105 protein-coding genes (2 of these 105 cut by a window edge) are annotated in these 115,343 nt (G+C 68.8%); 26 read left to right on the forward strand and 79 right to left on the reverse strand.

What is annotated here, in order from left to right; translation table 11 throughout:
- The 6 genes from ATL42_RS06500 to ATL42_RS06525 form a co-directional block, all read right to left on the reverse strand.
- A protein-coding gene (locus ATL42_RS06500; protein ID WP_425443189.1) for an SseB family protein crosses the window boundary here: on the reverse strand, positions 1-431 show its 5' portion. 331 nt of this gene lie to the left of the window's left edge; 431 of the gene's 762 nt are visible here — the first part of the coding sequence; the start codon lies at positions 429-431; the stop codon falls past the left edge of the window.
- Positions 428-1,159, reverse strand: coding sequence for a bifunctional 1-(5-phosphoribosyl)-5-((5-phosphoribosylamino)methylideneamino)imidazole-4-carboxamide isomerase/phosphoribosylanthranilate isomerase PriA (priA, locus tag ATL42_RS06505; RefSeq protein WP_098454648.1), 732 nt, complete (start codon positions 1,157-1,159; stop codon positions 428-430). The genes ATL42_RS06500 and priA overlap by 4 nt, the downstream gene beginning before the upstream one ends.
- An 82-nt stretch (positions 1,160-1,241) precedes the next feature.
- The gene (hisH, locus tag ATL42_RS06510) at positions 1,242-1,889 is read right to left on the reverse strand and encodes an imidazole glycerol phosphate synthase subunit HisH (RefSeq protein WP_098454649.1); all 648 of its coding nucleotides are present in this window, start codon (positions 1,887-1,889) and stop codon (positions 1,242-1,244) included.
- Positions 1,886-2,341: a hypothetical protein gene (locus tag ATL42_RS06515; RefSeq protein ID WP_098454650.1), complete on the reverse strand. Its 456-nt coding sequence runs from the start codon at positions 2,339-2,341 to the stop codon at positions 1,886-1,888. Before ATL42_RS06515 ends, hisH begins: the two co-directional genes overlap by 4 nt.
- Positions 2,338-2,943 (reverse strand): imidazoleglycerol-phosphate dehydratase HisB, encoded by a 606-nt coding sequence (hisB, locus tag ATL42_RS06520; protein WP_098454651.1) that lies wholly within the window; start codon positions 2,941-2,943, stop codon positions 2,338-2,340. Before hisB ends, ATL42_RS06515 begins: the two co-directional genes overlap by 4 nt.
- Positions 2,940-4,106: a histidinol-phosphate transaminase gene (locus tag ATL42_RS06525; protein ID WP_098454652.1), complete on the reverse strand. Its 1,167-nt coding sequence runs from the start codon at positions 4,104-4,106 to the stop codon at positions 2,940-2,942. The genes hisB and ATL42_RS06525 overlap by 4 nt, the downstream gene beginning before the upstream one ends.
- A gap of 176 nt (positions 4,107-4,282) precedes the next feature.
- On the opposite strand from ATL42_RS06525, the gene ATL42_RS06530 reads away from it, so the two are divergent.
- A complete protein-coding gene (locus ATL42_RS06530) occupies positions 4,283-6,991 on the forward strand; it encodes a RecQ family ATP-dependent DNA helicase (RefSeq protein WP_245862214.1) in 2,709 nt (902 codons plus the stop codon).
- 12 nt (positions 6,992-7,003) lie between these two features.
- Here the strand turns inward: ATL42_RS06530 and ATL42_RS06535 are convergent, their stop codons facing one another.
- Positions 7,004-8,365 (reverse strand): MFS transporter, encoded by a 1,362-nt coding sequence (locus tag ATL42_RS06535; RefSeq protein WP_169925354.1) that lies wholly within the window; start codon positions 8,363-8,365, stop codon positions 7,004-7,006.
- Positions 8,366-8,420: 55 nt separating this feature from the next.
- Here ATL42_RS06535 and ATL42_RS06540 point away from each other — a divergent pair, with 55 nt between their 5' ends.
- Positions 8,421-9,383: an ArsR/SmtB family transcription factor gene (locus ATL42_RS06540; RefSeq protein ID WP_098454654.1), complete on the forward strand. Its 963-nt coding sequence runs from the start codon at positions 8,421-8,423 to the stop codon at positions 9,381-9,383.
- Positions 9,384-9,411: 28 nt separating this feature from the next.
- On the opposite strand, the gene hisD is transcribed toward ATL42_RS06540, so the two are convergent.
- Positions 9,412-10,737, reverse strand: a complete 1,326-nt coding sequence (gene hisD, locus ATL42_RS06545) for a histidinol dehydrogenase (protein WP_098454655.1) — start codon at positions 10,735-10,737, stop codon at positions 9,412-9,414.
- A gap of 150 nt (positions 10,738-10,887) precedes the next feature.
- On the opposite strand from hisD, the gene ATL42_RS06550 reads away from it, so the two are divergent.
- Complete coding sequence (locus ATL42_RS06550) at positions 10,888-11,106, forward strand: RNA-binding S4 domain-containing protein (RefSeq protein WP_098454656.1); 219 nt, start codon at positions 10,888-10,890, stop codon at positions 11,104-11,106.
- Between the two features lie 53 nt (positions 11,107-11,159).
- Here ATL42_RS06550 and ATL42_RS06555 read toward each other — a convergent pair whose 3' ends face one another.
- The 13 genes from ATL42_RS06555 to ATL42_RS06615 form a co-directional block, all read right to left on the reverse strand.
- A complete protein-coding gene (locus ATL42_RS06555; RefSeq protein ID WP_098454657.1) occupies positions 11,160-11,567 on the reverse strand; it encodes a pyridoxamine 5'-phosphate oxidase family protein in 408 nt (135 codons plus the stop codon).
- Positions 11,568-11,578: 11 nt separating this feature from the next.
- Positions 11,579-12,061 (reverse strand): NUDIX hydrolase, encoded by a 483-nt coding sequence (locus ATL42_RS06560; RefSeq protein ID WP_211281786.1) that lies wholly within the window; start codon positions 12,059-12,061, stop codon positions 11,579-11,581.
- The gene (dnaE, locus tag ATL42_RS06565; protein ID WP_098454658.1) at positions 12,058-15,621 is read right to left on the reverse strand and encodes a DNA polymerase III subunit alpha; all 3,564 of its coding nucleotides are present in this window, start codon (positions 15,619-15,621) and stop codon (positions 12,058-12,060) included. The genes ATL42_RS06560 and dnaE overlap by 4 nt, the downstream gene beginning before the upstream one ends.
- Positions 15,622-15,679: 58 nt before the next feature.
- Positions 15,680-16,264 carry a GNAT family N-acetyltransferase gene (locus tag ATL42_RS06570; protein ID WP_245862217.1) on the reverse strand — a complete coding sequence of 195 codons (585 nt, stop codon included), beginning with the start codon at positions 16,262-16,264 and terminating at the stop codon, positions 15,680-15,682.
- Positions 16,261-17,199, reverse strand: coding sequence for an RluA family pseudouridine synthase (locus ATL42_RS06575; RefSeq protein ID WP_098454659.1), 939 nt, complete (start codon positions 17,197-17,199; stop codon positions 16,261-16,263). The genes ATL42_RS06570 and ATL42_RS06575 overlap by 4 nt, the downstream gene beginning before the upstream one ends.
- The gene (locus tag ATL42_RS06580) at positions 17,196-17,807 is read right to left on the reverse strand and encodes a signal peptidase II (RefSeq protein WP_098456394.1); all 612 of its coding nucleotides are present in this window, start codon (positions 17,805-17,807) and stop codon (positions 17,196-17,198) included. Before ATL42_RS06580 ends, ATL42_RS06575 begins: the two co-directional genes overlap by 4 nt.
- 73 nt (positions 17,808-17,880) lie before the next feature.
- Positions 17,881-18,342 carry a TraR/DksA family transcriptional regulator gene (locus ATL42_RS06585; protein WP_098454660.1) on the reverse strand — a complete coding sequence of 154 codons (462 nt, stop codon included), beginning with the start codon at positions 18,340-18,342 and terminating at the stop codon, positions 17,881-17,883.
- 139 nt (positions 18,343-18,481) lie between these two features.
- Positions 18,482-19,150 carry a DivIVA domain-containing protein gene (locus tag ATL42_RS06590; RefSeq protein WP_211281862.1) on the reverse strand — a complete coding sequence of 223 codons (669 nt, stop codon included), beginning with the start codon at positions 19,148-19,150 and terminating at the stop codon, positions 18,482-18,484.
- 153 nt (positions 19,151-19,303) lie between these two features.
- Positions 19,304-19,591, reverse strand: coding sequence for a YggT family protein (locus ATL42_RS06595; protein ID WP_098454662.1), 288 nt, complete (start codon positions 19,589-19,591; stop codon positions 19,304-19,306).
- A 3-nt stretch (positions 19,592-19,594) separates the two neighbouring features.
- Positions 19,595-20,092: a cell division protein SepF gene (locus ATL42_RS06600; RefSeq protein ID WP_098454663.1), complete on the reverse strand. Its 498-nt coding sequence runs from the start codon at positions 20,090-20,092 to the stop codon at positions 19,595-19,597.
- 186 nt (positions 20,093-20,278) lie between these two features.
- Complete coding sequence (locus tag ATL42_RS06605; protein WP_245862218.1) at positions 20,279-21,037, reverse strand: purine nucleoside phosphorylase YfiH/LACC1 family protein; 759 nt, start codon at positions 21,035-21,037, stop codon at positions 20,279-20,281.
- A 14-nt stretch (positions 21,038-21,051) separates the two neighbouring features.
- Positions 21,052-22,389, reverse strand: coding sequence for a cell division protein FtsZ (ftsZ, locus tag ATL42_RS06610; RefSeq protein ID WP_098454664.1), 1,338 nt, complete (start codon positions 22,387-22,389; stop codon positions 21,052-21,054).
- A 162-nt stretch (positions 22,390-22,551) separates the two neighbouring features.
- Positions 22,552-23,298, reverse strand: coding sequence for a cell division protein FtsQ/DivIB (locus ATL42_RS06615; protein WP_169925355.1), 747 nt, complete (start codon positions 23,296-23,298; stop codon positions 22,552-22,554).
- A gap of 34 nt (positions 23,299-23,332) precedes the next feature.
- Between ATL42_RS06615 and ATL42_RS06620 the strand changes: the two genes are divergently transcribed.
- Positions 23,333-23,716 carry a hypothetical protein gene (locus ATL42_RS06620; RefSeq protein WP_143556708.1) on the forward strand — a complete coding sequence of 128 codons (384 nt, stop codon included), beginning with the start codon at positions 23,333-23,335 and terminating at the stop codon, positions 23,714-23,716.
- Here ATL42_RS06620 and murC read toward each other — a convergent pair.
- The 8 genes from murC to ATL42_RS06660 form a co-directional block, all read right to left on the reverse strand.
- The gene (murC, locus tag ATL42_RS06625; protein ID WP_098454667.1) at positions 23,661-25,151 is read right to left on the reverse strand and encodes a UDP-N-acetylmuramate--L-alanine ligase; all 1,491 of its coding nucleotides are present in this window, start codon (positions 25,149-25,151) and stop codon (positions 23,661-23,663) included. The genes ATL42_RS06620 and murC overlap by 56 nt on opposite strands.
- Positions 25,148-26,293, reverse strand: a complete 1,146-nt coding sequence (gene murG / locus ATL42_RS06630) for an undecaprenyldiphospho-muramoylpentapeptide beta-N-acetylglucosaminyltransferase (protein ID WP_098454668.1) — start codon at positions 26,291-26,293, stop codon at positions 25,148-25,150. Before murG ends, murC begins: the two co-directional genes overlap by 4 nt.
- A complete protein-coding gene (gene ftsW / locus ATL42_RS06635) occupies positions 26,293-27,603 on the reverse strand; it encodes a putative lipid II flippase FtsW (protein WP_098454669.1) in 1,311 nt (436 codons plus the stop codon). The genes murG and ftsW overlap by 1 nt, the downstream gene beginning before the upstream one ends.
- Positions 27,604-27,612: 9 nt before the next feature.
- Positions 27,613-29,097: a UDP-N-acetylmuramoyl-L-alanine--D-glutamate ligase gene (gene murD, locus ATL42_RS06640; RefSeq protein ID WP_098454670.1), complete on the reverse strand. Its 1,485-nt coding sequence runs from the start codon at positions 29,095-29,097 to the stop codon at positions 27,613-27,615.
- Positions 29,097-30,179, reverse strand: coding sequence for a phospho-N-acetylmuramoyl-pentapeptide-transferase (mraY, locus tag ATL42_RS06645; RefSeq protein WP_098454671.1), 1,083 nt, complete (start codon positions 30,177-30,179; stop codon positions 29,097-29,099). The genes murD and mraY overlap by 1 nt, the downstream gene beginning before the upstream one ends.
- Positions 30,176-31,573, reverse strand: coding sequence for a UDP-N-acetylmuramoyl-tripeptide--D-alanyl-D-alanine ligase (locus ATL42_RS06650; RefSeq protein ID WP_098454672.1), 1,398 nt, complete (start codon positions 31,571-31,573; stop codon positions 30,176-30,178). Before ATL42_RS06650 ends, mraY begins: the two co-directional genes overlap by 4 nt.
- Positions 31,570-33,204, reverse strand: a complete 1,635-nt coding sequence (locus tag ATL42_RS06655; RefSeq protein ID WP_098454673.1) for a UDP-N-acetylmuramoyl-L-alanyl-D-glutamate--2,6-diaminopimelate ligase — start codon at positions 33,202-33,204, stop codon at positions 31,570-31,572. Before ATL42_RS06655 ends, ATL42_RS06650 begins: the two co-directional genes overlap by 4 nt.
- Positions 33,205-33,298: 94 nt before the next feature.
- The gene (locus ATL42_RS06660; RefSeq protein WP_245862222.1) at positions 33,299-35,071 is read right to left on the reverse strand and encodes a peptidoglycan D,D-transpeptidase FtsI family protein; all 1,773 of its coding nucleotides are present in this window, start codon (positions 35,069-35,071) and stop codon (positions 33,299-33,301) included.
- A gap of 25 nt (positions 35,072-35,096) precedes the next feature.
- Between ATL42_RS06660 and ATL42_RS16685 the strand changes: the two genes are divergently transcribed.
- Positions 35,097-35,552, forward strand: coding sequence for a hypothetical protein (locus tag ATL42_RS16685; protein ID WP_245862226.1), 456 nt, complete (start codon positions 35,097-35,099; stop codon positions 35,550-35,552).
- A gap of 136 nt (positions 35,553-35,688) precedes the next feature.
- On the opposite strand, the gene ftsL is transcribed toward ATL42_RS16685, so the two are convergent.
- The 6 genes from ftsL to ATL42_RS16160 all read right to left on the reverse strand — a co-directional run bounded on the left by ftsL (position 35,689) and on the right by ATL42_RS16160 (position 40,355).
- Positions 35,689-36,114: a cell division protein FtsL gene (gene ftsL / locus ATL42_RS06665; RefSeq protein ID WP_098454675.1), complete on the reverse strand. Its 426-nt coding sequence runs from the start codon at positions 36,112-36,114 to the stop codon at positions 35,689-35,691.
- 2 nt (positions 36,115-36,116) lie between these two features.
- Entirely contained in the window at positions 36,117-37,136 is a 1,020-nt protein-coding gene (rsmH, locus tag ATL42_RS06670; RefSeq protein WP_098454676.1) for a 16S rRNA (cytosine(1402)-N(4))-methyltransferase RsmH, read from the reverse strand.
- Positions 37,137-37,338: 202 nt separating this feature from the next.
- Positions 37,339-37,803 carry a division/cell wall cluster transcriptional repressor MraZ gene (gene mraZ / locus ATL42_RS06675; protein WP_425443190.1) on the reverse strand — a complete coding sequence of 155 codons (465 nt, stop codon included), beginning with the start codon at positions 37,801-37,803 and terminating at the stop codon, positions 37,339-37,341.
- 365 nt (positions 37,804-38,168) lie between these two features.
- On the reverse strand, positions 38,169-38,609 hold the full coding sequence (locus ATL42_RS06680) for a DUF3040 domain-containing protein (protein ID WP_098454678.1): 441 nt from the start codon (positions 38,607-38,609) through the stop codon (positions 38,169-38,171).
- 40 nt (positions 38,610-38,649) lie between these two features.
- On the reverse strand, positions 38,650-39,909 hold the full coding sequence (gene dinB / locus ATL42_RS06685; RefSeq protein WP_098454679.1) for a DNA polymerase IV: 1,260 nt from the start codon (positions 39,907-39,909) through the stop codon (positions 38,650-38,652).
- The gene (locus tag ATL42_RS16160; protein WP_143556709.1) at positions 39,906-40,355 is read right to left on the reverse strand and encodes an SAV_6107 family HEPN domain-containing protein; all 450 of its coding nucleotides are present in this window, start codon (positions 40,353-40,355) and stop codon (positions 39,906-39,908) included. The genes dinB and ATL42_RS16160 overlap by 4 nt, the downstream gene beginning before the upstream one ends.
- Positions 40,356-40,527: 172 nt before the next feature.
- Here ATL42_RS16160 and ATL42_RS06700 point away from each other — a divergent pair, with 172 nt between their 5' ends.
- Complete coding sequence (locus tag ATL42_RS06700) at positions 40,528-41,442, forward strand: spermidine synthase (RefSeq protein ID WP_245862229.1); 915 nt, start codon at positions 40,528-40,530, stop codon at positions 41,440-41,442.
- A 42-nt stretch (positions 41,443-41,484) separates the two neighbouring features.
- Here ATL42_RS06700 and ATL42_RS06705 read toward each other — a convergent pair whose 3' ends face one another.
- From ATL42_RS06705 to ATL42_RS06720, 4 genes are all read right to left on the reverse strand, one after another.
- Positions 41,485-42,417, reverse strand: coding sequence for a PAC2 family protein (locus tag ATL42_RS06705; RefSeq protein WP_098454683.1), 933 nt, complete (start codon positions 42,415-42,417; stop codon positions 41,485-41,487).
- 125 nt (positions 42,418-42,542) lie between these two features.
- Positions 42,543-42,983 (reverse strand): response regulator, encoded by a 441-nt coding sequence (locus ATL42_RS06710; RefSeq protein ID WP_098454684.1) that lies wholly within the window; start codon positions 42,981-42,983, stop codon positions 42,543-42,545.
- On the reverse strand, positions 42,980-44,713 hold the full coding sequence (locus tag ATL42_RS06715; RefSeq protein ID WP_245862231.1) for a sensor histidine kinase: 1,734 nt from the start codon (positions 44,711-44,713) through the stop codon (positions 42,980-42,982). The genes ATL42_RS06710 and ATL42_RS06715 overlap by 4 nt, the downstream gene beginning before the upstream one ends.
- The gene (locus ATL42_RS06720) at positions 44,710-45,975 is read right to left on the reverse strand and encodes a PP2C family protein-serine/threonine phosphatase (protein WP_098454685.1); all 1,266 of its coding nucleotides are present in this window, start codon (positions 45,973-45,975) and stop codon (positions 44,710-44,712) included. The genes ATL42_RS06715 and ATL42_RS06720 overlap by 4 nt, the downstream gene beginning before the upstream one ends.
- 199 nt (positions 45,976-46,174) lie before the next feature.
- Between ATL42_RS06720 and ATL42_RS06725 the strand changes: the two genes are divergently transcribed.
- Both ATL42_RS06725 and serA read left to right on the forward strand, forming a co-directional pair.
- The gene (locus ATL42_RS06725) at positions 46,175-48,442 is read left to right on the forward strand and encodes a HelD family protein (protein WP_098454686.1); all 2,268 of its coding nucleotides are present in this window, start codon (positions 46,175-46,177) and stop codon (positions 48,440-48,442) included.
- A gap of 45 nt (positions 48,443-48,487) precedes the next feature.
- The gene (gene serA, locus ATL42_RS06730) at positions 48,488-49,699 is read left to right on the forward strand and encodes a phosphoglycerate dehydrogenase (protein ID WP_098454687.1); all 1,212 of its coding nucleotides are present in this window, start codon (positions 48,488-48,490) and stop codon (positions 49,697-49,699) included.
- Positions 49,700-49,796: 97 nt separating this feature from the next.
- Here the strand turns inward: serA and ATL42_RS06735 are convergent, their stop codons facing one another.
- The 3 genes from ATL42_RS06735 to ATL42_RS16385 all read right to left on the reverse strand — a co-directional run bounded on the left by ATL42_RS06735 (position 49,797) and on the right by ATL42_RS16385 (position 51,121).
- A complete protein-coding gene (locus tag ATL42_RS06735; protein WP_098454688.1) occupies positions 49,797-49,985 on the reverse strand; it encodes a DUF5302 domain-containing protein in 189 nt (62 codons plus the stop codon).
- 166 nt (positions 49,986-50,151) lie between these two features.
- Entirely contained in the window at positions 50,152-50,658 is a 507-nt protein-coding gene (nrdR, locus tag ATL42_RS06740; RefSeq protein ID WP_098454689.1) for a transcriptional regulator NrdR, read from the reverse strand.
- Between the two features lie 100 nt (positions 50,659-50,758).
- Positions 50,759-51,121 carry a LysM peptidoglycan-binding domain-containing protein gene (locus ATL42_RS16385; protein ID WP_169925356.1) on the reverse strand — a complete coding sequence of 121 codons (363 nt, stop codon included), beginning with the start codon at positions 51,119-51,121 and terminating at the stop codon, positions 50,759-50,761.
- 329 nt (positions 51,122-51,450) lie between these two features.
- Between ATL42_RS16385 and lexA the strand changes: the two genes are divergently transcribed.
- The gene (gene lexA / locus ATL42_RS06750) at positions 51,451-52,158 is read left to right on the forward strand and encodes a transcriptional repressor LexA (protein WP_245862722.1); all 708 of its coding nucleotides are present in this window, start codon (positions 51,451-51,453) and stop codon (positions 52,156-52,158) included.
- 88 nt (positions 52,159-52,246) lie between these two features.
- On the opposite strand, the gene ATL42_RS06755 is transcribed toward lexA, so the two are convergent.
- Genes ATL42_RS06755 through hflX form a run of 3 tightly spaced genes read right to left on the reverse strand, consistent with a single transcriptional unit; the run spans position 52,247 to position 57,010 of the window.
- Positions 52,247-53,254 (reverse strand): L-lactate dehydrogenase, encoded by a 1,008-nt coding sequence (locus ATL42_RS06755; RefSeq protein WP_098454690.1) that lies wholly within the window; start codon positions 53,252-53,254, stop codon positions 52,247-52,249.
- 30 nt (positions 53,255-53,284) lie between these two features.
- On the reverse strand, positions 53,285-55,408 hold the full coding sequence (locus ATL42_RS06760) for an ATP-dependent DNA helicase (protein WP_169925357.1): 2,124 nt from the start codon (positions 55,406-55,408) through the stop codon (positions 53,285-53,287).
- Positions 55,409-55,459: 51 nt separating this feature from the next.
- On the reverse strand, positions 55,460-57,010 hold the full coding sequence (gene hflX / locus ATL42_RS06765; protein ID WP_098454691.1) for a GTPase HflX: 1,551 nt from the start codon (positions 57,008-57,010) through the stop codon (positions 55,460-55,462).
- A 121-nt stretch (positions 57,011-57,131) separates the two neighbouring features.
- On the opposite strand from hflX, the gene ATL42_RS06770 reads away from it, so the two are divergent.
- A complete protein-coding gene (locus tag ATL42_RS06770) occupies positions 57,132-57,743 on the forward strand; it encodes a class I SAM-dependent methyltransferase (protein ID WP_245862234.1) in 612 nt (203 codons plus the stop codon).
- Between the two features lie 43 nt (positions 57,744-57,786).
- On the opposite strand, the gene dapF is transcribed toward ATL42_RS06770, so the two are convergent.
- Both dapF and miaA read right to left on the reverse strand, forming a co-directional pair.
- On the reverse strand, positions 57,787-58,713 hold the full coding sequence (gene dapF, locus ATL42_RS06775; RefSeq protein WP_098454693.1) for a diaminopimelate epimerase: 927 nt from the start codon (positions 58,711-58,713) through the stop codon (positions 57,787-57,789).
- Positions 58,710-59,699 carry a tRNA (adenosine(37)-N6)-dimethylallyltransferase MiaA gene (gene miaA, locus ATL42_RS06780; RefSeq protein ID WP_098454694.1) on the reverse strand — a complete coding sequence of 330 codons (990 nt, stop codon included), beginning with the start codon at positions 59,697-59,699 and terminating at the stop codon, positions 58,710-58,712. Before miaA ends, dapF begins: the two co-directional genes overlap by 4 nt.
- A 146-nt stretch (positions 59,700-59,845) precedes the next feature.
- Here miaA and ATL42_RS06785 point away from each other — a divergent pair, with 146 nt between their 5' ends.
- On the forward strand, positions 59,846-60,313 hold the full coding sequence (locus tag ATL42_RS06785) for a type III secretion system chaperone family protein (protein ID WP_098454695.1): 468 nt from the start codon (positions 59,846-59,848) through the stop codon (positions 60,311-60,313).
- Positions 60,314-60,321: 8 nt separating this feature from the next.
- On the opposite strand, the gene ATL42_RS06790 is transcribed toward ATL42_RS06785, so the two are convergent.
- Positions 60,322-60,966 (reverse strand): hypothetical protein, encoded by a 645-nt coding sequence (locus ATL42_RS06790; RefSeq protein WP_098454696.1) that lies wholly within the window; start codon positions 60,964-60,966, stop codon positions 60,322-60,324.
- A gap of 97 nt (positions 60,967-61,063) precedes the next feature.
- Here ATL42_RS06790 and ATL42_RS06795 point away from each other — a divergent pair, with 97 nt between their 5' ends.
- Together ATL42_RS06795 and ATL42_RS06800 are read left to right on the forward strand one after the other, a co-directional pair.
- On the forward strand, positions 61,064-61,681 hold the full coding sequence (locus tag ATL42_RS06795; protein ID WP_098454697.1) for a type III secretion system chaperone family protein: 618 nt from the start codon (positions 61,064-61,066) through the stop codon (positions 61,679-61,681).
- A complete protein-coding gene (locus ATL42_RS06800) occupies positions 61,678-62,226 on the forward strand; it encodes a type III secretion system chaperone family protein (RefSeq protein WP_098454698.1) in 549 nt (182 codons plus the stop codon). Before ATL42_RS06795 ends, ATL42_RS06800 begins: the two co-directional genes overlap by 4 nt.
- 13 nt (positions 62,227-62,239) lie before the next feature.
- Here ATL42_RS06800 and miaB read toward each other — a convergent pair whose 3' ends face one another.
- Complete coding sequence (gene miaB, locus ATL42_RS06805; protein ID WP_098454699.1) at positions 62,240-63,886, reverse strand: tRNA (N6-isopentenyl adenosine(37)-C2)-methylthiotransferase MiaB; 1,647 nt, start codon at positions 63,884-63,886, stop codon at positions 62,240-62,242.
- 128 nt (positions 63,887-64,014) lie between these two features.
- On the opposite strand from miaB, the gene ATL42_RS06810 reads away from it, so the two are divergent.
- The 4 genes from ATL42_RS06810 (at position 64,015) to ATL42_RS06825 (ending at position 67,358) form a co-directional block, all read left to right on the forward strand.
- Positions 64,015-64,788 (forward strand): amino acid ABC transporter ATP-binding protein, encoded by a 774-nt coding sequence (locus ATL42_RS06810; RefSeq protein ID WP_098454700.1) that lies wholly within the window; start codon positions 64,015-64,017, stop codon positions 64,786-64,788.
- A 48-nt stretch (positions 64,789-64,836) separates the two neighbouring features.
- Positions 64,837-65,706, forward strand: coding sequence for a glutamate ABC transporter substrate-binding protein (locus ATL42_RS06815; protein WP_098454701.1), 870 nt, complete (start codon positions 64,837-64,839; stop codon positions 65,704-65,706).
- A gap of 147 nt (positions 65,707-65,853) precedes the next feature.
- On the forward strand, positions 65,854-66,504 hold the full coding sequence (locus tag ATL42_RS06820; RefSeq protein WP_098454702.1) for an amino acid ABC transporter permease: 651 nt from the start codon (positions 65,854-65,856) through the stop codon (positions 66,502-66,504).
- Positions 66,501-67,358, forward strand: a complete 858-nt coding sequence (locus ATL42_RS06825) for an amino acid ABC transporter permease (protein WP_098454703.1) — start codon at positions 66,501-66,503, stop codon at positions 67,356-67,358. The genes ATL42_RS06820 and ATL42_RS06825 overlap by 4 nt, the downstream gene beginning before the upstream one ends.
- A gap of 40 nt (positions 67,359-67,398) precedes the next feature.
- On the opposite strand, the gene rny is transcribed toward ATL42_RS06825, so the two are convergent.
- From rny to ATL42_RS06845, 4 genes are all read right to left on the reverse strand, one after another.
- Positions 67,399-68,865 (reverse strand): ribonuclease Y, encoded by a 1,467-nt coding sequence (gene rny, locus ATL42_RS06830; protein WP_245862237.1) that lies wholly within the window; start codon positions 68,863-68,865, stop codon positions 67,399-67,401.
- Between the two features lie 157 nt (positions 68,866-69,022).
- Positions 69,023-69,598, reverse strand: a complete 576-nt coding sequence (locus ATL42_RS06835; RefSeq protein WP_098454704.1) for a regulatory protein RecX — start codon at positions 69,596-69,598, stop codon at positions 69,023-69,025.
- A 41-nt stretch (positions 69,599-69,639) separates the two neighbouring features.
- Positions 69,640-70,776, reverse strand: coding sequence for a recombinase RecA (recA, locus tag ATL42_RS06840; protein ID WP_098454705.1), 1,137 nt, complete (start codon positions 70,774-70,776; stop codon positions 69,640-69,642).
- Between the two features lie 237 nt (positions 70,777-71,013).
- A complete protein-coding gene (locus ATL42_RS06845; protein ID WP_098456401.1) occupies positions 71,014-71,247 on the reverse strand; it encodes a DUF3046 domain-containing protein in 234 nt (77 codons plus the stop codon).
- A gap of 54 nt (positions 71,248-71,301) precedes the next feature.
- On the opposite strand from ATL42_RS06845, the gene ATL42_RS06850 reads away from it, so the two are divergent.
- Both ATL42_RS06850 and ATL42_RS06855 read left to right on the forward strand, forming a co-directional pair.
- On the forward strand, positions 71,302-76,341 hold the full coding sequence (locus ATL42_RS06850) for a DEAD/DEAH box helicase (protein WP_425443191.1): 5,040 nt from the start codon (positions 71,302-71,304) through the stop codon (positions 76,339-76,341).
- Positions 76,334-77,146 carry a DNA-formamidopyrimidine glycosylase family protein gene (locus ATL42_RS06855; RefSeq protein WP_098454706.1) on the forward strand — a complete coding sequence of 271 codons (813 nt, stop codon included), beginning with the start codon at positions 76,334-76,336 and terminating at the stop codon, positions 77,144-77,146. Before ATL42_RS06850 ends, ATL42_RS06855 begins: the two co-directional genes overlap by 8 nt.
- Before the next feature lie 36 nt (positions 77,147-77,182).
- On the opposite strand, the gene ATL42_RS06860 is transcribed toward ATL42_RS06855, so the two are convergent.
- From ATL42_RS06860 to dapA, 6 genes are all read right to left on the reverse strand, one after another.
- A complete protein-coding gene (locus tag ATL42_RS06860) occupies positions 77,183-77,524 on the reverse strand; it encodes a helix-turn-helix domain-containing protein (protein WP_098454707.1) in 342 nt (113 codons plus the stop codon).
- Between the two features lie 248 nt (positions 77,525-77,772).
- Positions 77,773-78,243 (reverse strand): CinA family protein, encoded by a 471-nt coding sequence (locus ATL42_RS06865; protein ID WP_098454708.1) that lies wholly within the window; start codon positions 78,241-78,243, stop codon positions 77,773-77,775.
- A complete protein-coding gene (gene pgsA, locus ATL42_RS06870; RefSeq protein ID WP_098454709.1) occupies positions 78,243-78,869 on the reverse strand; it encodes a CDP-diacylglycerol--glycerol-3-phosphate 3-phosphatidyltransferase in 627 nt (208 codons plus the stop codon). Before pgsA ends, ATL42_RS06865 begins: the two co-directional genes overlap by 1 nt.
- 22 nt (positions 78,870-78,891) lie before the next feature.
- Entirely contained in the window at positions 78,892-81,603 is a 2,712-nt protein-coding gene (locus tag ATL42_RS06875; RefSeq protein WP_098454710.1) for an FtsK/SpoIIIE family DNA translocase, read from the reverse strand.
- 123 nt (positions 81,604-81,726) lie between these two features.
- The gene (locus tag ATL42_RS16390; RefSeq protein WP_169925358.1) at positions 81,727-82,653 is read right to left on the reverse strand and encodes a hypothetical protein; all 927 of its coding nucleotides are present in this window, start codon (positions 82,651-82,653) and stop codon (positions 81,727-81,729) included.
- Between the two features lie 473 nt (positions 82,654-83,126).
- A complete protein-coding gene (gene dapA, locus ATL42_RS06885) occupies positions 83,127-84,050 on the reverse strand; it encodes a 4-hydroxy-tetrahydrodipicolinate synthase (RefSeq protein WP_098454712.1) in 924 nt (307 codons plus the stop codon).
- 264 nt (positions 84,051-84,314) lie between these two features.
- On the opposite strand from dapA, the gene ATL42_RS06890 reads away from it, so the two are divergent.
- The 4 genes from ATL42_RS06890 to ATL42_RS06905 all read left to right on the forward strand — a co-directional run bounded on the left by ATL42_RS06890 (position 84,315) and on the right by ATL42_RS06905 (position 88,343).
- Positions 84,315-85,031, forward strand: coding sequence for a glycerophosphodiester phosphodiesterase (locus tag ATL42_RS06890; protein ID WP_169925359.1), 717 nt, complete (start codon positions 84,315-84,317; stop codon positions 85,029-85,031).
- Complete coding sequence (locus ATL42_RS06895) at positions 85,028-86,005, forward strand: carbohydrate ABC transporter permease (RefSeq protein WP_245862239.1); 978 nt, start codon at positions 85,028-85,030, stop codon at positions 86,003-86,005. The genes ATL42_RS06890 and ATL42_RS06895 overlap by 4 nt, the downstream gene beginning before the upstream one ends.
- On the forward strand, positions 86,002-86,853 hold the full coding sequence (locus ATL42_RS06900; RefSeq protein ID WP_245862243.1) for a carbohydrate ABC transporter permease: 852 nt from the start codon (positions 86,002-86,004) through the stop codon (positions 86,851-86,853). The genes ATL42_RS06895 and ATL42_RS06900 overlap by 4 nt, the downstream gene beginning before the upstream one ends.
- Positions 86,854-86,933: 80 nt before the next feature.
- Positions 86,934-88,343 carry an ABC transporter substrate-binding protein gene (locus ATL42_RS06905; RefSeq protein ID WP_098454714.1) on the forward strand — a complete coding sequence of 470 codons (1,410 nt, stop codon included), beginning with the start codon at positions 86,934-86,936 and terminating at the stop codon, positions 88,341-88,343.
- On the opposite strand, the gene ATL42_RS06910 is transcribed toward ATL42_RS06905, so the two are convergent.
- Complete coding sequence (locus ATL42_RS06910) at positions 88,310-88,906, reverse strand: dihydrofolate reductase (protein WP_098454715.1); 597 nt, start codon at positions 88,904-88,906, stop codon at positions 88,310-88,312. The two genes, ATL42_RS06905 and ATL42_RS06910, sit on opposite strands and share 34 nt — an antisense overlap.
- The gene (locus ATL42_RS06915; RefSeq protein WP_098454716.1) at positions 88,903-89,736 is read right to left on the reverse strand and encodes a thymidylate synthase; all 834 of its coding nucleotides are present in this window, start codon (positions 89,734-89,736) and stop codon (positions 88,903-88,905) included. Before ATL42_RS06915 ends, ATL42_RS06910 begins: the two co-directional genes overlap by 4 nt.
- A gap of 46 nt (positions 89,737-89,782) precedes the next feature.
- On the opposite strand from ATL42_RS06915, the gene ATL42_RS06920 reads away from it, so the two are divergent.
- The gene (locus ATL42_RS06920; RefSeq protein ID WP_098454717.1) at positions 89,783-91,255 is read left to right on the forward strand and encodes an NAD-dependent succinate-semialdehyde dehydrogenase; all 1,473 of its coding nucleotides are present in this window, start codon (positions 89,783-89,785) and stop codon (positions 91,253-91,255) included.
- Positions 91,256-91,290: 35 nt separating this feature from the next.
- Positions 91,291-91,800: a GNAT family N-acetyltransferase gene (locus tag ATL42_RS06925; RefSeq protein WP_098454718.1), complete on the forward strand. Its 510-nt coding sequence runs from the start codon at positions 91,291-91,293 to the stop codon at positions 91,798-91,800.
- A 43-nt stretch (positions 91,801-91,843) separates the two neighbouring features.
- On the opposite strand, the gene ATL42_RS06930 is transcribed toward ATL42_RS06925, so the two are convergent.
- The 13 genes from ATL42_RS06930 to ATL42_RS06990 all read right to left on the reverse strand — a co-directional run bounded on the left by ATL42_RS06930 (position 91,844) and on the right by ATL42_RS06990 (position 107,998).
- Entirely contained in the window at positions 91,844-92,281 is a 438-nt protein-coding gene (locus tag ATL42_RS06930; protein ID WP_245862248.1) for a hypothetical protein, read from the reverse strand.
- A gap of 41 nt (positions 92,282-92,322) precedes the next feature.
- Positions 92,323-93,087 (reverse strand): 4-hydroxy-tetrahydrodipicolinate reductase, encoded by a 765-nt coding sequence (dapB, locus tag ATL42_RS06935; protein WP_098456405.1) that lies wholly within the window; start codon positions 93,085-93,087, stop codon positions 92,323-92,325.
- A gap of 177 nt (positions 93,088-93,264) precedes the next feature.
- Positions 93,265-94,590, reverse strand: coding sequence for a M16 family metallopeptidase (locus ATL42_RS06940; protein WP_098456406.1), 1,326 nt, complete (start codon positions 94,588-94,590; stop codon positions 93,265-93,267).
- Position 94,591: 1 nt separating this feature from the next.
- A complete protein-coding gene (locus ATL42_RS06945; RefSeq protein WP_098454720.1) occupies positions 94,592-96,823 on the reverse strand; it encodes a polyribonucleotide nucleotidyltransferase in 2,232 nt (743 codons plus the stop codon).
- A gap of 242 nt (positions 96,824-97,065) precedes the next feature.
- Positions 97,066-97,335: a 30S ribosomal protein S15 gene (gene rpsO / locus ATL42_RS06950; protein WP_098454721.1), complete on the reverse strand. Its 270-nt coding sequence runs from the start codon at positions 97,333-97,335 to the stop codon at positions 97,066-97,068.
- 152 nt (positions 97,336-97,487) lie between these two features.
- On the reverse strand, positions 97,488-100,322 hold the full coding sequence (locus ATL42_RS06955) for a putative bifunctional diguanylate cyclase/phosphodiesterase (RefSeq protein WP_098454722.1): 2,835 nt from the start codon (positions 100,320-100,322) through the stop codon (positions 97,488-97,490).
- 54 nt (positions 100,323-100,376) lie between these two features.
- Positions 100,377-101,366 carry a bifunctional riboflavin kinase/FAD synthetase gene (locus ATL42_RS06960; RefSeq protein WP_098454723.1) on the reverse strand — a complete coding sequence of 330 codons (990 nt, stop codon included), beginning with the start codon at positions 101,364-101,366 and terminating at the stop codon, positions 100,377-100,379.
- 81 nt (positions 101,367-101,447) lie between these two features.
- Positions 101,448-102,413 (reverse strand): tRNA pseudouridine(55) synthase TruB, encoded by a 966-nt coding sequence (gene truB / locus ATL42_RS06965; RefSeq protein WP_098454724.1) that lies wholly within the window; start codon positions 102,411-102,413, stop codon positions 101,448-101,450.
- Positions 102,410-102,862 carry a 30S ribosome-binding factor RbfA gene (gene rbfA, locus ATL42_RS06970; RefSeq protein ID WP_098454725.1) on the reverse strand — a complete coding sequence of 151 codons (453 nt, stop codon included), beginning with the start codon at positions 102,860-102,862 and terminating at the stop codon, positions 102,410-102,412. Before rbfA ends, truB begins: the two co-directional genes overlap by 4 nt.
- A gap of 123 nt (positions 102,863-102,985) precedes the next feature.
- On the reverse strand, positions 102,986-105,880 hold the full coding sequence (infB, locus tag ATL42_RS06975; protein ID WP_098454726.1) for a translation initiation factor IF-2: 2,895 nt from the start codon (positions 105,878-105,880) through the stop codon (positions 102,986-102,988).
- Positions 105,881-105,935: 55 nt separating this feature from the next.
- Positions 105,936-106,439 carry a YlxR family protein gene (locus tag ATL42_RS06980; RefSeq protein WP_342748117.1) on the reverse strand — a complete coding sequence of 168 codons (504 nt, stop codon included), beginning with the start codon at positions 106,437-106,439 and terminating at the stop codon, positions 105,936-105,938.
- Positions 106,393-107,460, reverse strand: a complete 1,068-nt coding sequence (nusA, locus tag ATL42_RS06985; RefSeq protein WP_098454728.1) for a transcription termination factor NusA — start codon at positions 107,458-107,460, stop codon at positions 106,393-106,395. Before nusA ends, ATL42_RS06980 begins: the two co-directional genes overlap by 47 nt.
- Position 107,461: 1 nt before the next feature.
- Positions 107,462-107,998 (reverse strand): ribosome maturation factor RimP, encoded by a 537-nt coding sequence (locus ATL42_RS06990; protein WP_098454729.1) that lies wholly within the window; start codon positions 107,996-107,998, stop codon positions 107,462-107,464.
- Between the two features lie 275 nt (positions 107,999-108,273).
- Here ATL42_RS06990 and ATL42_RS06995 point away from each other — a divergent pair, with 275 nt between their 5' ends.
- Positions 108,274-109,350: a DUF4439 domain-containing protein gene (locus ATL42_RS06995; protein WP_169925360.1), complete on the forward strand. Its 1,077-nt coding sequence runs from the start codon at positions 108,274-108,276 to the stop codon at positions 109,348-109,350.
- Positions 109,351-109,440: 90 nt separating this feature from the next.
- Here the strand turns inward: ATL42_RS06995 and ATL42_RS07000 are convergent, their stop codons facing one another.
- The 5 genes from ATL42_RS07000 to dxr all read right to left on the reverse strand — a co-directional run.
- Positions 109,441-111,216, reverse strand: a complete 1,776-nt coding sequence (locus ATL42_RS07000) for a proline--tRNA ligase (protein ID WP_098454731.1) — start codon at positions 111,214-111,216, stop codon at positions 109,441-109,443.
- An 88-nt stretch (positions 111,217-111,304) separates the two neighbouring features.
- Positions 111,305-112,201 carry a GNAT family N-acetyltransferase gene (locus ATL42_RS07005; protein ID WP_098454732.1) on the reverse strand — a complete coding sequence of 299 codons (897 nt, stop codon included), beginning with the start codon at positions 112,199-112,201 and terminating at the stop codon, positions 111,305-111,307.
- A 49-nt stretch (positions 112,202-112,250) separates the two neighbouring features.
- Positions 112,251-113,387, reverse strand: coding sequence for a flavodoxin-dependent (E)-4-hydroxy-3-methylbut-2-enyl-diphosphate synthase (gene ispG / locus ATL42_RS07010; RefSeq protein ID WP_245862250.1), 1,137 nt, complete (start codon positions 113,385-113,387; stop codon positions 112,251-112,253).
- Positions 113,388-113,484: 97 nt separating this feature from the next.
- On the reverse strand, positions 113,485-114,801 hold the full coding sequence (locus ATL42_RS07015; RefSeq protein ID WP_098454734.1) for a M50 family metallopeptidase: 1,317 nt from the start codon (positions 114,799-114,801) through the stop codon (positions 113,485-113,487).
- 133 nt (positions 114,802-114,934) lie between these two features.
- Positions 114,935-115,343: the final stretch of a 1-deoxy-D-xylulose-5-phosphate reductoisomerase gene (gene dxr, locus ATL42_RS07020; protein WP_245862255.1), read on the reverse strand. The gene runs 785 nt beyond the window's last position; only the last 409 of its 1,194 coding nucleotides appear in the window; its start codon lies off the right edge, out of view; it ends in the stop codon at positions 114,935-114,937.

Raw genomic sequence — 115,343 nt, forward strand, 5'->3', positions numbered from 1 at the left:
GGGTCGATGACGAGCAGAGCCCAGTCCTCGCTCACGGCAGACAGCGCCGCACGCGTCGCGTCAGCCGGCACAGGACGCGCGTCGGCACGCCACGCCGCCATGCTCGCGACGCTCGTGAACACCGGCAGAGCCCGCCGACCGTCCGGCGACTGGAGCGCGACGACCCCAGCCGATGCTTCCTTGTCGATCACGTGGCCGTGCTCGCCCTCGTCTGCCACGTCGAGCTCGGCAAGCACCGGGACGAGAACTCTGACCTGCGCGAGACGGTCGACCACCGCGGCGAGCGAGACCGAGCCGTCGTCGTGTCCCGTCAGGAGAGCGGCAAGCTGCTCGTCTGCCGAGCCGTCGTCGCCAGCGAACGGAGACGCCCCAGGGAGCGCCCGTCCGACGAGCGCGGTCTCGGGAGTCTCGTCGGGCGGCACCGACGTCACGGACGGCCAGCGACGTCGAGAGCCTGCGGCAGCGTGAACGCCCCGGCGTAGAGCGCCTTGCCGACGATGGTCCCTTCCACCCCGGCAGCGACGAGCCCGCGCAAGGCTGCCAGGTCGTCCAGGCTCGAGATCCCGCCCGACGCCACGACCGGCGCGTCCGTCCGCGCCGCGACCTCACGCAGCAGCTCGATGTTGGGTCCGCGCAGCGTGCCGTCCTTCGTCACGTCGGTCACGACATAGCGCGCGCACCCTGCCGCATCGAGCCGGGTGAGCACCTCCCAGAGGTCCCCGCCCTCCTGGGTCCAGCCACGTGCCGCGAGCGTCGTCCCGCGCACGTCGAGGCCGACCGCGATCGTGTCGCCGCGCTCGGCGATGACCTTGGCCGTCCACTCAGGGTTCTCGAGCGCAGCCGTACCGAGGTTGACGCGGGAGCACCCCGTCGCGAGCGCTCGCGCCAGCGACTCGTCGTCCCGGATGCCTCCGGAGAGCTCCACCTTGACATCGAGCCGACCGACGACGTCAGCGAGGAGCTCGGCGTTGGAGCCACGACCGAACGCGGCATCGAGGTCCACGAGGTGGATCCACTCCGCGCCGCCGGCCTGCCAGTCGAGAGCGGCCGTCAACGGGTCGCCGTACGACGTCTCCGAGCCGGCCTCCCCCTGGACGAGCCGTACTGCCTGCCCGTCCGCGACGTCGACGGCGGGCAGGAGGATGAGGCGATCAGACATGGCGGAGGGATCCTCTCGGGGAACCGTTCGGGCGGGTGCGGGATGGTTGAGCTGCGGGGGCACGACGAGCGCACCCCAGACGTCAGAGGGAACCGAGCCAGTTCCGCAGCAGGTGGGCCCCTGCGTCACCAGACTTCTCGGGGTGGAACTGCGTGGCGCTGAGCGGGCCGTTCTCGACGGCAGCGACGAACCGTCCACCGTGGTCGGACCACGTGACGGCGGGGGGCTTGAACCGCCCGTCGACCGGCTCGTCCGCGCCGAGAGTGAAGGTGCGGGCCGCGTACGAGTGGACGAAGTAGAAGCGTTCGTCCTCGACCCCGTCGAAGAGCACAGAACCGTCCGGGGCGTCGACCGTGTCCCAGCCCATGTGCGGCACCACCGGAGCCTCGAGACGGTCGACGACACCAGGCCACTGCGCCAGGCCCTCGGCGTGCGCCCCGTGCTCCTCGCCTGCGTCGAACATGATCTGCATGCCGACACAGATCCCGAGGACCGGCCGACCACCAGCGAGACGTCGCTCGATGATCTGTCCGCCGCGCACCGCGTCAAGGCCCTTCATGCACGCAGCGAAGGCACCGACACCCGGCACGACAAGGCCGTCGGCCTCGCTCGCGAGCACCGGGTCGGCGGTCAGCGTGACGTCCGCGCCCGCCCGCTCCAGCGAGCGCACGGCCGAGCGCACGTTGCCGAAACCGTAGTCGAGGACGACGACCGAGCGTGGGGCGCTCATCGACGGGCCTTGCGTGCCGAACGGCCCCCAGCGGCTGCGAGGCTCCGAGCGGCCTTCCAGCGGGAGATGCCTGAGCTCGACACGACACCGTCGAGGTCCTTGACCGACGTCACGCCGAGGAGCAGGTCCTCGAACTCGTGCGGGGCACCGTCGAGCACGAGGCCTGGTGCGAGGTCGCCCGTGCGCTCCCCCGCCTGCCACTGGCCTGCGGAGATCTGGCCGCCCTCCATCTCGACGAGGACGAGCGGCACCGTCTTGACCAAGGTGGAGACAGCCTTCGCCAGCGCCTCGGGCCCGTCACCCGAGGCATCACGGCACACGGCGTACGCACCGATGGGCGAGGTCACCGCATCGACCTGGATCTTGCTCAGAGCACAGGCCGCGGCGAGCGCCTCGGCCGTGGCGACCTGGGTGAGGATGATCGCGATCTTCGGAGTGGCCTGCGACGTCACAGCGCCCCCTTCGTCGACGGGATGCCGTGCACCCGCGCGTCAGGTTCGACTGCTGCGCGGAGCGCGCGCGCCAGCGCCTTGAACTGCGCCTCGACGATGTGGTGCGGGTCGCGGCCTGCGAGAACACGCATGTGGATGCAGATGCCGGCGTGGTGAGCGACAGACTCCAGCACGTGCCGGGTCAGCGATCCGGTGAAGTGACCACCGATGAGGTGGTACTCCTGGCCTGCAGGCTCGCCGGTGTGGACGAGGTACGGTCGGCCGGAGACATCGACCACCGCCTGGGCGAGCGCCTCGTCGAGGGGGACGAGGGCGTCGCCGAAGCGGCCGATGCCGGCCTTGTCCCCGAGCGCGATCCGCAGCGCCTCACCGAGCGCGATGGCGACGTCCTCCACCGTGTGGTGGACGTCGATGTGGGTGTCGCCCGTCGCACGGACCGTGAGGTCGATGAGCGAGTGCTTGCCCAGGGCCGTGAGCATGTGGTCGTAGAACGGCACCGAGGTCGAGATCTCCGTGCGCCCCGTCCCGTCGAGGTCGATCTCGACGAGGACGCTCGACTCGCTCGTCGTGCGTTCGATGCGTGCCGTGCGGGAACCGCTCACAGTCCTGCCACCTCCACCAGTGCGTCCTTGAACGCCACCATGTCCTGCGGGGTACCGATCGATACCCGCAGCCAGCCGTCCGGGCCCGTCTCACGGATGAGCACACCACGGTCGAGAAGACCTTGCCACACCGCATGACGGTCGTCGAACGAACCGAAGAGCACAAAGTTGGCGTCCGTGTCAGCGACCTCGAGAGGAACGCCAGCCAGCTGTCGGCTGCGGAGCCACTCGACGGTCGCGTCACGCTCGGCGCGCAGGGCGTCGACCTGCGCGAGCAAGGTCGCCGAGTGCTTGAGCGCCGCCCGTGCGACAGCCTGCGTCACGGCCGAGAGGTGGTACGGCAGACGCACGACGCGGAGCACGTCGACGAGGTCGCGCGACGCGGCAAGATAGCCCACCCGTGCGCCCGCGAGCGCGAAGGCCTTCGACATCGTCCGGCTCACTGCCAGGTTCGGGTAGGTCGACAGCAGCTCCATCGCCGACGGGACGCCGTCGCGGCGAAACTCACCGTAGGCCTCGTCGACGACGACCACCGCAGGTGCACCGTCCACGTCGACCGCGAGCGCAGCCTCGCACACAGCGCGGACGGTGCTCGACGGGAGGGTCGTGCCCGTGGGGTTGTTCGGCGACGTGAGGAGGATCACGGACGGCTGGTGCTCGAGCACCGCTGCCGTGGCGACGTCCGGATCCACGGTGAAGTCCGTCTCGCGCCGCCCGGCGATCCACTCCGTGAGGGTGTCACGGGCATATTCCGGGTACATCGAGTACGTCGGGGCGAAGGACAGCGCCGCGCGGCCAGGACCACCGAACGCTTGGAGGAGGTGGAGCATGACCTCGTTCGAGCCGTTCGCAGCCCAGACCTGCTCGGGTGCGACCCGCACCCCGGACTCCGTCGCCAGATAGTCGGCGAGGTCGCTGCGCAGGGCGAGAAACTCCCGGTTGGGGTACCTGTTGAGACCGCCGGCAGCTGCCGCGACGTCACGGGCGATCGTCTCGACGACCTCGGCGCTCGGCGGGTAGGGGTTCTCGTTGACGTTGAGCAGGTGCGGGACGTCGAGCTGGGGCGCACCGTACGGCTCCATGCCAGCGATCCCCGGGCGCGCGGGCAGGCGAGAGGAACGCTCGCGAGAAGCAGATCGTTCGGAAGAAGGGGGCGTCGACATCACCCACCTAGTCTAGAGAAGGTGTCGAGACGATTCGGTCACCGTCCGTCCTGTGGCCTCCTGCAGCCGCCTGTCGCCGCCGTGGTGCTCGGCTCGCCTGAGCAGCCGGAGCACGGTCCGTCCACAGGGTGCACCGCGCGGCGCACACCAGCCACGAGAGTCTCTAGGGTGGACGCATGACGTCTCCCGCTGATCCCGCGCTGCCCGCTTCCGACACCGACGGCGGACCGGTCAAGCCACGCGGTCCGAAGCGGTGGGGCGTCGAGCCGGACTGGTCGAAGCTGCCGACGACACGCCGCGCACCGATCGTCGACGACTCACCCGCCTGGGGGACGTCGTCGATCGATGCCCGCCAGCTCATGAACCTTCCGGTTCCCGACGAGCTCGCCGAGGCTGACGAGAGCAGTGACGACCCGGACGAGGCGGCGGTCGACGAGACTCCGGCCCCAGAGTCGGCTCCCGTCGAACCTGAGGCTGTCGAACCACGCATCGCCGACGTGCCTGTCGCTCGCCAGGCCCCCGTCGAGCAGGCACAGGACGCGCCTGCACAGGACGAGGCGGGCTACGACGACCCGTACAAGGACGTCCCCTACTTCGACGAACCGCCCGGCGACCCCGCGTGGGCGGACGAGCCGCACCCCGCAGACGGCGCACCCGCACAAAGGAGTTCCACGAGACGCCCCGCTGGACGCGCGTCGGAGCGTCCGACGGTCCGACCGGTCCCCCGCACCGCGACGTCTGTGGTCGTGGGCGACGACGAAGACCTGCGTCCCGAGGCCGAGGCCGCGCTGCGCCGTCTCGTCGGCCGTCAGGACGTGGTGCTGCGCGACGACCAGTGGACAGCGATCGACGCGCTCGTGCGCGAGCACCGCCGTGCACTCGTGGTCCAGCGCACCGGCTGGGGCAAGTCGGCCGTGTACTTCGTGTCCACCGCGCTCCTGCGCGCCCGAGGCGCGGGGCCCACGATCATCATCTCGCCGCTGCTCGCCCTCATGCGCGACCAGATCTCTGCGGCCGAGCGTGCCGGGATCCGTGCTGCCACCATCAACTCGGCCAACGTCACCGAGTGGGACCAGATCCATGCGCAGATCGAGTCCGGGCAGATCGACGTCCTGCTGTGCTCGCCCGAGCGTCTGAACAACCCCGGCTTCCGGGACGAGGTCCTGCCACGCCTAGCGGCAGACGCCGGCCTCGTCGTCATCGACGAGGCCCACTGCGTCTCCGACTGGGGGCACGACTTCCGGCCCGACTACCGCCGCATCCGCACGCTCCTCGGAGAGCTCCCGACCGGGATCCCTGTCCTCGCGACGACCGCGACGGCCAACTCGCGGGTCACGCAAGACGTGGCGGAGCAGCTCGAGGTGCCCGGCGCCGACGGAGCCCGTGCCGAGGTGCTCGTCCTGCGCGGCGGTCTGGACCGTGAGTCGCTGCACCTCAGCGTCCTGCGTCTGGGCGACCAGCCCACCCGGGTCGCCTGGTTGCTCGAGGCCCTCCGCTCGGTCCAGGGGTCCGGGATCGTCTACTGCCTCACGGTCTCCGTGGCCGAGCAGGTGGCCGCCCAGCTCAAGGCCGCCGGGATCCCCGTCGCGGCCTACACCGGTCGCACCGACCCGACCGAGCGGGAGTCGCTCGAGGCGGACCTCAAGGCCAACCGGGTCAAGGCGCTCGTCGCGACGTCCGCCCTCGGGATGGGCTTCGACAAGCCCGATCTCGGGTTCGTCGTCCACATGGGGGCTCCGAGCTCGCCGATCGCGTACTACCAGCAGGTCGGGCGTGCGGGACGCGCCGTCGACAGCGCGCTGGTCGTGCTGCTCCCCGGCGAGGAGGACCGCCGGATCTGGGAGTACTTCGGATCGTTGGCCTTCCCGCAGGAGCACCAGGTGCGGGCCACGCTCGACGCCCTGGCCCGCGGCGGCACGCAGTCAGCCCCGGCGCTGGAGACCCAGGTGGATCTCACGCGCTCCCGTCTCGAGATGATGCTCAAGGTGCTCGACGTCGACGGGGCGGTCAAGCGTGTCAAGGGCGGCTGGGAGTCCACCGGACAGGGATGGTCCTACGACGCGGACAGGTATGCGCGCGTCGAGCAGGCCCGGCTCGCCGAGCAGCGCACGATGCTCGACTACATCGCGACGGACGGCTGCCGCATGGCGTTCCTGCGTGCCACGCTCGACGACCCGGACCTGGCGCCCGGGACGCGGTGCGGACGGTGCGACAACTGCGGCGGCGCGGACGTGCCCGCTGCGCCGAGCACCGAGCACGTGTCGCAGGCCCGCCAGGCGATGGACGTCCCTGGAGTGACGATCGAGCCGCGCAAGATGTGGCCGTCGGGGATGGCATCGCTCGACGTCGACCTCAAGGGCAAGATCCCCGAGTCGCAGCAGGCCGCGCCCGGGCGCGCTGTCGCCCGGCTCGACGGCCTCGGCTGGTCCCAGCCGCTCCGCGAGCTCTTCGCACCAAGCACCCCCGACGGTGAGACCCCTGTGCACCTGCGCCGAGCCGTCGTCCAGGTGCTCGACGCGTGGCCTGCTGGGAAGGCCGTCGACGGCGTCGTGGCGATCCGGTCGACGACACGGCCCGTGCTCGTCCAGCACCTCGCACACGGGCTCGCGACCTACCTGGGAAAGCCCTTCGTCGGCACCATCGGCCCTGCACCGGCTCACGAGGAGCCTGGGCGTCACGACGTGAACTCCGCGATGCGCCTGGCGTCCGTGGAGAAGCGGCTCGTGCTCGAGCTGAGCCCTGCCGCTGCGGCCGGGCTCGAGGGCCGTGCGCTGCTGCTCGTCGACGACCTCGTCGGTTCCGGGTGGACGCAGGCTGTCGCTGCACGTCTGCTGCGTGCCGCCGGCGCACGCACGGTCCTGCCGCTGGTCCTCGCGCAGCGCTGACACGCCGGCGGGTCAGCGCGTCGACTGCTGCCAGCGGCGACCACCGAGCACGAAACCGACAGCGACGAGGAGGAAGAGCACAGCGAGCGCAGCCCACCCGGCGACGCCGTGAGCGATCGCCGTCGCGGTGACGAGGAGCGGGGCTGCCATCATCGCGATGGACTGGCCCGTCTGGCTCACGCCTTGGTAGGCACCAGCGGTCCGTTCGTCAGCCATGTCGAAAGACAAGGTCCACGACCCGGCCTCGCCCCAGAGCTCGGCTGCGGCGTGCACGATCGCGGCCACGAGGAGCAGCACGACCGCGAGGAGGGCGTTGCCGAGCGCTGCCGCGGCGTAGAGCCCGCAGGCGAGCGCGAGCACGACGCAGGCGCGGGTCATCGTCCGGGCAGCAGAGACGACCGACGTAGCCCTGCGAGAGAAGCGCACCTGGAACAGCGCCACCAGAACGGTGTTCACCAGCAGCAGGACGGAGATCATGATCGTCGGCGCCTGCGTGTGTCCGGCGATCCAGAGCGGCAGCCCCACCGTCTGCATGCCGAAGTGGATGCCGAAGACGCTCGTGAGCCCCACCATCGTGAGGTAAGCAGGATCACGGAACGGGGACCGTCCGCGGGGCTGCGCCTCGCCCGAGCCCTCCGGCGGCCCGTCCGCGAGCGCGGCGTGGTCCTCGGACCGGGCACGCCCGTCCGGTTCGACGAGCACCGGGACCACGAGCACCGGTTCGACGAGCTCCACGGCGACCGACCGTCGGGCGAGACGGACGAGCGGCACCGCACCGCTCGTGGCGAGCAGACCGACGACGAGCACGCTCGCACGGTAGGCGACGTCGGTGTCCACGAGCAGAGCGCCGGCGGCGACACACGTGCCGATCCCGATCCCGATGTTCACGACGACGTGCAGCCGCGCGCGCATCTCGATGCGGGTGGGCCCGGTGAACGAGCGGGCGACGAGGGCGGAGCGCGCCGCGCCACCGGCCTGGCGGGTCCCCGTCGCGAGGCACGCGATGAGGACGAAGGCCACGACGCCGTCAGCGACGGCGAACGACGCGAGCGCGAGCCCCTGGACGAGGACGCACACGATGAGCAGGCGGAGGGCGCCCACCCGGTCGGCGAGGAAGCCCGCGCCGAGCGAGGCGAGGACGCCGACCGCCCCGGCGACGGTCAGACCGATGCCGACAGTGATCGGGTCGATGCCCATCGACCTCGTGAACAGCAGCGCTGAGACCGCGTAGAACATGCCGTTGGCGACGGTGAGGGACATCGAGGCTGCGGTGAGTGCACGGGCGACCGCGTCGTCGGGGCGGAACGTCCGTGTCAGCTCGTCCTGGATCCGTCGGGAGCGGACGGTCGCGCGAGAAGTGGTGGAGGGGAGCACCGCACCATCACAGGGCAGATGACACGCGGATCCCAATGATGAAGGATATGACTTCATGCTTCGATACACGATCTCCGACTCCGATCTCAGCGCCGTCCGTTTCGCGCTGTCTCCGCTCAACGAGCTCGGTCTCTCGCTGCGCGCCCTGAGCTACCCCGCACGATTCCCTGCGCACCTCTCGTGGGTCCGCACGGTCGCCGAGAGCACCGCGCCGACGGATCTCGCGATCCTCCGCGCTCTCGTCGACGAACGACTGTGGGTCCCTGACTTCCTCACGCCCGTCCCGGTGAGCCCGCTGACGCGCTTCGACGACGAGATCGCTACGCTGGCCACCCTCGCGGACGACCTCGTCGAGCGTGACCTCGACGCCGTCCACACCTCGCGACCGGCACTCCTGCGGGGCCGCCCGGCGGCTGTCCGTGCCCGCATCGTCGAAGCGGTGGGTGCCTACTGGCAGACGTCGTTCCAGCCGTCGTGGTCGCGCATGCGCGGGGTCCTCGACGCCGACATCGTCTTTCGGGGTCGCGCGATCAGTCGCACCGGCCTCGCCGGCATGTTCGCAGGCCTCTCCCCCGCGGTGGCCTTCGACGGCAGGTACGTCACCCTGTGCCACCGAGACCCCCGTGTACGCATCGTCGAGACCGGCGGGGCGGGGCTCACCCTCATCCCCAGCCTCTTCACGCTACGGATGTCCTCACCGGTCCACGACAGCGCGCCACCGTCGGTCGTCTACCCGGCGCGCGGCGCAGCCACGCTCCTCGAGCCTGCTCTCCCCACCGCAGGCACCGCGCTCGTCGACCTCCTCGGCCGCACCCGCGCGACCCTTCTCGAGGCGCTCCACGAACCGACCTCCTCGACGGAGCTCGCTCGACGGCTCGGCATCACGACGAGCGCCGTCAACCAGCACCTGCGCGTCATGCACGACGCCGGGCTCCTCACCCGAGCCAGGCACGGCCGCTCCGTGCTCTACCTCACGAGCTCGGTCGGCGCTGCGCTCGCTCCGCTGTCCGCGCAGTAGGACCACGCGCGGGCCCCGCGCACCGAGGTCAGACGAAGCGAGCCTGAACAGCCTCACCGTGCGCGGGAAGGTCCTCCGCATCGGCGAAAGCGACGATCCTGGTCGCGATCTCCTCGAGGGCGTCCGCCGAGTACTCGATGACCTGCACCGCCTTGATGAAGCTGTGCACGCCGAGCCCGCTCGCGAAGTGCGCACAGCCACCCGTCGGCAAGACGTGGTTGGAACCGGCCATGTAGTCCCCGAGCGACACCGGAGAGTACGGACCGACGAAGATCGCACCCGCGTTCGTGATCCGCTCGGCGACGGCGGCCGCGTCCGCCGTCTGGATCTCGAGGTGCTCGGCGCCGTACGCGTCGACCACCTCGATGCCGTGGTCGACGCTGTCGACGAGGACGATCGCGGACTGCGGACCCGCGAGCGCCTGGAGCACCCTCTCGGAGTGACGGGTCGCGAGCGCCGCGTCGGTCAGACGCGCCTCGACGGCGCTCGCGAGCTCGACGCTCGGCGTGACGAGCACCGCAGCCGCAGCCGGGTCGTGCTCCGCCTGGCTGATGAGGTCGGCTGCGACGTGGCCCGGGTCGGCGCCTGCGTCGGCGAGGATCGCGATCTCGGTGGTGCCGGCCTCTGCGTCGATGCCCACGACCCCGCGGACGAGACGCTTCGCCGCAGCGACGTAGACGTTCCCGGGACCCGTGACGACGTTGACCGGCTCGCAGAGGATCGCGCCGTCCTGCGGCTCGCTCCCGGTCGCCCCGTAGGCGAACATCGCGATCGCCTGCGCACCGCCCACGGCATAGATCTCGTCGATCCCGAGCAGCGCGCACGCAGCGAGGATCGTCGGGTGCGGCAGACCTCCACCCGACCGCTGCGGGGGCGAGGCGACCGCGAGCGAGCGCACTCCTGCTTCTTGCGCTGCGACGACGTTCATGATGACCGAGGACGGGTAGACCGCGAGTCCCCCCGGGACGTAGAGCCCCACACGCCGCACCGGCACCCACCGCTGGCGGACCTGCGCTCCGGGAGCGAGGTCGACGGTGAAGGGCGCGGGAAGCTGGGCCGCGTGGACGGCACGGACCCGGGAGATGGACTCCTCGATGGCCGCCCGCACAGCGGGATCGAGCTCCAGGAGCGCTCGTGCGACGTCGTCGGCCGGGACGCGCAGGTGCGTCGGACGGACCCCGTCGAAGCGTTCAGCAAGGTCTCGGAGCTCCGCAGCGCCGCGCTCGCGCACAGCGGCGATGATCGGCTCGACGACCGCGGCGGCATCCTCCACCCGGACCTCGGCGCGCGGCAGCGCCTCGATGAGCTCACGAGCAGACAGGGAGCGACCTCGCAGGTCGAGTCGATTGATCACCCGCCCATCCTAGGCGGAGCGGCAGTCCCTCGCCGAGCCCTCTGGGTCGGGCAGAGAGCGACGGGCAGGCTCTCCGGAGCACGGCGTCCGTCACCGCCGCCCGCACCAGCCGTGGTCCCCGGTCGCATCTCCACGCGGGAGAATAGCCCTATGGAGCGTGTAGAGATCACCGACGACATCATCCGCCTGGGCCAGTTCCTCAAGCTGGCGGGCCTCGCCGAGTCCGGGGCACAGGCCCGCGAGCTCATCACCGACGGCGAGGTGTCCGTCAACGGCGAGGTGGACACGCGACGCGGCCGTCAGCTCCACAAGGGCGACGTGGTCACCGTCGATGCTCCCGCCGGGCAGTTCAGCGCCGAGGTCGGCTGACAGTCGTCCAGCGCACCCGGGGCGCCTAGACGAGACGCCGTCGCGCGGGCCAGTCAGCGCGCCATGTAGCTGGAGCTCATCACCTTGTCCACGACGATGACGAGCAGGACCCGCCGGGCGTTCTCCCGCGGCTCGCGGTAGCGACGTGCGTACCGCACGACCGCTTCGTCGATCTCTTCCGGCTCGCGCGAGACGCTCACGGGACCTTCGAGGGTGATCCACCGCCCGCCGTCGACCTGGCAGACAGCCGCGCGGGCCGGTCTCCCGTCGGGGCCGGTCCGGTCTGCGTTGAGCGCTTTGACGCTGTCACCGCTCGTCGTGATGCGCACGACCCCGGCGTCCGGGTCCCAGGTGAAACCGACCGGGACGACGTGCGGCGAACCGTCCGCCCGCAGGGTCGACAACGTCGCGAGATGGCGCTCGGTGACGAACACGTGCTGCTCAGGCGTCAGATGGATCACAACGCACGAGTCTATGCGGCAAACCCGAACGTCATGAGCCTCGGGGCTCCGCCTCGGCGAACCGCGTCGAAGACGGCCCGCTCGTGCGGCACCACGAGCTCAGGCAGAGCGTCCCACCCGAACCAGCGCAGGTCTGCGGCCTTCTCAGGTTCCTGCAGCGACGGGTCGCCGTCCCACCGGGTGCACCGGAAGAAGAAGTCCACGCGTTCTTCGATCGGTCCGCCGCCGGGCAGCGTGCGGTGCATGACGGTCAGCGGCTCGAGCTGGTCGGCAGCGAGGACCAGACCGAGCTCCTCGTGCGCCTCCCGCAGCGCAGCGTCGACGACCGACTCCCCCTGCTCGACGTGGCCTGCCGCAGCCGTCGCCCAGTACCCGTCCATGTACCCGGTGTCTCGACGCAGCTGAAGAAGGATCCCGGGCACCTGCCCCTCCCGGAGGAAGACGACGTACGCCGCCGGGACCACCTGGAACCGCACCGGACCGGACGCCGTCACGCTGTCGTGGTGCTCGACGCGAGACAGCTCGGACCGAGGAGCGCCTTGAGGTCCCCGTACAAGGACGGGTTGCGCTGGACCCGCAAGGCGTCGCCGACCCGCATGACCTTCGTCCGCCCCGGGCTCGTGAGGCTCAGGTGCAGCGGGGTGCTCCCCGGGTGCGTACGGAGGATCTCCCGGAGCCGTTCCACCACGTCCTGCGTGCACCTCGACTCGGCGAGCGTCACGACGACCGGGGAGTCGCCCCCTGTCGAGATGTCCGGGAGCGAGACCTCCATCGCCTGGAGCTGCATCGTCTCGTCGCGGCGACGGACCCGTCCGCGCAGCACGACGACCTGGTCTTCCGCGAGGATCGTCGAGTACGCGAGGTATGTCTCACCGAAGAACATCACCTCGACACCGCCGTCGAGGTCCTCGATCGTCACGGCTGCCCACGGGTTGCCCTGCTTGGACATCTTGCGCTGCAACGACGTGATGAGGCCGGCGATGACGACTGTCGAGCCGTCGTGGCGCGACTCGTCCGACAGGAGCGCCGCGATCGACGTCTCGGCCGCCTGCGCCAAGACGTGCTCGAGACCCGAGAGTGGATGGTCCGAGACGTAGAGCCCGAGCATGTCCCGCTCGAACGCGAGCAGCTGCTTCTTCTCCCAGTCGGGAAGGTCCGGGATGTCGACCGTGAACGACATGCCTTCGTCATCCTCGCCGCCGAACCCGGCGAAGAGGTCGAACTGGCCCTCGGCCTCTTTGCGCTTGACGCCGATGACCGAGTCGACAGCCTGCTCGTGCACCACCTGCAGCGCACGGCGCGTGTGCCCGAGCGAGTCGAAGGCGCCCGCCTTGATGAGCGACTCGATCGTCCGCTTGTTGCAGACGACCGCCGGGACCTTGTCGAGAAAATCGGTGAACGACGTGAACTCTGTCTTCTCCTCACGCGTACGCACGACGGCGTCGACCACGTTCGCGCCGACGTTGCGCACCGCCGTGAGGCCGAAGCGGATGTCCTTGTCGACAGCGGTGAAGTTGGCCGACGAGGAGTTCACGTCGGGCGGCAGGACCGTGATGTGCATCCGCCGGCACTCGTTGAGATAGAGCGCAGACTTGTCCTTGTCGTCACGCACGCTCGTGAGCAGCGCCGCCATGTACTCGGTCGGGTAGTTCGCCTTGAGATACGCCGTCCAGTAGGAGACCACACCGTATGCCGCAGAGTGCGCCTTGTTGAACGCGTAGTCCGAGAACGGCAGCAAGATGTCCCACAGCGCCTTGACGGCCGCCATCGAGAACCCACGCTCGACCATGCCGCCGGAGAATCCCTCGAACTGCTTGTCCAGCTCGGACTTCTTCTTCTTGCCCATCGCACGGCGCAGGATGTCTGCCTGACCGAGCGAGAAGCCGGCGACCTTCTGCGCGATGGCCATGACCTGCTCTTGGTAGACGATCAGGCCGTGCGTGGTCCCGAGGATCTCGAGGAGCGGCTCCTCGAGCTCAGGATGGATCGGTGTGACCTCCTGCAGGCCGTTCTTGCGCAGCGCGTAGTTCGTGTGGGAGTTCGCACCCATCGGCCCGGGCCGGTACAGCGCACCGACGGCGGAGATGTCCTCGAAGTTGTCGGGGCGCATGAGCTTGAGGAGCGTGCGCATGCCGCCGCCGTCGAGCTGGAAGACCCCTAGGGTGTCTCCGCGTCCGAGGAGCGCGTAGGTCGCGGAGTCGTCGAGTGCCAGGGTCTCGAGCACGACAGGCTCTTTGCCGTTCATGACGATGTTCTCGAGAGCATCGTCGAGGATCGTGAGGTTGCGCAGCCCCAAGAAGTCCATCTTGATGAGCCCGAGCTCTTCGCACTTCGGGTAGTCGAACTGCGTGATCACAGCCCCGTCCTGAAGACGACGCATGATCGGGATGATGTCGATGAGCGGGTCGCTCGACATGATGACGCCCGCAGCGTGGACGCCCCACTGGCGCTTCAGGCCCTCGATCCCCTTCGCGAGCTCGACGACGCGCTGAGCCTCCGGGTCGGTGGCGTGGACCTGGCGGAACTCCTCAGCCTCGTTGTACCGCTTGTCGGACGGGTCGAAGATCCCCGTGAGCGTGATGTCCTTGCCCATGATGGCGGGCGGCATCGCCTTGGTGAGCTTCTCCCCCATCGCGTACGGCATCCCGAGGAGCCGGCTCGAGTCCTTGAGCGCCTGTTTGGCCTTGATGGTGCCGTACGTGACGATCTGCGCGACGCGGTCCTCGCCATACTTCTCCGAGACGTACCGGATGACCTCACCGCGCCTGCGCTCGTCGAAGTCGACGTCGAAGTCGGGCATGGACACACGGTCCGGGTTGAGGAAGCGCTCGAACAGCAGACCGTGCTGGATCGGGTCGAGGTCGGTGATCCGCAGGGCGTACGCGACCATGGAACCGGCACCCGAGCCACGGCCGGGACCGACCCGGATCCCGTTGTCCTTCGACCAGTTGATGAAGTCCGCGACGACGAGGAAGTAGCCCTCGAAGCCCATCTGGGAGATGACGCGCGTCTCGTAGTCGGCTCGTTGGCGCACCTCGTCCGAGACCCCGCCCGGATAGCGGTACCGCAGGCCCGCCTCGACCTCTTTGACGAACCACGAGGTCTCGTCCTCGCCCTCCGGGCACGGGTAGTTCGGCATGTAGTTCGCCGAGGTGTTGAACGAGACGTCGCACTGCTCGGCGATGAGCAGCGTGTTGTCGCAGGCCTCGGGCAGCTCTCGCCACAGGTGGCGCATCTCCGACGCGGACTTGACGTAGTAGCCGTCACCGGAGAAGGAGAACCGGTCGGGGTCGGCGAGCGTCGAGCCGGAGTTGATGCACAGGAGCGCGTCGTGAGAGTGGCTGTCCTCCTGCTTGACGTAGTGGAGGTCGTTCGTCGCGACGACCGGCGCCCCGATGTCCTTCGCGATCCGCAGGAGGTCCTTGTACACGCGGGTCTCGATGTCGAGGCCGTGGTCCATGAGCTCGACGTAGTAGTTCTCGCGGCCGAAGATGTCCTGCAGCTCACCCGCTGCGCGGACCGCCTCGTCGTAGTGGCCCAGACGCAGCCGCGTCTGCACCTCCCCCGACGGGCAGCCGGTGGAGCCGATCATCCCGCTGGCATAGCGCGAGAGCAGGTCGCGGTCCATGCGCGGCCACTTGCCCATCTGGCCGTCGAGAGACGCCAGAGAGCTCATCCGGAAGAGGTTGTGGAGACCGTCGTTGTTGCGCGCCCACAACGTCATGTGCGTGTACGAGCCGCGGGCAGAGACGTCGTCGCCCGCCTGGCTCGCGTCGCCCCAGCGCACACGCGTCGAGTCGAACCGCGACGTCCCTGGAGTGACGTACGCCTCGACGCCGATGATGGGCTTCACGCCCGCGGCCGTCGCCTGCTTCCAGAAGTCGTACGCACCGAAGAGGTATCCGTGGTCCGTCGTCGCGATGGCCTTCTGACCGAGCCGGACCGTCTCGTCGAAGAGGTCACCGAGCCGAGCCGCACCGTCGAGCATCGAGTACTCGGTGTGGACATGGAGGTGGACGAAATCCTCGGAGCTCGAGGCAGGTGCAGACGGCATGCGACGAGTCTAGATCGGCTCGAGCGAGGACTCGACGAGAGTGCTCTCGTGTCCTGCGTCAGCCGTCGTGACCGGGCGCAGACAGCCCGACGACGGTCTTGTGCGCGTCCCGGTGCCAGATCCCTGCGTCGAGGTAGCGGGGTCCAGCGACGGTGTAGCCGAGCCGCTCGTAGAAGCCGATCGCCTGCTCCTGAGCGCTCAGCTCGACCCGCAGCGTCCCGTCGAGCGCATGCTCCTCGCACGCGAGCTCCTCGAGCGCGCGCATGATCAGCGCGCCGACCCCGCCTGTGCGCCACCGGCGGCGGACCGCGACCCGGCCGATGTGGACGACGCCCGGGTGCGAAGGATCGGTCAGCAACCGACCTGTCGCGACCGCCACCGGGGGAACGTCCTCGTCGTCGACCGTCCTCCCGCCGTCCCGATCCTGACCGGGCTCGACCGTCGTGACGATCACGTGGGTGGTCGTCGGCGCCGTGTCGGCAGCATCCATCTCCTCGTCCAACGGAACCTGCTGCTCTGCGACGAACACCTCGAGCCGCACGCTCCAGGCGGCATCGAGCTGTGCCTGGGTGCGGACGCGCTCGGTCCGGAGCTCCGGGCTCTCGCTCGGCACCTCGTCCGTCGCGTCGTCTCGGCCCGTCACCTGTCGGCGGACCGTACGGTCTCGAGCGCCGACGCCAGGTCCTGCGGATACTCGCTCTCGACCTCGACCCACGTGCCCGTCGACGGGTGCTCGAACCCGAGCCGCTTCGCGTGCAACCACTGCCGCGAGAGCGTGACGCGCGCGGCCAAGACCGGGTCCGCGCCGTACGTGAGGTCGCCGACGCACGGGTGACGCAGCGCCGAGAAGTGGACGCGGATCTGGTGCGTGCGCCCGGTCTCCAGGTGCACCTCGACGAGCGAGGCGGCAGAGAGCATCTCGAGCACCTCATAGTGCGTGACAGACGGCTTGCCGTCGGCTAGCACCGCGAACTTGTAGTCCGCCGAGGGGTGACGACCGATCGGAGCGTCGATGGTCCCCGTGGTCGGCTCAGGGTGTCCCTGGACGAGTGCGTGATAGACCTTCTCGACGGTCCGTTCCTTGAACGCCCGCTTGAGGACCGAGTACGCGTGCTCGCTCTTCGCGACGACCATGAGCCCGGACGTCCCTACGTCGAGCCGGTGGACGATCCCTTGCCGCTCTGCGGCACCAGACGTCGAGATCCGGTACCCGCTCGCGACGAGCGCGCCCACGACAGTCGGGCCCGTCCACCCGACGGACGGGTGCGCAGCGACCCCGACCGGCTTGTCGACGACCACGACGTCGTCGTCTTCATACGCGATCCGCATGCCCGGCACAGGTTCGGCGACGACCGTCGGCCCGCTGTGCTCGCGAGGGTCCGGGAGGTCGACCTCAAGCCAGCCGTCGGCCGGCAACCGGTCCGACTTGCCCAGCTCACGACCATCGAGGCGTACCCCGCCCGACGCGGCGATCTGCGCGGCCGCCGTCCGGGACAGGCCGAGCATCCTCGAGAGCGCGGCGTCCACCCGCTCGCCGACGAGACCGTCCGGGACGGGCAGCGTACGGACAGGGCTCACGGCGTCGGCTCGTCGCCTGCAGCGCTCGTGCCAGGAGCGGCAGCAGATCCTGCACGCTCACCGTCCGGACCGATCCCGACGAAAGCCAGGACAGCGATCGCGACCGCGGCGACGACGATGGCGATGTCCGCGACGTTCCCGATGAACGGGCCGTAGTCGATGAAGTCCACGACGTGCCCTTGAGGGAACCCGGGCGAACGGAACAGCCGGTCACCGAGGTTCCCGAGCGCACCGCCGAGCACGAGACCGACAGCCACAGCCCACGGCATCGAGCGGACCCGCCGTGCACTGAGCACGATGAAGACGACCACCGCGACCGACAGGAGCGTGAGCACCCACGTGACCCCGCTGCCGAAGGACAGCGCTGCGCCCGAGTTGTAGATGAGCCGGAGGCCGACGACGTCCCCCAGAAGGGGCCGTGCTGGCTCTCCAGCGACGAGGGAGCCTTCCGCCCAGACCTTCGAGAGCTGGTCGAGGAGGAGCACGACGACGGCTAGTCCGAAGAGCACGAGGACGTAGGTCCTCGGCCTGCGGGATGCGGTCACCGACGGGTCGGCCGGGCCGTCGACAGGCTCATGGGTCGCAGGATTCTCAGAAGTCTCAGACATCACGCTGAAGTCTCCCACGACTGCCGCAGGCTCTCCGCCCCGAAAGGACGGGTGCCGTCCACCCGTCTGACCTTCAGCGCCGTTCCTCACGCTGCTTGCACGTCACGCAGAGCGTGGCACGCGGGAAGGCCTGCAGCCGGGCCTTGCCGATCGCCTCGCCGCAGATCTCGCAGCTGCCGTAGGTCCCCGCCTCGATACGGGAGAGCGCGCGAGCCGTCTGCGTGACGAGGTCGCGAGTGTTGTTCACGAAGGTGAGCTCTTGCTCCCGCTCGAGCGCCGACGAGCCCGAGTCGGCCTGGTCGTCCCCGGCGCCGTCACCAGAGTTACGCAGGAGCTCGGAGAGCTCCTGGTCGGCGACGAGCAGCTCCTCGCGGAGCCGCACGTTCTCAGCGATGAGCTCGTCTGCCAGGAGCACGATCTCCTCGGCGTCCCACGGGGCTTCACCGTCACGGACGGGGAAGCCCTTGACATCCTGGGTGAGGTTGGGGAACTGCTCCCGGGCGGGAGCGCTGCTTGTTACGTCACGGGTCGACATCGCGGCCTCTTTCATCGAAGTTAGCCGAGGTTAAACGCCGCAGCCGGTGCGCACAACTCACCACGCCGCTGTCCGCGGAGGGGTGAATCGTCCACACCGGCTGCGATCCGACCGACGCGCTCGGCGACGGTTGGTTCGATCAGATGCCTTGCTTGCCCTGGCCTTCGCCACCGCGAGCGCCGGGAAGCGCGCTGCTGCGGTTGTCGAGGTCGCCCAAGAGATTCTGCAGGTAGCTCTTGAGCCGCGTCCTGTAGTCACGCTCGAAGATCCTGAGCTCGTCGATCTTGCGCTCGAGGAGAGACCGTTCCTGCTCGAGCTGGGTGAGCGTCCGTTGGGACGTCTCCTCGGCCTCGCGGACGATCCGGGATCCCTCGCTCTTCGCCTCGGCGATGAGACGGTCGCCCTCGTCCTGGCCGGCCCGCACGTGGTCATCGTGGAGCTTCTGCGCCATCTGGATGATCCCCGTGGCCATCTCAGGCTCACGCGGCGGCATACCGCCCTGCTGCACCGCGACCGGCGGCGCCTCGAGGACAGGAGCCGGCTTCGGGGCCTCCTGCTTCTCGACCGACACGGGCTGCTCGGCCGGCAGCGCCTGCTGCTGCTGTGCGTTAGCACGGCTCAGCTCAGCGACTCGTCGCTCCGAAGCCTCGAGCTTCGCCTTGAGGTCGTCGCTCTCCGCATACAGTTCGCGCAGCGTGTTGAGAACTTCGTCGAGGAAGTCGTCAACCTCGACGACGTCATAACCCTCCCGAAACTTGGTCGCCGGGAACTTCTTGGTCAGGACATCATCTGCTGTGAGCAGTGCCACCATCGTTTTCACCTCGAATACTTGCGCTGGACTCTTCGGTCATACCACCGACCACTACCGGTCACGCTAGCGGACATTGACGCATGTGCGCTCACCTTGAGACGCGGCGTGCGGAGTATCTTCGCGTTCGATCGCTCCTGACCGTCTGCGGCCTCACTGATTCGCGAGGACCGTGAACACCTGCATGAGGAAGCTGACGCCGACGAAGAGGATGAGAAATCCCACATCCAGGCGCACGCGTCCGATCGGAAGAGGCGGAATCTTGCGCCTGAGGAACTTCACCGGTGGGTCGGTGAGCGAGTAGACGACCTCAGCCACGACGAGAAGCACGCCCTGAGGGCGCCAGCTCCGAGAGAACACCTGCACCCAGTCGAAGATCACCCTCCCGATGAGGACGATCGTGTAGAGCAGGCACAAGAATGCGAGAAGGCTCCAGACCACGTGCTAGCTCTGGTTGTAGAAGCCGGCACGGGTGGGAGCGACCTTCTCGGCCACGCGCTCCTCACCGGAGACCTCTACGTGCTCTGGGGACAGGAGGAAGACCTTGCTCGTCACACGTTCGATCGCCCCACGAAGACCGAAGATGAGGCCCGCGGAGAAGTCGACCAGACGCTTGGCGTCGGCGTCGTCCATGTCGGAGAGGTTGATGATCACAGGCGTACCGGCGCGGAAAGCCTCGCCGATCACACGTGCGTCGTTGTAGGAGCGAGGGTGCACGGTCGTGATGCGACGAAGCTCTGCCGGAGCGGTGGAGGCCACCGCTGTCTCGCGGCGCGACGACAGAGATCGATTGATGGGGGTGACCTGAGCCTCGTATTCCTGCGGCACGTCGGTTCCTACCTCGTCGTAGTCGTCGTAGTCGTCATACTCGTCCTGCTCGATCTCGCCTCGATCATCTGCGAGGCCCAGGTAAAGCATCGTCTTGCGCAGCGCTCCGGCCATCGCCCTCTCCGTTCCCACTCGGTCTGGTCAGCGGCTCCTCGGACGACCCCGAATGCTGACGGTGATGTCACGCTAGCCGAGCCTGATGGCCTGCACCCGGCGACACGCCAGCCGCCAGCGATCCCTTCACCGGTTCCACCCGCATGCTCCCGCGGTGCACGGGCCAGCGCACGGGCCGATCGCACCTCACGAGAGCACCACGACGCCGGCGAACCTGCCCGTCACCTCTCCGTTCGCCGTCGCCTCTCGATGGGAGAAGAACCGGGCGTCCGTCCGTGTGCACGTTGCGACCTCTACCACCTCGGCGACGCCCAGTCGCCGCAGCTCGCGGGCCACCGCACCCGGCAGATCGAGGGACGGCGTGCCCCACGACGTGGTCGCCCGCACGCCAGGCACGACGTCGGACACCGCGTCCTGTAGTGCCTGCGGGACCTCGTAGCACTCTCCGCAGACGGCTGGCCCGACCGCTGAGCGGATCGTGGACACCGTCGCTCCCGCGTCGACCATGGCTCCGACGGTCGTCGCGACGACGCCCGCAGCCAGCCCTGCGCGGCCGGCGTGGACCACGGCGCCGACCCGGTGCACAGGGTCGGCGAGGAGCACCGGCACGCAGTCCGCGACGAGCACACCGAGCGGCACGAGCGGGACAGCGGTGACCGAGGCGTCTGCTGTCCCCCGGCTGCGCTCGACGCCGACCGCTGCACGATCGACGACCTGGACGACCGTGCCGTGCACCTGCGTCAGGTATGACACCTTCGCACCGACCTCGACGTCGACGAGGTCCCTGTTCGCCAGGACGACCTCGTCGTCGTCCTGGACGTTGAGACCGAGATTGAGGGTGCCACGAGGAGGCCCAGAGAGTCCTCCGTCTCGGGTCGTGAAGAATGCACGGATCCCGGGACCGAGGTCGACCTCGATCACCGGGATCACGGGAGTGCGTACCACTGCTGGACGACCTGCTACTTGAGGAAGTCGGGGATGTCGAGCTCCTCGACACGGCGTCGCTGGGGCTCCTCGTCGAAGATCCTCGGGACCTCGAGCTGACCCGTGCGCGGCACCGCATCTGGATCTGTCGACAAGAACGCCGGAACAGGTCCGCTCTGCTGATACGGCTGCTGAGCCGACTGCTGCGCCTGGTAGGCCGCCGGGTTCACCGGAGCGCTCTCCGGACCGTCGAACCCGGAGTCGAGGGGGACGACCGGGCGGGCGAGCGCGTGCACGCCCGTCGTGGTCGGGACCGAGGCGAGCGCGGCCGGCTGAGCCGAGGCGACAGGGGCCGTCGAGGCGGCCGGAGCCGCAGCCGAACCGGTCACCTGGCCGAGACCACGGGCGTCTTTGCGGGTCTGCGGCGCTCCACCGTCGAAGCCCGCCGCGATGACCGTGACACGGACCTCGTCACCGAGCGCGTCGTCGATCACAGCACCGAAGATGATGTTGGCCTCAGGGTGAGCAGCCTCGTGGACGAGGCGCGCGGCCTCGTTGATCTCGAACAGCCCGAGGTCCGATCCGCCCTGGATGCTCAAGAGCACACCGTGCGCCCCGTCGATGCTGGCCTCGAGCAGCGGCGAGGAGATCGCGAGCTCGGCCGCCTGGACCGCCCGGTCGTCGCCGCGTGCCGAGCCGATGCCCATGAGCGCGCTGCCTGCCCCTTGCATGACCGACTTGACGTCGGCGAAGTCGAGGTTGATGAGGCCCGGGGTCGTGATGAGGTCGGTGATCCCCTGGACACCCGAGAGGAGCACCTGGTCGGCAGAGTGGAACGCATCGAGAGCGGAGACGTTGCGGTCAGACATCGACAAGAGGCGGTCGTTGGGGATGATGATGAGGGTGTCGACCTCGTCGCGCAGGGCTTCGATGCCCGCGTCGGCCTGTGTCGAACGACGCCGTCCCTCGAACGTGAACGGACGTGTGACGACACCGACCGTGAGCGCTCCCAGCGCCCGAGCGATGCGCGCAACGACGGGCGCTCCCCCGGTTCCGGTGCCGCCACCCTCGCCAGCGGTCACGAAGACCATGTCAGCGCCCCGCAGGACGTCCTCGATCTCTTCGGTGTGGTCTTCTGCGGCCTTCTTGCCAACCTCGGGGTCGGCGCCAGCGCCGAGCCCACGCGTGAGCTCACGGCCTACGTCGAGCTTGACGTCGGCATCGGACATGAGGAGCGCCTGAGCATCGGTGTTGATCGCGATGAACTCGACACCCTTGAGCCCGACCTCGATCATCCGGTTGACGGCGTTCACGCCACCGCCTCCGATGCCGACCACCTTGATCACCGCTAGGTAGTTTTGCGGAGTTGTCACGTCCGTGCCTCTCGATCTGGGAACACTGAACCCTCACCCTCATGTAGAAGGTTATAGTTATGTCAGGTTGTACTAGGGTCGACGTTATGCGCACCTCGCTGCGCTATCAACGACCTGACCCGCGTGTCGGTGAATTGTTTGACCACACCGGCCCCGATCCACTCACCGAGTGATCGGGAACGTCGGCGCCGAGACGTCGAACACACTCGATCCACGGCTCACCTCCGCCGTCCGCAGCGTCGCGAGCACCTGACTCTTGAGCTCCGACTCCTGAGAGCTCCCCCACTCGACGACCACACCGTCACGCAGCGTGAGCGTGACCGAGTCCTGTGTCGTCGCCGACAGCGACCCGACCTCAGCAGCGAGATCGTCCGGCAACGAGTTGAGGACGACGAGCGCCGCCTCGAGCGTACGCCGGTCTTCGCCCGTCAAGGGGATCGTGATGAGCGGCAGCTCCGGAGGTGCCACCGCCACGACACCGACCTGGACCGCGTCCTGGTCGAGGAGAGCGACGCCGTCGGCGACCGGGACCGCGGCCACCGGTTCGCGTGCGACGACGACCACGGCCAGGCCAGACGGCCACTGTCGTGAGATCGAGACGTCACGGACGTTCGGCACCTCGAGCAGCTCCCCGCGCAGCGTGACCGTGTCCACGAGCGCGAGCGACGTCCCGTCGTACTCTGCGACGACTGCGACGATCGCCGCGGCGTCGACCGAGCTGCCCGTGCCGTCGACCGTCAGACGATCCGCGTCGAACGACAGCAGGCTCGAGTACAGGACCGCCCACGCCGCCCCCGAGAGGAACGCCACGACGCTCGTCACGACGAGCGCACGGCGCACGAGACGGTGGCGCCGCATCGCCTTCTGCTCGGCGAGCCGCTCCGCCATCCCCGTCGAGATCACCGGCACCCGGTGCATCGCACCCGTCGGAGTCCGTGGGACCGTGACGGACCCGGTCCGCGGAGGCTGCGCGGCGACCTGGGCCTCCGGTCGCCGCGGGCCGCGTGTGGCGGGCTTCAGGGACGCGGGCTTCGCAGGGGCGGCCGGCGTCGCCCCGGTCTTCGTCGGGGCAGGCTTCGCCGAAACAGCCTTCTTTACCGGAACGTTCTTCGTCGTCCCGCTCTTCGTCGTCCCGCTCTTCGTCGTCCCGCTCTTCGCTGGCGCGGCACGGCCGGCGGCGTCTTTCGGCGTCGCCGGTCGACGTGGCGCGGCGGGGCGCCGTGGATCGGTCGGCGCCCGATCGCCTCGCGGGCGAGGAGCGGGAGGAGGCTTCACGACCCTCGGACCGCCGATGCCTCGTCGGCTGCACGAGCGTCGATCGTCGTGAGCACCACGCCTCCCAGCTCGGTGACGTCCCCCGCCCCGACCGTGATCACGAGATCACCGGGCTGGGCGAGCTCGGCGACCGTGCGCGCGGCCTCCAGACGGTCGCGCACGACACGGCCACGACCTGGGGTCGACATGCGGTCGACGATCGTGTGCGCACCGACGCTCGGGTCCGGATCCTCTCGGGCGCCGTACACGTCGGTCACGACGACGACGTCCGCGAGCTCCAGGGCATCAGCGAACTCGTGCGCGAAGATCCGGGTACGGGAGTAGAGGTGCGGCTGGAAGAGAACGATGATCCGGCCGCCGGCCGCGACCCCACGAGCGGCCACGAGCATGGCTGCGACCTCCGTGGGATGGTGCGCGTAGTCGTCGACGACCCGCACCCCTCGGGCCACCCCGCGCAGCTCGAAACGACGCCCTGTACCCATGAACTCTCCGACACCGGCAGCCGCGGCGTCGGGCGGGACTTCCAGCGCGAGCGCCACGAGCACAGCGGCAGAGGCGTTGAGGGCGTTGTGCATCCCTGACACGCGGAGATCGACGTCGAGCACGACACCGTCGCGCGACACGGGCGTCCCGGGGGCCACGACGAGCGTGAAGCGGCAGCCACCGGTCTCTGGGACGACCGCGTAGCCCGCGAGGACCGCTGTCGCACCGTCCGCGGTCCCGTAGGTGAGCGCCCGGCCACCCGCAGCCACGTGGTGGGACACCAGGGACCGTGCACCGGCATCGTCGACGCACGCCACGAGATACCCGGCAGGGTCGATGTTGCCCGCAAAGGTGCGGAACGCTTCTTCGAACGCCTCGCGCGAGCCGTAGTGGTCGAGGTGGTCGGGCTCGACGTTCGTGACCACCGAGACGAACGGCCGGTACGCCAGGAACGAGCCGTCAGACTCGTCTGCCTCGGCGACCAGCACGTCCCCGGCACCGAGGTGGCCGCCAGGGAGCGCCCCGTCCGCGGTGAGGACCGACCCCCCGATGGCGAAGGACGGCTCCAGACCCGCTGCAGTGAGCGCCACAGCGATCATCGCTGACGTCGTCGTCTTGCCGTGAGCGCCAGCGACCGCCACCGAACGGCGACCGGCCATGAGCACGGCGAGCGCCTGCGACCGGTGGAGGACTCGCAGGCCCGCCGCCCTCGCGGCGACCAGCTCAGGGTTGTCCGCGCGGACCGCGCTCGACACGACAACCGTCTGCGCATCGGCGACGTTCGATGCCTCGTGCCCGATCCACACGCGGACACCTGCCTCGCCGAGCGCGTCCGTGACAGCGCTGCGGCGAGCATCTGACCCCTGGACGTGCGCCCCCTCGCTCACCAGGAGACGGGCGACGACCGACATCCCTGCGCCGCCGACGCCGATGAGGTGCACGGTACCGAGGTCGGCCACGGGCAGGGAGACCTGCGGACCGCCCGTGGTCTGCTCGGAGCTCATCGAGAGACCGATGGCTGCTCGGTCACGGTCTCGACGAGGCCCACGACCCGGCTCGCAGCGTCGGGGACACCCACAGACCGAGCGGCGTGGCTCATGATCGCGAGCGCGGCCGGGTTCTCGAGCAACGGCAGCACGATCGTCCGGACCCACTCGGGAGTGAACTCGTCGTCGGCGACGATCAGCCCGCCACCGACCTCGACGAGCGGCGCGGCGTTGAGCCGCTGCTCCCCGTTGCCGATGGGCAGCGGGACGTATGCGGCGGGCAGCCCGAGCGCGGCCAGCTCGCACACGGTCCCAGCACCGGAGCGACACACCACGAGGTCCGCGACCGCGTAGGCGAGCTGCATGTCGCTGAGGTACTCACGCGCCTGGTAGAGAGACGCGTGCTCGGGGTCGAGCGCGCTCACGCTCGCCTGCACCGCCTCAGCCTTGCCACGACCTGTGAGGTGGAGCACCTGGATGCCCGCAGCGGTGGTCTCCGCGACGAGTGCCGTCATCGTCTCGTTGAGCCGTTGCGCACCGAGCGAGCCACCGGTGACGAGGAGCGTCGGCCGGTCGGCCTGCAGACCGAGCGCCTGCGCCGCAGCTGCCCGCGTCCCCGCAGGATCAGCGGCACGCTCGGCGATGAGCGTCGAGATCTCGTGACGCAGCGGGAGCCCGGTGACCTGCGCCCCGGGCAGAGCCGTGCTGGCGAACGTCACCGCGACGGACCGCGCCCAGCGCGCACCGAGCCGGTTCGCGAGACCGGGGCGAGCGTTCTGCTCGTGGATCACGACGGGGATCCCTCGCCGACGCGCAGCGAGGTACGCGGGCGTCGCGACGTATCCGCCAAAACCGACGACGACACGTGCCCCGGTCTCGTCGATCGCTCGGCCTGCCGCACGAACTGCAGCACCGAGCTTGCCCGGCAGCGTGAACCACGCAAGGCTCGGCCGACGCGGCATCGGTACCCGTGGGACGAACCGCAGGTCGTGCCCACGCTCCGGGACGAGAGTTGCCTCGAGCCCTTCTCGGGTCCCGAGGACCGTGATCGTCGCATCCGGATATCGGGCACGGATCTCGTCCGCCACCGCGAGGAGCGGGTTCACATGACCCGCTGTACCGCCACCTGCAAGAAGAACTGACTCAATCACGCTTCTCATCACCCGAGCTCGTCGTCTGTACCTGTCACTACCGGTCGTCTGCGCCGTGACGCCGCTCGCCCCATCACGGCGACGGAGCGGCGAACGACGTTGGGCCGAGCCGCGAGCGCCTCACGAGCGCCCGGTTCGTCCCGTGCGAAGGATATGACGATTCCGAGAGCAAGCATGGTCGCGACCAGCGCCGACCCTCCCGCGGACACCAGCGGCAGGGGGATTCCGATGACCGGGAGGATGCCGATGACGACCCCGATGTTGATGAGCGCCTGACCGATGATCCAGCACGCGATCGCAGCGGTCGTGATCTTGACCATCGGATCGGGGTGGCGGCGCACGATGCGGAGCATCGCCAGGCCGAGGAGCGCGAAGAGCGCCAGGACGAGCAGCGCTCCCAGCAGACCGAGCTCCTCGCCGAGGACGGCGAAGATGAAGTCGTTGTGGGCTTCTGGCAGGTACGACCACTTCTCGAAACCTGCTCCGAGGCCCACCCCCATGAGGCCGCCTGTGCCGAGCCCTTCGAGCCCGCGCACGACCTGGTAGCATGCCCCTGCTTCGTCGCACTGGCCGCCGAACGTCGCGGCGATCCGGTTCATGCGGTTGTCCGAGCCGACCACCAGGACAGCGACTGCGGCGATCACCCCAGCCCCAGCGATGGCGAACATCCGCAGGGGAAGCCCGGCGACGAACAGCGCACCCGCGACGATGAGCATGAGCACCATCGCGGTCCCGAGGTCTTTGCCTGCGAGCACGAGCGCGATGACGACCATGGCTACGGGGATGACCGGCACGAAGGCATGCTTCCACTCCCCCAGCAGCGCCATCTTGCGACCCAGCACGACCCCGAGCCAGACGGCGAGCGCGACCTTGGCCAGCTCAGACGGCTGGATCGTGATGCCACCTCCGAGATACACCCAGTTCGTGTTGCCCTTCTCTCCCCGCGCCATCGGGGTGAAGATCAACAGCTGCAGACCCATGGCGAGGAACAGCGCAGGCCAGGCCATCTTCTTGTAGAACGACGGTCTCAGACGCATGGCCACGAGCATGAACGGCAGTCCCATGAGCGCGAACTTCGCCTGGTTGAGGAAGACGGAGTAGGCGGAGTCCCCGTCCTGCAGGGAGTCCACCGACGAGCTCGAGAGCACCATGACAAGACCGAGCACGAGGAGCAGCACGGTGGCGCCCGCGAGGAGGTAGTAGCTCGTCACGGCGCTGTTCCACTGTCCGAGCCAGACACCGCGCGCCGCGCGCCGGACCGGGGTCCGGCTGCTCGCAGGACGTGGTGCAGCGGCCTGGATCGTCGTTGCCTTCGACATGGTGCGCAGCTACCTCGGCGCCGAAGCGATGCGGAGAGCCTCACGGGCGAAAGCGTCGCCTCGCTCGGCATACGAGCTGAACTGGTCCATCGAGGCGCACGCAGGAGCCAGGAGAACGGTGTCTCCCGGCAGGGCGAGCTCGAAGGCTTGGTCGACCGCGCGTCTCATCACTGTCTCAGTGTCGCCAGGATCGACCTCCACGACGGGTACATCGGGCGCGTGTCGCTCGAGAGCCTCGCGCAGACCGACGTGATCGACCCCGATGAGGACGGCTGCTCGGACCTGACCCGACCGCGTCCGGACGAGATCGTCGAAGGTCGCGCCCTTGGCGAGCCCACCGGCGATCCACACGACGGTGCCTGGCGCGAAGGACCCGAGAGAGGCTGCCGCCGCGTGGGCGTTCGTCGCCTTGGAGTCGTCGACGAAGGCCACCGGAGGCACCTCGTCGGCGCCCGCCGCAACGGCCCCAGAACCGGTGACCTGTGGACGTGCCGGTGCGGTGGCGACCGTCTGGATCCGGTGCCCTCCAGGATGGAAAGCACGGAGTCCGTCGCGCACCGCTGCCGCGCTGACGCCGTACGCGCGGGCCAGCGCGGCGGCGGCGAGCGCGTTCGACACGACATGGGACGGCACGCTGCCGTCGGGACCTGCCAGGTGTGCCAGGTCGTCCATCGTGGCGAGCTCGGCGGCACGCTCGTGGCGCGTCGGGTCGTCGTGCGCCGCGTGGAAGGCCCGGTCGCACAGGACACCGTCGACGACCCCGAGCTCTGACCGTCCTGGGGCCCCGAGCGTGAGACCGACCGCACGTGCACCGTCGACCACGTCCGCGTCACGCACGAGCTGTTCCGTGCGCGGGTCGGCTGTGCTGTAGACGCACGCACGCTGGGCCCGCTCATAGATGCGCCCCTTCGCCCGTGCGTACTCCTCGAGGGAGCCGTGCCAGTCGAGGTGGTCCTGGGCGACGTTGAGGACGGCACCGGCGAGCACGGACATCGAGTGCGTGAAGTGGAGCTGGAAGCTGGAGAGCTCCACCGCGAGCACGTCGATCCGGTCGTCGAGCACCGCATCGACGATCGGTCTGCCGACGTTCCCGACAGCGGCCGTGCGCCGGCCGTCCGCCTCGAGGATGGACTGGAGCATCTCCACCGTCGTCGTCTTGCCGTTCGTCCCTGTCACAGCGAGCCATGGTGCGGGCTCCCCCGTGGCCCGCGAGGCCACCCGCAGGTGCCACGCGAGCTCGACCTCGCTCCACACCGGGATGCCTCGGGTCGACGCCTCGACGAACAAGGGTGTCGAGGGAGGCCACCCCGGAGAGGCGACGACGAGGTCGACCGTGCCGAGGTCGACGTCCGCCGCAGCAGAGAGGTTCGCGTCGGGCGCGCTCGCGTCTAGCGAGAGCACCGATACCGCCACCGGGCTGAGCGCGCGCACCACCGCACGCCCTGTCACGCCGAGCCCGGCGACGAGCACGCGTGCTGACGACAGGTCGACCACTAGCCCACGACCCACTCGGCGTAGAAGATCCCCATCCCGAGAGCCGCGAAGAGCCCAGCGATGATCCAGAAGCGGATGACGATCGTCACCTCGCCCCAGCCGGAGAGCTCGAAGTGGTGGTGCAGCGGGGCCATCTTGAACACCCGCTTGCCCGTGAGCTTGAAGAAGCCGATCTGGATGATGTCCGAGAGGACGACGAGCACGAACATGCCGCCGATGATGATCGCGAGGAGCTCGGTCCGAGAGAGGATCGAGAGACCGGCGAGCGCGCCGCCGAGCGCGAGCGAACCGGTGTCACCCATGAAGATCTTCGCCGGAGAGGCGTTCCACCACAAGAATCCGAAGCACGCCCCCATGATCGCGGCTGCCACGATGGCCAGATCGAGCGGGTCACGGACCTCGTAGCACCGCGGCCCCACCGAGCCTGCGAGCTGGCAGTTCTGGTTGAACTGCCAGATGCTCACGAGGACGTAGGCGCCGAAGACGATGAGCGACACCCCGGTTGCAAGACCGTCGAGACCGTCGGTGAGGTTCACCGCGTTCGACCAGGCGGTGATGATGAGGTTCGCCCAGATGACGAAGAGGATGAGCCCGACCGTCACCCCGGCGAACGCCAGGTCGATGTTCGTGTCGCGGATGAAGGAGATCTTCATCGCACCTGGTGTGCGGTAGTTCTCGTTCGGGAATCGCACCGCGAGCACCGCGAAGGCGATACCGACGACTCCCTGGCCGACGAACTTCCACCGTGCCGAGAGTCCGAGGCTGCGCTGGCGCGAGATCTTGATGTAGTCGTCAAGGAGCCCGATGAGCCCGAGACCCGCCATGAGGAACATCACGAGGACCGCCGACGTCGACGGCAGCCGACCGCTGACGATCGAGGCCATCACCCAGCCGGCGATCGTCGCCCCGATGATGACGACACCGCCCATGGTCGGGGTCCCGCGCTTGGTGAAGTGCGCGGTCGGGCCGTCCTGGCGGATGAACTGACCGTAGTTGCGCTTGACGAGAAGCCGGATGAACAGCGGCGTGCCGAAGAGGGCGACGATCAGTGCCGTGCCCGCCGAGACGAGTACCCCGATCACGAGGCGACCACCGTGGTGAGCTCGTCGCCGAGCCGCCAGAGGCCTGCACCGTTGGACGCCTTGACGAGCACGACGTCACCGGAGCGGAGCTCGCCCGCGAGGAACCGTGACGCAGCGTCGACGTCGGGAACCTCGAGCACCTCGTCGCCCCAGGAACCTTCCTGGGTCGCTCCGTCGCCGATCCCGGACGCTCCCGCGCCGACGACGACGAGCAGCTTGATGTTCAGGCGGACGACCAGTCGACCGATCTCGTCGTGCACGGCCCGCGAGTCGGGTCCGAGCTCGAGCATCTCCCCGAGGACCGCGATCGAACGACGGTCGCGGCCTGCCATGACGGCGAGCGCCTTGAGCGCCGCGCGCATCGAGTCCGGGTTCGCGTTGTAGGCGTCGTCGATGACCGTCACACCATCAGGACGGTCGGTGACCGCCATCCGGTGCGGGCTCGCCGCGGACGCCGAGCCGAGCAGCGCCCCGACCTGCTCGAGCGGCAGACCCAGCTCGAGAGCCGCCGTGGCGGCCGCCAGCGCGTTGGTGAGGTGGTGCTCCCCGACGAGGCGGAGCGTGACCGGGACGCTGGCGTCGTCGTGCTCCAGATCGAACGAGACGTGACCGCCCCGGTCGATCTGGACTCCGACGGCCCGCACGGTGCACTCGCGCACCGTCCCGAACGTGACCACGCGACCAGGCGCGACGTCCCGCATCGCTACGACCCGGTGGTCGTCGGCGTTGAGGATCGCGACCCCGCCGGGAGCCAGCCCGGTGACGAGCTCGGACTTCGCTCGCGCGACCGCCTCGAGGTCGCCGAAGCCACCGAGGTGTGCGCTGCCGACGGCGAGCACGACAGACACGTCGGGCGGGGCTATGCCGGTGAGATAGATGAGGTCACCGGGCGCGGAGGCACCCATCTCGAGGACGAGGAAGCGTGTGTCACGGGTCGCGCGCAGCACGGTGAGCGGCAGCCCGATCTCGTTGTTCAGCGAGCCCGCGGGCAGCACGGTCTCCCCTGCAGACGCGAGGAGGCGTCCGAGCAGGTCCTTCGTCGTCGTCTTGCCGACCGATCCGGTGACGGCCACGACCTCGATGGTCCCCGCGGTCCGCAGCCGCCGCAGGTGCTCCGCTGCGACCAGGCCGAGCGCTGTCTGGACGTCGTCGACGACGACGCACGGCACCCCGTCGACCGCGTGGGACGCCAGCACGAGCGCGGCGCCCGCGTCCACAGCTGCACGTGCGTGGTCGTGACCGTCGGTCCGGTCGCCGACGATCGCGACGAAGAGGCCCCCTGGCCCGACCTTCCGCGAGTCGGTCTCGACTGCGCCGCGGACGACGAGATCTAAGGGTGCAGCCGTCTCGCCCCCGGTGATCTGCGCGATCTCTGCTGCGGTCAGATCGATCACTCGTCGTGCTCCTTCGTCTTGTTCGTCCGGGCTGCGAGTGCAGCCCGGACCTCGACCCTGTCGTCGAGCGGGTGGTTCACGCCGTCGATCTCTTGCCACACCTCGTGGCCCCGACCAGCAACGAGGACTGTATCGTCCTCGTGCGCTGCTAGGACGATCTCGCGGATAGCACGGGCACGGGGTGCGATCTCGAGCACGTCGACGACACGTGGGCACGGCTCGCCAGCAGCGTCGGCTGCTGCTGCTCGGGCTCCGTCGAGGACCGCCGCGCGAATCTGCTCGGCGGGCTCTCCGTGAGGATCGTCGTCCGTGACGACGACGACGTCGGCGGTGCGGGCGGCGACCGCGCCCATAATAGGACGTTTACCCGTGTCCCGGTCACCGGTGGCACCGAAGACGACGGTCAGCCGACCGGGCGTCGTGGGTCGCAGCGCGGCGATGGCGAGCTCGAGCGCGTCAGCGTTGTGCGCGAAGTCGACGACGACGCGCGGCGAGACCCCGACGACCTCCATGCGACCGGGGACCGCGGCATCCATGCCACCGGACCGGTCCAGCGCCTGCGAGAGCGCATCGATGTCGGCACCGGCCTCGATCACCATCGTCAGCGCCAGCGCCGCGTTGGCCACGTTGAAGACACCAGGCAGCGCGGTGCGGGTCCGGAGGGTGCGTCCGTCCCGGTGGCGCAGCGTGAACGCGGAACCGTCGACAGCCGGCACGATGTCGGCGACCCACCAGTCGGAGGCCCCTGCCTCCTCGATGCTCAACGTCGCGACAGGGACGGTCGCTGCCTCGGCAACCCGGCGGCCCCACGGTCCGTCGACGACGACGACCCCGCGTCGCGCACGCTCTGGGGCGAACAGCATCATCTTCGCAGCGAGGTACGCCTCGAGAGTCTCGTGGAAGTCGAGGTGGTCCTGGCTGAGGTTCGTGAACCCCACCATGTCGAACACGACGCCGTCGACCCGGTGCAGTGCCAGCGCGTGGGACGACACCTCCATCGCGAGCGACCGGACACCGTCCTCGCGCATGGTCGCCAGCACCGCCTGCAGGGTCGCGGCGTCCGGAGTCGTCAGCCTGCTCGGGAGCACACGGTCGCCCGACCTGGTCTCGACGGTGCCGATGAGCCCGCCGCTGCGTCCTTGCGCTCGGGCCAGCTGGTCGAGAAGGTAGGTCGTCGTCGTCTTGCCGTTCGTGCCTGTGACGCCGAACGTGAGCAGTGCGCGTGCCGGCTCGCCGTAGAACCATGAGGCCAGCTCGCTGAGGAGCGCACGCGAGTCGACGGTGTCGGGGACGACGAGCACAGGTACCGGGCTCACAGCCCCGGTGATGCCGGCCGCAGCAGTCGATGCGCTCAGGCTCTCTGCGACGAGGTCGCGGCCACGGGCGTCCGTGAGCACACCGACCGCTCCACGACGGAGCGCGTCGGCTGCATACCGGGCACCGTGGGAGGTGAATCCTTGCGTCGCCACGAAGAGGTCCCCGGGAACCACGTCGGCGCTGCTCGCGGTCACGCCCGTGACTCTCACCTGCTCTGACGCGTCAGGAACAGCGAGACCGAATCGTTCGGAGATCTCGCCGACCGACCGTGCGCTCGTGCTGGCAGGGCGCATCTGATCGTGCTCGGAAGTCATGGGGCAAACCTATCCTGCGAAGACCCCTGCCTAGAGCACGGATCCTACCGGGCACAGCCCGTGCGAAGCGTCGGTGGCCGTTGCCGACCCCAGGTCACCAGGTCGTCGGATAGAGGTCCGGGACGCTTCCTGTCGGCTCGACCCCGAGCTGCTGGAGCCCCGCCGACATCACCTCGGCGAAGACGGGTGCGGCTGCGTCGCCCCCGAAGATCGAGACCTTCGGGTTCTCGATGAAGACGCCCACCGCCAGGCGGGGGTCGTCGACGGGCGCGACGCCGATGAACGACGCGAGGATGTTGTTGAGCTCCCCGTTCTCGTCCGGGGTCTGAGCCGTTCCTGTCTTGCCCGCGACCCGGTAGCCGTCGATGACAGCGTTGCCACCGGTCCCGTCGACGACCGCAGACTCGAGCATCTTGAGGACCTGTGCTGCGGTGTCTGCATTGACTGCCTGGACACCCGCCGGCTGGACGGAGGGTGTGAACTCGCCCTCTGGGGAGGTGGTCCCGGCCACGAGGTGCGGGGTGACGCGCACGCCGTCGTTCGCGATCGTCGCGAAGACGCTCGTGGCCTGGAGCGCTGTCACCGAGACGCTCTGCCCGAACAGCACCGCGTACTCCGTGCGCCCGTCCCAGGCGTCCGCAGGCGCGAGCAGCCCTTTCTCCTCCCCGGCGAGCTCGATCCCGGTGGCGGTCCCAAAACCGAACTTCGTGAGGTAGTCGTGGCGCACCTGCTTGGGGATGTCCTGGCCGACCATGACGGTGCCAGCGTTGGACGACTCCGCGAAGATCCCGGTGAGCGTCCAGCTCTCCTTCTCGTGGTCGTGAGAGTCGCTGAAGGTCTGGTTGTTCGCCGTCGTGTACTTGTCCTCCACCTCGTACTGGCTCGTCGGCGTCGCGATGCCCGTCTCGATCGCGGCGGCCATGGTGATGGTCTTCGCCGTCGATCCGGGATCGAAGATCGTCGAGATGGCCTTGCTCCCGCCGAAACCGTCGGGGCTGTTCGGGTCGAAGGTCCCCGAGTCCGCGAGCGCGTACAGCGCACCGGTCTTGATGTCCTCGACGACGGCGAACCCTCCGGTTCCCCCCATCGCGGCGACCTGCGCGTTCAAGGACGACTGGACCAGCCACTCGAGGTCGGTCTTGATCGTCAGCTGGACGTCGTCGCCCGGAACCTCAGGGACCGACGACTGCTCGCCCGTGGGGATGACGTGCCCCTTCGATCCGCGCTCGTACGTCAGGCTGCCTTCAGTTCCCGCGAGGATGTCGTTGAGGGAGTATTCCAGCCCTGCCTTGCCCTGAGAGTCGCTACCGACGAAACCGATGAGGTTCCCGCCGGTCGTTCCCGCAGGATACGAGCGTTTTGCGAACGGCGTCGAGTAGACCCCCGAGATGTTCAGAGCGACTACGGCGTCCCAGGTCTCCGGCGCGACGTCCTTCTTGATGATCTTGTACTTGCGCTCCCCGTTGAGCTGAGCGGCGAGCTCGGGCGCAGGGATGTCGAGGATCGGAGAGAGCAGCCTGGCGGCCTCGGTGGGTCCGCCGAGCAGGGTGTTGTCCACCTCGTGCTTCCAGTTGGCGATGAACTCCTGGTCCACGAAGATGTCGTACCGCGTCACGGACGTCGCGAGCACGACGCCGTCGGCGTCGGTGATCTCTCCCCGCACCGCAGGGATCTCTTTGACGTTCGTCCGCATGAGCTGAGCATCCGCTGCGAGCGCCTCGCCAGCATAGAGCTGGACGTAGACGAGCCGACCGGAGAACAGCATGAGGACGAGGACGACCGCGACGCTGAGGAACTGGATCCGACGTACCGGGTCCCCGGCCTTCGCGACGCTCCGCGGCTTCCGCGGCGCGCGGACGCTGCTCACGGCACCGCGTGCACGTCCGGTCGACGTGACGTCTCGGCGGACGATCCGGGGCGCCGAGGACGACGATCCTCGCTGGGCCGCAGTCGCTGGCTTCTTCCGGGGCGCGGACCCGGTGCGCGGGCTCTCGATCACGCGAGGCGCCGCGATCTTGCGCGACGGTTGGGTCGTGCGCGGCGTCGCAGCCTTGCGCGGGGTGTCGCTCGTGCGCGACGATGCCGCCTTGCGTGGCGCGCTTCGCCCCGACGACGGAGTGGCGGTGGACTGCTTCGCCGGGGTGGACCGGGAGCTCGCAGCCCGAGGCGCTGCGGACCTGGGTGCAGCGGATCTCGAGCCAGCAGGCTTGCTCGCAGCGGATCGCGAGCCAGCAGACGTGCCCGCAGCGGACTTCGACGCAGCAGACTTCGAGGCGGCGGACCTAGGATCGCCTGACTTCGCCGCAGCGGAACGGGGACTCGACGCCGACGTGCGCGACCCACCCTGACGTCCCCGTGCCTCAGAAGAGCGGGCGGGAGCCTTCCTGGTCGAGGAACGCTCGGCGTCAGCACGGGGCGCACCGGTGCGCGGAGCACGTGGGGTCGTACCCGACCTCGACGACCGGGGAGTCGTGCCCGACGAGGTCATTGCCCGGCCACAGGCTGTGCCGCACCACCGATGATCGTCTGGTCGGAGAGCCGCAGCACGGGCGGCTCGGAAACGCGGACCATCCCGAGGTCGGTCGCACGTTGTGCCAGCGCCTGCGGCGACGTCAACGCGTCGAGACGCTCGTTCAAGATGTCGGTGGTCTCAGCCTCGTCCGCAAGCTCACGCTGCAAGGACTGCGCCTCGTACGCCCCGTCAGCCATGGCCGTGTTGAGCACGAGCGTCCCGAGCAGCGCCCCGGTCAGCAGCCCGATGCAGGCCAGGACGAACGGGGCCCGGCTCCGTGCCTGGGCCGGCGCTTGGACGAGCCGGAGCCTCGGCGGGGCCTCGGACGGCCGCGAGAGAGGTGCCGGACGGTCGTGGTGCGGCAGGTTTCGCGCTGCGCTGGCGTGTGCGGTGCTCATGGTCAGCGCTCCGTCCGGGTCTTCAGGTGGTCAGGGGTGGGTCGGGTGCGTTCGGCCGCCCGGAGGCGGACGGACGCAGAACGTGGATTGAGCTCGAGCTCGTGCTCGTCGGCTTCTTCAGCCCCTCGGGTGAGGAGCTTGAGGAAGGGACGGTGCGTCTCGGGTTCGACAGGAAGATCGGGTGGAGCGCTCGAGACGGCACCCCGCGCGAGCGCTCGCTTGGTGAGACGGTCTTCGAGGGAGTGATAGGACTCGATGACGATCCGGCCTCCGACGGCCAGGGCGTCAACCGCAGCCGGCAGGGCTCGTTCGAGGACCTCGAGCTCGCCGTTCACCTCGATGCGCAGCGCCTGGAACGTCCGCTTGGCCGGGTTGCCCCCGGTCTTGCGGGTCGCGGCGGGGATGCAGGCGCGGACGAGGTCGACGAGATCCGCAGACCGTTCCCACGGGCGCAGGGCACGCTTGGCGACGATCGAGCGGGCGATCTTCGACGCGAAGCGCTCCTCGCCGTAGTCACGCAGGATCCGGGCGAGCTCGCGCTCGTCGTACGTGTTGAGGATGTCGGCGGCCGTGAGGCTCGCGGTCGCGTCCATCCGCATGTCCAGGGGTGCGTCGTGGGCGTAGGAGAAGCCACGCTCGGACTCGTCGATCTGGAGGGACGAGACCCCGAGGTCCATGAGAACTCCCTGGACGCTCCCGATCTTCAACGAGGCGAGAACCTCAGGGATCTCGTCGTACACCGCGTGGACCCCGACGAACCTGTCACCGAAGTGTGCGAGCCTCTCCCCAGCGAGCCGCAGTGCCTGCGGGTCACGGTCGATGCCGATCGCACGCACCGTCGGAAGGCGTTCGAGCACAGCCTGGGTGTGTCCGCCCATCCCGAGCGTGCAGTCCACAAAGACGGCTCCGGGCGCCACGAGAGCCGGTGCGAGGAGATCGACGCACCGGTCGAGCAGCACGGGTACGTGGCGGCCGGCCGCGTCGTGAGGAGCGACGGGCTGCGACTGGGATTCCTGGATCATCGAGCCTCCTGCCCTTCCGTCGTCTGTCCTGAGTAGAGATCTGTGTACTGGTTGGTTCTGATGCGCTTCCCACGACGGGAGAGGTACCGGGCGACCCGATCAGGTCTCCCTCCGCGACTGTCTGACACCGGGGAAGTGCGTCAGACGGGCGGGAGGAGGCCTCATCGTGCAGCCCTGCAACACCATGGTCGAGCGATGGTTCTCAGAGGTGGAGTCCGGGAAGGACCTCCTCTGCCGTGTCTGAGTACGAGGCTTCTTGCTCAGAGAGGTACGCCTCCCATGTGGGTGCGTCCCAGATCTCCACCCGGGTGCCTGCACCGATCACTGCGACGTCCCGATCCAGCCCTGCGTACTGCCGGAGATTCGACGGAATGGAGATACGCCCCTGCTTGTCAGGCACCTCGTCCGACGCCCCCGAAAGAAACACACGGAGATAGTCACGCGCCTGCTTGCTCGTCACCGGTGCTTGGCGGATCTGCTCGTACATCCGACGGAACTCATCCATCGGAAGCAGGAACAAGCACCGCTCCTGGCCCCGCGTCATCACCAGTCCCTGAGCCAGCTGGGTCCGGAACTTCGCAGGAAGTATCAGGCGTCCTTTCTCGTCGATTCGGGGCGTGTAGGTACCCAGAAGAAGGCTGGGAGAACCACCGAACAGCTCAGTCACTGCCGGCACCTCTCCTTCTTGCTCCAGGTGGCTCCACGGTACTCCACTTCCCTCCACCATTCCTGTGAAAACACATAAACTTCACCCCCCGCGCCATAAAACTGCAGGTAGTGCCGGTGGGGGGCGGTGGAGGGTTTTGATCAGGCTCTAGGCGCATAAGTTGCCGACGTCCATTTGTTGCTGGACCATGTGGCCGACAGGGCCGCCCGGGGGGCCGCAGGACTGAGCAGGCCCCTCCCGTGGAGGGATGTGGAGGACGTCACGACGCACCGGCGGAACACAGAAGGAGCCGGGCTGATGCCCGGCTCCTTCTGTGTTCGTGCTCGCGGTGACGTGGACCGGATGGTTCAGGTCACGTCAGCTCGCTATCGGTCGGTGTCGTCGCCTCGACTACGGCGTTCCCACCGCTCTTCGAGGCGCTGCATAAAGGATCCGCTGCTCTTGGAAGGCTTCGACGCATGACCAGAGGCACGACGCCTCTGACCGCCTGCGACAGGCTTGCGGACGGCACCCTCTTCGGTCACGATCCCCTGCGGGCCCGACGGTGTCTCCTTCGGCTGGGCGAAGGCATAGGCCACCGCTGCGAACATGACGACGAAGCCGCTCACCCCCACCCAGGGCAGGGACTGCGCAGCACCGATCACCAGCGCGAGGAGCCCGACCACGAGGCCGATCCCTGCGATGACGTACCTCACACTTGATCGCGGCGTCGTCGACTTCAGCGTCGTCGCCAGCCGCGGGTCGTCAGACGTGAGCTCTCGCTCCATCTGTTCCAGAACACGCTGTTCGTATTCGGACAGAGGCATCTCTACCCCCGCACTCTTGTTCGTTGGGCCTTCGTACTCATCAGGATAGTTCGACATCTCGCTTGATGGTAGTCCATCGGTCCTGTGCTGCTCCTGGGCCGATGGCACGGTCCCCAAAACGCTTGCGGACCTCATCCATCACAGCCTCCGCCTGCCGCTGCTGCGCGGAGACGTCACCGACCGCGTCGTCGAGCGTCAGCTGGATCGCCGCTCGTCCGCGAGACTCGAGCATCTCGGCCCGTACCCCGACGAGACGCACCGGCAGACCACGGAGGTCGACGGCCGAGTACAGCTGCCGCGCAGCGAAGTAGATCTCCTGACGGCTGTCTGTCGGTGACGCCAACGAGCGCGACCGGGTAAGAGTGCGAAAGTCGCTCGTACGGACCTTGACGCTCACGCTCCGGGCGAGCAGCTCACGATGTCGCAGGCGAGCCGCGCACCGGTCTGCAAGAGCGAGCATCTTCGACTCGACGACCGACGTCGAGTACTCGTCACGATCGAACGTGCTCTCGGCGCCGATGCTCTGCTCCTGCCGGACCGGTTCCACAGGTCGGGCGTCACGCCCCCACGAGAGGTCGAGCAGGTGGTCACCGACAGCTGTGCCGAGGATGTGCCGCAGAACAGACGGGTCGGTCTTCGCGAGCTGCTCGACGGTGAGGATGCCCCATCGCGCGAGGCTCTGCTCTGTCTTCTCACCGACCCCCCACAGGGCGCCGACCGGCAACGTGTGCAGGAACGGCACCGTCGCCTCACGAGGCACGAGCATCAACCCATCGGGCTTCGCGTGCGTCGAGGCGAGCTTCGCGACGAACTTGGACGACGCGACACCGACAGAGCAGGTGATGCCGAACCGTGCGTGGACGCTCTCCCTGATCGACGCGCCGATCGCGGTCGACGAACCGAGCCGCCGTCGCGCTCCGCTCACGTCGAGGAAGGCCTCGTCGATGCTGATCGGCTCGACGAGCGTGGTCACCTCCGCCAAGAGCTCCATGACTCCTCGAGACACCTCGCGGTAGGCAGGAAGGTCGGGTGCGACGTAGGTCGCTTGAGGACAGAGCCGCTTCGCCATGCCGACCGGCATGGCGGACCGTACGCCGAAGGCCCGCGCCTCGTACGTGGCAGCGAGCACGACGCTCCGCTCTGAACCTGCGACGACGACCGGTCGGCCGCGCAGGTGCGGGCGCCGCGCGACCTCGACCGAGGCGAAGAACGCATCCATGTCCACGTGGAGGATCGAGGCGGTCGAGTCGTCGTCGCCCCAGGACCGGCGTGGCGAGGAGGACCGTGGCCCTCGGCTCACGAGGCCCGCCGCAGAGACTGTCCGAGGTCACCGAACGGATCGATCCCGAGGTGCACGCACACGGCATCACGGAAGTCTTCAGCCGCGGCGACCCACCGAGAGGCGAGCGCGTCGTCGACCGCGGACGTTCGACCAGCATCGATCGCCGAGCGGACGCTCGCACCGGACTCGAAGAAGCGCGCCCAGGGCGCGAGGCTCGGCTCGAGCGCCACGAGCCTGCTCCACGCACTCCCCCGGGCCGGGCGCGCAGGCCGGTGGACATGGGCTTCCAGGACTGCGCCGGCGAGCCTCAGCGCCGCGAGATGACCGTGCGTGAACCGTTCGGCCGGATCCGATGCCAACTGGGCGGCCAAGAGCTCGCCGTCGCACCGACGCACGAGCTCCACGACACTGCGGGGCAACGGTGCCGTGCTCGTCGGGTGCAACGGTGCTGGTGCGGCTGTCATGTCGATCCTCCCGCTCCTAGTGTCGAACACGTGTTCGAATCCTGTCAAGGTGTGCCGCGCGGACTGCCGGCTCTCGTGCTGGTCGAGCACCTGGGCCGCCTAGTCTGGGTCGATGGCTCGCCGATCTGCTCGAAACCCATCTTCTAACGACCCACTGACACGCCGGGGCTCTGTGCAGACGCTCCTGCCCGAGGGGATCGTCGAGACGACCTCCGGCACCGCAGAGCTCCTCGTCGACCGCGACAACTCGCGCGCGCTGACGCTCCACGTCAACGGCGTCCCGAGCTCGTACATCGACCTGGACGACCCGTTGAACGTCGGTTTCGAGTACATGGAGATCATGTGCGCGATCCTCGCAGCCGCACCACCGGGTCCGCTCGACGCGGTCCATCTCGGGGCCGCCGGGTGCGCTATGGCGCGGTTCATCGATGCCGCACGGCCAGGATCGCGGCAGATCGGTGTCGACATCGATGCCCGTCTCCTCGAGCTCGCACGGACCTGGTTCGACCTGCCGCGCTCTCCCCGTCTGCGTCTGCGCGCCGGGGACGCCCGAGCCGAGCTCGCCACCCTCGCCGCGGCGAGCACGGACGTGGTCGTCCGAGACGTCTTCGCCGGGGACCAGACGCCGCACCACCTCGTCACAGGCGAGTTCGTCGACGACGTGCTGCGCGTCCTGCGTCCTGGCGGGCTCTATCTCGTCAACTGTGCTGACCGACCACCTCTCAGCGCCGCGCGCTCCGAGGTGGCGACCTTGCGAGCGGCTCTCGCGCGCGGCGAGACCGACGCACGGGAACGCGCAGCCGCGCTCGGCGCTGTCGCGAACGGAGCGTGGCGCGGCGAGCTCGCCGTCGTCTCCGAGCCGGGCCTCCTCAAAGGGCGCCGCTACGGGAACCTCGTGCTCGCCCTGCGAGCGCCGTCTGCAGAGCCGCCCGAGGTGTCGTTGGGCTCGGCGGGCATCGCCCGCTCGCTCCGCTCGCTCGCGGTACCTGCCCACATCCTCACGACAGACGCCGAGACGGCACACTTCTGCGGGCAGGCTCGGACAGAGCGGGACGACAGCCCGCGCGATCCACAGCGAGGCCGTTGACCTCGGACGACGATCGGGCGGCCTCAGCGATCTGACACGGACCTACGGGGTCTCGGGTCCTTGCTGTGCGAGGAATCGCTCGAACTCCGCACCGAGCTCGTCAGCTGTCGGGATCGGGGCTGCGTCGGCCAAGAGGCTGCCGCGCTCGGCAGACCGTGCGAAGGCGTCGTACTGCTCTTCCAGACCGCGGACGACCTCCGCGACCTCGTCGGACTCCGCGACCTGACGCTCGATCGCCTCGCGAGCCTCGCCGGCGGCCGCGACGAGCGCGTCCGTGTTCAGCGACAGCCCGGTGGCTGCCTCGACGTGGTTGAGGGCGACGATCGCCGCGGGCGGGTAGGCCGCCTGCGCCAGGTAGTGCGGGACGTGCACCGCGTACCCGATCGCGTCACGACCGATCTCCCCGAGACGGAGCTCGAGGAGGTTGGCGACGCTCGCCGGGACCTTGACCTTCCCGAACCAGGACGTCGCGTGGCCGATGAGCGAGCTGTCCGTCGAGTGCGCGGTCGCGGACATGGCACGGGTGTGCGGGATACCCATCGGGATGCCGTACATGCCGATGGTCAACGAGACGCCGAAACGGTCGACGAGCGAGCACACGGCGGCCACGAACCTCTCCCACTGGACGTCCGGCTCGCTCCCGTGCAGAACGAGGAAAGGAGTCCCCTCCGTGTCGTGGGCGACGTCGATCGCGAGGACGGGCGCGTCATAGCTCGAGAAGGCATTCGAGTCGAAGACCATCGTCGGTCGCTTGGAGCGGTAGTCGACGAGCTGGTCGGTGTCGAACGTCACGAGGCGCGTCGTGCGTTCGCCCGCCAGCAGGTGCTCGACGGCCAGAGCGCCGGTGCTCCCGGCGTCGACCAGTCCCCGGAGCGCGTTGACGAGCACCGGGCCGGTGCCGTTGGTGACGGCGTCGAGGCCGCTCGCACCTTCCACCTCGGTGTCGATCTCGTAGAGCCCGTGAGGGTCTAGCACCTGGGTCCTCCTGTCGGTGTAGCCCGGTGGACGAGTCCACCGAACAGTGTTCGGACGATCGTCAGGTCAAACACGTCCCGGTGCGCATTTCTTCCCGAGGCCGAGGCTGCGGTCGATCCGCCTGCTCAGCGCGAGGGAAGCCGCACGACGGAGACGAAGAAGTCGTCGATCTTCTGCACGACCTCGATGAACCTGTCGAAGTCCACCGGCTTGGTCACGAAGGCATTCGCATAGAGCGAGTAGGCGCGGACGACGTCCTCCTCGGCCTCCGACGTCGTGAGGACCACGACGGGGATCTTGCGCAGCTCTTCGTCGGCCTTCAGCACGGCGAGAACCTCGCGCCCGTCCATGCGGGGGAGGTTGAGGTCGAGCAAGATGAGGTCCGGCGTCACTGCATCGACGTAGGGCCCTTCTTTGCGGAGGAACTCGATCGCGCTGACCCCGTCGCTCACCACGGAGAGATGGTTCGCGACCTTGTTGTGCTCGAACGCCTCTTGGGTCATGAGCACGTCACCCGGGTCGTCCTCGACCAACAAGACTTCCACGACGTCGATCGGTCCGATCACTGGTTCTCCTCGAGATTCTCCACAGCGCGCCCTGGGTTCGGCAGGGCGTCGCCGGTCGACGTCGGTGCGTCAGTGGATGAGGATAGCTCCACCGTCGCAACACCGCTGACCACGACCTCGTCGGCAGGCACCACGGCCGGGTCGGGGTGGGTCCAGCGGATGGTCGTGCCGACCACGCTGCTGTCGGGCTCGTCCGTGGAGGTGTCGATCCAGATGTCCCCACCGTGGTATTCCACGATCTTCTTGCACAGCGCGAGCCCGATCCCCGTCCCCGCATAGACGTCTTTGGGATGGAGCCTCTGGAAGATGACGAAGACCCGGTCGGCGTACTGAGCGTCCACCCCGATGCCGTTGTCCGCGCACCAGATCTCCCAGCCGGACTCCCGGCGCTCGGCACCGATGCTGACCACAGGCGGACGGTCGGGCGAACGAAACTTGATCGCGTTCCCGACGAGGTTCTGGAAGAGCTGGACGAGCAGCGTCGGCTGGCCGACGACCGTCGGGAGGTCGGACACCTCGATCCGCGCTCCCAGCCCCTCCAGGGCAGGCTCGAGGTTGACGAGCGCCTCGTCGAGCGCGTCCGCGAGCGCGATCGTCCGAGGCTCGTCGAGCGAACGCCCGACCCGGGAGAAGCCCAAGAGGTCCTGGATGAGTCGCTGCATGCGCTTTGCGCCGTCCACAGCGAACTCGATGTACTGGTCGGCCCGGTCGTCGAGCTGCCCGCCGTAGCGCTTCTGGAGGAGCTGGGTGAAGCTCGCGACCTTGCGCAGCGGCTCTTGGAGGTCGTGGGACGCCACGTAGGCGAACTGTTCCAGGTCGCGGTTGGACCGCCGCAGCTCTTCTGCCTGCTCTGTGACCTGGCGGTGGGCCTCGGCGATCTCTGCACGGGACGAGCTCGCCTCGGCCATCTGCTCCACGAGCGCGACGCGCATGGAGTCCACAGCGTTCGCGAGCGTGGCGATCTCCCCCGGGGCATGGGTGTGCACCGCCTGGTCGAGCGACCCGGCGCTCACTGCCTCGACCTTGGCAGCGAGGTCGGCCAGCGGCTCGAGGATCCGGCGCTGCAGCGTGAACCAGACCCCGAGCCCGACGCCGAGCGCCGCGAGCGTCAGTATGAGGACGGTGACGAAGAGGAGCCGCGTCGACGACGTGAGCCTCTGTGCGGCGAGGTCGCGGTCGGTCCGCAGATGACGGGTGAACTCGCTCGCGTCGGCTCTCGCCGTGGCGTAGAGCGACACCCCGAGCCGGTCGAGGCCTGTCGGGACCGCGATGCTCCCTCCGGTCCGTGGGAGCGCCAGAACAGGTTCGGCGTACCCCGTCCGCCAGGCGGTGGCTGCGTCGACGGCTGCGTCGAGCTCGTTCACCGTCGACGAGCCTTCCCCGAGCTCCTCGACGAGTGCTGCTCTCACGTCCTGGGTCGCGGACTGGGGCGACTCGTCGAACGGAGCCAGACCAGGCTCGTAGCCCACGACGACGTAGGCATCGAGCGCGGTGCTCGCGTCGTCCAACCAGCCGGAGAGGTCGTCGCCAGAGACGATCGCGTCGTAGTAGAAGCCGGTCACCCGTCCTTGGACCGAGAACACCTGCGTGAGGGAGTATGCCGCCGCTGTGACGATGAGCAGGAGGACGGCGCCCGCTACCGCCAGGGTGATGCTCAGCTGGCGGCGCAGCGTGACGGTGCTCGCTCCCCCGTCGTCGTCGGGACGAGCACGACGGCCGGACCCCCTCACGACCACTCCGCCGAGTCTGCGAGCGTCGCTGAACGCTGACCTCCCCCATCTCCAGACGGGCCTGCCCAGCCCAGGAGGAGCACAGCAGCGTCATCGACGAGCCGGCCACCGTGGGCATCCCGCACATGGTGCAGGAGACGCCCGACGAAGCCCTCGGTCCCGAGGCGGAACTCCGCGTCGACCGCCTCGAGCAGACCCTCCAGCCCGAGCCGTGCGGCGCCGCGCGGCTCAGCCCCTCGTTCGGTCGCCGTCGCGCGGTCGGCACCGGACGCCTGGTCGAGGAGCGTCGCCTCGAGGAGCCCGTCGGTGTAGAGCATGAGCCACCACGCCTCACCGAGCTCGACGTGCTGCGCACGCCACGCCAGGTCGACCGGGATGCCGAGCGCCGGGCCGCGACACTCCGCCTCGATCGCACGGCTCGTCTCGCCGAGCATGATCGGCGAGTGGTGCCCCGCCAGGTAGAGGCTGGCGCTCGCGCGGTCCGCTGCGACCACGACCTGGCACAACGTGGTGAAGGTCTCCGGACGGGCGCGCTCGTTCGTCAGCACCCGCTCGACGAGCGGGAGGATCTGCTCCTCAGGGAGCTCGGCGAGGACGAGAGTGCGCCAGGCCGTGCGCAGCGTCGCGCCGAGCGCGGCCTCGTCTGGTCCGTGCCCGGCGACGTCACCGACGATGCACATCACTGTCCCGTCCGGCCGCTCCACGACGTCGTAGAAGTCACCACCGAGGAGCCCGTTGCCGCCAGGGAGGTACCCGACGTGGACGGCGAGCCTCGGGTCGACGACCGACGGGGTCGGCAAGAGCGCATGCTCGAGCCGGGCAGTCTCGACGGCCCGGATCTCGCTGCGGTAGATCGTCCTCGCCTGGACGTCGAGCAGCCGACGCTGCACCGCGTAGCGCACCGAGCGAGCCAGCGTGTCGGGGTCGACGTCGTGCTTGACGAGGAAGTCCTGGGCCCCCGCAGCGAGAGCGGTCACCCCCATGTCGGTCCCCGTCAGCCCGGTGAGCACGACGAGCGCCGGCGCGTTCGGCAGGGCGAGGATGCGCTCGACGGCAGACAGTCCTTCGGAGTCCGGGAGGCCGAGATCGAGGAGGACGCAGTCGACGTCGAGGTGGACGAGCGCGTCGGCGACGGTACGCGCCCGGACCAGGTCGACCTCGAGGTCGGCGTCGGCGAAGAGCTCGTCGACGAGCAGCGCGTCACCGTCGTCGTCCTCGACAAGAAGTACACGGACAGGCCGTGCGAGACCGATCTCCGTCATCCGCGTCCAGCCCTCGCTCCTGATCGCACATTGTCAAAGGTCACACGATGGTAGACCGAGACGCGGGAGAAACGGGGAGGACACCGCCTGGAGGACGGCGTCGTCAGGGCACCTGCCCGTCCGCCATAATGGACGGTCGCGAGTCCAGGGCGTTCACACCGTCGTCCGAGGACCACCACCCGTTCCCGGAGGGACAAGCGTGACCGATCAGTCCGACGAGATCCAGCTGGAACAGCAGACCCTCGACGTGTTGTACGCCCGGCTGGACGAGCTGCGCCGGATCACTCGCGGACGCCTGACCGAGGTCAGGCGCGTCGGACCCAGCGGTTCGCCGCAGAACCGCAGCGAGCGAGACGCGTTCGCGACCCTCTACGAGGACCGCTCAGCACTCCTCGAGGCTGTCGAGGACAGACTGTGCTTCGGCAGGCTCGACTTCGACGACGAGACGACGAGATACATCGGGCGGATCGGTCTCACCGACGAGGAGCACACCTCCATCCTCACGGACTGGCGCGCGCCCGCCGCACAGTCGTTCTACCGCGCGACCGCCGCACACCGCGACGAGGTCTCCCGACGACGCCACCTCGTGACGCGGGGACGGAACGTCACCGGTCTAGAAGACGAGATCCTCGACCTGTCGATGCCGGCCAGGCACGGGAGCGCGCTCAACCTCTCCGGCGAGGGTGCGCTGCTCGCCGCCCTCGCGAGCGGACGCACGGGCCACATGGGCGACATCGTCGCCACCATCCAGTCCGAGCAGGACACGATCATCCGCTCAGAGCTCCAGGGCGCCCTCGTCGTCCAGGGAGGCCCGGGGACAGGCAAGACCGCGGTCGCCCTCCACCGGGCGGCGTACCTCCTCTACGCCCACCGGCGGCTCCTCGAACGTTCGGGCGTCCTGCTCATCGGACCGAGCCAGTCGTTCCTCCGGTACATCGACCAGGTCCTGCCGTCCCTGGGCGAGACGGGCGTCGTGAGCACGACGATCTCCGACCTCCTGCCAGGGATCTCTGCGCGCGCCGTCGAGTCGCCGGAGGTCGCGGAGATCAAGGGCCGCGCCGTCTTCGGAGCGATCGTCCGGCGCGCGGTGCGCGCACGCGAGCGGGTGCCCGCGGAAGACCGGCACGTCCGGGTCGACGGTCACGACATTGTCGTCCGGCGGTCCGACGTCCGAGAGGCGATCGTCAAGGCACGCCGCCACCACAAGCCGCACAACCTCGCACGGGTGACGTTCGTCCGAGAGATGCTCTCGCGGTTGGCCGACCAGTACATCGCGCAGATGCGGTTCCCGCTCGCGGACGACGAGCGCGGCGAGGTGATCGAAGAGCTGCGCACCACCCGCGAGATCCGTATAGCGCTCAATCTCGCCTGGATGCCGTTGACCCCTCAGCGTCTCGTCGAAGACCTGTACATCAAGCCGCACCGTCTCGACGAGGCCGCCCCGGAGCTCTCCCCCCGCGAGCGCCGGCTTCTCCAGCGCGCGGTGGGCACACCGTGGACCGAGTCCGACGTCCCTCTGCTCGACGAGGCCGCGGAGCTCCTCGGCGAGGACGACCAGGCCGCCAAGGTCCAGGCACGCATCGACTCGGACGAACGTGCTCAGACGCTCGACTACGCGCGACAGGTCCTCGAAGGCTCCGGCGCAGGCAACGGTCTCGTCGACGCCCAGACGCTCGCCGAGCGCTTCACCAGCGGCGGGTCGTACCTCACGACAGCCGAGCGCGCGGCGCAGGACCGGTCGTGGACGTTCGCGCACCTCGTCGTCGACGAAGCGCAGGAGCTGTCAGCGATGGCGTGGCGCACGCTGCTGCGCCGGTGCCCCACCCGGTCGATGACCATCGTCGGGGACGTCGCCCAGACCTCCTCGCCCGCTGGAGCCCGCTCGTGGTCAGCGATGCTCACCCCGCTCTTGCGGGACTCCTGGCGCGAAGAGGAGCTCACGGTGAACTATCGGACGCCGGAGAGCGTCGCCACCGCGGCGCGCCGGCTCGCGCTCGCAGCGGGCCTGCCCGTCTCGCCGCTCACCTCGGCACGCGAGTACCCGGGAGCCCTGAACCTCCACCCGACGACCGCCGAGGCGATCACCCACGACACCGTCGCGCTCGCGCTGCGGACCCTGGGTGAGGTGGTCGTCGACGGTGCGGGCGCGGTCGCGGTCATCGCGAGCACCGCCCAGCACGGAGAGCTGCTCACCGAGCTCGCTGCGGTGGCGGACCGCCAGGGCGCCCCCGACCCGACGCTCCCCCTCGACGCCCTGTCCGTCCTGACCGCCTCGCAGGCGAAGGGGCTCGAGTTCGATGCGGTGGTCCTCGTCGAACCACAGCAGATCCTCACCGGGCCAGGCGGTGCCTCCGACCTCTATGTGGCCATGACACGTCCGACGAAGTTCCTTCACGTCGTCCACGCGCTCGCGCTGCCGCTCGGGCTCGGCGACGAAACCCAGGACGCCCTGTCGCCGTCCGAGTGACAAGACTCGTTTGGCCAAACTCTCCGCGAGGAGCAGTATGACGGTGTGCTCAAGGCCCTCCTTCTGGAAAATGTCCACCCACTCACCATCGAGATCCTCTCTGCCCAGGGGATCGAGGTCGAGACCCGCACGGGCGCGCTCGACGAGAACGAGCTCATCGACGCCCTCGCAGGTGTCCACATCCTCGGGATCCGCTCCAAGACCCAGGTGACGGACCGCGTCATCGCGGCGTCGACCGATCTCCTGACGATCGGGGCGTTCTGCATCGGGACGAACCAGATCGACCTCAAGTCTGCCGCGGAGCACGGGGTCGCTGTGTTCAACGCGCCCTTCTCCAACACACGCTCGGTCGTGGAGATCGCCCTCGCCGAGATCATCTCGCTGACGCGCCGGCTCACCGAGCGGGACAAGGCGCTCCACGCGGGGACGTGGGACAAGTCCGCCGAGGGCTCCCACGAGGTGCGTGGACGCACTCTCGGGATCATCGGGTACGGAAACATCGGCACCCAGCTCTCCGTCCTCGGTGAGAACCTCGGGATGTCCGTCGTGTTCTACGACACCGCAGAGAAGCTCGCGCTCGGCAACGCGCGCCGCATGGACTCCCTCGCGGACCTTCTGGCGATCTCCGACATCGTCACGCTGCACGTCGACGGGCGCGGAGGCAACGCTGGGCTCTTCGGCGAGAAGCAGTTCGCTCAGATGAAGCCTGGATCGATCTTCCTCAACCTCTCACGCGGCTTCGTCGTCGACACCGGAGCACTTCGCGAAGCGATCCTCACCCAGCATCTCTCAGGCGCCGCGATCGACGTGTTCCCCCAGGAGCCCAAGAAGCGCGGAGATGCGTTCGAGTCTGAGCTCCGCGGGCTGCCGAACGTCATCCTCACCCCGCATATCGGCGGATCGACGCTCGAGGCTCAAGAGTCGATCGGCATCTTCGTCGCCAACAAGATCAAGGACTACGTCCGGACCGGGACCACGACCCTCAGCGTCAACCTCCCGAATCTTGCTCTCGAGAACTCGACCGGGGTCGCCCGCGTGGCTCACCTCCACCGCAACACTCCCGGCGTCCTCGCCGCAGTCAACCGCACCCTCGCTGAGCACGGCACGAACATCGAGGGACAGCTGCTCGCGACCCGGGGCGAGATCGGCTATGTCGTCACCGACGCCGGTTCTGCGCTCGAGTCGGCTGTCATCGACGCTCTGCGTTCGATGGACCAGACGATCAAGCTCCGCGTGATGACCGAGACGCACGTCTGATCTCAGAACGGGTGTGGCCCCGTCCCGCAGATGCGGGACGGGGCCACACCCGTTTTCCAGGTCGGTTCAGCGCAGCACTCTCGCGTGCCGCACGCCCTCAGCCGGACTTGCGGCGGAAGGTCCGCTGGACGGGGCCCGCGGTCTCCGAGCCGTGCACGGTGCCGGTGTTGGACGATCCTTCGGTCGTTCGGTGCTGCGAAGCGTTCTTGCGCGCGAGCGCCTCTTTGAACTTCGCCTTGGTGTCAGCGCTGACCGAGCTCTCGCGTTCGTTGCTGTCCTGCGTCATGTGCCGGACCTCCTCGTCTTGGTGCCTGTCCGTACCTGATGCACGTGCAAGACTTCCTCACATCACAGCCCACCACCAGGCGATAGACGCATGGTCATGGTCGTGTCGCTGCTGCACTGCCGAGCAGGCTGCTGACACACCGTAGCGCGCGGATGCGCGTCACGGGTCAGCCGATGCTCTCCGTGGACCCTGGCGCGGACTCGTCGTCGCTCGCGGCGAGCGCCTGCGCGTGCTCCATCCGCAAGAGGTTGATGGCTGCCTCGAAGTCGTCGAGGGAGTCGAACGCCTGGTAGACGCTGGCGAACCTCAGGTACGCGACCTCGTCGAGCTCGCGGAGCGGGCCGAGGATCGTCAATCCGATCTCGTAGGCGTCGAGCTCCGCGCTGCCGGTGGCACGCACCGCCTCCTCCACTCGCTGGGCGAGGAGCGCCAGGTCGTCTTCGCTCACTGGTCGTCCCTGACACGCCTTGCGGACACCGCTGACCACCTTCGCCCGGCTGAAGGGCTCGGTGACGCCGGACCGCTTGACGACAGAGAGGCTCGCTGTCTCCAGGGTCGTGAATCGACGGTTGCACTGGGGGCACTGACGTCGACGTCGGATGGACGCGCCGTCGTCGGACGTCCGAGAGTCGACGACGCGCGAGTCTGAGTGGCGACAGAACGGGCAGTGCACGAGACCTCCACTATGCGGCAGCAGCGACCTGGCAGGAACGCGGTCGCTTGACCACAGCAACCCTACGCGCTCTGTGCACGATGGCCTTGCTGGCCGCCGCTCACCGGAGCGGGAGCAGGATCTGTTCGCCAGCCTGCAGGTCTGCAGAGGACCGTCCGTTGACCTCGATGATGAGGCTGACCACGTCGCGAAGGTCCTCCCCCGGGTGCGCGACGGTCGAGGCGATCGCCCACAGCGTCTCGCCCTGCGAGACGGTATGCGGCATGACGTGCGTGGCCGAGTCAGGCGACCCTGCGACCGCACGCCCGCCCATCAGGAGCACCACCAGCATGAGGGCGACGCCAATCGTCCACACGACGAGGCGTCCACGTCGGGTGATCTCGAGATCAGCGATACCGAGCCAGTCCTCGACGCCCGAGCGAATGTGCGCGGCTCCCGACGAGAGCGCCACCACGTGTGCCATGAGTACTCCTTCAGCGCTGCTCTCGACGAGCGGCGCGTCGCCGTTCGAACACCTGTTCGTCGTACAACTGTACGAAAGATCTCGCGAAACGCAAGGGTCTGGGGCGACACGCTCGAACACGTGTTTGATCCGATGCCCGAATCGCCCTAGTGTTGGGCGCAGCCCCCTGGGCAGTACTCGACCACGAGCCACTGACATCCTGTGCGGCTGACCAGCACGGCAGCCTCACGGCAAGCATCTCGACCACCAGAATCTCGACCGATCGACGACGGAGGCACATCGTGGCACCAGGGAATACGGCCCGGACGAACGACCGTGCCCGCGGGGCGGTGGAACTCCTCAGCGCTCCGCAGGAACCGGCGACGGACGGGCTCACCGAGCGTCAGCGAGACGTCTTGGCGACGATCCGCACCTCTATCGAGTCCCGGGGATACGCGCCGAGCATGCGAGAGATCGGACTCACGGTCGGCCTGACCAGCCCGTCGAGCGTCAAGCACCAGCTCACCGCGCTCGAGCGCAAGGGGTACCTCCGCCGCGACCCGAACCGTCCCCGCGCCATGGAGCTCGTCCACCAGGGAGAGCCCCTCGCGGTCGCCGCGGTCGATGCCCGCACCACGTTCCGCGATGCGAACGGCGAGAACGTCGACAGCGACGCCCACCCGGCACCGTCGTACGTTCCGGTGGTCGGTCGGATCGCTGCCGGCGGGCCCGTCCTCGCTGAGCAGGTCGTCGAGGACGTCTTCCCTCTTCCCCGTCAGCTCGTCGGCGACGGCGACCTGTTCCTCCTGCGCGTCGTCGGCGACTCGATGATCGATGCAGCCATCTGCGACGGGGACTGGGTCGTCGTCCGTCGCCAGCCCGTCGCGGAGAACGGCGAGATCGTCGCAGCCATGATCGACGGCGAAGCGACCATCAAGTCGTTCCGTCGCGTGGACGGCCACGTCTGGCTCATGCCGCACAACGCCGCGTTCAGCCCGATCTCAGGTGACGAGGCGACCGTCCTCGGCCGCGTCGTCAGCGTCCTGCGAAGCCTCTGACCGAGACGCTGCACGCAGGGCCTGCCGCCCCGGCTCGGAGGTGGACGACCTTTGCCGCGGGCCCTGATCGAGCCGAGAACGGGCTCCGTCAGTAGCCGAACTGTCGGGCCACCGCTTTGAGCGCCGTGGCCGAGTGCTGCAGGCCCCTGATCTCGACAGGTGACAGCGGGACCGCGAGACGGTCGGTGCAGCCACGCCGACCGACGAGCGTCGGGACCGAGAGGCAGATGTCGCTGATCCCGTAGTAGTCGTCGAGAAGCGTCGAGACAGGCAGCACCCTGTTCTCGTCATTGAGGACCGCCTCGATGATGCGGGTCCCCGCCAGTGCGACCGCATAGTTCGTCGCGCCCTTGCCCTCGATGATGCGGTATGCGGAGTTCACCACCTCGTGCGCGATCTCGTCGCGGTCGCTGAGCGTCAACGCTCCACGTCCTTCGATCCCGCTCCAGTCCAGCAGCGGCACGCCACCGATCGTGGCCGAGCTCCACAAGGGGATCTCGCTGTCACCGTGCTCCCCCGCCATGTAGGCGTGGACATTCTGCACGGCCACGCCAGCGTGCTCGGCGATGAGGTAGCGCAGCCGAGACGAGTCGAGGACCGTACCCGACCCGAAGAGCTGTGTCGGCGGCAGACCGGTGATCTTCAAGGATGCGTACGTGACGATGTCGACGGGATTGGTCACCATGACGTAGATCGCGTCCGGCGCGACCTCGAGAAGGCTCGGGAGGATCTTCGACACGAGCCCGATCGTCGCCTCGGCGAGGTCGATCCGTGTCTGACCCGGCTTCTGCTTCGCGCCCGCCGTGACCATGATGACGTCAGCGTCCGCACACACCGCCACGTCGTCGGACCCGACGACCTGTGCCATCGGCATGAACTGGATGCCGTGCGCCAGGTCGAGCGCCTCGGCCTCGACCTTCGCCTTGTTGATGTCGAACAACGCCACCGTACGGGCCGAACCACGCATGAGTGCTGCGTACGCCATGGTCGAACCGACCGCACCGGCGCCGACGACCGCGACCTTGGTCGTCTTGCGAGCCCGGGGCAGCGCGACCGCGGAACGGTCGCGGGTACCGGTCTGATCAGCGTCGTTCATGCTTCCTCCAGCGGGTGGTGGGATAGGTCGTCATACGCCTTCGCGCAGGTCAGCGAGACGTCGGAGAGCGGAGAGCGCGGTGTCTGTGCTGGTCGTCCGCCAGAAGTCCGGCAAGGACTGCACCAAGAACGAACCATACCGGGCGGTGGCCAACCGTGGGTCGAGGACCGCAACGACGCCCTTGTCGGACATCGTCCGGATGAGGCGGCCAGCGCCCTGTGCGAGGAGGAGCGCCGCGTGCGTGGCCGAGACCTGCATGAAGCCGTTGCCCCCGTGCGTCTCGACGAAGCGCGCGCGAGCAGCCTTGACCGGGTCGTCCGGTCGCGGGAACGGGATCCGGTCGATCATGACGAGCGTGCACGCCGGCCCGGGGACGTCGACACCTTGCCAGAGGGAGAGCGTGCCGAAGAGGCACGTCGCGTCGTCCTCAGCGAAGGCGCGCACGAGCGCAGGGAGCTGATCGTCCCCCTGGCACAAGACCGGGAACGGAAGTCGCGGACGGAGGAGCTCGGCTGCACGCTCAGCGGCACGGCGAGACGAGAAGAGACCGAGGGTGCGTCCACCGGCGGCCTCCATGAGCGCGGCCATCTCGTCGGCCTGCGCGTCCGTGGTCGCTTGGCTCCCAGGCGTCGGCAAGGTCTTCGCGATGTAGAGGATCCCCTGCTTCGGGTAGTCGAACGGGCTCCCGACGTCGAGACCCGTCCACCGCGCAGCTGATGGCGTCGATGTCGATGCCTGCGCCCCTGCCCCCGCTCCTGTCTCAGAGGCCTCCCCCGGCTCGGTGGTGCTCGTCTCGAGCCCGACCGCACGCGCGATCGGCTCGAACGACTCACCGAGCGCCAAGGTGGCTGACGTGAGGATCCCGACCTTCTCGTCCCAGAGGTTCGTCCGCATGAGCCCCGAGACTCCGAGCGGGGCAGCGTGCAGCTTCGACATCCCGGCTCCGAAGCCGCCGTCGCCGGCGCGCGAGCACCACAGGACGTCAAAGCTCGTGGTGTCGCCTGCCATGCGCTCGGCGATCTCGAAGACCATGAGCATGCTCGACGAGGCCATCTTGAGCCCGCTGCTCGCGACACCCGACGCGGCGGTACCGGGTCCGCTGGGCTCCGGCTTGAGAGCCGTCACCAGGGCCCGAGCTGCGTCCCGGATCCCGGCGACAGCGAGCCGAGCGCCCTCGGGAAGCCCGTCAGGGAAACGCTCTGCAGGCAGCCCTGCCAGGACAGACCCGAAGTCGGCTGCAGCGGCGTCGAGATCGGTCGTCATGATCCCGCCGTGCCGCCGTGCCTGGCGCGCAGCGTGCTCGATCGAGGCGACGGAGAGCTCCGCGGTGGCAGCAGACGTGACGCGGTCCGGCAGCTCGTGCGCCTCGTCCGCGACGATGACCGAGTGCTCGGGAAGCACGTTCGGCGAGCCCGTGGCGGCGATGCCGAGCATCGCGTGGTTGGTCACCACGATGTCCGCCTCACGAGCGACTCCTCGGGCACGCTCGGGGTGGCACTCCTCGATGAGCGGGCACTTCTGCCCGAGGCACTCGAGGGCTGTCACGGAGACCTGACGCCACACACGGTCGGGGACGCCCGGCACGAGGTCGTCCCGGTCCCCTGACTCGGTGTCTGCCGCCCACTCGCGGACCCGGACGATCTGCTGGCCGAGCCCGGAGGGTGCGTCGGCGACGTCGTCCGACGTCCCGCTCAGCGGCTCGGTGGGGCCTTCGGACCGGGGAAGGTCGAACAGGGTGCCGGCGTCGTCAGGTGGGTAGCCGCCCGCGATCTTGTGCAGGCACGCGTAGTTGTGCCAGCCCTTGAGGAGCGCGAGCCGAGGTGCGCGCGGCAGGTGCGGTGCGAGTGTGTCGGCGACGAGAGGCAGGTCCCTCGTCATGATCTGACGCTGGAGCGCCAGGGTCGCGGTCGAGACGATGACTCGCTCACCGCTGTGCACCGCGTGGTGCACGGCCGGGACGAGGTAGCCGAGGGACTTTCCGGTGCCGGTTCCCGCCTGGACCAGGAGGTGCTCACCAGAGTCCATGGCGTGCGCCACGGCCGCAGCCATCTCGTGCTGGCCGTCTCGCCGTGCACCACCGAGACGACCCACCGCGAGGTCGAGCAGGTGGTCCACCGCGGCGCCGGAGGCCTGAGGTGTCTTGGCGTCGCTCACCCGAGTGAGTCTACGGTCCGGCGTGAGGGAGCCTGACGCCAGGCCAGGAGGTCAGCCGTGCACCGCCGCTGCGGCGAGCTCTGCTGCAAGCTCGTCGTCCACGCGTCCGCGCAGGAGCGTGCCCTCCCCCGTGTGCTCGAGGTGGTCGATCTCACCTTCGAGGTGGACCCGGTTGACCAGGTCGCCGCGTTCGTAGGGCACGACAAGATCGACCTGGACACCCGGGTGCGGCAAGGACGCTGCGATGAAGTCGAGCAGCTCCGGGATGCCTTCGCCGGTGTGCGCTGACACGACGAGCGTGTTGCGCTCCCTGCTCCGCAGCCGCGTGATCGTCTCGGCATCGGCGAGGTCAGCCTTGTTGAGGACGACCACCTCAGGGACGTCTGCCATGCCGGGGATGTCTGCCAGCACGTGCCGCACAGCCTCGATCTGGCCCTCCGGGTCGGGGTGCGAGGCGTCGACGATGTGGAGCAGGAGGTCGGCTTCGCCGACCTCTTCGAGCGTCGAGCGGAACGCCTCGACGAGCTGGTGCGGGAGCGAGCGGACGAACCCGACGGTGTCGGCGAGCGTGTAGACACGCCCGTCGGGGGTCTTCGTCCGCCGGACCGTCGGGTCGAGGGTCGCGAAGAGCGCGTTCTCGACGAGGACGCCTGCCCCGGTCAGCGCGTTGAGCAGGCTGGACTTGCCGGCGTTCGTGTAGCCGGCGATCGCCACGGACGGGATCGCGTTGCGTCGGCGCGACGCGCGCTTGGTCTCCCGCGACGGCGCCATGGCGGCGATCTCGCGTCGGAGCTTGGCCATGCGGTCGCGGATCCGACGGCGGTCGAGCTCGATCTTCGTCTCGCCCGGCCCGCGCGAGCCCATGCCTGCGCCTGCGCCGCCGACCTGTCCACCAGCCTGCCGAGACATCGAGTCACCCCAGCCTCGCAGCCGTGGGAGGAGGTACTCGAGCTGTGCGAGCTCGACCTGCGCCTTGCCCTCACGCGACTTGGCGTGCTGGGCGAAGATGTCGAGGATGAGTGCGGTCCTGTCGACGACCTTGACCTTGATGATGTCTTCGAGCGCCCGGCGCTGGGACGGTGCGAGGTCACCGTCGACGATGACGGTGTCCGCCCCGTTGGCGGCGACGAGCGCGGCGAGGTCTGCGGCCTTGCCCGATCCGAGGTAGGTACCAGGGTCCGGGGTCTGGCGTCGCTGGAGGAGCCCGTCGAGCACCTGGGACCCGGCAGTCTCTGCGAGCGCGGCGAGCTCGCGCAAGGACACCTCGGCGTCGACGAGGTCGCGTGCCCAGAGCCCGACGAGGACGACGCGCTCGAGCCTGAGCTGGCGGTACTCGACCTCGGTGACGTCCTCGAGCTCGGTCGAGAGTCCGGCGACCCGGCGGAGGGCGGCACGCTCGGCGAGATCGATCTGGTCGCCGTCTTGTGCCGAGTGGACCGTGCCTCCGTCGGCACGCGCCGTTCCGGCGCGCGCGAGGACGCGGGCGACCACGTCGCTGGCGAGGTCCCGTGCTGCCACTGCTGCCGCACCCGGGTCGATCGCCTGCACCGGGTCGGTCGCGGCGTCGGAGGTCTCGGGGTGTGGTTCGTGGCTGTCTGGCATGCAGTCCTCATCTATCGGTGGTGGTGCGGCTCCGTCAAGAGTCCCACGCGAGAGTCCACGTCGCGAAGCGATTTTGCGCAGGGCGAAGGAGAACCTGCCCTCTCACCTACGATTGCAGACTGTGAGCGACGACGAGCAGGACCACTACTTCACTGCGGCTCCCGCGTCAGCGGACGAGCGACGACGGATCCGGGTCCGCCTGGACGGCGAGGACCGCGAGGTGGAGACCGCCGGCGGGATCTTCTCGCCCGGCCGGATCGACCTCGGCACGGAGGTGCTCCTGCGCTCGGTCGCCGCGCCGCCTGACGGTGCGCTCCTCGACCTCGGGTGCGGGTGGGGTCCGATCGCCCTGACCCAGGCGCTGCAGAACCCGAGGGCGACCGTCTGGGCGGTCGACGTCAACGAGCGCTCGCTCGATCTCGTCCGGCGCAATGCTGAGATCCTCGGCATCACGACGCTGTGCGCAGTCCGCCCGGAGGACGTGCCAGAGGACGTCCAGCTCGCGGAGATCTGGTCGAACCCGCCGATCCGCGTGGGCAAGGCGGTGCTCCACTCGATGCTCGAGACGTGGCTGCCCCGGCTCGCGCCCGGCGCGAGCGCGTACCTCGTGGTCCAGCGGCACCTCGGTGCCGACTCTTTGCAGCGCTGGATCGCGGAGCGATTTCCCGAGGACGAGGTCCGTCGCACGGCCAGCGCCAAGGGCTTCCGCGTCATCCAGGTCACGCGGCCCTGACGTCCCTCGGCGTCGCAGGGCGCTGCGCGCCGAGGTGACCAGGTCAGCCGACGAGGTCCGTCACACCGTGGGCGACGAGCTCGGCCGGCCCTGCGAGCTCGACGTGCCCGTCGGAAAGGATCGTGACGCGCAAGGTCCCGCCGGGGACCTCGACCATCCATACGTCCGGGGCGCCGTCGCCTGCCCATGCGCGCACGGCGAGCGCGGCCGCGCACGCACCGGTGCCGCACGACCGTGTCTCGCCGACGCCACGCTCGTGCACGCGCATCCGCAGCCTGCCCACGACCGTGCCGTCCACGCTCGTCTCCTCGCCGAGAGGAACGACGAGCTCGACGTTGGTGCCTTGCGGAGGCCGCGGCACGACCTCGGGCGCGCGCCACAGCTCGGCGCGCTCGAGATCGACGACGCTCGCGAGCGCGACGACGGTGTGCGGGTTGCCGAGATCGACGCTCAGCGCAGGCCGGGCGACCTCGTTCCCGTCGACCTCGAGACCAGGCACGAGGACCTCGGCGTCGAACCCCTCGGCCACTGCTGTCTGCCCCCCGGGGAACGACCAGATACCCATGTCGACGGCGTACCAGCCGCCATCTTCCTTGCGGACGCGACGGACGCCTGCTCTCGTCCCGACGACGAGCTCGCCGTCACCGTCGAACGTGGCTACCCCGAGCTGTTCGAGGAAAGCCGCGAAGACGCGCACGCCGTTGCCGCAGATCTGGGCGACGGAGCCGTCCGCGTTGCGGTAGTCCATGAACCACTCTGCAGCCGGTTCCTGGGCGAGGAGCCGCTGTCCCTCGACGATGTCCTTCGACCGCACGACGCGGATCACGCCGTCGCCTCCGATCCCTGCACGACGGTCCGCGAGCGCGCGGACGAGGTCGGCTGTGAGGTCGAGCCCGGCATCACGGTCGTCGAGCAGGACGAAGTCGTTCTGCGTGCCGTGACCCTTGGTGAAGGTGAGTGCGGTCGTCATGCGCCCAGCCTACGGCGCACCGGGCCGCCGTCGTCCTGGTGGGCCGGGCGGGTGTTCTCGTCACCGACCGTCGCAGCCTGTGCCTCGTCGATCACAGCCAGGGCACGGTCGACGAGGTCGTCGGCGCGGGCGTCGAGCCAGTGCACGCGGGGGTCGCGTCCGAACCAGCCCATCTGCTTGCGTGCGAGACGTCGCGTGCTGGCCGCCACGGACGCCCGTGCCTCGTCTTCGGTCGACTCGCCGGCGAGCATCTCGAGCACCTCGCGGTAGCCGACCGCTCGCGACGCGGTCGTGCCGAGCACATCGGCCAGGCTCCGGACCTCCTCGACGAGACCGAGCTCCCACATGCGGTCGACGCGGTCTTCCACGCGCTGGTCGAGCAGCTCGCGATCGCAGTCGAGACCGATCTGGACAGCAGGTCGCACATACTCCTGCCGAGGCAGCGTCGCGGTGTACGGCTGCCCCGAGATCTCGATGACCTCGAGCGCACGGACGATGCGACGCGTGTTGCGCGGACCGATGGAAGCGGCCGCCACGGGGTCGAGGCGTGCCAGCTCGTCGTGCAGCGCGCGAGCGCCCTCGAGGTCCGCGCGTACCTCGATCGCAGCGCGGACCGCGGGATCTGTCCCGGGGAAGACCATGTCGTCGAGGAGCGCACGGACGTAGAGACCCGAGCCGCCGGCGACGAGAGCACGTGCGCCGCGCGCCGCGATCGCATCGAGGTCGGCACGAGCAGACTCCTGGTACCGCGCGACGGAGGCGTCCTCGCTGGGGTCGATGACATCGACCTGGTGGTGAACCATGCCACGCCGCTGCGCCGGCGGAACCTTGGCCGTGCCGATGTCCATCCGTCGGTAGAGCTGGTAGGCGTCAGCGTTGACGATCTCGGGCAGCACCTCGCCCCTCGCGAGCATCGCGTGCGCGAGGTCGAGAGCGAGGTCGGACTTTCCGGTGGCGGTCGGCCCCACCACAGCGACGATCAGCACACCGGTGACGTTACCGTCTCGTGGATCGGGCTGTGCACGGTCAGGTCAGGCTGACCTAGGCTGCTCGGGCGTCCGCGATCGAGCAGACGCCGCGACACCGACCGTCCACAGCCGGGAGCACCGGTCCCCCGATCTGGAGATCCACCATGGAGACGACCACCGAGCACGAGCCAGCGCACCTACCCACGCCGGAGATCGGACCCTTGACCCGAGAACGGATCGAGGAGTTCCTCACGGCCAACGAGTGGACCTTCGGCGTCGACCCGGACGGCGACGTCGGCGGCCAGTGGGACGACCACTACTTCTACTTCTTCCGGATGGGCGAGGCGCGCGAGGTGCTGCAGGTCCGCGGCCAGTGGAAGCACGCGCTCCCCCTCGGACGCGAGCAGGAGCTCTACCGCGTGCTCAACGACCTCAACCGCGACCTCGTCTGGCCGAAGCTCTACGTGCGCACCGAAGACGACACCCTCGTCGTCTACAGCGAGGTCTCGACAGACCTCGAGCACGGCGCGAGCGACGACCAGCTGGGACAGCTCCTGGCCTGCGGCCTGTTCACGGCGCTCAAGGCGTTCGAGGGCCTCGACCACCTCATGGGGATCGTCGCTGACGCCTGACCCTGCGTTCACCCGGTCGTGGTGCTCGCGCAGACGGACCGGTAGACCTCTGAGACCGTACGGTCGGCGCGGCGCAGGAGGTCCGAGATCCCTGAGGGCACGGCTCTGCCGGAGGGCTCCTCCGGCAGCCCGGAGACCGTCGTGAACACGAGGAACCGGTGCGCCCCGTCGTCAGACGAGAGAAGCATGTCAGCATCGATCGGCTGTGGTGCGGTGCGACCAGCGCCCGGCTCACCAGGGCTGCCGCCCACCTCAACGGACCGGATCGGACCGTTCCACCCGGCACGTCGCAGCAGTACCGTGACGACCGATGCAGCCGTGTGCAGCATGACGTCCAGTTCCTCGACCGTCCCGTCGCGCACCTGCCGCAGCTGGACGTCCCCCGGGAGCGCACCGCGCTCGAGCCCGTGCGCTCCGAGGTCTGGCACACCGTCGTCGGTGGTACGCACACCGCTCACCGGAGCCGGTGCGACGACGACGACCCGGACACCGGTCCGTCCTGTCGTCCGCGAGGCCCGGGTGTGCGCCGCCGCGAGCGCGGACCGCAGCTCTGCGACGACGGCCCTGCGCTCGTCGTGCGCGACGTCTGTGCGCCCTGTCGCGCCTGGCACGAGCATCACGCTCGACGGGACGAGAAGGATCGTCGGAACCATTCAGCCACGGTAGCGGACCCGCCTGGGTCTCCCCGATGACGCCCTGGTGCGAGGGGTGCGGGCCTCGCGGCCGCAAGGCCCCGGGTAGGGTGAGGTCATGGGTTTCTTCAGGGGGCGCCGGATGAGACGTCCTGGTGGAACGAGCAGCGATCACGACGGCAGAGCTGCGCAGCAGCCTTCCCCGCCCTCGGACGCCCGCACGGACGCCGAGCTGCAGGCCGACGTCGAGTCCGTCCTCGCCCGTGAGCTGGCCACGACGACGCGGTCGGACGCAGGCGGGCTGTACCCCTCTCCGTTGTCCACCGCCCGCATCGTCGAGTGGATCAAGGACTACGGATATTCCTACTTCATCGACTCTGACGGTGACGTCGGCGGGCTGTGGCACTCGCGGCTCTTCTATTTCCTCCTCTTCGGTCCAGACCGCGAGATCCTTCAGGTGCGCGGCCAGTGGAACCGAGAGATCACGATCGATCGGGTCGAGGAGGTGCTCGAGTTCTGCAACGAGTGGAACACCGAGCGCATCTGGCCCAAGGCCTACTTCCGTGTGCGCGACAACGGGATGATCCAGGTCTACGGCGAGGTAGCGGTCGACCTCGAGCACGGTGCGAGCGACGACCAGCTCGACCAGGTGCTCGCCTGCGGTCTGAGCACCGGCGCCATGCTGTTCGACGCGCTCGACGAGCTGTATCGCGACCCGGCGCAGGTGGCACCATGACATCGACCCCACGCTCGACGTGGATCCACCGGATCCTCAACGTCCGCCCCGGCACACCACGCCGTGCCGACCTGGATCCCCCTCTGGAGGCTCCGAGCCTGATCACGCGCGACCGGGTCAGCGCCTACCTCCATCAGCGGGGATACAGCTCCCACTTCGACGACGACGGGGACATCACCGGGACCTGGGACGGCAACCGTTTCTGGTTCCTCCTCCTCGGCCCGGGCGAAGAGATCCTCCAGATTCGCGGCCGCTGGCACCGCACGCTGCCGCAGACCGGGCGCATCTCCACGCTGCAGACCATCAACGACTGGAACCGCGAGAGGATCTGGCCCAAGGCCTACGTCCGCGCCGAGGCGTCCGGCCTCTCCCTGTACACCGAGGTCTCGGTGGACTTCTCACCGGGCGCGACGGACGACCAGCTCCACCAGATGGTCGCCTGTGGGCTCGGGACCGCTGTGCAGCTGTTCGCGTCAGTCTCGGCGATGCTTCCACCGGAGGCGAAAGAGGATCCGGACGACGACGTCGACGAGGCCGACGAGTAGCACCCGGACCGGATCAGCCCTTCCTGACCGCAGGGATGCCGAGGACGACGGGGCCTCCTGCGCTCGCAGCACCGGTACCTGCACCGTGAGCGTGGTCGCCGCCGAGCCCGGCACGGTCTCGCTCGCGGGCCGCCCACGCATCGCCGGCGCGCGTGCGCCGCACCGAGTAGATGGATGTCGCCTCGTCGGTGGCGAGCGCCGAGTCAGCGACGAGATGGTACGGAGCCGAGTGCGTGACGCGCACGGTCACGACGTCGCCCGGCCGCGGCACACGAGGGTCGAGGGGCTCGTCCAGCCGGTCGTCACCGTCGAGGGCCGCGCGGGCGGCTGCTACGTCGAGCGGGAGCGCGAGGTGGACGAGCCGGTTGTCGGCTGCACGACCAGTGAGCCGGTGGCTGGCGTCGTCCTTGCGACCGGCCCCCTCGGTGACGAGCACCTCGACAGTCCGGCCGACCTGCGCGGCGCTCTCTTCCCCTGAGACCCGGTCCTGCAGCGCCATGAGCCGTTCATACCGTTCCTGCACGACCTCGTGCGGCACCTGGTCGCCGAGCGACGCCGCTGGGGTCCCCGGCCGGGGCGAGTACTGGAACGTGAACGCCGAGGCGAACCGTGATGCTTCGACGACGCGGAGCGTCTCAGCGAAGTCTGCCTCGGTCTCACCAGGGAAGCCGACGATGAGGTCGGTGGTGATCGCCGCATCGGGCATCGCGGCCCGGACCCGGTCGAGGATGCCGAGGAACTTCTCCGAACGGTACGACCGTCGCATGGTGCGCAGGATCTGGTTCGAGCCCGACTGAAGAGGCATGTGGAGCTGCGGCATGACGTTGTGGGTGCTCGCCATCGCCTCGATGACGTCGTCGGTGAAGGCCGCCGGGTGAGGGCTCGTGAAGCGGACACGCTCGAGGCCCTCGATCGTGCCGCAGGCCCGCAGGAGCTTCGCGAACGCACCGCGGTCACCGAACTCGACGCCGTAGCTGTTGACGTTCTGGCCGAGCAGCGTCACCTCGATGGCGCCCTGCGCGACCAGCGCCTCGATCTCTGCCAGCACCTGACCAGGGCGCCTGTCGCGCTCTTTGCCTCGCAGGTGCGGCACGATGCAGAAGGTGCACGTGTTGTTGCAGCCGACGCTGATCGACACCCAGCCTGCGTAGACAGACTCCCGCTTGGTCGGGAGGGTGGACGGGAACACCTGGAGCGACTCGGCGATCTCGACCTGCGCGGCCTCGTTGTGCCTGGCGCGCTCGAGAAGGACGGGGAGCGCGTCGAGGTTGTGGGTCCCGAACACGACGTCCACCCACGGTGCTCGCTCCACGATGCCCTCGCGGTCTTTCTGCGCGAGGCACCCACCGACGGCGATCTGCATGCCGGGACGACGCGCCTTGGTCGACGCGAGCTGACCGAGGTTGCCGTAGAGCTTGTTGGCCGCGTTCTCGCGGACCGCACACGTGTTGACGACGACGACGTCCGCCTCGAGACGTGCCTCATCGTGCGCGTTCGCCCGGTGGTATCCGGCCTGCTCGAGCATCCCTGCCATGTGCTCGGAGTCATGGACGTTCATCTGGCACCCCAGGGTGCGCACCACGTACGTACGGGCGGGCCCGTCGTCGGAGGGAGCAGCGGGGGCGTCGGCCGGCACGGTCGGGAGCAGGTTCGTGGACATCAGTCCAAGGATACGGCGGGCCGAGCAGCGTCAGGAGCGTCCCGCCCGAATGCTTACATGACGATTTCGTTGCCCGACCGTTACCCCAGGCGATGGCGTCCGAAACATTCGTGACCTAGGTTCAAGGGATGGACGACACCTCACGTTCGACGCACGACGCTGGGCAGCCGCCCCTCGTCCGCCTCACCGACGTCAACAAGCACTTCGGTGCCCTCCACGTGCTCAAGGACATCAACCTGTCCATCCAGCGTGGCGAGGTGCTCGTCGTCATCGGACCGTCTGGCTCGGGAAAGTCCACGCTCTGCCGGGCGATCAACCGTCTCGAGACCATCGACTCCGGCACCATCGAGGTCGACGGCAAACAGCTGCCCGAGGAGGGCAAAGCCCTCGCAACGCTCCGGGCGGACGTCGGGATGGTCTTCCAGTCGTTCAACCTCTTCGCTCACAAGACGATCCTGGAGAACGTCACCCTGGGACCGATCAAGGTCAAGGGGATGAAGCCCCAGGCGGCCAAGGAGCTGGGGTTGTCCCTCCTCGAGCGGGTCGGCGTCGAGTCCCAGGCCCAGAAGATGCCTGCGCAGCTCTCGGGCGGCCAGCAGCAACGCGTCGCGATCGCGCGGGCCCTCGCCATGCAGCCCAAGGTCATGCTGTTCGACGAACCCACCTCCGCGCTCGACCCGGAGATGATCAACGAGGTCCTCGACGTCATGGTCGGCCTCGCGAAGGACGGGATGACCATGGTCGTCGTGACCCACGAGATGGGCTTCGCCCGCAAGGCCGCGCACCGCGTCGTGTTCATGGCTGACGGCCAGATCGTCGAAGAAGCCGACCCGGAGACGTTCTTCACCGCTCCGAAGTCGACGCGCGCCCAAGACTTCCTCTCCAAGATCCTGACCCACTGACACACCAGGCTCTCGTAGTCATCCCCACCACTGAAGGAGATCATTCCGATGCGAACTCGCAGAACAGCATGTGCTGCCATCGTCGCAGCGTCCGCGCTGCTGCTGACCGCGTGCGGCGACAGCGACGACGACGCCGCTCCCGTCGAGTCCGTCGACTCGTCGTCCTTCCCCGCGGGCAGCACGATGGAGCGCCTCTCCGAAGCAGGCACGATGACGGTCGGCACCAAGTTCGACCAGCCGCTCTTCGGTCTCAAAGGACCTGACGGCACCCCTGTCGGCTTCGACGTCGAGATCGCCAAGATCATCGCCGGCGAGCTGGGGATCGGTGCAGACGACATCGACTGGATCGAGACCGTGTCCGCGAACCGCGAGCCGTTCATCGAGGACGGCCAGGTCGACATCGTCGTGGCCACGTACACGATCAACGACAAGCGCAAAGAGGTCGTCGACTTCGCCGGGCCCTACTACCTCGCGGGACAGTCCCTCATGGTGCGTGCAGACGACGACTCGATCACCGGGCCGGACGACCTCGCGGGCAAGAAGGTCTGCTCGGTCAGCGGCTCGACCCCTGCGGGGAACATCGCCGACAACTATCCCGAAGCTGAGCTCGTCCTCTTCTCGGCGTACACCGACTGCCTCGACCCGCTGCGCAACGGCCAGGTCGACGCAGTGACGACCGACAACGTCATCCTCGCCGGATACGTCGACGAGAGCCCGGACGACTTCGTCATCGCCGGCGACCAGTTCACCGACGAGCCGTACGGCATCGGAATGATGAAGGACGACGACGAGTTCCGCACCTGGATCAACGACCTCCTCGAAGAGGCATACGAGGACGGCCGCTGGACCACAGCATGGGAGTCCACCGCGGGCGAGGTCCTCAACACCCCTGAGCCCCCAGCAGTCGACCGCTACTGAGCCGACGGTGGCCCAGGCACCTCTCGTGCCTGGGCCACCGCACGCGGGCGGTGCGACACGCACCGCCTCTTCCTCGTCCTGAGAGCACCGCGCAGAAGCGCTGGTGCCCCCGCCCGATCCTGCACCGACACGTGAGAGAGGAGACCGATGGACGCCATCCTGGAGTCCCTGCCGCTGTACTGGAACGGCTTCGAGATGACCCTGTTCCTCGCCGTGGTGTCCGGTGTCCTCTCCCTCGTCTTCGGTACCGTGCTCGCCGCCCTGCGCGTCGCACCGATGAAGTCGCTGCGGGTCTTCGCGAGCCTCTACGTCGAGGTCGCCAGGAACACGCCGCTGACGCTCATCTTCATCTTCGTCGTCTTCGTCCTGCCGACGCTCGGGCTCATCCTGCCGCTCGGACGGATCCCCGCCGTCATCGCGCTCACCGCCTACACGTCAGCCTTTGTCTGCGAGGCTGTCCGCTCGGGGATCAACAGCGTCGGCGTCGGGCAGGCCGAGGCCGCCCGTGCGATCGGCCTCGGGACCGTCTCGACGCTCCGGCTCATCGTCTTGCCCCAAGCCCTGCGGACGGTCGTCCCGCCGTTGATCAACGTCCTCATCGCACTGACCAAGAACACCTCGGTCGCCGCGGGCTTCACCCTCGTCGAGCTCACGTCCACGGGCCGAGACCTGGCCCGCGACTACCCGTCCGACGTCCTCATGCTTCTCGGCGGCGTCGCGGTCTGCTACCTCGTCATCACCATCCCGGCCGGGCTCATCGCCAGCGCCGTCGAGCGAAAGGTGGTGTTCAGCCGATGAGCGGAAGCGTTCTCTACGATGCCCCGGGGCCCCGCGCACGCAGGCTCGAGATGTGGGGATCCGTCGTCTTCGGCCTCGTCATCCTCGCGCTCGGCGCATGGCTCGTGTCGAGCCTCTCCGCCCGCGGCATCTTCGACGACCGGTGGGCGGTCTACACCGACCCGCCGAAGAGCCAGAGCGCCGGCGACGTGTGGAGCTCGCTGCTCGTCACCGGCCTCGGCGCCACCCTGGGGGCCGCAGTCGTCGCTGCACCGCTCGCCATGGTTCTCGCACTCACGCTCGCGGTCCTCAGGACCTCAGGGATCGCACTCGTCCGGCGGACATCCGTGGCCGTCATCGAGCTCCTGCGCGGGATGCCCGTGCTGCTCATGATGTTCTTCGGGCTCCTTGGTTTCGGGCTCTCGTCCTTCCAGGCCGTCGTCTTCGGTCTCGCGCTCTACAACGCAGCCATCGTCGCCGAGATCCTGCGTGCCGGCCTCAATGCAGTTCCCCGCGGGCAGGCCGAGGCTGGAACCGCGCTCGGGCTCACACGGTGGCAGACGCTCCGGATGATCCAGCTCCCTCAGGTCGTCCGGCTCATGCTGCCGAGCCTCATCAGCCAGTTCGTCGTCCTGCTCAAGGACAGCTCGCTCGGCTTCATCGTCGGCTACCCCGAGCTGCTGAGCGTCATGAAGACCAACTACAGCTTCTTCGGCAACGACTCCCGGCTCCCCCTGTTCGTCGCCGTGGCGATCATCTATCTCGCCGTCAACCTCACGCTCACACGGGTCGCGGTGTTCGTGGAGAAGCGCCTCTCGTCGCACGGCCAGAAGGCCGAGGCCGCCCTGCCTGCCAGCGCAGAGGCGACCGTCTAAGCGACAGCATCCTCGGCGGGGCTGCGCACCGTCCGCAGCCTCAGCCCGCGGTTGCGACAGCTCGCAGCTCGCGCACCACGGTGATCGCGATCTCACCAGGGTAGGCAAGATCCTTCTCGATGTGCGCGGCGATCGCCGTCGCGAGCTCGTCCAGCTCAGAGTCGGCGACCTCCGACGGCTCGACGACGACGCGCACCTCGTGCCCCGACGCCATCGCCAGGACGCGCCTGACGCCAGGGTGCCCGGCCACGAGAGCCTCCAGCTGTTCCATCCGATCCACATAGCGGTCGAGGTCGTCGTGCCGAGCGCCCGGGCGTGCCGCCGAAGTAGCATCGGCGGCCTGGAGGAGGACCGCCTCGACAGACTGGGCGTCCACCTCCCCGTGGTGAGCAGCGATGGCGTTGACGACGGCGCTGCTCTCTCCGGATCGTTCGGCCAGGAGCGCACCGAGCCGTGCGTGCGAGCCGGTCGCAGCGCCGGTGAATCCCTTCCCGATGTCGTGCAAGAAGGCTGAGCGTCGCGCGACGTCGACGTCGGCTCCGACCTCGGCCGCCATCGCAGCGGCGATGAGCGCGGTCTCGACGCTGTGCCGCAGGACGTTCTGGGCGTACGACGTGCGAAGGCGCAACCGCCCCATCGACTCGATGAGCTCGGGGCTCAGCCGCTGCACGCCAGCCTCGACGGCAGCGTCGTGACCAGCGGCTACGGTCCTGCTCGACGCGCCGGCCACTGCGTCGGCGTATGCGGCCTCGATCCGCTGCGGCTGGATCCGTCCGTCGTCCATGAGCAGACGCATGGTGACTTCTGCGAGCTCGCGACGCTCGGGATCGAACGACGAGAGCTGGACCGATCTGGAGTCGCCGTCGAGGATCACGTTGACGCCCGTCACGGCCTCGAAGGTGCGGATGTTGCGGCCCTCCTTGCCGATGATGCGGCCACGCATGTCCTCGGACGGCAGGGCGAGCACCACGACAGCGATCTGCGAGCTCGTCGCCACAGCGAGCCGTTGGACAGATGTGGCGACGATCCGCCTCGCACGCTCGTCGGCGTGCTGCCGGGCGGTCGCCTCGATGCGGCGTACACGCGTGGACGCGTCCTGGAGCGCCTGCTCTCGCAGCTCGTCGACGAGGCGGGCACCTGCTTCTTCGCGACTGATTCCTGCGGTCGCCTCGAGCTGGGACAGCATCTGTGCGCGGAGCCTGCGCATCTCGTCGGAGGCCTCACGCTGCCGCTTCTCCGTGTCGAGGACAAGGGCCTCCGCACGCTCCGTGGCGGCTTCCGCACGTCGACGTTGATCAGCGACGTCTCGTTCGGTCTCTCGCGCCTCTTCGAGGCGCTGGCGGGACTCGGCCTCTCGGCGCTTGACGTCCTCGCGCACCTCGGCGACGTCCTGCGTGGCCTGCTCACGAACGGCTGCGGCCTCGCGCCGGGCCACCTGGACGAGAAGCAGCGCGACGAGCGACGCCCCCAGGAGCGCCAGAAGGATCCCGAGGTCTTGAACGGTCACGCCGTGCCACCTGTCGTCGTGCGAGCTGCCGCGGTGCGGACGCACCCTGGCGGGATGTGTGCCCTCATCATCCCTGACACAGCACAGCGTGCCCCTCATCAACACACCAGACACGGCCGTTCGGTGCTCCCCGACGCAGTCCTGGCCCACCGCCCTGTCAGAGGTCGTCGTCGATCCAGGAGACGTCGTCGTACGCGAGCTCGGTTTCGGTGCTGGCTGCGGACTCTTCCGCGAGCGCCTGGTGGATGGACGACATCGCGACTCCCGGCGCGTAGCCCTTGCGGGCGAGCGCGCCCATCGCGCGCCGGATCCTCACGGTCCGCTCGAGACTCGCGGTCCGGCGCAGCCGCGCCCGCGCCAGGTCGAGGGCTGCGACGGCCTCGTCGTCTGCGTCGAGCTGACTCAGGGCACGCTCCGCGGTGTCAGGCGCGATGCCCTTGCGGTTGAGCTCGTGAGCGATCGCGCGACGCGCCTGGTGCCGTTCCGCGAACCGCGCTCGGACGATGCGTGCCGCGTAGTCCTCGTCGTCGACGAGGCCGACCTCTTCGAAGCGGTCGAGGAGCTCCGTCGCGACGTCCTCGTCGATCTCTTTGCGAGCGAGGCTGGCTTCCAGCTGCGATCGGCTCTTCGGGGCAGCGGCAAGGATGCGCAGGAGGATCGATCGCGCCTTCTCCTGCTGCTCGAGGCGAGACAGCACCGGGACCGCGGGCGACTCCTCTTCCCCAGGAGACATCTCGCCACGCGGTCCCGCCGCTGTCGGTAGCCGCCGAGCGGTCAGAAGTCGACCTTCTTGCTCTTCGCTGCCGAAGTCTTCGCAGCCGTCGTGGCCGCAGCCTTCACCGGGGCGTCAGCCTTGGCCGGCGCATCGGCCTTGGCCGGCGCTCCAGCGGCGGCGGTCTCGGTGGAGCCAGGCTGGACACCGACGCCGAGCTTCTCCAGGATGCGGCGCTCGAGCTCCTTGGCGAGATCCGGGTTGTCGCGCAGGAACCCGCGAGAGTTCTCCTTGCCCTGACCCAGCTGGTCACCGTCGTAGGTGAACCACGATCCGGACTTGCGCACGAAGCCGTGCTCCACGCCCATGTCGATGAGCCCACCCTCGCGCGAGATGCCGACGCCGTAGAGGATGTCGAACTCCGCCTGCTTGAACGGGGGTGCCATCTTGTTCTTGACGACCTTGACCCTGGTGCGGTTACCCACGGGCTCGGTCCCCTCCTTGAGGGTCTCGATGCGACGGATGTCGAGACGGATCGAGGCGTAGAACTTCAACGCCTTGCCTCCTGTCGTCGTCTCCGGCGAGCCGAAGAAGACACCGATCTTCTCGCGCAGCTGGTTGATGAAGATCGCCGTGGTGTTGGACTGGCTCAGTGCACCCGTGATCTTGCGGAGCGCCTGGGACATGAGACGGGCCTGGAGACCGACGTGGCTGTCACCCATCTCGCCCTCGATCTCGGCCTTCGGCACGAGTGCGGCGACGGAGTCGATGACGACGACGTCGATGGCACCCGAACGGATGAGCATGTCCATGATCTCGAGCGCCTGCTCGCCCGTGTCCGGCTGGGAGACGAGCAGAGCGTCGGTGTCCACGCCGAGCTTCTTCGCATACTCGGGGTCGAGCGCGTGCTCGGCGTCGATGAAGGCAGCGATACCGCCGGCGCGCTGGGCGTTGGCGACAGCGTGGAGCGCGAGGGTCGTCTTTCCGCTGGACTCGGGGCCGTAGATCTCGACGACGCGTCCGCGCGGGAGCCCCCCGATACCGAGGGCGACATCCAGCGCGATCGATCCGGTCGGGATGATCTCGGCAGGAGCGCGGATCTCGTCGCCGAGACGCATGACCGATCCTTTACCGAAGTTGCGGTCGATCTGAGCGAGCGCCGCCTCGAGTGCCTTCTCGCGGTCTGCTGGTGCGGCCATGGTTGTCACCTCAATGTCGGGAGCGGGGTACCGCTCGCTGTCGTGCCTCAGTTGTCTCGTGCCAGGACGCTACGGCGAACCACTGACATCGCGTCCGGAGCCTGTCGAACCTGTGCAGGGATGGACGTCTGAGCGATCTGTGCACAACACTACCCGAACACGTGTTCGAGCGAGGCTCGGCCCGCCGCGTGTCGCAACCTTCGTGGCGGTCCCGCTCCAAGACTCCGTACAGGAGCATCACCGTGGCGGTGGAGCCTGCCGGAACTCGTCGTGACCCCACCGTCGCCGGTCCGGGACGTCCATGGCGTCGCAGAGGACGTGCCACACCGTGCGCGGCTCGACGCCCGCCTCGATCGCTTGTTCTGCCGTCTGGTCGTCGAGCGCGCTCAGGACCTGGTCGGACGCGAGCGTCCGACCGTACGCGCGGCCGAAGACCTCGTCCACCAGATCCCAGAACTCTCGATTTCGCACGCCCCTAGCCTCGCACGACCAGCCGTTGTCGGTCGTACCGGTGAGAATGGACGGGTGCCTCGACCACCAGACGTTCCCGACGACCCCGCGCTGCGGGCGGGCGCTGCGCTCGCGCAGCTCGGCCGAGCCACCCAGAGCTGGTTCGCCGGCGCGTTCGAGAGTCCGACTGCAGCTCAGTCCGGCGCATGGTCCGCCGTGGCGTCAGGTCACCATGCTCTCGTCGTCGCACCGACAGGGTCCGGGAAGACTCTCGCCGCTTTCCTCTGGGCGCTCGACACCCTGCTCGACCCGGACGGCCCTGAGGCCGAGGCCGTCGCCAGGTGCCGGGTCCTCTACGTGTCCCCGCTCAAGGCCCTCGCCGCCGACGTCGAGCGCAACCTGCGCTCACCCTTGACAGGCATCCGCCAGGCCGCTGCCCGCCTCGGGACACCCGTCAGAGAGGTCACGGTGGGGACCCGGACAGGCGACACCCCCGCTGCGGAGCGTCGCCGCTTCGCTACCCGCCCACCCGACATCCTCATCACGACACCCGAGTCGCTCTACCTCATCCTCACCTCAGCAGCCCGCGCAGGCCTCAGCGGCGTCGAGACGGTGATCATCGACGAGATCCACGCTGTCGCCGGGACCAAGCGCGGAGCACACCTGGCGGTGTCCCTCGAACGTCTCGATGCGCTGACCCAGGCTCCGGTCCAGCGGATCGGCCTCTCTGCGACAGTCACGCCGGTCGATGCGGTCGCGACGTTCCTCGCCGGGACCCGGAGGCTGGACGACGGCGGCCGGCCGGTCGCCGTCGTCCAGCCTGCCGCGAGCAAGCGCATCGAGGTCGACGTCGTCGTCCCGGTGCCAGACCTCGCCGACCTGCGTGGTGCCACGCTGCCCGGCCGTCCTGACCACGACCCGTCGACGGACCCCGCCCTCGACGGACCGGACCTCACCGGCCAGGGTGGCGGGCGTCCGGCGCGCCCCTCGGTGTGGCCGCACGTCGAAGAACGCGTCGTCGACCTCGTCGCAGCACACCGGTCGACGCTCGTCTTCACCAACTCGCGTCGCGGGGCCGAGCGGCTCACGTCCCGGATGAACGAGGTGTGGGCCGAACGCCACGGTGAGGACGTCGACGCGCCGGGCGACCGTCACGCTGCCGAGATCCAGGCACAGTCCGGGGCAGCGGCCGGTGCACCACCCGTCCTCGCGCGCGCTCACCACGGCTCGATGAGCCGGGCCGAGAGGACACACACCGAGACCGAGCTCAAGGAGGGACGGCTGCCCGCGGTGGTCTCGACATCGTCTCTCGAGCTCGGCATCGACATGGGCTCGATCGACCTGGTCGTCCAGATCGGCGCGCCGCCATCGGTCGCGAGCGGTCTGCAGCGTGTCGGACGCGCCGGCCACCAGGTCGGCGCGGTCTCCCGCGGCGTGGTCTTCCCGATGCACCGTGGGGACCTCGTACCGTCGACCGTCATCGCCGAACGGATGCGAGCAGGCCAGATCGAGAGCCTGACCGTGCTCCGCAACCCCCTCGACGTGCTCGCCCAGCACATCGTGGCGATGGTCGCTGTCGAGGACTGGGACGTCGAGGAGCTCGCAGCTGTCATCCGCAGGTCCGCACCGTTCGAGACGCTCGGACGCGGGGCTCTGCACTCCGTGCTCGACATGCTCTCCGGTCGTTATCCGAGCGAAGACTTCGGCGAGCTGCGAGCGCGCATCGTGTGGGACCGCGTCACCGGCCGCCTCTCGGCCCGTCCCGGCGCCCTGCGTCTCGCTGTAACGAGCGGCGGCACCATCCCCGACCGAGGTCTCTACGGGGTCTTCCTTGCCTCCGGGAACGACGCAGACGCCGACGCGCCGTCCCACGGCGCCGCTCACCGTGGTGGACGACGGGTGGGTGAGCTCGACGAAGAGATGGTGTACGAGTCGCGCATCGGTGACACGTTCACGCTCGGGTCGAGCACCTGGCGGATCGAAGACATCACGCACGACCGGGTCCTCGTGACACCGGCTCCCGGGGTCCCCGGTCGTCTGCCCTTCTGGAAGGGTGACTCTCCGGGCCGGCCGGTCGAGCTCGGCAGGGCCGTCGGGGCGTGGTTGCGGGCTGCCGGGGAGCTCGTCGCCCCACGAGCGACACAGGGAGGCGCCAGGTCCGGGACTGTCCCCAGCACGAGCGCTGACGACCCCGTCGACGCGAGCCCGTGGGCCGGTCTCGACCCGTGGGCCGCCGACAACCTCCGCGCCTACCTGACCGAGCAGATCGCCGCCACAGGCGTCCTCCCAGACGACAGGACGGTGCTCGTCGAGCGCTTCCGGGACGAGCTGGGCGACTGGCGGATCGTCATACACTCCCCGTTCGGAGCCAAGGTCCACGCTCCGTGGGCGCTCGTCCTGGCGGGGCGCATCCGTGCACGGTTCGGGATCGATGCGGCGACGATGCACTCCGACGACGGAATCGTCCTGCGGCTTCCCGACGTGGGCGACTACGCCGACGCCGGTCGCACCTCCTCGGGCAGGGTGGCGCTCTCCGAGGACCGGGACACCGACGCGGTCGACCTGACGGACCTGCTCATCGATCCGGAGGAGGTCACTGCCGCGGTCCAGGCCGAGCTCGGACAGTCGGCACTCTTCGGGGCGCGGTTCCGCGAGGCTGCGTCTCGGGCTCTCCTCCTGCCGCGCCGCAGCCCAGACCGCCGTCAGCCTCTCTGGCAGCAGCGCCAGCGGTCGGCTCAGCTGCTCAGCGTGGCAGCAGACTACCCCGACTTCCCGATCGTGCTCGAAGCCGTGCGGGAGTGCCTCCAGGACGAGTTCGACGTCCGGTCGCTCGTCTCCCTCATGCGTGATCTCGAGTCAGGAACGGTCCGCGTGCTCGAGGTGACGACCCCCTCGCCGTCCCCGTTCGCCCAGTCGTTGCTCTTCGGCTACACCGCCCAGTTCATCTATGACGGTGACGCCCCGCTGGCCGAGCGTCGCGCGGCTGCGCTGACGCTCGACCCGGAGCTCCTCGCCGAGCTCATGGGCCACGAGGGCGCGTCCCAGGTCGCGGACCTTCTCGACCCAGACGCCGTCCTGCGGACCGAGCGCGAGCTCGCGTGGCTCACGGAGGACAGGCGTGCGCGTCACGGCGAGGATGTCTGGGAGATGCTCCGCCGGATCGGCCCGTCGACGCTCGACGACGTGGTGGCGCGAACGCTCGACGACGCACGACCTCACGTACCGGGATGGCTCGCCGAGCTCGAGAGGTCTCGACGGGTCATCCAGGTCCGTCTCGCCGGGGTCGAGCCGTCAGGACACTGGGCAGCGATCGAGGACGCCGGGCGCCTGCGGGACGCTCTCGGTGTCGCGCTGCCTGTCGGCGTGCCCGAGACGTTCACCGAGGTCCTCCCCGACCCCCTCGGCGACCTCGTGCGACGTTACGCCCGCACCCACGGTCCCTTCACCGTCCGCGACCTCGCACAGCACTACGGGCTGGGGACGGCCGTCGTCGCGGACGTCCTCGCGCGTCATGTCGCGCGCGGCGCCGTCGTGACAGGCCGGCTGCGGCCCGACGCGCTCGGTGGCTCCGGCGTGGACTTCTGCGACGCTGAGGTGCTGCGCACCCTCCGTCGACGGTCGCTGGCTGCCCTGCGCTCCGAGGTGGAGCCCGTCCCGCAAGAGGCGCTCGGCGTCTTCTTGCCCCGGTGGCAGTCGTTCGGCACGCTGCGGGGCGTCGACGGCCTCTACCGGGTGGTCGAGCAGCTCTCCGGCGCGGGCCTGCCCGCCTCGATCCTCGAGACCCAGATCCTGCCTGCACGGGTGACCGACTACTCCCCCGCGATGCTCGACGAGCTGAGCACCTCGGGGGAGGTGATCTGGTGCGGGCACCATCCCGTCCCCGGCTCACGTGGCAGCCAGGACGGGATCGTCAGCCTGCACCTGGCCGAGACTGCCTCGCTCACCCTCCCGCTCGTCGACGACAGCGCCGAGCATGCGGACGGGTCGCTCCATGCCCTCGTCCTCGCCGCCCTCGACGGCGGGGGCGGCTTTTTCCTCCCGCACCTCGCTGACGCCGTCGGGGCTTCCGTCGCCGACACCCTCGGTGCGGCGTGGGACCTCGTCTGGGAAGGCCGGATCACGAACGACAGCCTCGGGCCGCTGCGCGCCCGTCTCGGTCAGCAGGCGCCCACGCCTCGGCCGCGGGCTGGGGCTCGCGCTGGGCGTCGCGGCCTGCGACCGTCCTTCGCCGTCACGCCCGCGCGAGACGCTCGTGCGCGGGACTCGAGCTCTTCGCTGCGCGCTGTCGACGCAGGCGGCGGTGGGAGATGGTCTGCTCTGCCCGCCAGAGACACCGACCCGGTCCGCCGGACGCACGCGCTCGCCACCGTCCTTCTCGACCGGCACGGTGTGCTCTCCCGAGCAGTCGCGTCCGCGGAGAACGTCTCGTCGCGCTATGGCGACGTCTACCGGGTCCTCGCGACCTTGGAGAACGCTGGTCAGGTGCGCCGCGGATACTTCGTCGAGCATCTGGGGGGTTCGCAGTTCGCCCTTCCCGGAGCCGTCGACCTGCTCCGCGCCGTCGACGGCGAAGCCGCCCGCACCGTGGCCCGCGCGGCCCCGCGGGTCGCGATCTGCCTCGCGGCCACCGACCCCGCCAACCCGTACGGGGCGGCGGTCGCCTGGCCGACGCCCCACGCCTCCTCTGCTCCTCGCGTGCCCTCGCAGGACGAGACGACGCCCGAGCCGAGCGCGAGCACTGGCGCAGGAACACACCGACCGGGCCGAAAGGTCGGCGCTCAGGTGGTGCTCGTCGACGGCGCGCTGACCTTCTTCCTCGAACGCTCCGGCCGGAGCCTCGTGACCTTCACCGACGACCCGCACCGGCTCGGACCAGCAGCCCTCGCTCTGGCCGAGGCGTTCGCAACCGGTCGGCTCGGCCGTTCCCACATCCGACGGATCGACGGGCAGGACGCACTTCTCGGCGCTTCCGGCATCGCCCGGCCAGCGATCCTCTCAGCGTTGCTCGACGCCGGCTTCTCCATGACACCGTCGGGAGTGCGGTGGTCACCTGCCAGGACTGCTCCCCCTCCTACCGTCCGTCCCGCCGGCCTACGAGGTGCGACCGGTGCCTGAAGGCGACACCGTGCTCCTCACGGCCCGCCGCCTCGATGCCGCGCTCAGCGGTCGACCGCTCGTCCGCTCCGAGCTGCGATGGCCTCGCGTCCCGGTCGACGAGCTCACCGGTCTCGTCGTCGTCGAGACCGTCGCGTACGGAAAGCATCTGCTCACGCGCCTCGACGACGGCTGGACTCTTCACACCCACCTGCGCATGGACGGGAGCTGGCGCGTGGCCCGCACCGGCGCGCCCGACGCTTCAGCGAGAGGCGCGTTCGTCCGTGCGGTCCTCGCGAACGAGACCTGGACCTGCGTCGGGCACCGGCTCGGCATGCTCGACCTCGTACGGACACGAGACGAGCACCAGCTCGTCGGCCATCTCGGCCCGGACATCCTCGCGGACGACTTCACCGATCGTCTCGACCTGCTGGCTCCCGGCGGCACCGTGGCGGGTCCCCTCGGCGCGTGCACGGTGGGTGATCTTCTCCTCGACCAGACGTTCGTCGCAGGCATCGGGACGCTCTTCGCGTGCGAAGGACTCTTCCGTCTCAAGATGTGGCCGTGGTCTCGTGCACGCGACGTGGACGTCGTCACGCTCCTTCTCACCATCCGACGGCACATGCTCCGAGGAGTCGCAGTCCCGGTGGACGGTCGTGAGGTCAAGGTGCACGCCCGAGCGGGACGACCGTGCGCGCGGTGCGGTGACCGGGTGGTGCGAGGCGTCGTCGGATCGGCTCCGACCGAGCGGCCGATGTTCTACTGCCCGACCTGCCAGGTTCCCCGCCCCGGGCAGACAGACGAGGGCCCCGGTGTCACGTCGTGACACCGGGGCCCTCGATCACGCGTCCTGACGGCTGTATCAGCCGACCGGCTGGAGCGAGCCAGCAGAGTGGCGCATCCCACGCTCTGGCTGCGCACGCCCCATGGCGGCGAAGTCCGCTGGCAGAGTGTCCGGGACGAGGAGGCCTTCAGCGACCGCGATGCGGTCGCTGACCTCACGAAGGATCAACGACAGCGGCGCGTCGAGAGCGTCACAGATCGATCCGAGGAGCTCCGACGATGCTTCCTTCTGTCCACGCTCGACCTCGCTCAGGTATCCGAGCGAGACCCGCGCAGCCGAGGACACCTCACGGAGCGTCCGCCCCTGCCGTTGACGAGCATCTCGCAGTACGTCCCCGATCTCTCGGCGTAGTACAACCATGTGGCGACCTCCTCCCGTATCCTGAACCTCTTGTGTCGTGGTGACCGCACCACCTCGAGGGTCGCGAAGCGTCCTCGAGGATGAAGGGTCTGTCTTACCGTACCTTGCTTGCCCTGCAAGCCGCTTGCTCGATCCGTTGAACACGCCAGATCTTGACCTGGTCGTCACATTCACCGGCCCTGCAACCACCTGGTTCGTCTTCACACAGTCCTCAACGACGGTCGGCTCTGCGTTGTTCCCGCGGGTCGTCATCGGAGCACCTCCTCGAGGAGCGCCAGCGCAGCCCGCACGCTCGCGTCCTGGACTGCAGCTCTGTCACCGGCGAAAGCATGCTCTTCCGTGCGCGTCCCGGCCCCCTCGCGGTGCACCGCGAGAAAGACGGTGCCCGGCTCACGTCCGTCTTGAGAGTCTGGGCCCGCCACTCCGGTCGTCGCCACCCCGACCTCTGCGTCCAGCCGCTGGCACACTCCCTCGGCCATCTGCCGCGCGACGTCGCCGGTGACGGCTCCGTGCGCGGCCAGCACACCTGCGTCGACGCCGAGCAGGCTGTGCTTGAGATCCGTCGCATAGGCCACCACCCCGCCACGGACGACGCGGGACGCGCCCGGGACCGCGACCAGCTCGGCGACCAGCAACCCCCCGGTCAACGACTCCGCGACCGCGAGCGACAGCTCCGAGCGCTCGAGAAGCTCAAGGACACGGGCCGCGACCGGGAGCATCAGGCCTCGTCGTCCTGGACAGCGGCGCGAGCGCCGCTGTGCGCCGCACCTGCGGCGCGGGCGTCGCGGCGCACCTGCCAGCCCTTGATCGCATAGTCGACGCCGGTCCCGAGCGTCACCACCAGCGCCGCAGCCATGACAGCGGCGCCGAGCCACCCGAGCACGGCCGGCATCTCATGGAGCGGGAAGAGGTAGATCGCGATCGCGACCGACTGCAAGACCGTCTTGAGCTTTCCACCGCGCGACGCCGGCATGACGGCGTAGCGGAGGATCAAGAACCGCATGAGAGTGATGCCTGCCTCGCGAGCGAGGATGAGCACCGTCACCCACCACCACACGTCACCCAGCGCCGAGAGCACGACGAGCGCTGTACCGATGAGGACCTTGTCGGCGATCGGATCGAGGATCTTGCCGAGGTCGGTCACCATGTCGTTCTTGCGCGCGAGGTAGCCGTCCAGCCGGTCTGTCGCTGCAGCGAGGATGAAGATCGCTGCCGCCACGAGCCGCCACGTCACGGTGTGCCCGCCGTCGGCCAGCAGCGCCCACGCGAAGAAGGGGACCATGGCGATCCGCAGCATCGTCACGATGTTGGCAGCGTTCCACGGAGAAGCGTTAGGTGAGGTCACGCGCCAAGCCTATGCGCTCACATCATCGGACAGGTGCGTTCCACCCGTCGTCGTCGGTGTCCGCGCTGTCGTGATAATCCACAGCTTCGGGGGGCATCGACGCGCTGAGGTCCTCGTAGGGGCTCTCTGCTGCGGCGGACGACGGTGCGGGCGTCCCTCGCAGCATGGCCAGCGTTCCGGGCAGGTCGTCCGCCTGAACCATGACCTCGCGGGCCTTCGACCCCTCGGACGGACCGACGATCTCCCGAGACTCCAGCAGGTCCATGAGCCTGCCCGCCTTCGCGAAGCCCACCCTGAGCTTGCGCTGGAGCATGGACGTGGACCCGAACTGCGTGGTCACGACGAGCTCTGCAGCCTGCAAGAGGAGGTCGAGATCGTCTCCGATGTCGTCGTCGACCTGCTTCTTCGCCGCGACCTGCGCGACGTCCTGCCGGTAGACGGGCTTGAGCTGGGCTTTGACGTGCTCGACGACCGCATGGACCTCGCTCTCCCCCACCCAGGCACCTTGGACACGGATCGGCTTCGAGGCTCCCATCGGCAAGAAGAGCGCGTCACCCTGCCCGATGAGCTTCTCGGCTCCGGCCTGGTCGAGAACGACGCGGGAGTCAGCGAGCGAGGACGTCGCGAACGCGAGCCGCGACGGGACGTTCGCCTTGATGAGCCCGGTGACGACGTCGACGCTGGGCCTCTGGGTCGCGAGGACGAGGTGGATACCTGCAGCGCGCGCGAGCTGTGTGATGCGCTGGATCGAGGCCTCGACGTCTCGCGGCGCCACCATCATGAGGTCAGCAAGCTCGTCGACGACGACGAGCAGGTAGGGGTACGTCGCGATCTTGCGCTCTGAGCCAGGCATCGGCTTGACCTTGCCGGCACGCACCGCGGTGTTGAAGTCGTCGATGTGCTTGTATCCGAAGAGCGCGAGGTCGTCGTAGCGCGCGTCCATCTCGCGGACCACCCATTCGAGCGCCTCGGCGGCCTTCTTCGGGTTGGTGATGATCGGTGTGATGAGGTGCGGGATGCCCTCGTAGATAGTCAGCTCGACGCGCTTGGGGTCGACGAGCACCATCCGCACCTCGTCGGGTGTCGAGCGCATGAGGATCGACGTGATCATCGAGTTGACGAAGCTCGACTTGCCGGCGCCCGTCGCGCCAGCGACGAGGATGTGGGGCATCTTCGCCAGGTTGGCCACGACGTATCCGCCCTCGACGTCCTTGCCGACGCCGATGATCATCGGGTGCTCGCTGCGCAACGCGACAGCAGACCGGAGCACGTCACCGAGCACCACGGTCTCGCGGTCGGTGTTCGGGATCTCGATACCGATCGCGGACTTGCCAGGGATGGGCGAGAGGATACGGACGTCGGCGCTCGCGACCGCGTAGGCGATGTTCTTGCTCAGCGCTGTGACGCGCTCGACCTTGAGCCCAGGCCCGACCTCGACCTCGTAGCGCGTCACGGTCGGCCCACGGCTGAAGCCGGTGACCTTCGCGGCGATGTCGAACTGGTCGAACACGCCCGTGAGCGCTTCGACGATGCGGTCGTTGGCGGCGGAACGCACCTTGTGCGGAGCACCCTTGACCAGCAGGTCTTCGCCCGGGAGGACGTAGACGGTGTCTCCGTCGAGCATCGGCTGCTCGCCCCGGGGCACCCGGGTCGTCGGCGGAGCAGGCAACGGGCGCATCGGCACCTGCGCCGCGGCGACCGGCGCGTCCGCCGGACGGTCGGTGGTCCCGAGAACCTCGGTGGGCGGGTCGGCCGGCGGCGCGACCGCGGCCTCGTGCGCGGTCTCGAGCATCTCGCGCTCCAGCGCCGCAGCACGCTCGAAGGCCTCGTCGCCGACATAGCCGCCTTCGAGACGCTCGGTCGGCTCCTCCTCCGCCGCGGGCTCGGCACGAGGCCTTCGGGGAGACTTCACACGTCGACGTGACGGCTTCGGCACCTCGTCGGTCCCGTCGTGACGGAGGACGCCGTCGGCAAGGTCAAGGTCCTGCGGGTCTTTCTCCGTGGGCTCTTGCCCGCCCGGCTCGTGCCCGGTCAGCCTGTTGTAGACCCCACCGAGACGCTCGGGGATGGCGTGCACAGGTGTCTTCGTGACGACGAGAAGCCCGAAGAACGCCAGGAGCACGAGCAGCGGGACGGCGACCCACGCGCTCAGTCCTGCGGCGAGCGGGTGCCCGACGAGATAGCCGACGATCCCGCCTGCGTCACGCAGGCCTTCGTAGCCGTCGCTCGGCTGAGGCCGTCCCGAGGCGATGTGGACGATGCTGCAGACGGCGACCGTCATCGCACTGAGCCCGATCGTCACCCGTGAGTTCGCCTGCTCACGATCAGGGTGCCGCATGAGCCGGACCGCGAGAGCCAGCAAGATGAGCGGGACAGCGACGGCAACCTCTCCGAACGTCCCTGCGGCCACGACGTGGATGGCCTCAGCGGTCGAGCCGTCGATGCCCCACCACTCCCGAGCGGCCACGATCAGCGCGAGCGCGACGAGGAGGAAGGCGACACCGTCACGCCGGTGAGCCGGATCGAGCTCTCGTGCGTCCCGTCCGATCCTCCGTGCTGTCCCACCCACGAGGTGCGCCACTCCCATCCACATGCTCTTGACCAGCCGGACAGGCCATGGCCTCTTCGGTGCTGCAACCTTCTTCGTCGTGCTCGCCCGGGCCTTCGTGGCGCTGGCTGCGCGACCACGCGCTGGCGTTCCGGAGCGCTGGGTGGAGGACGCACGGGTAGCCATGCTGCCAATCTAGTCGCGCCCGCCGGGCGATCCGCGGATTGCAGGTTGCGTGTCCGGACCAGGACGGCCGATGGACCGGCAGCCAGGCTACCGGTCCATCAGACGAGCTGTGCTATCGGTCCATCACTGGATCGCGAAGTAGCCCTCGTAGTCGTCCTCGAAGTCACCCCACGCGGAGACGCGCCAGACGCCGTCAGCAGCCTGGTCCTCCGGAACCGTCACACAGATGTTCCCGGTGGCCGTGCCGTCCGTGTACAGCTCCTGACCCGTGTCGAGCTCGTTCGGGAGCTCGACATAGTTGCAGTTGTCGTCGTACGTGGTGCCGTTCGCCCCGACGTAGACCCAGTCGAGGTCGTACAGGTCTTCACGGTCCGGACCCGTGTAGGTGACGGTCGCCGGCGCCATGACGTACACCGAGCCGGCCGGCGGAGCGTAGTTCTCGAGGGAGTACGAGCTGAGACCGGGAGAGATCTCGGCCCAGGCGTCGAGGTTCGACGCAGCCATCGAGACGCTCCAGTTGAAGATCATGGCCGTCTCGTTCGGTGCGAGCGGTGCGGCACGCGTGCCGTTGTCCGACGCTGCACCGGTGGCCTCGTCGGTCGGCTCGTCGGTCGGCTCGTCCGACTCCTTCTCGGTGGGCTCCTCCGCCGGCTCGTCCGACTCTTCGTCGGTCGGCGCGTCCGACTTCTCGGTCGCCTCGGAGGTCGAGTCGTCCTTCTTCGTGTCGTCGTCGCCACCACCGATGACACCGGTCGCGAAGAGGACGCCGAAGATCGCGAGCAGCGCGACCACACCGATGATCACGGGGATGAGCCACGCCTTGGGCTTCGATCCCGGAGCACCGCCCGACGGAGGCGGCTGCCACCCGCCAGGACCAGCAGGACCGCCAGGTCCGCCGAAGCCGGGAGCCTGAGGAGCCCCCTGGGCGGGCCCCCCGAAAGTACCGTTGGGGAAGACTGCCGTCTGGTCGGCGTCCTTCGGGCTGACGCTCCCCGCTGCAGCGAAGGCCTGGGTAGGGGCCCCCTGGTCCGCGCCCGTGAAACGGGACACGTCTCCAGCATCATCTGGCTGCGGGACGCCAGGCGCTGCGGGCTGCGCTGCGTCGTCGAGCCAGAGCTGCCATCCGGGAGGGGGCGCAGGCCATGAGGGGTCCGGGTTCCACCCAGGAGGCGGGGTCCAGCCCTCCGGGGCAGGTGGCCATCCGGGCGGAGGATTGAAGCGTGCAGCCATGACGGCCCCTTCCGATTGCTGAGCAGTGATCGCGCGGCTCACAGAGATCGTCGGTACGGGGGGCCGACGGGAGACGGTGGTGCGGTGACTGCGGGAGATTTCTGGCTCAGGCTACACTCCGCCAACACGCGTACACACCAAATGTTCACGAGTGGTCATGGGCACAAGTACCCATCGCACACACGTTCACCGACCGCCGGTCGGTCAGGAGATCACGGTCCAGGCCGGTTAGGCGGGCCAGCTGTCCGGTCACGGTGAACACCGCTCGGCGCCCGTCACGCCCACCACCCGTCTCAGTCGGTGGGCGACGCCACAGAGAGCAGACCGGCCTCGACGAGCGCACCGCGGACGCTGGCGACCTCGGATCCGGTCGCCTCCACCTGGGGCAGGCGCAGGCCGCCGGACGGGATGAGGTCGAGCTCCCGCAGCGCCGCCTTGACCATGACGACCCCGAGCCCAGCCGACATGATCGCGTCGATCACGGGCACGAGACGCGAGAACCCTTCGGCTGCGACCCCGACCTGTCCGCTGCGGAAAGCATCACCGATGTCCCGGAGCTGCTGGCCGGCCACATGGCCGATGACGCTGACGAGCCCCGCGGCCCCGTGAGCGAGGAACGCGAGGAAGAGGGCGTCGTCGCCGCTGTACCAGTCGAGGTCCGTGCGCGCCATGGTCCGTGCGGCAGAGAAGACGTCACCGGTCGCGTCCTTCACCGCGACGATGTTCTCGTGCTCGGCGAGACGCTCGTACGTCGCAGACGCGAGTCGGACACCAGTGCGGCCAGGGACGTCATAGAGCATGACCGGCAGGTCCGTGGCGTCCGCGACAGCCACCGTGTGGCGCACGATGCCGTCCTGGGAGGGCCGGGAGTAATACGGGGTGACCACGAGCAGACCGTGGGCCCCCGCCTCCGCGGCCTGTCGGGCCATCCGGACAGCGTGGTCCGTGTCGTTCGAGCCGGCGCCGGCGACGATCATCGCCCGGTCCCCCACGGCATCGACGACGGCGCGCACGAGCTCGGCCTTCTCCGGTGCGTGGGTCGTCGGTGACTCACCGGTCGTCCCGTTGAGGACGAGGCCGTCGTGACCGTTCGCGACGAGGTGCTCCGCGAGCGCGACGGCTGCCTGGAGATCGACCGAGCCGTCCGGGGCGAAGGGGGTCACCATCGCCGTGAGCAGCGTTCCGAACGAGGGTGACCGAGGAGTGGAGTGCGTCATGGACCAAAAGTACAGCGCTCGCACGTGCTCCCTCTCACCCGTCCGTGCTCGACGCCCGTCCACACGTTCTCACCGCGGTCGCGGCCTGACCGCGAACAGCAGGTTTCGCTCTGGGGACCGAGGTGAGAACACTGCATGAACGAGGGCAAACTCTTGCCAAACTCAACGATGACCTGCGCAGACACGTGTGAGGATCGCCGCTGGAGCCACCATGGCTCCGCCCAGCGTTCTCAGTTCTGCACGTCCATCTGGAGGAGCGACCCCGTGACTGCACCCAGCGGCCCACCATCGACCGGCCCCGCTGTCATCTCCCACCGCGGCGACGCGATCAACCACCGCGAGAACACGCTGGCCGCGATCCGGTCGGCTATGGACCAGGGCGCGCACGCCGTCGAGGTCGATGTCCAGCTGTCGGCCGACGGGACTCCGGTCCTCGTCCACGACGAGACGTTCGAGAGACTGTGGGGCGACCCCAGGCCTGTCGCATCGATGCCGTGGTCCGAGATCGCGACGCTCGGGGACGGGACCGTCCGCGTCCCGCGTCTCCAGGAAGCGCTCGAGCTCTCGGTCGAGAGCGGCGTCCCGCTCGTCCTCGACCAGAAGCACCCGGTGGCGGGCCTCGCTGCGGCGCGTCTGGTGGACCGCCTCGGCGCTGAGCTCACGCGCTACTGCGGGTCGACCGAGGGGCTCCTCGGGATCCGCGCGATGGACCCCGGCGCGACGATCTACTTCAACGACACGTCGCTCGCGCTGCCGGACGTCCGGCTCCTCGCGACGCTGCGTCCGCAGTACTACAACCCGTACTGGCGGTTCCTCGCCCCCGCGACGGTCGATGCGATGCACGCGTTCGGCATCCTCGTCAGCTGCTGGACCCCGAACGAGGACGCCGAGCTCGCGCTCGCGCTGGACATGGGTGTCGACGGCGTCATGACCGACCGGATCGACCGGCTCCTCCTGCAGATCGAGAAGCGCGCATCGTGAGCGCGCCCGTCCTCGATGCACCCGGCGTCCGCACACCGCCGCAGCCACACGACACGACCGCCGTCGAGCAGGAGCCGGTCGCGCGTCGCAGCCTCTGGGCGCGCCATCGCGCGGAGTACCTGACCTTCCTGCTCTTCGTCACACCGAACATGGCGCTCATCGCCGTGTTCACCTACCGTCCCCTGCTCCTCAACGCCCAGTACTCGACGCTGCAGTGGAACCTCGGGTCCAGCACCGCCACCGTGATCGGGCTCGACAACTACGTCCGCTGGTTCACCGACCCTCGCAGCCTCGAGGTCGTCCGGGTGACCGCGATCTTCACGCTGACGACGGTCGGAGCCACCCTGGCGCTCGGCCTGGCGCTGGCGACGGTGCTCAACCGTCCGTTGCGCGGGACGACGTTCGCACGATCGGTCGTCTTCGCTCCGTACGTGCTGTCCGGCGTGGGGGTCGGCATGGTCTGGCTCTTCATCTTCGACCCCACGTACGGCGCCCTGTCAGCGGTGCTGCGGCTCTGGGGTGCGACGAGTCCCGAGTGGTACCTCGACCGGGACTGGGCGCTGGCGATGGTCATCGTCGTCTACGTGTGGAAGAACCTCGGCTATGCCGCGGTGATCTACCTCGCTGCGCTCCAGTCGGTGCCCAAGGACCTGCTCGACGCGGCCGCGCTCGACGGCGCAGGCCGGTCGCGAACCTTCTGGAAGATCACGGTCCCGCTCCTGTCTCCCACGACGTTCTTCCTCGTCATCACGACCGTCCTGTCGTCGCTGCAGTCCTTCGACCTCATCCACGTCATGACCAAGGGCGGCCCGCTCGACGGCACGACGACCCTCATGTACCAGGTGTATGTCGAGGCCTTCGTCACCGGCCGAGCCGGCTACTCGTCAGCGATCTCGATGATCCTCTTCACGGTCCTGCTCGTCATGACGCTCAGCCAGATGCGCTTCCTCGAGACGAAGGTGCACTACTCGTGAGCACTCCTACCCGCACCGCACCGCGGCGCACCGCACCACCCGTCGGGGGGTACCTCACTCTCGCGGGCGCGACCCTCGTCGTCGTCCTGCCGCTCGCCTGGATGGTCCTGTCGTCGTTCAAGAGCTCCGGCGAGATCGTCTCGCTCCCCATCCAGTGGCTGCCCACGAGCCTCGCACCGGAGAACTACCTCGAGGCCGGGCGCACCGCTCCGTTCGGCCGGTTCTTCCTCAACAGCCTCATCGTGACCTCCGTGGGAGCGAGCCTCAAGGTGATCCTCGCGCTGCTCACCGCGTACGGGCTCGTCTTCATCCGCTTCCCCGGGAAGAAGATCATCTTCGCCGGGATCCTCGTCGCGCTCATGGTCCCCGCGCACATGTCGCTCGTGCCCAACTACACGCTCATCGCAGGATGGGGCGGGCGCAACACGCTCTGGGGGATCGTCCTGCCCGGCCTCGGGACCGCCTTCGGCACCTTCCTGCTCCGACAGCACTTCCTGTCGCTGCCACGGTCGATCGTCGAGGCCGCCGAGATCGACGGTGCCGGGCACTGGCGGCGGCTCGTGAGCATCGTCGGGCCGGTCAGTGCACCGACGATCGCGACCGTGGGGCTCATCTCCATCGTCGGCGAGTGGAACGAGTACCTCTGGCCGCTCATCATCGTCGACACCCCCGAGCACATGACTCTCCCGGTCGGCCTGACCCTCCTGCAGAACATCGAGCCGGGTGCCACCTCGTGGGGCGTGCTCATGGCGGGGACCGCCTTCGTGCTCGTCCCTGTCCTCCTCGTCTTCGCGGCGCTCCAGCGCTACATCGTCGCGGGCCTCACCCAGGGTGCCGTCACAGGCTGACCCTTCCACCTCGTCGTCCCCTTCCCGTCCTATCCACCTCTAGCCCACCCCCACCCCCGCACCTCAGACAGGACACCGTCATGCCTCTGCTCCGTCTCCCCGCCTCACGCCCCGGCCGTCTCGCCGTGCCCTCCGCACCCGGGACGACCCGCCCCGGCTTCGACCGACGGTCCTTCCTCGGGCTCTCGGCCGCCGGTGCCGCAGCTCTCACGCTCGCCGCGTGCGCGGGTCCGTCGACGGCCAGCGGCACCGCGCCGGCCTCCGCGGAAGCTCTCGACTACACAGGCGTCAAGCCGGCGTCGACGATCTCCATGTGGTCGAGCCACCCCGGTGGCTCGCAGGAGGTCGAGCAGAAGATCATCGACCAGTTCAACGCGAGCCAGTCCGCGATCACCGTCTCCCTCGTGACGGCCGGAGCAAACTACGAGGAGGTTGCCCAGCGCTTCCAGACCGCTCTCGCGGGTGGCGGCCTCCCCGGGCTCGTCATCCTCTCGGACGTCTGGTGGTTCCGGTACTTCATCAACGACTCGATCATCCCGCTCGACGCCGTGCTCGACGCCGTCGGCATGGAGACGGACGACTTCCGTCCCACCTTCTTCGCCGACTACCAGTACGACGGCGCGCAGTGGGCGATCCCCTATGCGCGGTCGACCCCGATGTTCTACTACAACAAGGAGCACTGGGCCACGGCCGGCCTGCCCGATCGCTCCCCCGCCACCTGGGAAGAGTTCGGCGAGTGGGCTCCGCGCCTCAAGGCAGCCGACACCGGTGTTCTCAACGCCTTCCAGTACCCGGCGATCTCGGGTTATGCCGGATGGACGTTCCAGAACAACGCGTGGGGCCAGGGCGGCTCGTACTCGGACGGCTGGGACATCACGATCGACGAGAAGCCTGTCGTCGATGCCCTCGAGTGGATGCGCCAGGGCGTGAACGTCGAGAAGTGGGCCGGCATCACGAGCAACGACCAGGCGACAGACATCGCCTCGGGCGCGGTGAGCGCGACCGTGAGCTCGACCGGGTCGCTCGTCGGGATCCTCGACACCGCGAGCTTCGACGTCGGCGTCGGGTTCATGCCGGGCGGACCGACCGCGACCGAGCCGGTCTGCCCGTCGGGCGGCGCCGGGCTCGGCATCCCTCAGGGGATCACCCCGGAAGAGCAGGTCGCCGCCGCGACGTTCCTCAAGTTCCTCACCTCACCGGAGAACGCCGTCGCGTTCTCGGCCGCGACGGGATACATCCCGACCCGTACGTCCGCAGACGTCACCGGCCTCGTGAGCGCAGCCCCCCAGATCCAGACCGCGATCGACCAGATCGAGGTCGTCCGCACCCAGGACTACGCCCGGGCGTTCCTGCCGGGTGGGGACAAGGCCGTCGCTGACGGAGTCGGCCGGGTCCTCACGCAGGACGAGGACCCGCAAGAGGTGCTCACCGAGGTGCGCGGACAGCTCGAGGACATCTACACGACGGACGTCGAGCCGCTCCTGTCCTGAGCAGGCGGTGCACCGGCGTCGCTGCGGCGATAGGTGACGAACCGGTAGTGCAGGCCCGACGTCGACACGCCGCCGTCGACGTCAGGCAGCGCACCCGTGGGGCCTGGAGGGGAGGCGAGAGCCGTCCACCCAGGCCCCACGGGCGGCGCAAAAGCGTCTCCCTCGACCTGGACGTCGACATACGTGACGACGAGGAGGTCGGCACGCTCAATCGCTGCCGCGTACACCTGCGCGCCGCCGATCACCCACGCACGCTCGACATCAGGATCCTGCGAGGCGACCACCAGCGCCTCGTCCAGCCCACCGACAAGGTGTGCGCCACGAGCCGCATAGTCCGGCTGCCGGGACAGGACGATGTTCGCTCGTCCTGGAAGAGGTCGAAACCGCTCGGGCAAGGACTCCCACGTGGCGCGGCCCATGATCACAGGAGCACCTGCCGTGGTGCGACGGAAGTGCGCGAGATCCTCCGGAAGGTGCCACGGGAGCGCACCCGCCGCTCCGATGGCCCCGTCCTTCGCCTGCGCCCAGACGAGCCCGAGCGCCACCTGGCTGGTGCGGCTCATACGGCGATCGGCGCGGAGATCGTCGGGTGGTGGACGTACCCGTCGACCACGACGTCGTCGAACCCGTAGTCGAACAACGAGGCAGCCTTGCGCAGCTGCAGCCGGGGGAACGGGAACGGTTCCCTCTCGAGCTGCGTGCGGACCTGCTCGACGTGGTTGTCGTAGATGTGGCAGTCGCCGCCCGTCCAGACGAAGTCTCCGACCTCGAGGCCGACCTGCTGGGCCACCATGTGAGTGAGGAGGGCATAGCTCGCAAGGTTGAAGGGGACCCCGAGGAAGAGATCGGCGGACCGCTGGTAGAGCTGGCACGAGAGCTTGCCGTCGGCGACGTAGAACTGGAAGAACGCGTGGCACGGCATGAGCGCCATCGCGTCGAGGTCTGCGACGTTCCATGCGGAGACGATGATGCGGCGGGAGTCCGGGTTCGACCGCAACGTCTCCAGCACCTGTGCCATCTGGTCGATGTGCTGGCCGTCGGGCGTAGGCCACGAGCGCCACTGGACGCCGTAGACGGGCCCGAGCTCGCCGTCGGAGTCGGCCCACTCGTTCCAGATCCGGACGCCGTTCTCCTGGAGCCAGCCGACGTTGGAGTCACCGCGCAGGAACCACAGGAGCTCCCCCACGATCGAGCGCAGGTGCACACGCTTCGTGGTCACGAGCGGGAACCCCGCGGCGAGATCGAACCGCATCTGGTGACCGAAGACGCTCCGTGTACCCGTGCCCGTCCGGTCGGACTTCGCTGTGCCGTGCTCGAGCACGAGACGCAAGAGGTCCTCGAACTGTCTCTGCGGAGCGAGGGTGCCGGTCGCCGTCGGGTCGCCTGGTGTCATGGCTTCATCGTAGGACGGACAGGACTGGAGCGACGATACTCAGGTGATGGACACTGCTGCTCCCCGCTCGTCTGGCCTCCCGACCCACCTCCCTGCCGGCATCCTCGTCGACGGCGCGTGGGCGCCCGCCGGGGGCGGTCGCACCTTCGAGGTCCGCAACCCGGCGACAGACGAGATCCTCTGCGAGGTCGCAGACGGCAGCCCTTCCGACGGGCTCCGGGCCCTCACGGCAGCCGACGGAGCCGCCGCAGCGTGGCGACGTACCCCGCCGCGGGTGCGCTCCGACCTGTTGCGGGCCGTCTTCGACCGACTGGTCGCCCACACCGAGGACATCGCCGCGATCATCACCGCTGAAGGCGGAAAGCCTCTCGCCGAGGCTCGTGCCGAGGTGGCCTACGGCGCAGAGTTCGTCCGCTGGTACTCGGAGCAGGCGGTCCGCATCCCGGGCACGGTGCGCACATCGCCCGCAGGAGGGACCCAGCTCGTCCGCCGTCGTCCTGTGGGGCCTGCGCTCCTCATCACGCCCTGGAACTTCCCGCTCGCGATGGCGACCCGCAAGATCGCTCCTGCCCTCGCAGCGGGGTGCAGCGTCATCATCAAGCCGGCCCGGCTCACCCCGCTCACCACGCTGTTCGTCGCCGAGATCTTCCGCGACGAGCTCGCTGCACGAGGCCTGCCGGCGGGCGCCGTCAACGTCGTCCCGACGGCACGCTCCGGCCCGACGACCGAACCGATCATCGCCGACGCGCGGCTGCGCAAGCTCTCGTTCACCGGCTCCACCGAGGTGGGCAGAGGGCTGCTGCGCAGCGCGTCCCACGGTGTGCTGCGGACATCGATGGAGCTCGGCGGGAACGCTCCGTTCCTCGTCTTCGCCGACGCGGATCTCGACGCAGCGGTCGAGGGCGCGATGGTCGCGAAGATGCGCAACGCAGGACAGACCTGCGTCGCGGCCAACCGTTTCCTCGTGCACGAGTCCGTCGCCGAGGCCTTCGCCGAGCGACTCACCGCAGCCTTCGCTGACCTCGTCGTCGGAGACGGCACCCACGCCGGAGTCACTGTCGGGCCGCTCATCGACGAGGGTGCGGTCGAGAGCGTGCAGGGCGCTGTCCAGTCCGCGGTCGACGACGGAGCGCGGGTGAGGATCGGTGGCAGCGCCCCTTCCGGGCCAGGCTCCTACTACGCACCTACCGTGCTCACCGACGTGCCGCGCGACGCGAGAGTCGTCACCGACGAGACCTTCGGACCGGTCGCCCCGATCGTCACGTTCGAGTCCGACGACGACGCGCTCGCTCTGGCCAACGGCACCGAGCACGGTCTCGTGGCTTACGCCTACACCCGCGATCTCGGACGAGCCCTCATGCTGTCAGAGGAGATCGAAGCCGGCATGGTCGGCATCAACCGCGGTCTCGTCTCTGACGCGAGCGCCCCGTTCGGCGGCCTCAAGCAGTCCGGCCTGGGCAGAGAAGGCGGCGAAGCGGGCCTCGACGAGTATCTCGAGACCGTCTACGTCGCCCTCTGACGAGTCCTCGCGGGCGCCGGGGTAGGGTCGGGCCCATGGCACTGTTCACCGAGTCCGCAGACGTCTCCGTCCGTCCAGCGATCCCGGGCGACGACGCAGCCGTCGCCGACATCCAGGTCGCTGCCTGGCGCGCGTCCCATGCGACGCTCCTCGGCGAGGACGCCCTCGAGTCTCTCGACGGCGAGCGGATCCGGCGTCAGTGGGAAGCGGCGATCACCGCCCCGCCCGGCCCCGGCTATGCCGTGCTCGTCGCGTGCGAGCGTGCCGACGTCGTGGGCTTCGCTGCTGTCGGGCCCGCCGTGCTCGTCGCGCTCGAGGTCGCCCCGTCGGCGCAGCGCTCTGGCCACGGCTCACGCCTCTTGTCGGCCGCTGTCGACCGGTTGCGCTCCGACGGCGCGAGCGAGATGAGCACCTGGGTGCTCGACGACGACCCAGCGCGCGAGCAGTTCTTCACCGGCGCCGGGCTCGGCCCCGACGGCAAGACCCGGCTGCTCGCCACCGGTGTCCGCGAGGTCAGAGAGACCCGCTGGTCCGCGACGATCTGATCGCCTGGCACGCTCACCAGCCAGACGACCACGTCAGGGCAGGTCAGGTCGTCGGAGCCTCGCGAGCGGTCGTGCCCGAGTAGAACCGCGCTGCGGTCCGCAACGAGGATCGTGCCCGTCGACGGTCTCGGGCTGCGTCGTAGGCGAACGCGAGGTGGTACCACGCAGCCCAGCTCTCAGGTTCCGCTTCGACCCTGCGTCGCGCGGTCTCGAAGGCCGCGTCGGCTGCTGCGCGGTCGATCCGCCCGCCAGGGGAACGAGGCAGGTCGTCCACCGGCAGAGCACCCTGTGCGGCGAGCTCGTCAGCCATCCGTTGCACCATCATCCCGAGGCGCCACTCCCGTGCGATGAGCCCCACCGCGAGCACCGGGAGGATGAGGACGCCGATGCCGATGCCGACAGCGAGCGGCTCCCCCGTCGAGACGAGCGCCGAGGACCGCCCGGCGATCTGCCAGATGTACAGGGTCAGCAGCAGGGTCACCGCACCCGCCCCGAGAAGGCCCTTCGCCCTCGTCCCTGTTCTCACGAGAGGTCCAAGACGTTCTCGAGCCCCACGGTAAGCCCTGGCCTCGTGACCACCTCACGGACAGCGAGCAGGACGCCTGGCATGAACGACACCCGGTCGAACGAGTCCTGTCGGATCGACAGCTGTTCGCCGACGTTCCCGAAGAGGATCTCCTCGTGCGCGACGAGGCCTCGCAGCCTCACGGCATGGACGCGGACCCCGTCGACGTCCGCCCCGCGTGCGTCGTGCCCGGTCTCGGTCGCATCGGGGCTCGGTGCCATGCCTGCATCGGCACGCGCAGCCGCGATCGCCGCTGCGGTGTGCCGCGCGGTGCCGCTGGGTGCGTCGATCTTGTCCGGGTGGTGAAGCTCGATGACCTCGACCGACTCGAAGTACCGAGCAGCGCGAGCTGCGAAGGTCATGGCGAGCACTGCCGAGAGCCCGAAGTTCGGTGCGATGAGCACCCCGGTGCGTGCCGCGGCGACCGCGGGCTGTGCCAGGTGCTCTCGCACTCTCTGGCGGCTCTCGTCGGTCCAGCCCGTCGTGCCGACGACAGCATGGATCCCTGCGTCGAGGAGTGCGTGCACGTTCGCTTCCGTGACGCCCGGAACCGTGAAGTCGACCGCCACGTGAGCGCCCGACTCGCGCACCACCGAGAAGTCGTCGCCCGCGTCGTACCGGGCGACCAGCTCGAGCCCGGCTGCCGCCTCGATCGCGTCGCAGACGGTACGTCCCATGCGTCCGGCAGCACCGAGGACTGCGACGTTGATGGTCTCGGGCACGGGGCTCGGCGTCGCAGACGCCACAGGAATCGTCACTGTGCGAGCCTAGCGCTCCCCGCTGGGGCCCAGGACCTCGACGGCGCCGGAGCACCGCGTGCACGAGCACGCGGGCTCCTGCAGCGAGCAGGTCCGACGGGTCCTGGACCGCGAGGGTCTGTGACGCCGAGCACGAGCGCCTCAGTCCCCGAAGGGTCCGACCCGCACGATCGATCGTGGGCGGGACGCGAGGTCCTTGGCCAACGACTGCACCTCGTCGACGGTCACCGCCCGTACCCGGTCGAGCGACTCTTCGATGCTGAGGAGCTCACCGTTGACGAGGTCGGCTTTCCCTAGCCGACTCATCCGTGACCCGGTGTCCTCGAGCCCCAGGACGAGGCCGCCGCACAGCTGCCCGATGCTCCGGACGAGCTCGGCGTCGGTGATCCCCGAGTCTGCGAGACGGTCGAGCTCGGTCACGAGGAGCGCGGTCACCTCGTCGATCTTCGTGGGGGCGCAGCCGGCGTAGAGCCCGAAGGTCCCGGTGCCACCGTGCCCAGAGGCGAAGGAGTAGGTCGAGTAGGCCAGCCCACGTCGCTCACGGATCTCCTGGAAGAGGCGCGAGGACATCCCACCACCAAGGACGGCGCTGAGCACAGAGAGGATAAACCGCCGGTCGTCCGTCGCGGACAGCCCAGTCGATCCGAGGATGACGTTCGCCTGCTCGACGCTGCGACGGATGGTGAGCTCGGTCCCGACGGTTCCGACGCCGACGACGTCGCTCGTGTCACGGCGGGCGCGCGGGAGCGCACCAGGAGCCATGTTCCAGCCACCCGTGGTGAGCGCCGCCTCGACCTGACTGACGAGAGCGTCGTGGTCGACCCCTCCCGCAGCCGAGATGACGAGCGTCTCGGGCCGGTAGTGCCACTGGTAGTGCTCCCACACGGCAGCGCGGGGAACAGCACGGATCGCGTCGGGCGTCCCGCCGATCGGGCGTCCGAGCGCATGCCCGGCGAGGACCGCCGAGGCGAACTCCTCGTGGACGACGTCCGAGGGGTCGTCGTCGTTCATCGCGAGCTCTTCGAGGATCACTCCACGCTCGGTCTCGAGCTCGTCCGGGTCGATCCGAGCGGAGGTGACCATGTCGGTGATGACGTCGACCGCCATGGGCAGGTCTGAGTCGAGCACACGCGCGTAGTAGCACGTGTGCTCTTTGCCGGTCGCGGCGTTCGCCTCGCCGCCGACTGCATCGAACGCCTCGGCGATGTCCATCGCGCTGCGGCGCGCGGTGCCCTTGAACAAGAGGTGCTCGAGGAAGTGAGTCGAGCCGTGGTGCCCGCTCGTCTCGTCACGAGACCCGACGCCGACCCAGGCACCGACGGTGGCCGAGCGCAGGCCGGGCATGTGCTCGCTGAGCACACGAACCCCGCCGGGCAGGACGGAGCGACGGATCGTCGCCCCGTCCTGCCCGGCTGTCAGCTCATTCTCCGGCGAGCCGGCGGGAAGGAGCGGAAGGTTCCATGTCACGTCAGGCGTCGACCTGCTCTGCACCGGACGCGTCGTCCGCTGCAGGCTCGGACTCTTCGACGACCGCGTGGAGCGAGAGCTTCCCGCGCGGGTCGACCTCACCGATCTCGACCTGGACCTTCTGGCCGATGGCGAGGACGTCTTCGACGTTCTCGACACGCTTGCCACCGACGAGCTTGCGGATCTGGCTGATGTGCAGCAGACCGTCCTTGCCCGGGGACAACGAGATGAATGCACCGAACGAGGTCGTCTTGACGACGGTCCCGACGAAGCGCTCACCGATCTCAGGGACGTGCGGGTTGGCGATCGCGTTGATCGCCGCGCGTGCAGCCTCTGCGGACGGGCCGTCGACGGCTCCGATGTAGACCGTGCCGTCGTCCTCGATGGAGATGTCCGCGCCGGTCTCCTCCTGGATCTGGTTGATCATCTTGCCCTTCGGGCCGATGACCTCGCCGATCTTGTCGATCGGGACCTGGACCGCGATGACCCGAGGAGCGTAGGGGCTCATCTCGTCCGGGATGTCGATGGCCTCGTTGAGGACGTCGAGGATCGCGAAGCGTGCGTCGCGGGCCTGGTTCAGTGCCGCGCCGAGAACCGAGGCGGGGATGCCGTCGAGCTTCGTGTCGAGCTGGATGGCCGTGATGAACTCACGCGTCCCGGCGACCTTGAAGTCCATGTCTCCGAGAGCGTCCTCGGCTCCGAGGATGTCGGTGAGGGCCGCGTAGCGAGCCTCGCTCCCGGTGAGGTCTGAGATGAGACCCATCGCGATGCCTGCGACCGGTGCCCGCAGCGGGACACCAGCGTTGAGCATCGACAGCGTCGACGCACACACGGAACCCATCGACGTCGAACCGTTGGACCCGAGCGCCTCGGAGACCTGGCGGATCGCGTAGGGGAACTCTTCGCGGCTCGGCAGCACCGGCATGAGGGCACGCTCAGCGAGCGCTCCGTGGCCGATCTCGCGACGCTTGGGGCTGCCCACGCGACCGGTCTCGCCGGTCGAGTAGGGCGGGAAGTTGTAGTTGTGCATGTAGCGCTTGCGCGTCTCCGGACCGAGCGAGTCGATCTGCTGCTCCATGCGGAGCATGTTCAGCGTGGTGATGCCCATGATCTGGGTCTCGCCACGCTCGAAGATCGCCGAGCCGTGCACGCGGGGGACGACCTCGACCTCGGCCGAGAGCGTACGGATGTCCGCAAGACCGCGACCATCCATGCGGACGCCGTCGTTGAGGACGCGCTGACGGACAAGCTTCTTGGTCACTGCGCGGAACGCTGCGGACAGCTCCTTCTCGCGCCCCTCGAACCCGGCGGCAAGCTGCGCGACGGCCGCGCTCTTGAGCTCGTCGAGACGTGACTCGCGCGACTGCTTGTCAGCGATCGTCAGTGCCGTCGTGAGGTCGGCGGAGACCGCGCCCTCGACTGCGGCGAACGCATCGTCCTGGTAGTCGAGGAAGACAGGGAACTCGCGGACGGGCTTCGCAGCCTTCGCGGCGAGCTCTGCCTGTGCGTCGCACAGCGCCTTGAGGAAGGGCTTGGCTGCTTCGAGGCCCTCGGCGACGACCTCTTCGGTCGGTGCGGCGACGCCCTCGTTCTTGATGAGGTTCCACGAGTTGTTCGTGGCCTCGGCCTCGACCATCATGATCGCGACGTCGTCGCCGACGACACGACCGGAGACGACCATGTCGAAGACTGCGCGCTCCTTGTCAGAGTACTTCGGGAACGCGACCCACTGGCCGTCGATGAGCGCAATGCGCACACCGGCGATCGGGCCGGAGAACGGCAGCCCAGAGAGCTGGGTCGACAGGGACGCCGCGTTGATGGCGAGCGTGTCGTAGGCGTCGTCCGGGTGGATCGCGAGCACGGTCACGACGACCTGGACCTCATTGCGCAGCCCCTTGACGAACGTGGGGCGCAGCGGACGGTCGATGAGACGGCACGCGAGGATCGCCTCGGTGCTCGGGCGGCCTTCACGGCGGAAGAACGATCCGGGGATCCGTCCGGCGGCGTACATCCGCTCCTCGACGTCCACCGTGAGGGGGAAGAAGTCGAACTGTTCCTTGGGGTGCTTGCCGACCGTGGTGGCGGACAGCAGCATCGTGTCGCCGTCCAGGTAGGCGACTGCGGAGCCGGCGGCCTGGCGTGCGAGGCGGCCGGTCTCGAAGCGCACGGTACGGGTGCCGAAGCGCCCGTTGTCGATGATCGCTTCGCTGAACTCGATCTCGGGACCCTCCATGGGTGCCCTCCATTTCTCGGAGTGGCCCGCCCGCTGTGCACCTGGCGGTCTTCGATCGAAACCCACGGAGTGGTCGCGCAGGGCGCGTGCTGCTCCGTAGGTCACTACCGAGGACCGAACGAGGTGGATCGGGCTGGACCGGTGTGTGACTGGTTGTACTGATGGCGTGCGGTGGATCTGGGTGGTGCAGTCATACCGAACCAGCCCGGACCCTCACGGGGTCCGGGCTGGTCAGGGTGGTGTCAGCGGCGGAGGCCGAGACGACCGATCAGTGTGCGGTAGCGGTTGACGTCGACCCGCTGCAGGTAGCCGAGAAGACGACGGCGCTGGCCGACGAGGAGGAGCAGACCACGACGGCTGTGGTGGTCGTGCTTGTGCTCCTTGAGGTGCTCGGTGAGGTCGAGGATGCGCTGCGTGAGCATCGCGACCTGAACCTCGGGGGAACCGGTGTCGCCCTCGCTGGTGGCGAACTCGGTCATGATGCGCTGCTTGGTGGCAGTGTCGAGGGGCACGGCTCTCCTTGGTGTGTCGTTGCGCGGCGCTCCGGGGCAAGTCCACCCGAGCTCTATGTATCCGCGGCCGTTCTGACGGCGTGGCAAGTCTAGCAGGATTCCGCTCCGCGGTGGCTCGGCGGCTCGTCCGGCGACGACCTCCCGAGAGGTTCTCAGCCGCCGACGACCGGTCGAGACTGGTCGAGCTCGGGCGCCGGCCGCCCGAGCAAGAACCCTTGGACGAGCTCGCACCCGATCTCCCGGAGCATCGCCAGCTGCTCCGGCTCTTCGACACCCTCGGCGATCACCTCGATGCCGAGCTCGCGTGCGAGGGCCAGGACCCCGCGAACCACCGCGAGCGACGCTCCGTGCTTCGGCAGCTGCATGATGAAGCTGCGGTCGATCTTGATCTGGTCGACCGGGAGAGCCTGGAGCCAGGCGAGCGTCGAGTACCCGGTTCCGAAGTCGTCGAGCGAGATGCGCACCCCGAGCTGCCGCAGCTCGTCCATCCGCTCGATCACCCCGGGAAGGTCGATGAGAGACCGGCTCTCCACGAGCTCGAGGTGAAGCCTGCTCGGCAGGAGGCCATATGTCGTCAGAGCCGCACGGACCGCGGGCACGAGCCGCGGATCGACGAGCGACGCGCTGGCGAGGTTGACTGCGACGTGCAGCGGACGGTCGGACGTCGCCGGCCAGCCAGCGAGCTGCTTGCACGCTGCATCGAGCGCCCAGAGGTCGAGGTCGGTGACGAGACCTGCTTCCTCGGCGAGCGGGAGGAAAGCCCCCGGAGCCAGCAGCCCGAGCCGTGGGTGGTGCCAGCGCAGCAGCGCCTCAGCACCGACGACAGTCAGATCGTCGGTCCCCGACACGTCGACGACCGGCTGGAAGTGCAGCCGAAGCTCACCTGCCCCGGCGGCCTTGCTCAGCTCGGCCTCCAACGAGGGCACGATACGACGTGCGAGCGCCTCCCCCGAGATGGCGACCTGATTGCGCCCGGACTGCTTCGCGATGTACATCGCTGAGTCGGAGGCCGCGAGCAGCTTGTCTCCCCGACCGTCCGTACCGGAGTGGATGGCGACACCGACGCTCGCCGTGATCCGAACCTCCCGACCGTCGATCCGGAACGGCTCGTCGAGCGCGTCGACGAGCCGCATGGCGACAGCGAAAGGCTGCCGCTCGTCGTCGATGTCGGTCAGCAAGATCGCAAACTCGTCGCCGCCCAGCCTGCCGACCACGTCACCCGGTCGAAGCTCACCACGCAGCCGGGCGCTGACCTGGCGGAGCAGCTCGTCGCCCGCTGCATGACCGAGCGCGTCGTTGATGTGCTTGAACCGGTCGAGGTCGCAGAAGAGGACCGCCGTGCTCGCCTCTCCGCTCGCCCCCCGGAGCCCCTCGTCGAGCAGCCGCGCGAAGAGCAGCCTGTTCGGGAGACCGGTGAGCGCATCATGCTGCGACTGGTGCCGGACCGTCGCCAGCAGGCGTGCGTTCTGGAGCGCTGTCGCGCCCTGGTCGCTCATGCCCGCGATGCGCGCGAGCGCCTCATGGTGCTGACCTGTGCCGTCGAGGAACCCTGAGAAGCCTGCAGTGACGACTCCCATGAGCTCGTCGCCGGCCAGGAGCGGCACCACGACGACGCTCTGGGACCCGCTCGCGCGCAGCACCTGCTGCAGGACCGGGCTCGCCGTGCGGATATCGACGAGGAGCGGTCCGTGGTGGGTGAGGATCCCGACGATCTCGGGGATCTGGTCAGCGCGGAACGTCGTCGAGAGCACCACGTCCCTCGCAGCCTCCTCCAGGCCGGCCGCCGCCACGACCCGAAAGCTCCCTAGAGCAGCTTCCCACTGCATCACCGTCGACCCACGACAGCCCACGATCTGCGGTAGGGCCTCCGCCAAGACCTGCGCCACCGCGACACTGTCGGTCGCGACCGCGAGATCGTGCGCCAAGGCCAAGAGATCTGCTGCCCGACGCTCTTCACGACGGCTCTCTTCGAGCGCCGTGAGCAGGTCCAACGCAGACGCGGCATGGTGGGCGTACGCCTCGAGCAGCTCTCGAGACCGACGTCTCTGCCCGTCACCAGTGCTGTAGAGCGCGACGAGCCGCCCGTGGACCCGACGCGAGGAGGCGACGTCGACGACGACTGCGTCGTCCCCCAACGGCTCGTCGGATAGCAGCACCTGCGCCAGGTGCGCCTCTCTCTCCTCTGTGAGCCCCGTGGACCGGACCGCACGTCCTGTCCCGTCCACGTCGTCGATCACCAGCAGGTAGGCCTGCGCGTCAGTCACCATGGCGGCGTGATGGACGATCCGGTCGAGCACCGTCGGTACGTCCTGGCTCGCGACGAGGTCTGCCGCCGCCACCTGGAGCTCGTGCATCTGCGCTCGCAGCGCGACGAGGTCTGCCTCGGACCTCCGACGTCGACGTGGTGTGGACGGGCGCACGCTGTCGATCCAGGCGACCTCGAACCGGCACACCTCGCCGTTCTCCCCCGGACCGGTGGTGTGCGTGACGGTGGCCGGCGCAAGTCCCCACAACGTCGGGACTGCAGACAACAGCCCTTGTGCATAGTCGCAGTCGAGACGTGAGTGCTCGTGCTCGCGCTGCATCTCGAGCGTCGCCGCCCCCGGCGAGCTCGTGACGACGCGCAGCACCGACACAGAGGTGAGGTGCTGGATGACAGCGGGCAACCGACGGTACGCCTCCCGCGACGAACCGGAGGCCCGGAGCATCGGTACGATGACTGATCTCACGTCGCTGCGCATCGCGGCGGCCCCGACCTCGGTCATCACCTGGTCGTGACCGACGACTGCGGTCGCGGCTGAGAAGAGCCGGAGACGAGAGTCGTGGCTGATCCACCGGGACGTGTCTTCGAGGTCAGCGACGGTGTACTCCACACCTGACTGCTCGATCACGCGCGCTACAGCACCGTCTCCGCCCTGCGCACGCACGTACGTCAGCAAGAGCTTCGTCGTGGCGCAGGACGCCTCGCGCGGATCAGTAGTCACCATGTCAGGTCACCTATCGACCTCAGCGGCCAATTTCTGAGGCCCTAGGCTCGGTTCTCACCCGGTCGTGTCGTGCCCGGTCAGCAGCCCTAGGACCTCGCGTGTCCGCACCACGTCTGCGTGCATCTGCTCGACGAGCGGTCCCATACCGTCGAAGCGCAGCGTCGGGCGAAGCCGCTCGACGAGCTCGATGACGACCTCCTCGTCGTACAGCTCGAGGTCCGTCCGGTCGAGGACGTACGCCTCGACCCTGCGTTGGACGCCGTCGAAGGTCGGGTTCGTCCCGATCGACACTGCTGCCGGCAGGACGGCATCGAGCGTCTGCGCCCCCCGCGCGAGCAGTCGAGGCCGTCTCAACCATCCTGCGTACACGCCGTCCGCAGGAACGATCCCGCTGGCGTCCTGGCTGAGGTTGGCGGTCGGGAACCCGAGGTCCCGTCCGCGGGCGTCGCCGTGCACGACGACGCCCCGCAGCTGGTGGTGGCGCCCCAGCAGCGTGCTCGCCGTCGCGACGTCGCCCTCCAGGAGAAGCCTGCGGACGACGGTCGAGGACCAGCGTGCGCTCTCGTCGTGACGTCCGACGTCGTCGACGACCATCACCTCGAAGCCGTACTTCTCGCCGAGGGACACCATCGTCTCGAGCGTCCCGCTGTTGTCGAGACCGAACCGCACGTCTCGACCGACGACCACCGTGCTGACGCCGAGCCCGTCGACAAGATACTCCTGCACGAACTCTTCGGGTGTGTGCCGTGCAAAGTCGAGGGTGTACTCGAGGAGCAGGACAGCATCGAGGCCTGTCGCCGCCATGAGCTCGAGGCGCTCCTCGACGCTGCAGATGAGCGGCGGAGCCTGGTGCGGGCGGTGCACCATCGCCGGATGCGGATCGAAGGTCACGGCGACCGCTCGCGCACCCGTCGTACGCGCACGGTCGACGATCGCGCCGAGCACCACAGCGTGCCCGCGGTGCACTCCGTCGAAGTTGCCGATCGTGACGACCGACGGGCCGAAGTTCTCGGGGACCTCCTCGAGGCCGGTCCAGCGTTCCACACCTGCTCCTGACCACGATCGAGGCGGTTGCTCACCGCACGCACTAGCGTGCCACGGGGTGGCACCGCCGACAGAATCTACCTACTGTGCCGGGGCGAAGACGAGCACGGGTCGTGCGTGCTCACCGTCGTCTTCGAGCAGCGCGACGAGCGTGCCGCCTGCCGAGACCGCTGCGACCGTCACCGTCTCGGTCGGGCAGGACGACGTCAGCCGCCTGCCGTGCCCGAGGTCACGGGTCTCGTCGTCGGTGAGGTCTCGGACGGGGAACCGGGCACGCGCAGCGTCGGCGAGAGGCATGACGTGCACGGTGCCGTCTCGCTCTACCTCAGCGGCGAGGTCCTCGAGCGTGCGTGCTCCCGACACCGTGTAGCCACCCACCCGTGTGCGCCGCAGCGCGGTCAGGTGCCCCCCGCACCCCAGCGCCACGCCCATGTCTCGTGCGAGCGCTCGGACGTACGTTCCTGACGAGCACACGACCGTGACATCGACGTCGACGACCGCCGACCCGTCGTGAGTCTCGCGCCTGACGTCCTCGACGTCGAATCTCGAGATCGTCACCGGCCGAGACGTGAGCTCGACGGTCTCGCCTGCGCGTACACGCGCGTAGGCCCGCTTGCCGTCGACCTTGACCGCGCTCACTGCGCTCGGAACCTGGAGGATCGCCCCGGTGAGCTCCGTGACCGACGCCCTCACAGCCTCGTCGGTCACGCCCGAGACGTCGCCCGTGACGAGCACCTCCCCCTCGGCGTCGTCGGTCGTCGTGCTCGCACCGAGACGGACGGTCGCGCGATACTCCTTGTCCTCCCCCACGACGTAGGTGAGGAGCTTGGTCGCGCGGCCGATCCCGAGCACGAGCACCCCGGTCGCCATCGGGTCCAGCGTTCCTGCGTGGCCGACCTTGCGGGTCGAGGCCAGCCCACGCATCCGTGCGACGACATCATGGCTCGTCCACCCCTGAGGCTTGTCGACGACGACGAAACCGTCAGCTGCAGGAGGACGCCTCGCGGGACGTGCGTGCGCACCGCCCGACAGGGGTGAGTCGTTCATGCGTCGTCGTCAGCCGCTGCCTGCTCAGGCGCCGCAGGCTTCTTGTACGGGTCCTCGTCTCCCGCGTAGCTCGCCGTCTTGCGCAGAGCGTCGAGCTCCTGGTCTCGTCGGTGCGCCTCGTGGAGCGCGGCGTCGAAGGTCGCTGCGTTCTCTGGGATCGAGTCGAGGAAGAACTCGAGCGTCGGCGTGAGCCGGATACCGGTCTGCTTGCCGACCTCGGAGCGGATGAGGCCCTTGGCGCTCTCGAGAGCCGCAGCCGACCCGGTGCGGGCTTCCTCGTCGCCGAGGACGGTGTAGAACACCGATGCGTTCTGGAGATCACCTGTCACGCGGACGTCGGTGATCGTGACGAATCCAAGACGAGGGTCCTTGATCCGGGTGTCGATCATCTGGGCGACGATCACCTGGATACGTTCGGCAACCTTGCGGGCCCGGGGGTGGTCAACCATGACAGTTCCTTCCTCTGACGGTCTGGTGGCGGGGGCGAGCCTCGCCGAACGGCCAGAGGGCCCCCAGGACGACGCGTTCCGGCGTGAGCCGGGCGTCGCCCCGAGGGGCCCTCTGGGGTCGTGCTAGGAGCGCGGCTTCTCGCGCATCTCGAACGTCTCGATGACGTCGTCGACCTGGAGGTTGTTGAAGGATCCGAGCCCGATACCGCACTCGTAGCCTTCGCGGACCTCGGTCGCGTCGTCCTTGAACCGCTTGAGCGACTCGACCGAGAGGTTGTCCTCGATGACCGTGCCGTTGCGCAGCACCCGGGCCTTCGTGTTCCTCCTGATCGTGCCAGAGCGCACGAGGCAACCGGCGATGTTTCCGAACTTCGAGGAACGGAAGATCTCGCGGACCTCGGCGGTGCCGAGCTGCGCTTCCTCGAACTCCGGCTTGAGCATCCCCTTGAGGGCTGCTTCCACGTCGTCGATCGCCTGGTAGATGACCGAGTAGAACTTGATGTCGACGCCCTCGCGGTCAGCGAGCTCGGCGACGCGCTCACCGGTCTTGACGTTGAAGCCGATGATGACGGCGTTGTCGACCGTCGCGAGGTTGACGTCGTTCTGCGTGATGGCACCCACTCCACGGTGGATGACCCGCAGCTCGACCTCGTCGCCCACGTCGATCTTGAGCAGCGCGTCTTCGAGCGCCTCGACGGCACCGGAGACATCTCCCTTGAGGACGAGGTTGAGGGTCTCGACCTTGCCCTGCTGGAGCGCCTGCGTGAAGTCCTCGAGGCTGATGCGCTTGCGACGCTTGGCCAGGAGAGCTGCACGCTCGGCTGCCTCACGCTTCTCGGCGATCTGCCGAGCCGTGCGGTCGTCCGGTGCCACGAGGAACGTGTCGCCGGCGCGAGGCACCGACGTGAGCCCGAGGACCATGACCGGACGGGCAGGCGTAGCTGCCTCGACCGTCTCGCCGTGCTCGTCGAACATCGCACGGACGCGTCCGTAGGCGGTGCCCGCGACGATCGAGTCACCGATGTGCAGCGTTCCCGACTGGACGAGGACCGTCGCGACGGCACCGCGTCCCTTGTCGAGGTTGGCCTCGATAGCCACACCACGTGCGTCCTTGTTCGGGTTGGCACGGAGGTCGAGCGACGCGTCCGCCGTCAGGAGGACTGCACCGAGAAGCTCGTCGATGTTCAGTCCCTCACGGGCAGACACGTTGACGAACATCGTGTCGCCACCGTATTCCTCCGCCACGAGGTTGTACTCGGTGAGCTGCTGGCGGATCTTGTCCGGGTTCGCAGACTCCTTGTCGATCTTGTTGACGGCAACCACGATCGGCACGCCAGCGGCCTGAGCGTGGTTGAGCGCCTCGATCGTCTGAGGCATCACACCGTCGTCGGCCGCCACCACGAGGATCGCGATGTCGGTGACCTGGGCACCACGTGCACGCATGGCGGTGAACGCCTCGTGACCCGGGGTGTCGATGAAGGTCAGCGCACGGTCGATGCCCTCGTGCTCGTGGCGCACCTGGTACGCACCGATGTGCTGCGTGATGCCACCGGCCTCGCCCGAGACGACGTCCGTCTTGCGGATCGCATCGAGGAGTCGCGTCTTTCCGTGGTCGACGTGACCCATGACGGTCACGACAGGCGGACGAGCCTCGAGCTCGTCGTCGCCCTCGGCGTCCAGCTCGGCATCGAGGTCGATGTCGAAGCCGCCGAGCAGCTCACGGTCCTCTTCTTCGGCCGAGACCATCTCGATGATGTAGCCGAGCTCGGATGCGAGCGTTCCGAACGTGTCCTCGTCGAGGGACTGCGTCGCCGTCGCCATCTCACCGAGGTGGAAGAGAACAGTGACCAGGCTGGCGGGGTTCGCGTCGATCTTGTCAGCGAGGTCGTTGAGCGACGAGCCGTGCCGCAGCCGGACGACAGTCTTGCCGTTGCCGCGGGGAACCTGCACGCCACCGAGCGACGGTGCCTGCATCTGCTCGAACTCTTGACGCTTCGCGCGCTTCGACTTCCGCCCACGTACCGGACGGCCTCCAGCGCGACCGAATGCACCCTGGGTGCTGCCGCGGCCTGCTCCACCACGTCCACCACCGCCGCCGGGACGGCCAGCGAAACCGCCACCGCCGGCCGGCGCTCCGCCAGGTCCGCCGGTACCGCCTCCAGGACGACCTCGGCCGCCGCCTGCCCCGCCGCCTGGGGCGCCCGGGCGACCGGGTCCACCAGGAGCGCGCTCACCGGGGCGTCCGACCGCGCTGCGCCCGGGCATCATGCCCGGGTTCGGGCGTGCGCCACCAGGGCGCGGCGCTGCCGGGCGAGGACCGCCCGGACGCTCGGTCGTGTTGGCCGCAGGCGCTGCGGGGTTGACGTTGTCCGTGCGCTCTGTGCGCTCGGGACGCTGCCCCGGGCGCGGCATGCCCTGGCTGGTGGCGAACGGGTTGTTCCCCGGCCGAGGAGCACCGGATCGTGGCATGCCCTGGCTCGGTGCGAACGGGTTGTTGCCGGGACGCGGGCTGCCCGGACGAGGTGCTGCCGCCTGGCCCTGAGGACCGGGGGTTCGCGGAGACTCGGCCCGAGGTGCCTCGACGGGCTCCGCCGGAGCCTGCTTCGGGGTCGGGGCAGCCGGCCGCGGCGAGGGTGCCGCTGGAGCAGCAGGTGCTGCCGCGGGCGCTTCGGCGGCCGGCGCGGGTGCCGGCACAGGTGCGGGCGCCTCGACCGGAGCAGCCACAGGCTCGGGCGTTGCGGCAGGGGCGGGCGTCTGAACCGGCGCCTGCTCTGCGGGACGCGGGGCGGGCTTCTGCGCGCCAGGCTTCTGCGGGGCGGGCTTCTTCGGCGCAGGCTTGGCCGCTGGGGCTTCGCTCTGCGGTGCCGGGAACGCGTCCCGGAGCTTGCGGACGACCGGGGGCTCGATCGTCGATGATGCTGACCTGACGAACTCACCGAGCTCGGTGAGCTTGGTCATGATTGTCTTGCTTTCCACCCCGAGCTCTTTTGCGAGCTCGTAGACGCGGACCTTAGCCACAACTCTCCTGTCTTGGTCCACCCAAGGCAGGAGGACCGTCGTTAGTGCTGGGAACTCATCGCTGAGTACTCATCGGGTGCCCATCGGCTTCTGACCCGCTTCCTTGTCGACGTGTCGTGCTCGCGAGGGGCACGGACCCCAACGCTTCGGTCATGCTCTGCAGATCGATGTTCGCCGCCGCGCGAAGTGCACGCGGGAACGCCTTGCGCTTCAGCGCGAGCTCGCCGCACCGCGCGGAAGGGTGCAGCCACGCGCCGCGTCCCGGTGACGTGCGTCCGAGATCGGCTACGACGACAGCCTCGCTGCCGGTCGCTGCGTCTCCAGGATGGATCACGAACCGGATCATCTGCGTCTGTTCATCACGCTCCCTGCACCCTACGCACGTCCTCACCGGTCCGCTGCACGCCAGAGAAGCTGATGGCGTGCAGGTGGACGTGGAAGACACGCCTGAAGAGTACGGGGTACGTGACCCAGACTTTGTCAGTCTAGCGCGCCTCGTCACGTCTCGTGACCTATCGGGCCACGTCGACGTCGCTCTCGTCGTCTTCCGGCACGCCACCGTCCGACCGGATGTCGATGCGCCACCCCGTCAGCTTTGCGGCGAGCCGGGCGTTCTGACCTTCTTTGCCGATCGCCAACGACAGCTGAAAATCAGGGACGACGACGCGCGCAGCGCGGGCTTCGGCGTCGACGACCGTCACAGAGCTCACGTTGGCCGGCGACAGCGCGTTGCCCACGAAGCGCGCAGGATCGTCGCTGTAGTCGACGATGTCGATCTTCTCTCCGTGCAGCTCCGCCATCACCGCACGCACCCGCTGACCCATCGGCCCGATGCAGGCCCCCTTGGCATTGAGCCCGGCGACCCTGGTCCGCACCGCCATCTTGCTCCGATGGCCCGCTTCCCGAGCGATCGCAACGATCTCGACCGATCCGTCCGCCACCTCCGGAACTTCGAGCTCGAAGAGCTTCCGGACGAGGTTCGGGTGGGTCCTGCTCAACGAGATCGACGGTCCCTTCATCCCGCGCGACACGTCGAGGACGTAAGCACGCAGCCGCTCCCCGTGGACGTAGCGCTCGGTCGGAACCTGCTCGTGGGCTCCGAGCATCGCTTCGGTCCCTCCCACGTCGACGAACACGGTCCGCGGGTCGCGCCCCTGCTGGATGACGCCCGCGATGACCTCGCCCTCCTTGCCTCGGAACTGGCCGAGGACCTGCTCGTCCTCCGCGTCGCGGAGGCGCTGCATGATCACCTGGCGCGCGGTCGCGGTCGCGATCCGACCGAAGTCTCGCGGTGTGTGGTCGAACTCTGGACCGAGGGTCGAGGGACGGGCGACGAACGCTTCCGGCTCCCCGGACTCGGCGTCGACGCCCACCTGCTCGACCTCGGGCTCGATGTCCTCTCGCGCCCAGACCGTCACGTGCCCGCTGCGGCGGTCGACCACGACGCGCGCTGTCCGGCACGCGTCGGGCGTGCGCTGGTATGCCAGTGCGAGGGCCTGCTCGATCGCGGAGACCAGGACCTCCATGCTGATGTCGCGCTCTCGCTCCAGCATGCGCAGCGCGCTCATGTCGATATCCATCTCAGACCTCACCATCCGTCTGGTCGGAGCTGTCCGACCCCTCAAAGTCCGTGAAAGAGCTCTCGTCCAGCTTTTCAGCGCGTCGCAGCTCGACCTCGACCTGTCCTGAACGAACATCGACGAGCGGTACCCGACGTTCTCCGTCCTCGAACACGAGATCTGTTCCGTCGAGCGCCGTCAGCCGTGCAGTGAACGACGAGCCGTCGACCAGGTGCACCTCGACGAGGCGGGTGCGTGCACGCTTGAAGTGCCTGAGCTCCGTCAGGGGTCGCGACGTTCCTGGAGACGTCACCTCGAGGGTGTATGCACCTCGCATGGTCTGGCGCTCGTCGAGGACGTCAGAGATCACACGGGCTACCTCGGCGACCTGGTCGAGACCGACCGAACCGGTCTCGTCTTCTGACAGGTCGACCACGATCCGCACGACCGTCTTCGCCCCTGCAGGCGCGACCTTGACGTCCTCGAGGAAGAGGCCGGTGCTCTCGACGCCCGGTCGCACCGCGTCCGCGACCTGCTGTGCGGTAGTTGCTGCCGCCATCACTTCACTCCCGTTCAGCTCCACAGCCCACCGGGCATGGATCAGACCGGTGTGTTGTTGTACGGGCCAAGCCTACCGAGTCCCTCGGGGCACGCAGCACGCAGGCACAGACAGACCACCCTGCGGAGGCTGCGGTCGACTGTCGGACCACCATGACATGATCATGCCTGATGAACACCATGCGGCCGGTTCCCGGCCATTCCACCGTATGCAGTGCTCGAAGCACCGGTCGCTCGGCCGGGCACGAGAAGACGCGGACCGACCGGCTGCGGGTGATGATCGGCACACTTCTCACGCTCGTCGTGCTCGGTGGCTGCGGCCTCCGCCTCGAGAGCGCCGAGATCCCAGAGCTGGCACCCGACGCCGACGAAATCTCGCGTCAGGCCATGGTCGCAGACGCTATCGCGATCCGCGACGCAGCCTCGGAGGCGCTCCTCGAGGTGTCTGCTGAGAGCCCGACCGCCGCCTCCTTGCAGCAGGTCACCGACTTTGCGGCCCTGCACCTCGACGCACTCGGCGGGGAATACGTCTCGGGGCTCAGCCACACCACCAGCGAGAACGAGAGCGAGGCCGACGCATCCACGCAGACGTCGCTCGACCCTGACACGTTCGCGGACAAGACCGCCACGGACCCGTCGGAGCTCCCCGGCGTCGGCGATGCGACCGACGGGACAGCCCCGACAGACACCGCGACGACGGCTGTCGCCACTCCGGAGTCCGTCGTGTCGCTCCTCGCGCAGTCGTCAGCACGAGCCCGCGGGTCGCTGGCCACTCCCGCGGACGGGGCTCTCGCACGGCTCTACGTCTCGATCGCCGCGTCCCAGATCGAGTCGGCACGGGCCCTCGCGGAAGCGGCCGGTACGGAGTTCGTCCTCCCCGAAGCGTTCGGTACAGACCTCCCCGAGACGCTCCCGACGAACCTGTCGACCACCGACCTGACGACGCTCGTCAGGAGCGAAGACTCAGCGGGCTACGCGTACGAGGTAGCCGCCGCACGGCTCCCGTCGGACGCTCGGACACTGTCCTTGGCGCGCGCGTCCGCACACCGTGAGCATGGCCAGGAGTGGGCCGAGCTAGCATCCGTCGCCGAGACGACCACGGACCCCCGTCAAGTCGCCTACGACCTTCCTGACGGGGTCGACGGCGGTGCCCCGCTCTCCGGGGTCGAGACCATCGTGCCGTTCGCTGCGCAGATCGAGTCGACGCTGACGACGACCTACGCGACGCTCGCCGGACAGGTCGCACCAGACGAACGCGCACCGTTCCTCGATGCTGTCGTCGACACGTACGCGACAGCTCGTGCCTTCAGCGCTCCGCTGCAGCCGTTCCCAGGGATGCCTGAACAGCTGTGATCGGCAGGAGCGGGAGGAGCCGACCGTCATGACGGCCGCTCCTTCCGCTCCTGCTCGGCCATGAGGAACCAGGAGAGGTCCTGAAACCTCTCAGAGCAGCTCGACGAGCTCCGCGACCCGGTCAGCGGCCTGGTCCACCGGAACCTGCTCAGACGTCCCACCGATGCGGGGGCGAACCTCGATGACGCCCTCGGCCAGGCCCCTACCGACGACGACCACCAACGGAACCCCGAGCAGCTCGGCGTCAGCGAACTTCACGCCTGGCGAGACCCTCGGACGATCGTCGTACAGCACCTCGATCCCTCGGGTCGAGAGCGTCTGGGCGATCGACTCGGCAGCCTCGAAGACAGCCGCGTCCTTGCCCGTCGCCACGACGTGCACGTGAGCAGGCGCGACATGCACCGGCCACGCGAGGCCCTTCTCGTCATGGTTGGCCTCGGCGAGCGCCGCGAGCGCGCGGGTCACTCCGATGCCGTAGGAACCCATCGTCACGGTCACGCGCTTGCCGTTGACGTCGAGCACCTTGAGCCCGAGCGCCTCGGCATACTTACGCCCGAGCTGGAAGATGTGCCCGATCTCGATTCCACGTGCAAGCTCGAGCGGGCCGGAGCCGTCAGGAGCGGGGTCGCCCGGGCGCACCTCAGCGGCCTCGATGGCCTCGTCACCGACGAAGTCACGACCGGCGACCAGGTCGAAGACGTGCTTGCCTACCTCGTTCGCGCCCGTGATCCACCGTGTGCCGTCGACGATGCGGGGGTCGAGGAAGTACCGCGTAGCGGTCTCGCTGCCCGTGTTCGCCCGGCCGATCACCCCTGGACCGATGTACCCCTTGACGAGGTGCGGCGCCTTCGCAAAGTCGGCGTCGTTTGCAGGCTCGGCCTCGGCTGGTGCAACCGCCGCCCCGAGACGTCTGAGGTCGACCTCGCGGTCGCCCGGCAGCCCGACGACGACGACCTCGCGCGAGCCGTCGGGGAACACCAGGGCAAGGACGACGTTCTTCAGCGTGTCTGCGGCGGTCCAGGCGACGCCGTCAGCGCGCGGGTGCTCCGCGTTCGCGAGCGCGACGAGCGAGGCGATGGTCGTCGTCGACGGCGTGCTCTCGACGTGCGAGACGGGCGCGTCGGTCCAGTCGATCGCAGGAGGAGGGAGCGTGACGACCGCCTCGACGTTCGCCGAGTACCCGCCGGGCGAGCGGACGAACGTGTCCTCGCCGATCGGGGTGGGCGTGAGGAACTCCTCGCTGCGGGACCCTCCCATCGCGCCGGACGTCGCGGCGACGATGACGTACTCCAGGCCGAGCCGCTGGAAGATGCGCTCGTAGGCATCACGCTGCGTCTGGTAGGCGACGTCGAGCCCGGCGTCGTCGACATCGAACGAGTAGGCGTCCTTCATGATGAACTCGCGGCCACGGATGAGGCCGGCGCGCGGACGCGCTTCGTCCCGGTACTTGGTCTGGATCTGGAACAACGTCACCGGCAGGTCCTTGTACGAGGAGTACAGGTCCTTGACGAGGAGCGTGAACATCTCCTCGTGAGTAGGCGCGAGCAGGTACTCGGCATCCCGCCGGTCGGTGAGCCGGAAGAGGTTGGGACCGTACTCGGTCCACCGGTTGGTCGCCTCGAACGGTTCACGGGGCAGGAGCGCCGGGAAGTGCACCTCCTGCGCTCCGGTGCGTTCCATCTCCTCCCGGACGATGGCCTCGACCTTGGCGAGGACCCGTAGGCCGAGCGGGAGCCACGAATAGATCCCTGGTGCGGCGCGACGAATGTACCCGGCACGCAGGAGAAGACGGTGACTGGCGACCTCAGCGTCGGCAGGGTCTTCCCTCAGGGTCCGGACGAACAGCGTAGAAAGACGAAGAAGCATGTGCAGAGCCTAGTCGTTCACGACGGACTGGCCTGACCGGTCGTCCTGCCGCACAGGACCGACCACGGTGCGCCGCCCGGACAGCCCGCTAGAACAGCACCGTCGCAAACGTGCCGACCTGTTCGAACCCGACCCGCCGGTACGTCGCCAGCGCCCGGGTGTTGTAGCTGTTGACGTACAGGGACACCATCGGCGCGGAGTCCCTGCGGGTGGCACGCACCACGGCAGCCATCCCCGCAGCCGCCAGGCCTCGTCCCCGGTGGTGCGGTGCGACCCAGACCCCCTGGACCTGAGCGACCGTGCGGGTGACTGCCCCGAGCTCGGCCTTGAACACGACGCCAGTCACTCCGTCCGGCTGCTCGTGACGCGTCGTGCGCACCAAGGAGTGGCGCTCGATCACGAGCGAACGGACCCGGTCCTCGTAGGCGCTGCCTGCAAACTCGATCGGCGAGTACCCCACCTCTTCGATGAACATCGACACGCATGCCGGGAGGAGCACCGCATAGTCGTCGAGCGTCGAGTAGCGCACCTCTTCGTCCGGGTCGACTCGGGGATCCGCGTCGATGACCATCGACGGCTGCTCGGTCCGCACGTCCCTCGGCCGCGGCCACACGTCTTCGAGACGCTGCCACAGGCCGAGCACGAGCGCTGCTGGTCCGACGATCGACGAGCATCGTCGTCCCCGGCTGCGGGCGAGGTTGGCAAATGCGTCGATCGCCTCTGTGGCTCCGGACGGCACGACCGGCACGAGGTTCGCTCCGGACCAGCACACCGCTTCGAGCGGTCCCTCAGCGGGATATCCCCACACCTGGCCGGTCGTTCGAGCGAGCCCGAAGAGGATCGCTGTCTCGATCCGCGTGGTCGCGAGCACCGACGCGACGGGATCGATCGCGCACAGAGCCAACGCCGCACCAAGGTCGACGTCTGTGAGCACGCGCGCCTGCGGTGGGCGTCGTGGGAGCCCGCGCTCGCCGGTCAGTGCCATGACGACATCGTGCCTCAGACGCGCCGGTCCGGCCGTTCCACGGACACGCTCAGCTCACCGTGACGACTGCCGCGCCGCCTTCTCCCGGAGCGCGCTCCATGGTCTCGGCGATGCGCATCGCTTCCTCGATGAGCGTCTCGACGATGAGCGCCTCGGGGACGGTCTTGACGACCTCTCCGCGGACGAAGATCTGGCCCTTGCCGTTACCGGATGCGACACCGAGATCCGCTTCTCGAGCTTCACCGGGACCGTTGACGACGCAGCCCATCACCGCGACACGGAGCGGGACGTCGAGCCCCTCGAGCCCAGCAGTGACCTTCTCTGCCAGCGTGTACACGTCGACCTGTGCGCGCCCGCACGACGGGCAGGAGACGATCTCGAGCTTGCGGGGACGAAGGTTGAGCGCCTGGAGGATCTGGATGCCGACCTTCACCTCTTCCACGGGCGGCGCGGAGAGCGAGACTCGGATCGTGTCGCCGATACCGCGCGAGAGGAGTGCTCCGAACGCGGTCGCCGACTTGATGGTGCCCTGGAATGCAGGACCGGCCTCGGTCACGCCGAGGTGCAGCGGCCAGTCGCCGCGCTCGGACAGCAGCTCGTACGCACGAACCATGATCACCGGGTCGTTGTGCTTCACCGAGATCTTGAAGTCGTGGAAGCCGTGCTCCTCGAAGAGGGACGCCTCCCACACGGCGGACTCGACGAGTGCCTCGGGTGTCGCCTTGCCGTACTTCGCGAGCAGCCTGGGATCGAGGGACCCCGCGTTGACCCCGATGCGGATGGAGACGCCGGCGTCGCTGGCGGCCTTCGCGATCTCCTTGATCTGGTCGTCGAACTTGCGAATGTTCCCCGGGTTCACTCGGACCGCGGCGCACCCGGCGTCGATGGCGGCGAAGACGTACTTCGGCTGGAAGTGGATGTCCGCGATGACCGGGATCTGGGACTTCTTCGCGATCGCTGGCAGCGCCAGTGCATCGTCGGGACTCGGCACCGCGACACGTACGATGTCGCAGCCTGCCGCGGTCAGCGCCGCGATCTGTTGAAGGGTGCCGTTGATGTCGGTCGTCGGAGTGGTCGTCATCGACTGCACGCTCACGGGAGCGTCACCGCCGACAAACACCTTCCCGACCTTGATCTTCCGCGTCTTGCGACGGGGCGCCAGCACGGGCGCAGGGGCTTCTGGCATGCCAAGACTGATAGGAACACTCACTAGACCAGTATCCCCCGTGCGAGAGGACCTGCACGCCGCCGACCAGATCCGGTACCAAAAACGACCACAGTCTTCACGTCAGGCGGATGGGTTTGACGATGTCGGCATACACCAGCAGGACGCCCATGGCTGCGAGAACGACGAACACGCCATAGGCGAGAGGCATCATCCGTGCGGTGTCCGCAGGGAGAGAACGTTCTCGGCCACGGACGCGGGCGACCTGGCGTCGTGCGCCCTCGTAGAGCGCTCCGAGGACGTGCCCGCCGTCGAGCGGCAGGAGCGGGATGAGGTTGAACGTGAACAAGGCGATGTTCAGTCCGGCGAGGATCATGAGCAGGTCGGCCGACATGAGCTCGACACCATAGCCGTCGACGTCAGACGACGTGATCTCCCCCGCGAACCGGCCGATGCCGACGACACCGATCACCGAGTTCTCGTCGCGCTCCTCGTCGCCGAACACAGCTTGCGCCACGTCGACGAGGCGTTGCGGAAGGGTGAGCATGACGCTCGCGGTCTGCGAGAGCCGCTCCCCGATCATCCCGGGGACGAGCGTGATGGACTGTCCCTCGAGCTCCTCTGTCGGGCCGATGCCCAGGAACCCGGCGGGTTCGGTGATCGCGTCGCCGGACGCGTCGACCGTCGGGGCACCGTCCGCGTCGTAGACAGGGCGGTCGGTGACCACCGGTGTGATCTCGGTCTCTACCCGCTGTCCGTCGCGCTCGACGACGATGCTTGTGGTCTCGCCTCCGGTCTGCGCGATCTGGTCAGCAAGCTGGTCCCAGCCGGAGACGTCGTCTCCCCCGAACGCGACGATCGTGTCGCCCGGGAGCAGACCTGCCGCTGCTGCGGGCGCCGCGAGGTCAGCATCTGTGCACGCGGCGTCAGCCGGCGCGTCGAGCGGCAGGACGCAGGTGGAGACCCTCTCGAGAGTGGTCGTGGGCTCGAGCTGACCGAACCCGACCACCACGGCAGTGGTGAGCACGATCGCGATGAGGAGGTTCATCACCGGTCCGCCGAGCATGACGACGACCTTCTTCGGAGACGAGAGGTTGTAGAATGCCCGGTGCTCCTCCCCCGGGTAGATCTCGTCAGCGCTGGCGTCGCGGGCGGACTGGATCAGCTCGGCAATCCGTCCCGTCTTCTCAGCACGGCGCGGGTCGCCCGGCGGATACATACCGACGAGGCGCACATAGCCACCCAGAGGGATCGCCTTGAGGCCGTACTCGGTCTCCCCTCGTGTGGTGGACCACAGGGTGGGACCGAAACCCACCATGTACTGGCTGACACGGACGCCGAAGCGCTTCGCCGGCACCATGTGACCGATCTCGTGGAGACCGATCGACACGAGCACGCCGACCACCATCACCAGCACGCCGACGAGGTAAGCCATCACATCTCCTTGTGTGCTGCGCCGACGCGCCAGTCACCGGGTCGTTCGTCCCGACCCGCGACGCACGGGCCGGTCATCGTTGCTGATCATGCCGCGCCCACCTGGGTGTTGGCAGGGAACGCACGCGGAGAGCCTACCGGCGAGCGAGGATCTCCCGCGCTCGGGCGCGCGCCCAGCCCTCAGCAGTTAAGACCGCGTCGAGGGTGAGATCGTCAGCGTGCTCCACGTGCGCCTCCAGAACCTTCTCGACCGTGTCGACGATGTCGAGGAACCCGATCCTCCCCTCGAGGAACGCGGCGACGCACTCTTCGTTGGCCGCGTTGTACACGGCAGGGTGCGTCCCGGAGAGGTCCGCCACGTGCCGTGCCAGACGGACGGCGCCAAAGACCGTCTCGTCGAGCGGCTCGAACGTCCACGCCGTCGGGTCCGTCCACGAGCACGGGCTCGCGACCTCGTCGAGACGCTCCGGCCAGCTGAGACCGAGCGCGATTGGCAGCCGCATGTCCGGCGGAGACGCCTGGGCGATCGTCGAGCCGTCGATG

The sequence above is a fragment of the Sanguibacter antarcticus genome (genome assembly GCF_002564005.1).
Taxonomy (GTDB): Bacteria; Actinomycetota; Actinomycetes; order Actinomycetales; family Cellulomonadaceae; genus Sanguibacter; species Sanguibacter antarcticus.

Coding starts and splice junctions, on each gene's coding strand:
- ATL42_RS06820 (WP_098454702.1), top strand. CDS start 65,854: ATGGACGCCATCCTGGAGTCCCTGCCGCTGTACTGGAACGGCTTCGAG.
- ATL42_RS06550 (WP_098454656.1), top strand. CDS start 10,888: ATGGAGCGTGTAGAGATCACCGACGACATCATCCGCCTGGGCCAGTTC.
- ATL42_RS06785 (WP_098454695.1), top strand. CDS start 59,846: ATGGAGACGACCACCGAGCACGAGCCAGCGCACCTACCCACGCCGGAG.
- ATL42_RS06905 (WP_098454714.1), top strand. CDS start 86,934: ATGCCTCTGCTCCGTCTCCCCGCCTCACGCCCCGGCCGTCTCGCCGTG.
- hflX (WP_098454691.1), bottom strand. CDS start 57,010: ATGCCAGACAGCCACGAACCACACCCCGAGACCTCCGACGCCGCGACC.
- ATL42_RS06680 (WP_098454678.1), bottom strand. CDS start 38,609: ATGCCTCTGTCCGAATACGAACAGCGTGTTCTGGAACAGATGGAGCGA.
- ATL42_RS06585 (WP_098454660.1), bottom strand. CDS start 18,342: ATGTCGACCCGTGACGTAACAAGCAGCGCTCCCGCCCGGGAGCAGTTC.
- ATL42_RS06790 (WP_098454696.1), bottom strand. CDS start 60,966: ATGGTTCCGACGATCCTTCTCGTCCCGTCGAGCGTGATGCTCGTGCCA.
- ATL42_RS06995 (WP_169925360.1), top strand. CDS start 108,274: ATGATCGGCACACTTCTCACGCTCGTCGTGCTCGGTGGCTGCGGCCTC.
- ATL42_RS07005 (WP_098454732.1), bottom strand. CDS start 112,201: ATGGCACTGACCGGCGAGCGCGGGCTCCCACGACGCCCACCGCAGGCG.
- ATL42_RS06580 (WP_098456394.1), bottom strand. CDS start 17,807: ATGTCTGAGACTTCTGAGAATCCTGCGACCCATGAGCCTGTCGACGGC.
- ftsL (WP_098454675.1), bottom strand. CDS start 36,114: ATGAGCACCGCACACGCCAGCGCAGCGCGAAACCTGCCGCACCACGAC.
- ATL42_RS07015 (WP_098454734.1), bottom strand. CDS start 114,801: ATGGCTTACCTCGTCGGCGTGCTGGTGATGGTGGTCGGCGTGCTCGTG.
- miaB (WP_098454699.1), bottom strand. CDS start 63,886: ATGTCCACGAACCTGCTCCCGACCGTGCCGGCCGACGCCCCCGCTGCT.
- ATL42_RS06800 (WP_098454698.1), top strand. CDS start 61,678: ATGACATCGACCCCACGCTCGACGTGGATCCACCGGATCCTCAACGTC.
- ATL42_RS06835 (WP_098454704.1), bottom strand. CDS start 69,598: ATGTCTCCTGGGGAAGAGGAGTCGCCCGCGGTCCCGGTGCTGTCTCGC.
- ATL42_RS06720 (WP_098454685.1), bottom strand. CDS start 45,975: ATGACGGAGATCGGTCTCGCACGGCCTGTCCGTGTACTTCTTGTCGAG.
- ATL42_RS06915 (WP_098454716.1), bottom strand. CDS start 89,736: ATGACACCAGGCGACCCGACGGCGACCGGCACCCTCGCTCCGCAGAGA.
- murC (WP_098454667.1), bottom strand. CDS start 25,151: ATGAGCTCCGAGCAGACCACGGGCGGTCCGCAGGTCTCCCTGCCCGTG.
- ATL42_RS06795 (WP_098454697.1), top strand. CDS start 61,064: ATGGGTTTCTTCAGGGGGCGCCGGATGAGACGTCCTGGTGGAACGAGC.
- ATL42_RS06755 (WP_098454690.1), bottom strand. CDS start 53,254: ATGAACGACGCTGATCAGACCGGTACCCGCGACCGTTCCGCGGTCGCG.
- recA (WP_098454705.1), bottom strand. CDS start 70,776: ATGGCCGCACCAGCAGACCGCGAGAAGGCACTCGAGGCGGCGCTCGCT.
- ATL42_RS06875 (WP_098454710.1), bottom strand. CDS start 81,603: ATGGCTACCCGTGCGTCCTCCACCCAGCGCTCCGGAACGCCAGCGCGT.
- rsmH (WP_098454676.1), bottom strand. CDS start 37,136: ATGATCCAGGAATCCCAGTCGCAGCCCGTCGCTCCTCACGACGCGGCC.
- hisH (WP_098454649.1), bottom strand. CDS start 1,889: ATGAGCGCCCCACGCTCGGTCGTCGTCCTCGACTACGGTTTCGGCAAC.
- ATL42_RS16160 (WP_143556709.1), bottom strand. CDS start 40,355: ATGACAGCCGCACCAGCACCGTTGCACCCGACGAGCACGGCACCGTTG.
- rbfA (WP_098454725.1), bottom strand. CDS start 102,862: ATGGTTGACCACCCCCGGGCCCGCAAGGTTGCCGAACGTATCCAGGTG.
- ATL42_RS06600 (WP_098454663.1), bottom strand. CDS start 20,092: ATGGCCGGAGCGCTGCGCAAGACGATGCTTTACCTGGGCCTCGCAGAT.
- ATL42_RS06525 (WP_098454652.1), bottom strand. CDS start 4,106: ATGTCGACGCCCCCTTCTTCCGAACGATCTGCTTCTCGCGAGCGTTCC.
- ATL42_RS06945 (WP_098454720.1), bottom strand. CDS start 96,823: ATGGAGGGTCCCGAGATCGAGTTCAGCGAAGCGATCATCGACAACGGG.
- ATL42_RS16385 (WP_169925356.1), bottom strand. CDS start 51,121: ATGGCACACGTGGTGGCGCTCTCGTCGGGAGCCGCGCACATTCGCTCG.
- ATL42_RS06540 (WP_098454654.1), top strand. CDS start 8,421: ATGCTTCGATACACGATCTCCGACTCCGATCTCAGCGCCGTCCGTTTC.
- ATL42_RS06925 (WP_098454718.1), top strand. CDS start 91,291: ATGGCACTGTTCACCGAGTCCGCAGACGTCTCCGTCCGTCCAGCGATC.
- ATL42_RS06815 (WP_098454701.1), top strand. CDS start 64,837: ATGCGAACTCGCAGAACAGCATGTGCTGCCATCGTCGCAGCGTCCGCG.
- nusA (WP_098454728.1), bottom strand. CDS start 107,460: ATGGATATCGACATGAGCGCGCTGCGCATGCTGGAGCGAGAGCGCGAC.
- ATL42_RS06825 (WP_098454703.1), top strand. CDS start 66,501: ATGAGCGGAAGCGTTCTCTACGATGCCCCGGGGCCCCGCGCACGCAGG.
- ftsW (WP_098454669.1), bottom strand. CDS start 27,603: ATGTCGAAGGCAACGACGATCCAGGCCGCTGCACCACGTCCTGCGAGC.
- ATL42_RS06955 (WP_098454722.1), bottom strand. CDS start 100,322: ATGGTGACTACTGATCCGCGCGAGGCGTCCTGCGCCACGACGAAGCTC.
- ATL42_RS06735 (WP_098454688.1), bottom strand. CDS start 49,985: ATGACGCAGGACAGCAACGAACGCGAGAGCTCGGTCAGCGCTGACACC.
- ATL42_RS06910 (WP_098454715.1), bottom strand. CDS start 88,906: ATGAGCCGCACCAGCCAGGTGGCGCTCGGGCTCGTCTGGGCGCAGGCG.
- dapF (WP_098454693.1), bottom strand. CDS start 58,713: ATGACGACCGCACTCACCTTCACCAAGGGTCACGGCACGCAGAACGAC.
- priA (WP_098454648.1), bottom strand. CDS start 1,159: ATGTCTGATCGCCTCATCCTCCTGCCCGCCGTCGACGTCGCGGACGGG.
- truB (WP_098454724.1), bottom strand. CDS start 102,413: ATGAACGACTCACCCCTGTCGGGCGGTGCGCACGCACGTCCCGCGAGG.
- ispG (WP_245862250.1), bottom strand. CDS start 113,387: ATGCCAGAAGCCCCTGCGCCCGTGCTGGCGCCCCGTCGCAAGACGCGG.
- ATL42_RS06920 (WP_098454717.1), top strand. CDS start 89,783: ATGGACACTGCTGCTCCCCGCTCGTCTGGCCTCCCGACCCACCTCCCT.
- ATL42_RS07000 (WP_098454731.1), bottom strand. CDS start 111,216: ATGCTTCTTCGTCTTTCTACGCTGTTCGTCCGGACCCTGAGGGAAGAC.
- murG (WP_098454668.1), bottom strand. CDS start 26,293: ATGAGAAGCGTGATTGAGTCAGTTCTTCTTGCAGGTGGCGGTACAGCG.
- ATL42_RS06860 (WP_098454707.1), bottom strand. CDS start 77,524: ATGGTTGTACTACGCCGAGAGATCGGGGACGTACTGCGAGATGCTCGT.
- ATL42_RS06990 (WP_098454729.1), bottom strand. CDS start 107,998: ATGGCGGCAGCAACTACCGCACAGCAGGTCGCGGACGCGGTGCGACCG.
- ATL42_RS06655 (WP_098454673.1), bottom strand. CDS start 33,204: ATGACTTCCGAGCACGATCAGATGCGCCCTGCCAGCACGAGCGCACGG.
- dapA (WP_098454712.1), bottom strand. CDS start 84,050: ATGACGCACTCCACTCCTCGGTCACCCTCGTTCGGAACGCTGCTCACG.
- ATL42_RS06810 (WP_098454700.1), top strand. CDS start 64,015: ATGGACGACACCTCACGTTCGACGCACGACGCTGGGCAGCCGCCCCTC.
- ATL42_RS06865 (WP_098454708.1), bottom strand. CDS start 78,243: ATGCTCCCGGTCGCGGCCCGTGTCCTTGAGCTTCTCGAGCGCTCGGAG.
- dnaE (WP_098454658.1), bottom strand. CDS start 15,621: ATGCCGTCTGCACCTGCCTCGAGCTCCGAGGATTTCGTCCACCTCCAT.
- ATL42_RS06530 (WP_245862214.1), top strand. CDS start 4,283: ATGACGTCTCCCGCTGATCCCGCGCTGCCCGCTTCCGACACCGACGGC.